At 62.7% G+C, this 87,795-nt stretch carries 65 protein-coding genes, 1 tRNA gene and 2 rRNA genes (2 of these 68 running past the window's edge); 32 read left to right on the top strand and 36 right to left on the bottom strand.

Features of this window, described 5'->3' with window-relative positions; translation table 11 throughout:
• Positions 1–1,696, top strand: a 23S ribosomal RNA gene (locus OPIT5_09505) (it extends 1,133 nt beyond the left edge of the window).
• Between the two features lie 112 nt (positions 1,697–1,808).
• Positions 1,809–1,924, top strand: a 5S ribosomal RNA gene (locus OPIT5_09500).
• A gap of 106 nt (positions 1,925–2,030) precedes the next feature.
• On the opposite strand, the gene OPIT5_09495 is transcribed toward OPIT5_09500, so the two are convergent.
• The gene (locus OPIT5_09495; protein AHF90398.1) at positions 2,031–3,230 is read right to left on the bottom strand and encodes a homoserine O-acetyltransferase; all 1,200 of its coding nucleotides are present in this window, start codon (positions 3,228–3,230) and stop codon (positions 2,031–2,033) included.
• Between the two features lie 194 nt (positions 3,231–3,424).
• On the opposite strand from OPIT5_09495, the gene OPIT5_09490 reads away from it, so the two are divergent.
• The 8 genes from OPIT5_09490 to OPIT5_09455 all read left to right on the top strand — a co-directional run bounded on the left by OPIT5_09490 (position 3,425) and on the right by OPIT5_09455 (position 20,282).
• Complete coding sequence (locus OPIT5_09490) at positions 3,425–4,186, top strand: transporter (protein AHF90397.1); 762 nt, start codon at positions 3,425–3,427, stop codon at positions 4,184–4,186.
• Between the two features lie 79 nt (positions 4,187–4,265).
• Positions 4,266–5,552, top strand: coding sequence for a membrane protein (locus OPIT5_09485; protein ID AHF90396.1), 1,287 nt, complete (start codon positions 4,266–4,268; stop codon positions 5,550–5,552).
• Positions 5,553–5,754: 202 nt separating this feature from the next.
• Positions 5,755–10,170, top strand: coding sequence for a propanediol utilization protein (locus tag OPIT5_09480; protein AHF90395.1), 4,416 nt, complete (start codon positions 5,755–5,757; stop codon positions 10,168–10,170).
• A 250-nt stretch (positions 10,171–10,420) separates the two neighbouring features.
• Complete coding sequence (locus OPIT5_09475; protein AHF90394.1) at positions 10,421–11,161, top strand: hypothetical protein; 741 nt, start codon at positions 10,421–10,423, stop codon at positions 11,159–11,161.
• The gene (locus OPIT5_09470; protein AHF90393.1) at positions 11,158–12,414 is read left to right on the top strand and encodes a hypothetical protein; all 1,257 of its coding nucleotides are present in this window, start codon (positions 11,158–11,160) and stop codon (positions 12,412–12,414) included. The genes OPIT5_09475 and OPIT5_09470 overlap by 4 nt, the downstream gene beginning before the upstream one ends.
• Positions 12,415–12,425: 11 nt before the next feature.
• Positions 12,426–13,226 (top strand): hypothetical protein, encoded by an 801-nt coding sequence (locus OPIT5_09465; GenBank protein ID AHF90392.1) that lies wholly within the window; start codon positions 12,426–12,428, stop codon positions 13,224–13,226.
• A 58-nt stretch (positions 13,227–13,284) separates the two neighbouring features.
• Positions 13,285–19,695 carry a type IV secretion protein Rhs gene (locus tag OPIT5_09460; protein AHF90391.1) on the top strand — a complete coding sequence of 2,137 codons (6,411 nt, stop codon included), beginning with the start codon at positions 13,285–13,287 and terminating at the stop codon, positions 19,693–19,695.
• Positions 19,696–19,847: 152 nt separating this feature from the next.
• Positions 19,848–20,282, top strand: coding sequence for a hypothetical protein (locus OPIT5_09455; protein ID AHF94257.1), 435 nt, complete (start codon positions 19,848–19,850; stop codon positions 20,280–20,282).
• A gap of 1,148 nt (positions 20,283–21,430) precedes the next feature.
• Here the strand turns inward: OPIT5_09455 and OPIT5_09450 are convergent.
• On the bottom strand, positions 21,431–21,820 hold the full coding sequence (locus tag OPIT5_09450) for a hypothetical protein (GenBank protein ID AHF94256.1): 390 nt from the start codon (positions 21,818–21,820) through the stop codon (positions 21,431–21,433).
• Positions 21,821–22,141: 321 nt separating this feature from the next.
• Between OPIT5_09450 and OPIT5_09445 the strand changes: the two genes are divergently transcribed.
• From OPIT5_09445 to OPIT5_09435, 3 genes are all read left to right on the top strand, one after another.
• Entirely contained in the window at positions 22,142–22,510 is a 369-nt protein-coding gene (locus OPIT5_09445) for a hypothetical protein (GenBank protein ID AHF90390.1), read from the top strand.
• A gap of 207 nt (positions 22,511–22,717) precedes the next feature.
• Entirely contained in the window at positions 22,718–22,813 is a 96-nt protein-coding gene (locus OPIT5_09440; GenBank protein AHF94255.1) for a hypothetical protein, read from the top strand.
• Positions 22,814–23,184: 371 nt separating this feature from the next.
• Positions 23,185–23,532, top strand: a complete 348-nt coding sequence (locus tag OPIT5_09435; GenBank protein AHF90389.1) for a hypothetical protein — start codon at positions 23,185–23,187, stop codon at positions 23,530–23,532.
• A gap of 203 nt (positions 23,533–23,735) precedes the next feature.
• Here OPIT5_09435 and OPIT5_09430 read toward each other — a convergent pair whose 3' ends face one another.
• From OPIT5_09430 to OPIT5_09420, 3 genes are all read right to left on the bottom strand, one after another.
• A complete protein-coding gene (locus tag OPIT5_09430; GenBank protein AHF94254.1) occupies positions 23,736–25,958 on the bottom strand; it encodes a hypothetical protein in 2,223 nt (740 codons plus the stop codon).
• Between the two features lie 262 nt (positions 25,959–26,220).
• On the bottom strand, positions 26,221–26,997 hold the full coding sequence (locus OPIT5_09425) for a UDP-N-acetylglucosamine acyltransferase (GenBank protein ID AHF90388.1): 777 nt from the start codon (positions 26,995–26,997) through the stop codon (positions 26,221–26,223).
• A 330-nt stretch (positions 26,998–27,327) separates the two neighbouring features.
• Positions 27,328–28,665, bottom strand: a complete 1,338-nt coding sequence (locus tag OPIT5_09420; GenBank protein ID AHF90387.1) for a beta-hydroxyacyl-ACP dehydratase — start codon at positions 28,663–28,665, stop codon at positions 27,328–27,330.
• A 173-nt stretch (positions 28,666–28,838) separates the two neighbouring features.
• On the opposite strand from OPIT5_09420, the gene OPIT5_09415 reads away from it, so the two are divergent.
• The 4 genes from OPIT5_09415 (at position 28,839) to OPIT5_09400 (ending at position 32,633) form a co-directional block, all read left to right on the top strand.
• Complete coding sequence (locus tag OPIT5_09415) at positions 28,839–29,408, top strand: uracil phosphoribosyltransferase (protein ID AHF90386.1); 570 nt, start codon at positions 28,839–28,841, stop codon at positions 29,406–29,408.
• 59 nt (positions 29,409–29,467) lie between these two features.
• Positions 29,468–30,412, top strand: a complete 945-nt coding sequence (gene pyrB / locus OPIT5_09410) for an aspartate carbamoyltransferase (protein AHF90385.1) — start codon at positions 29,468–29,470, stop codon at positions 30,410–30,412.
• A gap of 116 nt (positions 30,413–30,528) precedes the next feature.
• Positions 30,529–31,830 carry a dihydroorotase gene (locus tag OPIT5_09405; GenBank protein ID AHF90384.1) on the top strand — a complete coding sequence of 434 codons (1,302 nt, stop codon included), beginning with the start codon at positions 30,529–30,531 and terminating at the stop codon, positions 31,828–31,830.
• 230 nt (positions 31,831–32,060) lie between these two features.
• The gene (locus tag OPIT5_09400; GenBank protein ID AHF90383.1) at positions 32,061–32,633 is read left to right on the top strand and encodes a phosphoribosylglycinamide formyltransferase; all 573 of its coding nucleotides are present in this window, start codon (positions 32,061–32,063) and stop codon (positions 32,631–32,633) included.
• Positions 32,634–32,933: 300 nt separating this feature from the next.
• On the opposite strand, the gene OPIT5_09395 is transcribed toward OPIT5_09400, so the two are convergent.
• A complete protein-coding gene (locus OPIT5_09395; GenBank protein ID AHF90382.1) occupies positions 32,934–34,241 on the bottom strand; it encodes a GTP-binding protein HflX in 1,308 nt (435 codons plus the stop codon).
• Positions 34,242–34,253: 12 nt separating this feature from the next.
• Positions 34,254–34,343, bottom strand: a tRNA-Ser gene (locus OPIT5_09390).
• 144 nt (positions 34,344–34,487) lie between these two features.
• Here OPIT5_09390 and OPIT5_09385 point away from each other — a divergent pair.
• Positions 34,488–34,880, top strand: a complete 393-nt coding sequence (locus OPIT5_09385) for a glyoxalase (GenBank protein AHF90381.1) — start codon at positions 34,488–34,490, stop codon at positions 34,878–34,880.
• On the opposite strand, the gene OPIT5_09380 is transcribed toward OPIT5_09385, so the two are convergent.
• The 6 genes from OPIT5_09380 to OPIT5_09355 all read right to left on the bottom strand — a co-directional run bounded on the left by OPIT5_09380 (position 34,847) and on the right by OPIT5_09355 (position 42,028).
• Entirely contained in the window at positions 34,847–37,612 is a 2,766-nt protein-coding gene (locus OPIT5_09380) for a beta-glucosidase (protein ID AHF90380.1), read from the bottom strand. The two genes, OPIT5_09385 and OPIT5_09380, sit on opposite strands and share 34 nt — an antisense overlap.
• A gap of 21 nt (positions 37,613–37,633) precedes the next feature.
• The gene (locus tag OPIT5_09375; GenBank protein AHF90379.1) at positions 37,634–39,358 is read right to left on the bottom strand and encodes a hypothetical protein; all 1,725 of its coding nucleotides are present in this window, start codon (positions 39,356–39,358) and stop codon (positions 37,634–37,636) included.
• A 10-nt stretch (positions 39,359–39,368) separates the two neighbouring features.
• Positions 39,369–39,527 (bottom strand): hypothetical protein, encoded by a 159-nt coding sequence (locus OPIT5_09370; GenBank protein ID AHF94253.1) that lies wholly within the window; start codon positions 39,525–39,527, stop codon positions 39,369–39,371.
• Complete coding sequence (locus tag OPIT5_09365) at positions 39,524–40,135, bottom strand: hypothetical protein (protein ID AHF90378.1); 612 nt, start codon at positions 40,133–40,135, stop codon at positions 39,524–39,526. The genes OPIT5_09370 and OPIT5_09365 overlap by 4 nt, the downstream gene beginning before the upstream one ends.
• 122 nt (positions 40,136–40,257) lie before the next feature.
• Complete coding sequence (locus OPIT5_09360) at positions 40,258–41,196, bottom strand: anchor protein (protein AHF90377.1); 939 nt, start codon at positions 41,194–41,196, stop codon at positions 40,258–40,260.
• A gap of 76 nt (positions 41,197–41,272) precedes the next feature.
• Positions 41,273–42,028 carry an N-terminal cleavage protein gene (locus OPIT5_09355; protein AHF90376.1) on the bottom strand — a complete coding sequence of 252 codons (756 nt, stop codon included), beginning with the start codon at positions 42,026–42,028 and terminating at the stop codon, positions 41,273–41,275.
• A 331-nt stretch (positions 42,029–42,359) separates the two neighbouring features.
• Here OPIT5_09355 and OPIT5_09350 point away from each other — a divergent pair, with 331 nt between their 5' ends.
• A complete protein-coding gene (locus tag OPIT5_09350; protein ID AHF90375.1) occupies positions 42,360–43,256 on the top strand; it encodes an AraC family transcriptional regulator in 897 nt (298 codons plus the stop codon).
• A gap of 341 nt (positions 43,257–43,597) precedes the next feature.
• On the opposite strand, the gene OPIT5_09340 is transcribed toward OPIT5_09350, so the two are convergent.
• The 3 genes from OPIT5_09340 to OPIT5_09330 all read right to left on the bottom strand — a co-directional run bounded on the left by OPIT5_09340 (position 43,598) and on the right by OPIT5_09330 (position 47,670).
• Positions 43,598–44,392: a 2-dehydro-3-deoxyphosphooctonate aldolase gene (locus OPIT5_09340; protein ID AHF90374.1), complete on the bottom strand. Its 795-nt coding sequence runs from the start codon at positions 44,390–44,392 to the stop codon at positions 43,598–43,600.
• Between the two features lie 249 nt (positions 44,393–44,641).
• Positions 44,642–46,306: a CTP synthetase gene (gene pyrG, locus OPIT5_09335; protein ID AHF90373.1), complete on the bottom strand. Its 1,665-nt coding sequence runs from the start codon at positions 46,304–46,306 to the stop codon at positions 44,642–44,644.
• A 215-nt stretch (positions 46,307–46,521) separates the two neighbouring features.
• Entirely contained in the window at positions 46,522–47,670 is a 1,149-nt protein-coding gene (locus OPIT5_09330) for a LacI family transcriptional regulator (GenBank protein ID AHF90372.1), read from the bottom strand.
• Between the two features lie 116 nt (positions 47,671–47,786).
• Between OPIT5_09330 and OPIT5_09325 the strand changes: the two genes are divergently transcribed.
• From OPIT5_09325 to OPIT5_09290, 8 genes are all read left to right on the top strand, one after another.
• On the top strand, positions 47,787–50,180 hold the full coding sequence (locus OPIT5_09325) for a hypothetical protein (GenBank protein ID AHF90371.1): 2,394 nt from the start codon (positions 47,787–47,789) through the stop codon (positions 50,178–50,180).
• 56 nt (positions 50,181–50,236) lie between these two features.
• A complete protein-coding gene (locus OPIT5_09320; GenBank protein AHF90370.1) occupies positions 50,237–50,983 on the top strand; it encodes an anchor protein in 747 nt (248 codons plus the stop codon).
• A gap of 88 nt (positions 50,984–51,071) precedes the next feature.
• On the top strand, positions 51,072–51,710 hold the full coding sequence (locus OPIT5_09315; protein AHF90369.1) for a hypothetical protein: 639 nt from the start codon (positions 51,072–51,074) through the stop codon (positions 51,708–51,710).
• Positions 51,711–51,840: 130 nt separating this feature from the next.
• Positions 51,841–53,259: a sodium:melibiose symporter gene (locus OPIT5_09310; GenBank protein AHF90368.1), complete on the top strand. Its 1,419-nt coding sequence runs from the start codon at positions 51,841–51,843 to the stop codon at positions 53,257–53,259.
• A 132-nt stretch (positions 53,260–53,391) separates the two neighbouring features.
• Entirely contained in the window at positions 53,392–54,072 is a 681-nt protein-coding gene (locus tag OPIT5_09305; GenBank protein ID AHF90367.1) for a type II secretion protein, read from the top strand.
• Positions 54,073–54,086: 14 nt separating this feature from the next.
• Complete coding sequence (locus OPIT5_09300; protein ID AHF90366.1) at positions 54,087–54,926, top strand: hypothetical protein; 840 nt, start codon at positions 54,087–54,089, stop codon at positions 54,924–54,926.
• 12 nt (positions 54,927–54,938) lie between these two features.
• The gene (locus OPIT5_09295) at positions 54,939–56,744 is read left to right on the top strand and encodes a hypothetical protein (GenBank protein AHF90365.1); all 1,806 of its coding nucleotides are present in this window, start codon (positions 54,939–54,941) and stop codon (positions 56,742–56,744) included.
• Between the two features lie 249 nt (positions 56,745–56,993).
• Positions 56,994–57,380 (top strand): hypothetical protein, encoded by a 387-nt coding sequence (locus OPIT5_09290; GenBank protein ID AHF94252.1) that lies wholly within the window; start codon positions 56,994–56,996, stop codon positions 57,378–57,380.
• A 15-nt stretch (positions 57,381–57,395) separates the two neighbouring features.
• Here OPIT5_09290 and OPIT5_09285 read toward each other — a convergent pair whose 3' ends face one another.
• The 9 genes from OPIT5_09285 to OPIT5_09245 all read right to left on the bottom strand — a co-directional run bounded on the left by OPIT5_09285 (position 57,396) and on the right by OPIT5_09245 (position 67,511).
• Positions 57,396–59,309 carry a hypothetical protein gene (locus tag OPIT5_09285; GenBank protein AHF90364.1) on the bottom strand — a complete coding sequence of 638 codons (1,914 nt, stop codon included), beginning with the start codon at positions 59,307–59,309 and terminating at the stop codon, positions 57,396–57,398.
• Positions 59,310–59,357: 48 nt separating this feature from the next.
• A complete protein-coding gene (locus OPIT5_09280) occupies positions 59,358–60,746 on the bottom strand; it encodes a transporter (protein ID AHF90363.1) in 1,389 nt (462 codons plus the stop codon).
• A 39-nt stretch (positions 60,747–60,785) separates the two neighbouring features.
• The gene (locus OPIT5_09275; protein AHF90362.1) at positions 60,786–61,484 is read right to left on the bottom strand and encodes an N-terminal cleavage protein; all 699 of its coding nucleotides are present in this window, start codon (positions 61,482–61,484) and stop codon (positions 60,786–60,788) included.
• 238 nt (positions 61,485–61,722) lie between these two features.
• A complete protein-coding gene (locus OPIT5_09270) occupies positions 61,723–62,703 on the bottom strand; it encodes a transcriptional regulator (GenBank protein AHF90361.1) in 981 nt (326 codons plus the stop codon).
• A gap of 281 nt (positions 62,704–62,984) precedes the next feature.
• Complete coding sequence (locus OPIT5_09265) at positions 62,985–64,184, bottom strand: hypothetical protein (GenBank protein ID AHF90360.1); 1,200 nt, start codon at positions 64,182–64,184, stop codon at positions 62,985–62,987.
• Positions 64,185–64,404: 220 nt separating this feature from the next.
• A complete protein-coding gene (locus OPIT5_09260) occupies positions 64,405–66,024 on the bottom strand; it encodes an L-aspartate oxidase (protein AHF90359.1) in 1,620 nt (539 codons plus the stop codon).
• 96 nt (positions 66,025–66,120) lie between these two features.
• On the bottom strand, positions 66,121–66,246 hold the full coding sequence (locus tag OPIT5_09255; GenBank protein AHF94251.1) for a hypothetical protein: 126 nt from the start codon (positions 66,244–66,246) through the stop codon (positions 66,121–66,123).
• Entirely contained in the window at positions 66,243–67,085 is an 843-nt protein-coding gene (locus tag OPIT5_09250; protein ID AHF90358.1) for a pantoate--beta-alanine ligase, read from the bottom strand. Before OPIT5_09250 ends, OPIT5_09255 begins: the two co-directional genes overlap by 4 nt.
• 84 nt (positions 67,086–67,169) lie before the next feature.
• Positions 67,170–67,511, bottom strand: coding sequence for a hypothetical protein (locus tag OPIT5_09245; GenBank protein AHF90357.1), 342 nt, complete (start codon positions 67,509–67,511; stop codon positions 67,170–67,172).
• A gap of 379 nt (positions 67,512–67,890) precedes the next feature.
• On the opposite strand from OPIT5_09245, the gene OPIT5_09240 reads away from it, so the two are divergent.
• Complete coding sequence (locus tag OPIT5_09240) at positions 67,891–68,691, top strand: RNA methyltransferase (protein AHF90356.1); 801 nt, start codon at positions 67,891–67,893, stop codon at positions 68,689–68,691.
• A gap of 33 nt (positions 68,692–68,724) precedes the next feature.
• On the opposite strand, the gene OPIT5_09235 is transcribed toward OPIT5_09240, so the two are convergent.
• Entirely contained in the window at positions 68,725–69,621 is an 897-nt protein-coding gene (locus tag OPIT5_09235; protein ID AHF90355.1) for a LysR family transcriptional regulator, read from the bottom strand.
• A 70-nt stretch (positions 69,622–69,691) separates the two neighbouring features.
• Between OPIT5_09235 and OPIT5_09230 the strand changes: the two genes are divergently transcribed.
• Positions 69,692–71,401 carry a dihydroxy-acid dehydratase gene (locus OPIT5_09230; protein ID AHF90354.1) on the top strand — a complete coding sequence of 570 codons (1,710 nt, stop codon included), beginning with the start codon at positions 69,692–69,694 and terminating at the stop codon, positions 71,399–71,401.
• A 1-nt stretch (position 71,402) separates the two neighbouring features.
• Here OPIT5_09230 and OPIT5_09225 read toward each other — a convergent pair whose 3' ends face one another.
• The 8 genes from OPIT5_09225 to OPIT5_09190 all read right to left on the bottom strand — a co-directional run bounded on the left by OPIT5_09225 (position 71,403) and on the right by OPIT5_09190 (position 82,843).
• On the bottom strand, positions 71,403–72,068 hold the full coding sequence (locus OPIT5_09225; protein ID AHF90353.1) for an N-terminal cleavage protein: 666 nt from the start codon (positions 72,066–72,068) through the stop codon (positions 71,403–71,405).
• 28 nt (positions 72,069–72,096) lie between these two features.
• On the bottom strand, positions 72,097–73,227 hold the full coding sequence (locus tag OPIT5_09220; protein AHF90352.1) for a sugar ABC transporter ATP-binding protein: 1,131 nt from the start codon (positions 73,225–73,227) through the stop codon (positions 72,097–72,099).
• Between the two features lie 66 nt (positions 73,228–73,293).
• Positions 73,294–74,082 carry a hypothetical protein gene (locus OPIT5_09215; protein ID AHF94250.1) on the bottom strand — a complete coding sequence of 263 codons (789 nt, stop codon included), beginning with the start codon at positions 74,080–74,082 and terminating at the stop codon, positions 73,294–73,296.
• Positions 74,079–75,266, bottom strand: a complete 1,188-nt coding sequence (locus OPIT5_09210) for a hypothetical protein (protein ID AHF94249.1) — start codon at positions 75,264–75,266, stop codon at positions 74,079–74,081. The genes OPIT5_09215 and OPIT5_09210 overlap by 4 nt, the downstream gene beginning before the upstream one ends.
• Positions 75,263–77,461: a glycoside hydrolase gene (locus OPIT5_09205; protein ID AHF90351.1), complete on the bottom strand. Its 2,199-nt coding sequence runs from the start codon at positions 77,459–77,461 to the stop codon at positions 75,263–75,265. The genes OPIT5_09210 and OPIT5_09205 overlap by 4 nt, the downstream gene beginning before the upstream one ends.
• Positions 77,462–77,470: 9 nt before the next feature.
• Positions 77,471–78,874, bottom strand: a complete 1,404-nt coding sequence (locus OPIT5_09200) for a dehydrogenase (protein AHF90350.1) — start codon at positions 78,872–78,874, stop codon at positions 77,471–77,473.
• A 233-nt stretch (positions 78,875–79,107) separates the two neighbouring features.
• On the bottom strand, positions 79,108–81,111 hold the full coding sequence (locus OPIT5_09195) for a hypothetical protein (GenBank protein ID AHF94248.1): 2,004 nt from the start codon (positions 81,109–81,111) through the stop codon (positions 79,108–79,110).
• Between the two features lie 139 nt (positions 81,112–81,250).
• Positions 81,251–82,843, bottom strand: a complete 1,593-nt coding sequence (locus OPIT5_09190) for a hypothetical protein (protein AHF94247.1) — start codon at positions 82,841–82,843, stop codon at positions 81,251–81,253.
• 252 nt (positions 82,844–83,095) lie between these two features.
• Here OPIT5_09190 and OPIT5_09185 point away from each other — a divergent pair, with 252 nt between their 5' ends.
• On the top strand, positions 83,096–83,845 hold the full coding sequence (locus OPIT5_09185) for a hypothetical protein (protein AHF94246.1): 750 nt from the start codon (positions 83,096–83,098) through the stop codon (positions 83,843–83,845).
• Between the two features lie 48 nt (positions 83,846–83,893).
• Positions 83,894–85,189 (top strand): hypothetical protein, encoded by a 1,296-nt coding sequence (locus OPIT5_09180; GenBank protein ID AHF90349.1) that lies wholly within the window; start codon positions 83,894–83,896, stop codon positions 85,187–85,189.
• Positions 85,190–85,299: 110 nt separating this feature from the next.
• Here OPIT5_09180 and OPIT5_09175 read toward each other — a convergent pair whose 3' ends face one another.
• Both OPIT5_09175 and OPIT5_09170 read right to left on the bottom strand, forming a co-directional pair.
• Positions 85,300–86,451: a hypothetical protein gene (locus OPIT5_09175; protein ID AHF94245.1), complete on the bottom strand. Its 1,152-nt coding sequence runs from the start codon at positions 86,449–86,451 to the stop codon at positions 85,300–85,302.
• Between the two features lie 110 nt (positions 86,452–86,561).
• Positions 86,562–87,335, bottom strand: coding sequence for a hypothetical protein (locus OPIT5_09170; protein AHF94244.1), 774 nt, complete (start codon positions 87,333–87,335; stop codon positions 86,562–86,564).
• A 99-nt stretch (positions 87,336–87,434) separates the two neighbouring features.
• Between OPIT5_09170 and OPIT5_09165 the strand changes: the two genes are divergently transcribed.
• Positions 87,435–87,795, top strand: partial view of a hypothetical protein gene (locus OPIT5_09165; GenBank protein AHF94243.1) — the start only. The gene runs 749 nt beyond the window's last position; only the first 361 of its 1,110 coding nucleotides appear in the window; the start codon lies at positions 87,435–87,437; the stop codon falls past the right edge of the window.

Here is an 87,795-nt window from a genome sequence, read left to right as displayed (position 1 = left end):
TAACAGCTGACCCATCGAGCGAATTTGCGCCGAAAATGATCGGGACTCAAGCTATGTACCGAAGTTGTGGACTGTAGCAATACAGTAGTAGGAAAGCGTTCCAAGTGGCAGTGAAGCAGGAGGGGCAACCGACTGTGGAGCTCTTGGAAGTGAGAATGCAGACATAAGTAACGATAAAGGTGGTTGAATTCCACCTCGCCGTAAGGATAAGGTTTCCTGAGGAAGGTTCGTCCTCTCAGGGTTAGTCGGGAGCTAAGACGAGGCCGTAAGGAGTAGTCGATGCACAGCAGGTTAATATTCCTGCACCCGCCTGTAACTATCCAGTCGAAGACGGATTGACGGAACCAACGGACCCTTTTGACAGGGCACTGCAAAGCCACGGCTGAGCGGATGTTGGCGAAGGAGATTCCAAGAAAATTTGACTGGCCACTATGCAGGCCGCCCGTACCGCAAACCGACACAGGTATCCGGGATGAGTATTCCAAGGCGCGCGAGTTAAATCTCTCTAAGGAACTCGGCAAATTAACCCCGTATCTTCGGTATAAGGGGTGCCCCGCAAGGGGCCGCAGTAAATAGCAACAACCGACTGTTTAGCAAAAACACAGCTCTCTGCCAAGTCGCAAGACGATGTATAGGGAGTGACACGTGACCAATGCGAAAAGGTGAAAGCGTGAGGTGCAAGCTTCGCGTCTAAGCCCTCGTGAATGTCGGCCGTAACTATAACGGTCCTAAGGTAGCGAAATTCCTTGTCGGGTAAGTTCCGACCCGCACGAATCGTGTAACGAGTTGTTGACTGTCTCGGAGAGAGGCTCGGTGAAATTGTAGTGGCGGTGAAGATGCCGCCTACCCGCAGCAGGACGGAAAGACCCTATGCACCTTTACTGTAAGCTGTTATTGTCGCTTGATTTTCATTGCGTAGAATAGGTGGGAGACTTTGAGGACTGGCTCCAGGGCCAGTCGGAGTCACAATGTGAAATACCACTCTATGTTAATTAGGCGTCTAACCACACTACCATGATCTGGTTGTGGGACAGTGATAGCAGGTCAGTTTTTCTGGGGCGGAATCCTCCCAAAAAGTAACGGAGGATTACGAAGGTTCCCTCGGCCCGGTCGGTAATCGGGCTATAGAGCGCATGAGTATAAGGGAGCTTTACTGTGAGACCTACAAGTCGAGCAGTTGCGAAAGCAGGTTCAAGTGATCCGGTGGTTGAATATGGAATCGCCATCGCTCATAGGACAAAAGGTACGCTAGGGATAACAGGCTGATCGCGCCCAAGCGTTCACAGCGACGGCGCGGTTTGGCACCTCGATGTCGGCTCATCACATCCTGGGGCTGGAGAAGGTCCCAAGGGTTCGGCTGTTCGCCGATTAAAGTGGTACGCGAGCTGGGTTCAGAACGTCGTGAGACAGTTCGGTCCTCTATCCGCTGTGGGCGTTTGTGATTTGAGGGGTTCATTCTCTAGTACGAGAGGACCGAGAATGACGAACCTCTGGTGTTCCGGTTATCGCGTCAGCGGTAGCGCCGGGTAGCTATGTTCGGAAGGGATAAGCGCTGAAAGCATCTAAGCGCCAAGCCCATCCCAAGATAAGATCACAATCCAGTCTTCGGACTGGTGCAAGGTCCGGGTAGACCACCCGGTTGATAGGACAGAAATGTAAGCGTAGTAATACGTTGAGTTTACTGTTACTAATTGCCTTGCTTGTTTATGCAAACCTCTGGTGTTACCAGGCGTTTATTTAACCTCCTTACAGGTACATCCACAAAAAGAGCAGACTTTATCCATTTCTCCCTCACGGGAGATCGATTTCCTGGTAATTATATGCCGGGGGTTCCACCCGTTCCCATCCCGAACACGGCCGTTAAGCCCCGAGCAGCCAATGGTAGTGAGGCGTTAGGCCCTGCGAGAGTAGGTTGTTGCCAGGTTTATGACCCGGATGCTGAAAAACAGCATCCGGGTCTTTTTTTGCCCGGATTTTCCGGGCAGGCGGAGAAACAGGGAGCCGGAAGCAGGAGCCGGTTGGCTCCGTGTTCAGATATCCAGGAAGCCGCGCACGAGGTCGTAAAGCTGCGGCGATTCCAGCAGAAAGGAATCATGCCCGAGATCGGTGGTCAGTTCGGCGTAGCTGGCGCTGCCGCCGCTGCGAAGCATTGCCTCGGCAATCCGGCGATTCTGTTCCGGCGGGAACAGCCAGTCGCTCGTGAACCCGACAACCAGCATCCGCGCTTTCACTTTCCGGAAAGCGTCCTCGAGCGAACCGTACGCGGCCGCGAGGTCGAACTGGTCGATGGAACGCGTGATGTAGAGATACGAATTGGCGTCGAAGCGGTTGATGAACGTCTGTCCCTGGTAGCGCAGGTAGCTCTCGACCTCGAACTGGACATCGAAAGCGGTCGCGACGCCTGCCCGCACAGGCGCAGGCTGGATCACCCCGGCGCGTTCGTGCACCTGGCGGCGCCCGAATTTCCGGTCCATCGACGCATCGGAAAGGTAGGTGATGTGCGCCATCATGCGGGCGATCGCCAGCCCCACGCGCGGTCCGCCGCCGAGGCCGTAGTCGCCGTGATTCCAGTCCGGATCCTGCATGATCGCCTGCCGGCCGACTTCGTTGAAGGCGATGGCCTGGGCGCTTTCCCGGGCCGTGGTCGCCATCGCAACGATGCGCTTCACAAAATCCGGGTACTCGATGCCCCATTGAAGCCCCTGCATGCCGCCCATCGAGCCGCCGATCACCGCGTAGAGTTCGCGCACGCCGATGCCATCGAGCCAGATTTTTTGCGAACGCACCATGTCGCGGATCGTCACCACGGGAAACGAGATGCCGTAAGGCTGGCCGGTGCGCGGATTGATCGACGAGGGACCGCTCGATCCCTGACAACCGCCAAGCACGTTGCAGCAGAGCACAAAAAACCGGTTGGTATCCACGGCCTTGCCGGGGCCGATGAGATTGTTCCACCAGCCGGGCTTGCGGTCGGCGAGCGAATGGATGCCGGCGCAGTGGTGATCGCCGCTCAGGGCATGGCAGATGAGAACGGCATTGTCGCGCGCAGCATTGAGGCGGCCGTAGGTTTCGTAACGCAGCGTGAAGCCGGGCAACACCTGGCCATCGTCGAACGTAAACGGTTCCGTCGTGCTGAAATCGTGCGGTTCGATGAGCCCGACCTCACCGGGTTCGGCGCGATGGGAACCGGAAAACACATCGGGCTCATCGTAGTCGTCGGCGTCGTTCATGTGGTGGTGCGGATGTCGGCAAGGATGTTGGGGCAAGGCTCGCCGGCAAAAACATTCCCCGGGACGGGCAAAGGCAAGCACGCTGCTCGGGACGGGTTCCGGATTCCGGCCATCCGGAGAGGAGAGCCGGTGCGACAACAAAACCGTTGCGGCAGCCATTGGCCGCGCCATCAAGGGGCGCACGCTTACATCTCATGGAATGGTACTATGTTTTCAACGGCCAGCGCACCGGGCCCGTTTCCCAATCCGAATTCGACCGGCTGGTGCAGACGGGAGTGATCACGCCAGCCACACTGGTGTGGAGGCCGGGCATGGACAACTGGCAGCCGTGGTCCGAACTGGCGCCTCCCGGGCCTCCGGCATTGCCGCCGCTGCCGGACACCGATGCAGAAGCCGGAGAGTTCGCGGTTGAGGCGGGGGAGGCCCCGCTTTCGGCCGGAGCCGGGCACGCCGGCGGGCAGGCGGCTCCTTTCGGTGAACCGGTTTTTCCGGCCACCGGAACGCGGTTCGCCGGTTTCTGGATTCGCCTCGCCGCCAAGCTGATCGACGGCGTGTGCCTGTTCGCCCTGTGCGTTGTCCCGCAACTGGTCGTGATCTTTTCGGTCGCCGCGGCGCTGGGAGTGGATCTGTCGCAGCCGCCCTCCGACCTTTCCGAGCTTGGTCCGCGCCTTCTGGTGCAGATGGCCAGCCTTGTGGTCGGCACGATCATCGGGATCGGCTACTCGGTGTTTTTCATCCGTCGCTTCGACGCCACGCCCGGCAAGCTCGCGGTGGGCATCCGCCTCGTCCGCGCCGACGGGACAAAGCTTTCGGCCGGACGCATCATCGGCCGGTATTTTGCCGAGCAGCTCAGCATCATGACGTTCCTGGTCGGCTACATCATCGCCGGCTTTGACGGGGAAAAACGTTCGTTGCACGACTACATCTGCGACACGCGCGTGGTTTTCAAAAACTGACCGGCGCCCGGACGACGGCCGGCAGAACCCGCGCCATCCGGCTTGTCTCCACCGGTTTGCCAGTCATACCGGTGGGATCATGAACCCCCTCCTTGGTTCCCTCGTGGCAAGCGCCTGTCTGGGCGCGCAGATCGGGTTGATCCGGCAATGGAGCGACCAGCAGACCCTGGCGTCGCTTGCCAGCGGTGAAGGCGGCGGACGCCCGCCGATCGACTTTGGCGGGGTGCGCACGTTTTCGTTGTGGGGGCTGCTCGGCTGCATGGCTGCCTGGATTTCCGACCACCACATCAACGCCACCTTGCCCGTCGTCATGACCCTCGTGGGGCTGCACCTGCTCGTCGCCCATTTCAAGGACACGACCGGGCACTCGCCCGGCGGCACGTCGTTTGCCGCCTCGATGCTCACCTGCCTGATCGGCGCGCTCATCAACTGGGGTTACACGCAGGGTGCGATCCTCGCCACCGCGCTCACGATGGTGATGCTCGGCGTCAAGCAGCCGCTGCACCGGTGGACGAGCGCGTTCACCGCCGAGGACATGCGCGCCACGCTGCAGTTCGCGGCCATCACCGGCGTCATCCTGCCGCTGGTGCCGGATCGCGACATGGGGCCGTTCAACGCGATCAACCCCTACGCCACCTGGATGATGGTCGTGCTGATTTCCGGCGTCGGGTTTTTGGGCTACGTGCTGATGCGATTCCTCGGCGCCAACGCCGGCATCACCATCACCGGCCTGGTCGGCGGGCTGGCGTCGAGCACGGCGACGACGCTCACGTTTGCCAAACGCAGCAAGGACATGCCCGCGCTGGGGGCCGACTACTCGCTCGCGGTGATCCTTGCCTGCGTGACGATGTGTCCGCGGTTTCTCGTCATGGCCGGCCTGGTGGACATCGAGCTGGTGCGGCCGCTTCTCGTGCCGATGGCGCTGATGGCCTTGCCCGGTCTCGCGTACGCCGGCTGGATCTGGTGGGGCCGGCGGCACGCGCATGCCAGAACCGTCTCGACGCCGGCAATGAAAAATCCGCTCAACCTGAAGGCGGCTCTGCAATTCGCCGTCCTCTACGCGGTGGCGGCGTTTCTGGTCAAGGCGTGCACCGAGCTGCAATGGCAGGACGGCGTGCTGCCTCTGTCGTTTCTCTCCGGCCTGACAAGCCCCGACGCCATCGTGCTGCTGATGGCAAACAATCATCACGACGGCACCGCCACGCTGGCGCTGGCCGTGAAGGCGATCGTGCTCGCCTCGGTGGCGAACAACGTCGGCAAGGCCGGCATCGCCATCGCGTACGGCGCCGGCGGGCTCCCGAAACGCGTCACCTGGATCCTTGCCGCCATGAGCGCGACCGGACTGGCCGGACTGTTTTTCGTGTAACCGGCCTTGATCCGGCAATCTGAAATACCGACCCTCTCCTTCTCTCTCCGAAACCCGCTTCCTTGACTGTTCCCGTCCGACCCTGCTCCCGCCTGCCATGCGATTTTTTCAGGTGTTCACCTGACTATTCCCGACGGCAACGCTTCGCTACACTTCCCGGTTTCAAATTTTCCAGAAACATGCCTGCCGGAGACCCGATCTGATGAACCTTCGCCCGAATCCCTCCCGAAAAAAGCCCCGGAAACTGTATGCGGCTCTTCTGCTGTCGGGCGTGCTCGGTTGCCTCGTCTGGCAACTGTCCGGCCCCTCCGTCACGGACCCGCAGTTGCCGGCGGTCGCGCCGCAATCCTCCCCGGCGTTCGTTACCTCCGCTGCGGCGGCGGAGGATGCCGATGATGGCGCGGGCATCACCGGGCCGGTCAACTATGCACCGGTTGCCCCGCTCACCGATCCGTCCGCTCTTCGCCCCTCTCCCGTCAACCCCAATCCCGCCTGGGTCGGTCTGCCTCCCGGGGCCGTCTGGCGCATTCCGGCCAACACCGATGGCGCCGACTACATCGTTTCGTTTGACGAACTCTATCTGCCGACCCGCTCCGATCTTGCGGACAACGCCTTGCGCCTCGACGCCCCCGCCGCCGACCTTCCGGCGCTCCTCGAGGTGGCGGCGGACCACACTGCGCCGGCCACAGGTGGCGCCGGCGACCGTTCCTCCGGCGTCCAGCCCCATCTCGTCCTTTACCCGGCGGGTTCGGCGCGCAGTCCTGCATCGCGGCTCCTCGTGACGATGCAGGTATGGGTGGAGACCGATACGCCCGCCGCCGCCGCGGCCGTGGCTTCCCGCGCCGGCGAACTCGAGCTCGGCCTTGGCGAACTGCGTCCCGTCCCGTATTCCGAGGGCGCCTGGCTCGCCGATGTCACCGGCGACCCCGCCCAGCCCCTGCGCGCCGCCGCCGCCCTTTCCGGCATGGAAGGCGTGCGCCTGGCCATGCCCATGCTCGCTTCCCGGATGAGTCCTGCCGCCGATCCCGACGATCCGCTTTTCTCCCGCCAGTGGCATCTCTTCGACTACGGCCAGCAAGGCGGCAAGGGCGGCAACGATATCAATGTCCGGCCTGCCTGGAACCTCGGCTACACCGGAGCCGAGTCCGGGATCGCCGGCGTTCCCGTGCGCATCGGCATTGTGGACGACGGACTCCAGATGGCATTCAGGCCGTCGAGCGACATGGAAGCGGAGGACTGGCCATATCTGCCGGAAGTCGATCATCCCGATCTCATGGATAATCTCGGCGGCAAGCATCACGACTGGATCGCCCCGCTCGAAGCCGCCGCGCGCAAGGCCGATCCGCAATACCAGTTCGTGACGCCCGACGAACACGGCACCGCTGTCGCCGGTCTCGCCGCCGCTCGCGGCAACAACGGCAAGGGCGTGACCGGCGTGGCGCCCCGCGCCAGCCTTACCCGCCTTCGCATCCTCGGGCACGACAAGGTCACTCCCGCCATGGCTGCCGAGGCGCTCCTCTGGGACTGCCCGAAAGAAGATCTGCTCAAGGACGAAGACACCGGCATCGAATACCCTCCGCCCGAGGACGTCATTCACATCAAGAACAACAGTTGGAGTTACAAGGCCCCCACCTCCTCCGACTGGCTCGCGCAGACAACCTACAAGGCCATTCTCGACGCCCTGGCCACCGGCACTCGCAAAGGGCGTTTCGGGAGCGGCACCCTCTTCGTCTTTTCGTCGGGCAATCACCAGTCAGTCAACCCCGGTGTGAAAAATCCCATCGCGGCCGGCAGCATGTATGCATTCCCGGTCGGCGCGACCGACAACAAGGGCCGCGTCGCCGATTTCAGCCAGGGCGGGCCGCACCTGCTCGTCAGCGCCCCCGGCGACGCGCAAGTGGGCGTCGTCACGACCGATCGCACCGGCGCGCGCGGCTACCATACGCCCACCCACCCTACGCTGGGCCAGATGGCGGATCTCGACTATACTGCGGTCTTCAACGGCACCTCCAGCGCTGCACCGATCGTTTCGGGTGTCGTTGCCCTCATGCTCGAGGCCAACCCTTATCTCGGCTGGCGCGACGTGAAGGAAATCCTCCTGCGCACCTCCACCCGAATCAGCGCGTCGTCATGGGTCACGCGCGATGGCGGCCAGCCTGGCCTGCCGCCCATCAAGCACAGCGAGAGCGCCGGCGGCGGACTCGTCAACGCCGGTGAAGCCGTCAAGCTCGCCCGCGAGTGGATCAACCTCCCCGACAACTACGCCGACGACAACCCGGAGAACAACCCGTACGTCAGCGCAAGTTTCCTGACGACCGGCGCCGTCCCGATTCCCGACAAAGGCAGCGCCCGGGCGGTTTTCGATTTCACCTCGTTCGGCAACAACATCCGGGTCGAACACGTTGTCGTGGACCTCAAGATCGCGCATCCTTACCGCGGCAGCCTCACCATCACGCTGCGCTCCCCCTCCGGCGCTACCAGCACCCTGCTGCCGCGCTGGAAAAACGACAAGGGCTCCGGCGTCCAGACCACCCTCGTCAGCGTCCGCCACTGGGGGGAACTCTCCAAAGGCAAATGGACGCTCTCGGTCAACGACGGCACGGCAGATACCAGAACAGGCTCCCTCAACGCCAGCACCACGCTCACGCTTTACGGCACCCGTCTTGCCGCGCCGTTCATTACCGCCGCCAACCAGCCGGCCGCACTCACCATCGTTCCTGCCGGCGCCATCCCGCCGCCGGTTCTCTTCACCGGAGCGACCGGCAATGCGATCAACTACCAGTGGCGCCTCGACAACAAGGAGATCGCCGACGCCACCTCCCGAAGGCTCACGCTTTCCGGCATCACCGTCGCCCAGGGCGGAGCCTGGACCTGCCGCGTGTCCAATCTTCTCGGCGCCATCACTTCCGATGTCGCCGATGTCACCGTTTACGAACCGCGACAGCAGACCCTTACCGCCGTTGCCGGCGACACGTACCGGTTCCCCGCGCCCGTTGCCGGCGCAGGTCTGAAAAACCTCGCCTGGTTCCGCGACGGCAAGCCCGTTCTCAATGACAACCGTATTTCCGGAGCCAATACGACGCAGCTTGTCATCCGGAACATCGCCACCGCCGATTCCGGCACTTACACGCTCCGGGCCAACGCCGCCGACGGCACCTCGCTCAACGGCACCGCGCACAGCATCGGCGCCATGGTTCTCACCGTGCAGCCCCGACCGGGCGAGCAGCCCGTGCCCACGCTTTACGGCGAAGTCGGCCGCGGCATCGACTTCCCCGTCCCGCCCGGCGGCGTCTCCTATGCCTACAAGGGCCTTCCCAAGGGGCTGAAAGGCGACAAAAAAACCGGAGCCATCACGGGTAGCGCCACCACCGTCAGCAGCGCGACGGTGACGCTCACCGTCACCTTTGCCGACAAGAGCAAACAGACCGTCACCCGCTTCATCGAGATTGCTCCCTCGCCTGCCATCGGAACCTTCAGCGGTTACGTGGAACGCTCGGCCTCTCTCAACCAGAACCTCGGCGCGCTCCTGACGTTCACCTCCACGGCGAAGGGTGCCGTCTCCGGCAAGCTTCTCGTCGGCAAGACCAGCACCTCCTTCCGCAGCCAGCTTGCCTGGGCCGATGGCGCGACGACCTCGGCCACTCTCGACGCCGTGCTCACGCCGCGCGGGTTGCCGCCGCTCGCCTTGCATCTCGACATCCCGCAAGACGGTTCCGCGGTCACCGGTTTTGTCCGGCCCGCCGCCGGCGGCCTGCAGGCAACCGTCACCGCCTGGCGCAATCCGTGGGATAAAAAAATCCGGCCCGCCACCAGCCAGGCCGGCGCGTACACCCTCGTGATGGAAAACCCGGTCGAGAACACCCGCTATCCCGTCGGCTATACGACGGCTTCCGTCACCACGGCCCTCGACGGCAAGGTGAAGTGGGTGCTTTATCCCGCCGACGGTTCGCCCGCGCTCAAGGGCGCCACCGCGATTTCCGCCGACGGCACCCTCCCGCTCCATGCGGTCGAGGCCAGCCCGGCCGGTTCCATTGTCGGCTGGCTTCGTCTGCCTGACCGCTTTGCCGCCGATCCGGTCACGCCCGGCGAACTCACCTGGAGCCGGGCGCCCGTTGCCCCGGGAGGCAAGAAGGGCGTGCAGTCGTACCCCGAAGGGTTCGGTCCGCTTCCTCTGGCCATTGCAGGCGCGCCCTACCATCCGCCCGCCAAAGGCCAGCTCCTCTTCGGACTCGTTCCCGAAGACGGCAACACGCAACTCATACTTCATGAAAGCGAGTCGGTTGATTTCGGCGAACAGGCTTACCTGCTCGAAGGCGTCTATTTCGGCCTCTGGACCAACAACAAGGTGCGCGCGCCCAAAATACCGCTCCAGCCGAAACTCGCGCTCAAGCCCGCCACCGGCGAGTTCAGCGGCAGCCTCACGCTCGCGGACCCCGATCCGGCCAACCCGAAAAAGACCATCAAACGCACCGTCAAATACGCCGGGGTTGTCATGCAGAACTGGAGACGCGGCATCGGTTATTACCTGATCCCGGCGCTTCCCGGCGCGACGCCCTCCAGCCCGCTGTCGGGAGAAATATACTACGGTCCTCTGGAGTCGGACGACGACGGCGATTGATTCTCCGGGCTTGGTCAGAATATGCGCAAATTAGGCAAATTCACGCATAGTGAAACCGGTTGATTGCACGTGATCTCGGGAGTAACGGTTTTGCTCATATTCGTTCTTTGCCGATTTCCGGAGACGCCACCCTGCTTTCCTTTTCCCGACCCGATCTGGCCGATGGTTCATACCTCACGATCGATCCGGTGAGCGTGGAAAAGATCGATCCGGTTTCCTCGACTCTCTGCCAGCCCTCGAATCAGTATCCATGCGCATCCCTCCTGCTCTCGTCGCGCTGTTTGGCGCTCCTGTTCTGCTGTCGTTGTCCCTGTCGGCCCAGGTCACGGTCTTTCCTGATGCGGTCGGTATCAAGGTAAGTGCTCCGGCGTATCCGCTCGATGTAAACGGCCGCGTCAGCGTGGGCGGTCCCGATCTGATCCTGGGCAAACGTGACGGCCGCAACCAGGGCCAGAAGCTGGGGAATCGGGCGCTGGTGCATTGTGACCGAGGCAGTATCGCCACCGACTGTTTGTTTCTGAATTACGACGGCGATTTTGAAGGGGGAGTTGTGGTTGGCGGTCCGCAGATGATCGTGACGGGTAACGTAGGGATCGGTGTCCCGGGTGCCCCAACGCACAAACTCACCGTCAACGGCCCGATCCGCGCCAAGGAGATCATCGTCGATACCGGCTGGGCCGACTACGTGTTTGCCGACGGTTACCGGCTGACGCCGCTCTCCGAAGTCGAGGAGCACATCAAAAACCAACGGCATCTCCCGGGCGTGCCTGCCGCTTCCGCTGTCGCTGCCGAAGGTGTCAGCCTGGGCGAGATGCAAACCATCCTCCTCGCCAAAATCGAGGAACTCACCCTCCACCTCATCGAGCAGGACAAAAAACTCGCCGACCAGAACCGGATACTTTCTGGGCAGGCCCGGCAACTGGAAGCCTGGACCGCGCGGATTGCCCGGCTGGAAACCGAAAACGCCCTCCTGAAACAAACCTCAAAATGAGCCGGGTCCCTCTCTCTTTTCCGGTTGTGGCATGGCTGCGCATCGGCGCCGCTTTTCTGGCCGGTCTCTCCTTCGCTTTCCGGGCGTCTGCCGCCGCCGATGCCAACGTCGGCGCCAAGACCTATAACTCCGGCAGCAAGACCTTCGAGGCGACCCACAACCTCACGGTCACCGGCGCAGTCATCGTCAACAACACCGCCACACTCGTTCTGGACGCCGGCAACGCCATCGCGTTCGGCCCCTCCGGCAGCCTGACGGCCAACAGCGGGGCGACCGTCCTGTTTCAGGCCGACAACGCCATCACCACGTCCGAAAGACCGGTGGTGATCAACGGCGGCGCGACCGTTGCCTTCGAGTCCCTGGGCACGATCACTCTCGGGCCGGGATTCCACGCGACGGCGGCGTCCGGTTCCGGATTTCACGCGAGCATTCCCGTCAACAATGCCCGGTATGTCGGGCAGGAGGTGCCCGCTCTTCTCAACCCCGGAGAGAACCGGCAGGTCTCGCTTACCTTCATGAACAGCGGCGGCACCTGGTGGCGGACCGGGGACCAATACCGGTTGGGCAGCGTCGGCGACAACGCGGTCTGGGGCCTGACCCGGGTCGCCCTGAACGGCGACGTTTCCCCCGGCCAGACCAGGACATTCAGCTTCAACATCAAGGCTCCCGCCGCCTATGGCACCTACCGGTTCCAGTGGAAAATGGTGCAGGACGGCGTGCAATGGTTCGGCGGCGCCTCGCCCGAGGTGCTGGTCGAGGTCGCCCATTGGGGATTCGACGCCACCGCCTCCCACCTCCTGGAGCCCTCGCAAAGTCACCTTCAGGGCGAAGCCGGCGCCTTCAACAGCGAACCGTTTGTCATCACCATTCGCGATGCGGCGACCCATGCCCTCGTGCCGGGGGCCTCCGTTCTGGTCATGGTTGCTTCCGGTTCCGGCAAACTTGCCGCCGGCAATACGGCAGGCGCCACGCTTGCCGACAGCCTCACCTTGCAGGCGGGTGCGGAGGGTGTCGCCCGTTTTTACTACAAACACCCGGCGGGTGCGGCGGCCACCGCCGTGATCTACGTCATCACTTCGGGGGGCAGCGTCGTGGTCACCACCTCCTCCCGCAGCAGCACCGGAGCGGATGCCGATACCAACGGCAATGGCCTCTCCGATGCCATGGAAAACGCCCTCGGCATCGCGGCGGGCCGCCCGGTCCAGGTCGTGGGCCAGTCCGGCACCGTCAATCTCAGCATCTTCACCCCGTAATCCCGATCACCATGCGATCCGCCTGCCTCGCCATCGCCTTTCTCTCCGCCAGCCTGGCCTCCGGTGCCACCGCTGACGGACCACCTGCGCGGGACGACATCCCGCCGACAGAAGCGCCGGTCCCCCTCCGGTCCGAACCGGCGGTGGACAGCGCCACCCCCGTCGCGCCAGATGCGGACGCCACCTTGGCGGCGAAAAAGGCCCGTCTTGCCGGCACGCTGGCCGAAGGACGGCGTCTGATGCAGGCCGGGGACGAAGCCGCCGCCGAAAGCCGGTTGCAGGAGCTGAACGATTCGCCTCGCGGCACCTGGGACTGGCACATGGAAAGCGTGGCCAGTCTCCTTCGCGTGGCCCATGCTAGCCGGGATGCCGGCGACATGCCCGCCGCCCGGCGTGCCGCGCGGCGGCTGCTCGTCCACCTCTCCCGGGCGGAAGCGCTGTCGGAGGACGACCCCGAAAAACTCGCCAACATCGAGGAACTGCGCGGCCTTGTGCAGGAGCGGTTGGTCGGTACGACCGGCGAGGCGGCGGAGAGCTACCGGCGGGCCGTTCGCCAGGCCGACCGGGCCCGGGCCGCCCGGCGTGCGGCCTTGCCTGACAGCGACAGCCGGCGCGCCGAAGTTCGTAACGATTCAGCCGATACGGCATCCGGCGATGCCGTCGCGGAGGAGACGCTGGCCGATGACAGGGAAGCCGCGGATGCCATCGGGCAAACCGCCGCCCTGCGCCTTCACCTGATAGAAGGCGCCTCTTCCGAAAACACCTCCGACTCCGGGGCGATGGAGGATGCCGTCGCTGTCCCTGTTCCCTGATCCTCTCCGTGTCTTTCCTGCCCTCGTTTACCTTTTCCCTCAACGACCTGACATCGCGATGCGCTCGCTCTTCCGTCCCTTTATCCAGGATTTCCGGTACGCCTTTCGGCTCGTCGGCCGAAAGACAATGATTGCTGTGTTTGCCGCCATGGGGCTCGCTTGCGCCGTCGCATCCGGCGGCCGTGCGCAGGTCATTGATGAACCCGTTGCAGTCGCTGTGAAAGTCGTCATCTCCGCGACCACTACGGGGTATATTCCCCCTCGCACGAGCGCATACCTTTACAATCAGGGATCCATTGAAGCCACAATTGGTGATACCGCTCCTGTTACCGTCACGGGAAAGGGAAAGATAAAAACGCCAGTTGAAACCCGTTTTCTAGAACCGGGCCGTTATTATGATCTCGTGATCAATTCTGTGGAGACGGGAGACAAAACCGTCGTGCTTACCCCCGCCCCCGGCTACTCGGTTCATGTGGATGGCGAGACCAAGACCAAATTCAAGATGAGCGGCAAGGTCTCGACAAAATCCTTCCGCATCCTGCCGGCTGCGCCTGCGCAGCCCGCCCCGGCCGGTCAGGCCACGTCGCTGGCATCCGGGCGCATTCATTGGCAAGTTTCGCTCGGCTCCCTTCGCAATGGCGAATCTGCCGGCTCCCTGCTGCTTGTCGGCTCGGGCACCTCGCCTTGGGATCCTTACTGCCTGCCGGAGACGCTCGCCCTCCAGGAGGAATCGGAGGAGATAAAAGTCCATCGTAACAACAAAACAGACGATGCGAACCGGAGCGCTCGTCAGATCATGACGAACGAAGCATTTGTCGATATCGTCGCCGATTCCGCTACGTCGTATTCCATCAAATTCTACAACCCCCTCCAGGCGACCGGAAGCGGCTTCCCTTCAAAACCCATGACCGTCACCGGGGAGCCCTTCGTTTCCTACAAAGTCGAGAAAACCGGTGACTTCGCGCTGCGCATCACCCGCGAGATCCGCTCCCCGTCTTCTCCCGCCGACAACGCTCCCGTCCTGCGCACCGACATTACCACGCTGGAGCGGCAGGGCAGCGGTCTTGGCCTTACCTGGATCGCGACAGGCTGGACCCTGGCCGGCGCCGCACCCGTCTCTTGCGATATCCGTCGCTGGGCCTCCGTAAATCCGGCCGACCCCACCGCCGGCCATACCGAAATCGTCGAAATATCCGATTCGGCCACTCCCTCCGGTGTCGTTGCCACGCGGGCGGAACGCCTCCACACCGGCTACACGTGGGGCCACACTCCCACTCGCGAACAGCTTGGCGATGTCAATCCCGCCGTCTCCTTCACCGATTACCACAACAATGCCGGCGACCGCGGCAGTTACGGGTTCATCTCCGCCACGCGCGACAACGGCGGTTCCTGGCAGGCTTACGACTATTTCCCGGCCGATGAGGACGAAGACAAGAAACTCGGTGCCATCAGCCGCACTTACACGCCCTTCGTGAATGCCCCCGGATCGGTGACGCGCAACACCGGCCAGGTTACCACCTACGAGTATGCCGAAGACCTCTTTGGCATGCTGACCCGCCTGAAGAAGGCGGAGACCCGGATCAACGGAATCCTCGCCGGCACCACCAGCATCGCGTACAAACATACGGATAACACGGTGATCGCCACGCGGAGCGACATCGGGGGGGCCGACGGCGCGGTCACCACCACCGTCACCCGCTATTACAAGGAGAACCACTCCAATCCTCTCCTCCGCCGGCAGATGTATTCGCTCACGCAGCCGTCGGGAGCCAGGCAGAGTTACGTCTACCAGCGGGGGACATGGGATGCCTCGACCCTCGTCTTTACGAAAAAAGACAGCGGCGCCGCCTCGCGCATCGCCGTGATCGCGGGCGCCTCTGCCTCTGTCGCGGGAGCGAAAGCGGTGGAATCCTGGCAGGGGACCAGCATGGAAAAAGTCTGGCTGATCCCCTTCAAAAGTACGACTGAGACAACCATCCGCGACGAGTTCGCCCGCGTCGCCCGCACCGAGTCGCACGTCTGGGACGGCTCCGCCTGGCAGCTCACCGGCTGGACCCGTTACACCTACAACTACGTCCACCAGCTCACCCGCCGCGAATCCCACAACGGCGAGATTTACGAGGCCGGCTGGTCCGCCGGCCTGCTGGCCTGGGAGCGCGACGCCGCCGGCATCGAGACCCGCTACGATTACGATGCCGGCGCCCGCTGTATCCGGAAAACCACGCTCAATCCCGGCGGCCAGAATCTTGTGGCTACCTTCACGTACGACGCCGCCGGCAATGTGCTGCGCGAGGAGATATCCTCGCCCGGCACGACGGAAAAACTCGTTTCCACCTTCGTTTACGACAAGGCCGGCCGCCTCGTCAAAGACACCGCGCCGGGGCGCGGCGAGCGCACCTTCAGCTACAACCCCGCCGCCCGCGCCACCACCACGACCCACCCCGACGGCGGGCAGAAAACGGAAACCCTCTGCCTCGACGGCCGCCCCGCTTCCGTCACCGGCTCCGCCGTGATCCCCGAGTACCACGCGTACGCGGTCGAGGCGGATGGACGCATCCGCACCCAGGTCAACATGGCCACCGCCACCTCCCCTCGCTGGGCCCGCGCCTGGACCGACTGGCTCGGCCGTGCCGTCCGCGCCGAGCGCCCCGGCGCGCCCGGCCAGCCCTCCCTGATCGAGGAGCAGACTTACGACACCCGCGGCCTGCTTGTCCGGACCACCCGCACCGGCCTCGCTCCCACCCTTTACGAGTACGGCCCGACCGGAGAACCCCTCCGCAGCGGTCTCGACATCAACAACAACGGCGTGCTCGACCTTGCCGGCCCCGATCGTATCTCGGAGACGGATACATCCTTTGTCTCATCCTTCAGCAATACCTTTTGGGAAATAACAACGCGCGAATACGTTTATCCCCGCTCGGGAAGCGACGCCAGGGAACTCGCTCGCATATCCGGACGATATCTGTCGGGAGGCACATTTCTCTCCTCCACCACGGAATACCAGGCCCCCTATAATTTCTTTTACCAGACTGCCGTTCCTGATCGGGCCAACCGCAAAGTCATCATTACCCATAGCCAAACCGGCACCAGCGCCACACAGGTCGAGACCGTCACCGGCAACCAGGCCACGCTCAAGACTCTCGACGGACGCGAGTTGAAAACCGAGAGTGATGCCCTCCGGCGTCCCGTCCGCTCCACCGACCCGCGAACGGGCGTCACCACCACCACCTATATCGCCAACACCACGCTCGTCTCCACCATCAAGGATCCCTCCGGCAACGTCACCTCAATGGGTTATGACTCCATGGGCCGCAAGGCATGGCAGTGCGACGCCCTCGGCAAATACACCCGCTACGCCTGGAACCAGCGAGGTCAGCTGATCCGGCAATGGGGCGACGCCATCATGCCCGTGGAACTGGCCTACAACGCGTACGGCGAGCGCATCTCCCTGTCCACCTGGCGCAATGGCTCCAACTGGAGCTCCGCTACATGGAACGCCACCGGTGCCACCGCCGACCAGACCACGTGGACCTATGATCCCGCCACCGGCCTGCTCCTCAAAAAGACCGACGCCGCCAACCGCTCCGTCGAATACACCTACAACAATCGCGGCCAGATTCGCGAACGCCGCTGGGCGCGCACCCTCGCCAGCGGAGCCCGCCTTGCCACCACCTATGAGTACGACTCGCAGACCGGGGATCTCCTTGCCACCCGGTACAACGACGGCACCCCCGCCGTCACTCGCACGCTCAACCGCCTTGGCCTGCCCGACACGATTTCCGACATAACCGGCACCCGTACCTTTGGCTGGAGCACCGGCTGTCCCTGGCAACTCCACACCGAGACTCTGCCGGATTATTACCAGAACCGCGTTTTCACTCGCCGTTATGGCATCGGCATCGCCGCAGGCCTCCCCGCCGGCTTTCAACTGGGTACGATGCCCTATCGGGAGGAATTCCTCGCACAGTCCGTCAAATCCGATTCGGTCGGCCGCGTCACATCGATCGAGCATACCATTCGCGCCGCCCGCCAAACCTTCGCTTACACCTACCTCGCCAACTCGACGTTGGTCCAGAACATCGCAGCCACCGGCACCGGCTTTGCCCGGACGCACACCTGGGATGCGAAGCGCAACCTCCTCACCGGCGTGACCGGCAAGTGGAGCGCGGCCAACCGCAGTGCCTTTGCCTACGAACACGACGCCCTCGGCCGCCGCACGGCCGTCGTCCAGTCCGGCGACGCGTTTGCCGCCTACGGCAATTCCGTGCGCCAGCAGTTCGAGTACAGCGACCGCGGCGAACTGACTGCGGCGCACGGCTACCTCGGCGCCACCGCGACCCAGGCTGCCGCCTTGCCGGGGCGCGGTTTCCGCTACAGTTACGATGCCGCCGGCAACCGCCGCGCAGCCGGGCGCAACGGCAGCGCGGGCCTGATGGAGAATTTCACCGTGAACGCCCTCAACCAGATCACCGCCCGCGAAAACCACACCGTGTCGGTGAGCGGGACGGCGGATGCCGATGCCGTGGCGGTGGACGGCGAAACCGCCGACAGGGCGGGCCGGTACTGGCAGCAGGAAGTGCTGCTCGACAACGACGAGGCTCCGGCGGCCCGGCAGGTGACCGCCGCCGCCGTCCGGCGCGGGGCCGGGACGGGCGGGGCCGACCTTGTGCAGGTGGACCGCCGCTTCGCCTTCATCGGACCGGCGACGGAAACCCTGACCTACGATGCCGACGGCAACCTCACCGGCGACGGACGCTGGAATTATTATTGGGACGGCGAAAACCGACTCGTGGCGATGGAGACCAAACCGTGGGCGGTGGTCCCGGGGGGGCCGCCGGCGCAGCGGCTGGAATTCATGTACGACTACATGGGCCGCCGCGTGGGCAAGCGGGTGATCGAAAAGCCCGCCGACGGCAGGCCGTGGCTGCTGACGAGCGACCTGAAGTTTGTGTACGACGGCTGGAACCTCGTCGCGGAAACGAAGGCCGACGGCACCTTCGTGCGCAGCTACGCCTGGGGGCTGGACCTTGCCGGTTCGCTCACCGCGACCGGCGGGGTGGGGGCGCTCCTGCAGATGAGCGACCACACCTCCGGCATCGCCCAAAATTATTTTGCGACCTACGACGGCAACGGTAACATCGCCGCGCTGGTCCGGGCCTCGGACGGCTTCCTTGCCGGCGTGTACGAATACAGCCCCTTCGGCGAACTCCTGCGGATGCAGGGTGAGGCCGCCGGGCAAAACCCGTTCCGCTTCAGCACCAAATACACCGATGACGAGACCGGTTTGATCTATTACGGCCAGCGTTACTACGACCTGCACAACGGTCGGTTCATCAACCGCGACCCCATCGAGGAACGCGGCGGGTATAATTTGTACGGTTTCTGTGAAAACGATGCCGTGAATCAATGGGATATCCTCGGACATGGATTATGGGGGAAACTTAAGAAGCCCTTTAAGAAGGTATTCAAAGGTATGAAAAAGCTTGTTTCGGTTTTCATACCGGCTGCTCCCATGGTTTGGAAGATGGCACAACGCTATCCACAGGTGGCGACTGTTGTCGCAGGGATTGCAACGGCGTGGATAGGAGGATGGGGGGCTACACTTGCAGGTGCTGCTTATGGAACAACCGCAAATGCGGTTATAGCCGGCGCAGCCGGAGGGTTTGGAGGAGGCTTTGTTGGAACATACGCCAGCGGTGGCAGTTTTTCTCAAGCACTAAAAGCAGGTGGCATCGGCGCCGGTATGGGGGCAGCAACAGGGTATATCGGTGCACAAGTACAAAAAGGCATTAATGCTTGGAAAAATGCTGAGCATGAGTTTTACAGAATTGATGCTGATCCTAATAAACCAGGGTTGCATTTACCTGAAGTCAAAATTCCGCGTAGTGCCATCACAGGGGATGTGAAGATTTTTGAAAATGGTATACTGAATGATCTTAATGCGGCTATTAAAAACGGATGGGAGCATTACAATTATGATAGCTTCATATTGGCACATAATCCAACAGATGGCTTTATCGCTGATATTGTGGAAACTGCTCTAGGAAAACTGACAGGAACTTCCAGTCTCGGGCGTGATTTGGCAGGCGTCCTTGAGCAGATAAATCCAGCGGGATCTTCTCTTTACTTGCATAGTCAGGGTGCACAAATAGGTATGAACGCATTGAGTCATCTTGCATCCAAGGGAGTGTCTATGGCAGGACTAAATGTTTATGGATATGGTGGAGCCACCAATCTGCTAACCTCGCGGGCAATCGTTAAGTCTGTTGGTGCAAATTGGGCAGGATGGACGATCAATGCCTTCGATGCAGTACCCAATATTGTTGGATTGAATGCAGTTTTTGCACCTCACCGATTTATAACATCATTGGCTGCGGCTCCCTTCTTGTTCTCTCCAACAGGTCACGAAGTAATGAGTCCGCACACATGGAGTACTGGTATATGGGATCCATTTAACCATACTTATTGATGAAGATGAAAAAAATACTGAAAACAGTTATGTTAATGTTTATTGTTGCTTGTAGTATGGGTGCCAAGGATTATGTCTATACGATTGGAAATGCGACCGTGTCTTATGTTATTCCGTCTGAGCTTGATGCTGCATTGACGTATTCAAGAGGAATGTTTACGTCTTTTGATAAAAGAATAGTCTATAAAACGAGCTTTATGAAGCGTGGCTTTTTTACGGAAAAACCAATCGGTGGTTTTGCGATAGGCATATTGGCAATGCCGGATGAGTTGCGTAATAACCATTCCTTGGAGAGTCTGTTAAAATATTATGAGCCGCGAATAAGTAATGACTTGGAGGTGGCCCGGGGATCTGTGTACGCGACACAAAATGGTGAGTGGGTAAAGATGGAGGTATATTTGAAAGCAGATACTGCCAAAATTGTACAGCTATTGTTTTATCGGGTGATTGATGGTGATAGCGTACTTTCTCTTTCATTACATGTAAGCGGGAAAGGCGAACAGTGGCCGCCCAAGTTATTTAAAAAACTGGATGCGGCAGTACACAAGGTCGTAAACAGTATTAGTATCAAGCAGAGACAGGAATAAGTCGTAAGGACTTGCACCTTTATTTTAACATTTTTTGAAACCCGACGGTTGGGGAATCAACCGGCAAGGATGTGTAAGAAACAGACAACCAGAAAGCAGGTTACGTTGCCGAGCGGGGAGGAGATAAGCCGTAAGATAAGCCGTAAGGGGTCAAACCTTTACTTTTGACATTTTTTAACCCGGCGATTGGGGAAACAATCGCAACAGGATGAGCAGAATTCAGATAACGAGAAAGCAGGTTACGTCACCAGTCGGGGACGTGACGGGGCGAAGCTCGGTCAGATTCCATAAATCTGCCCTGCTTTCATCAATGTCCCCCCCCCACACACACAAGGAAGGGTGGAACCCGTTGCAATGAAAGAAAATGGATAAAAATATCAAAAATAAAGGTTTGACCCCTTCCGGTTTGACTGACCCCTTCCGGTTTGACGCGCATGGGGATCTTGGACCGGGGAATTCTCAACATCTGCTGTTAATTATGGCTGGAATTATTCAATTGGAGTTGGATCTTATGACCGCAGTATTCCCCGGTGGGGATTTTGGCGTGGGGGACGTTAAAATGAAAAAACAAACCTTGTTGATCACTTTACTGATTTTCTGTATTGCTACTTTGGCAGGTTGCCAAGGCACAATGACCAACTCCATAGAGCCGATCAGAGAAATGCGCTGGACTTATAGATTATCTGGTGAGCAGCAGCGTTTATTTTCAACTTTTGGTTTTTGGGTTCTGGATAAATCGCTTAGAGATAAGTTGCTTGCTGCATATAATTCTGACGGTATTTTAGATCGACCTAAACTTCGGGAAATTGCATCGGAATCTCAAATTTCGGAACAGACAGATTGCGTACGATTGGTTACAGCCAATGCCAGTTTTCCTGAAATATGGCTTGCTGATGGGTGGTTCATTGCATTGGAACCGAAGCTGGATCACGTTATAATTGAGATGTCTGAAATCCTTGCCCGCAGAGGAAGTTATCGACAATCGCACGATATACCCATTATCCCGCTAGGACTAAATAATCTATAGGGAGGTTCTGAAAATTAACCGCGAAAAGCAAGCCATAAGGGACAGGCCGTAAGGGGTCGGACAGGCCGTAAGGTGTCGCACCTTTATTTTTGACATTTTTTGAAACCCGACGGTTGGGGAATCAACCGGAAAGGATGAGAAGGAAACAGACAACCAGAACGCAGATTACGTTGCCGAGCGGGGACATGACAGGGCGAAGCTCACTCGACATTTCAGGACCAATTCCCTCTCCGAAAATCAACAAACAACGACCCGGCTCCCGATCGCTTTTTTCAGATAAATTTACGCTATGAAACCATCCCGAATTCTGCTGATTCCGATATTGTGCCTCTCGGTCGTTGTGGCTGACGCAACTATTATTAACAAGGTCATCATTGGTCAGGATGATCCATCCATCAATTTCCCTTACGAATATGAAACGGTAGGCGTCTTGCCCGGTGCCAATCTCCGGCTTCAGTCCCCGAACGGAATCTTGATTCATAGCGGTCCGGATCTTCTTCCTGTCGTACATATCCGGGGAAACGGCTTTGTCGGGATTGGCGGGCAATCTCCCACAACGCCTTTTGATGTCGTTACCAATCCTGACAGTCGGATACAGTTTTCGGCAACGAAAGGAACATTGGTTGCCGGTAATAACAATGGTGGCTCAATCTATTTCGGTGCGGATGTGACCACAGGCAACAATATGCCGACTGCTGCAATTGAATCATCTTGGGGCGGCGCTCATACGCCACAAATAGCTATGGGGGTTATTCGTGAACAAAATCGACGATCCGCTGTGCTCTTCGATTTCTCCGGAAATTCTATTTTCTATTCATATAACACCGAGCGTATGCGCCTGAATCGCGATGGTAAATTGGGTATCGGAACCACGTCTCCTACACATGCGCTTACCGTCAACGGCCCGATCCGGGCCAAGGAAGTGATCGTCGATACCGGCTGGGCGGACGATGTGTTTGCATCGGATTATCGCTTGGCCTCGTTGAAGGAAGTCGAGGCGCATATCGAGCAGGAAGGGCGTTTGCCGGGAATGCCTTCGGCCAAGGAGGTAGCCGAAAACGGCCTCTCTGTCGGCGAGGCCCAGTCGCTGCTACTCCGCAAGATCGAGGAACTGACACTGCATGTCATCCGGCTCGAAAAGAAAAACGAACAACTCGAACAGCGTCTGGCTGAAATCACAGAACCCAAACAACTCAAATGAACAAAGCATCTTCCCTCATCACAGTATCATGTGCGCTGGCGATTGTCGTGCACGCGCAAACAAACACCTTTCCCGACATAGGGAGTGTCGGCATCGGCACGACAACCCCGACGACATCGCTGGATGTGAATGGTAGTACAACTCTTCGTGGAAGCATTTACACGGGAGGTAATATTGAGCTGAATTCGTTTGGAGCCGGAAATCGTTATGCATATATTGATTTTCACGGAGATGATACCTATTCGGATTATGGACTGCGGATTATTCGAGACAATACCGGCTCTAATGCTGCATCCGAAATGACCCACAGAGGTGCTGGTGTTCTCAGATTCCGGACGGAAGATAGCGCAGACATCAGATTCTCTCTGTCAGGCACGGATCGTGTTTCCATTAGAAATAATGGGAATGTAGGAATTGGCACAACGACTCCCGCCGCAATGCTGCACATCTATAATAGCTTGGGTGTTCCGGGGGCTAGTCAGACCAATTTGCTCAAGCTTGGAGTGTCTACAGCCAATCAGGACGGGGTAGACGTCTTTGCTCGTCGCTTGGCGACCGGGGGCGATTGGCATACCGCCGCGATGTTTATTCAGCGGAAGGTGGATTCCAGCTCAATGGGATTTCTGAAATTTGGAGAATGGAATGTCGCTCTGGGTGTAGGAATTGGTGAACATCTGCTCGTTAACAATAATGGGAATATCAGCATCGGTACCACTGTCGCCACCCACAAACTCACGGTCAATGGTCCGATCCGGGCCAAGGAGGTCATCGTCGATACCGGTTGGGCGGATGACGTGTTTGCGGAGGACTATGCGCTAATGCCGCTGACTGAGGTGAAACACCATATCGAAGCCAACAAGCGGCTGCCGGGCGTGCCATCGGCCGGGCAGGTAGCCAGCGAGGGCGTCAGCGTCGGAGAAATGCAGTCGCTGCTGCTCCGCAAGGTCGAGGAACTGACGCTGCACGTCATCCGCCAGCAGGAGGAAATCGACGGGCTGCGCCGCAAGCTGGAAACACGATAGGGAGGATCTGAAAATTCATTTTTAACCACTAATGGTCACTAGTCCGCCCCCGTTTTGTTAGTGGCCGGAACAGGAGGGGAAGCGCTAAAGGACGCTAACGGGCGCTGAAATCAAACAATCGGAAGAGTCTGGTTTAGCGTCCGTTAGCGTCCTTTAGCGGTTTATTCATGGTTTGGGATTAGCACTGGCCCGGTTGGCAGAAGTCAACGGCGGCGGAGCAGGGCAGTGCCGAGGAGCACGAAGCTGGCGGCGATCAGTGCGCAGGTGGCGGGTTCCGGCACGGGCGTCGCACTCAGGATGATGTCGTTGCCGACATGGTGGATGTAGAAATCGAACCCGTTGAGTTCGTACAGCGTGCCGGCGGCGAAGGACCCGCCCGCCACGGTCAGCGCATCCGCTCCGGTGATGATGTCGAAGGTTTCGGTGCCCAGCACCGTGTAGCCATCGAGCGTGATTTCCAGCAGGGCTCCGGAACCGATATCGAGAAGCCCGCCGGCCATCGTCAGCGATCCGGTGCCCTCCGCGTTGAACACGAGTTCGAAAACGGCGCCGTCGTTGATCGTCAGTCCGCCCGAGCCGATGCCCTGCGCGCCTGTGACCGTGAAGCGGTTGCCGTTATCGAGGAGCAGGCCGGAGGCGCCGTTGGAAAGCGCCAGCGCGTTCCAGTGGCCCTGGCTGCCGGCGGCGCCGCCCATCGCAAACGTGCCGGAGCCCAGCTCGAAGATGCCGGTGAAGGCCGAACCGGTGTTTTCGGAGAAGGCAATGCGGCCGGTGGTATCGGCGAGTTCGATACGCAGGGTGCCGTTGCCGGAGAGCGCATGGTCAAACGTGTAGTCGCCGGCCTCGCCGGGGCGGATGGTCAGTTTGCCCGTCGAGGGCGCGCGCACGGGGCCGGTGGCGTTGTTGATGGCCACCGCGCCGACTCCGGCGAGTTGCGAGAGGTTGCCGTTGAGGGTCCAGTGGGCATTCGCACCCTCGCGGCCCTGCACCGTGAGGGAAAAACGGTTTTCCGCCGACGAACTGCTGAAGGCGGCGGTTTCGGTCGCCGTGCCCTGAAGCGTCAGCGTGTTTCCGGTGCCGGTGCTGTGGATCCTTCCGGTGATGTCACTCCCGGTGTCGAGCGTGATGGCGATGTTTTTTCCGGATACGCCGATCGCGATGCCGTCGTCGCCGCCGGTCGAGAGGATCGTGCCGCTATTGTACAGGGTGCCGCCGTCCATGGTGTTGCCGTCGGCTCCTCCCAGCCAGACTCCGTAAGCGCCTTCGATGTGGCCGGTGTTGGTCAGGGTGACCGTGCCATTCCCGCGGTAGGCGTAGACGGCGACGGCGGCGTGATTGGCGCCGCTGGCGACGATGCGGCCGTCGTTCTCAAATGTGTTGTCAACGCCCTGGATCTGAATGCCTGTCTCGCCAAGAACCCCGGCATTGCGGCCGATCCTGACGCTGTTTTTCCAGGAGGAGGCAAGCACGCCGAAGCTGCCGCTGCCATAGGCGTTCACCGTCGTGGCTGAGCCATCCAGCCCGACGTTGACGGAGGCCTCGGTGCCCGCGCTCTTGTTGGAACTCCAGGCGACCAGTCCGCGAGTGCCGGTGGTGCCGGCGGCAGTCAGGGTGCCGTTGGTGTAGTTGATGCTGGCCGTGCCGTATTCGGCGCGGTTTTCGATGCCCGTCTGGTAGGGAGACGTCGGGGCGGTGACAGGATCGTTGCCGGTCACCGTGATGTCACCGGAAGCGGTGATGGTGGACACGGCGGTGCCGCGGGTGTGGGTGAAAATGCCGAAGGCGCCCATGGGGCCACCTCCACCGACGCCTTTTCCGGTGACGAGGATGTCGCCATTGTGGATGACGTCGACGGCACCGGAGGAGTAGGACGAGACGGAGATGCCGGCCATCACGTCGAACCAGCCGCCGGCGTTTCCGTCGACCTGCAGATTGCCGGTATTGCGGATGACGGTATCGGCACTGCCGCCCTGGCTGGCGCGGATGCCGTGGGCCATGGTGCCGCTCGTGTGGATATCGGCACGGTTGTCGATTTCGATCTCGCCCGAGCCGGAGGCGAGAATGCCATCCGCCCTCCATCCGGTGGTGCGAAGGTCTCCGGTATTAAGAATGTCGATGCGGCCGGAACCGGAGGTGGCGGCACGGATGCCGGTGGCTTCACTGCCGGTCGTCGAGACCGTCGACGCGCTCGTGATCCCGACATCACCGCCGTCGGTGGATTCGCCGAGGATGCCGTAGTCCTTGTCTTCGGTCGTCGGGATGAGAGCGGGCAAATCCTGCGTATCGATGACGATATGACCGACGCCGGATTCGTGGAAGCCTGCCGCTGCGACGGAGTCGGGAAGAGGCAGGGCGAGCGCGAGTGCAAGTGTGCAAGGGAGGGCGAGATTTTTCCGGTCGGGTTGTAGTGTGCAGGATAGCCTCATGATGGTCGGTGGTCGGTTGCCAGCCATCATACCGGAGTCGGGAGGAACACGGATAGTCAGGGGAAACCCTGATTCTTCAGGGCACCGCGGTCCGGCGCGCGCCGGAAGGGGTTCTTCATGGCATGTCAGGCTCTTGCCTGCACGGGCGGCCGCCCGCCATGATTTCGATGCCGACCTTGCCGCGACGACGCGGAGCCGCGGATCCGGGATTCGCTCCGTTTCCTCGCCGCTTTCGTGAGCCGGTCGCGGAGCCTGGCGCCGGTCAGGAACCGGGGACGAGGCCGCGTTCGCTTTTGGCGGCGAAGGCGAGGATCGTCCGGATTTCCGGGCTGTCCGCTTCGGGATGGGCGCGGAGTTTCTCGAAGGCCTGCGAGCGGTTGAGGCCGTCGCGGAAGAGGATGCGGTAGATCTGCTTGATCCGGTCGAGCTGTTCCGGCGTGAAGCCGCGGCGTTCGAGGCCCACCTTGTTGATCGAACGGATGGCGGCCGGGATGCCGTCGGCGATGCACCAGGGCGTGATGTCCTGCACGATCTTGGTAAAGGCGCTGATCATGGAGTGCTCGCCGATGCGGCAAAACTGGTGCACGCCGCAATGGGCGCCGCACACCACGTAGTCTTCCACGATGACGTGGCCGGCGAGGCCGGTGCCGTTGCTGGCGATGACGTGGTTGCCGACGATGCAGTCGTGCGCGACATGGCAGTAGGCGAGGAAGAGGTTGTCATCGCCCATGACCGTCATGTCGCCGTCGGCGGTGGCGGCGTGGACGGTGACGTATTCGCGAAACACATTGCGCGCGCCGATGCGCACGCCGGGGTTGCCGCCCTTGTATTTGAGGTCCTGCGTCTTCGCGCCGAGGTTGGCGTAGGGGAAGACGTCACAGCGCTCGCCGAGCCACGTGTTGCCCTCGACCGAGGCGTGGTGGTGGAGCCGGCAGCCGTCGCCCAGGCGCACGCCGGCGCCGACATAGGCAAAGGGCCCGATCTCGACACCGGCGCCGAGTTCGGCGGCCGGATCAACGTAGGCGGATGGATGAATCATTGGTTTGGAATTCAAAGTTTGGAGTTCAGGGTTCAGAGTTTATGGGGACTTCTAAAAATTGAACAGAAGGCAACGAAGAGAACGAAGAATAACCAAGGATGCTTACTGTTCATTCCTGTTTAACTTTCTTGAAATAAATAACTTCCTGTTCAGGGTCTTCTTTGTTTTTACCTTCGTTACCTTTGTTTCCTTCTGTTCAAAAATGAATTTTCAGAACTTCCCTTATGGTTCAGGCGGAGGGAGAGGGAGGACGTTCGATGCGAAAACTCCAAACCCTGAACTCCAAACTCCAAACTCTGAACGTTGAACCGGCAAGCGCGCCCTGCGCGCTTACCCGACATCCCCCTCGTCCACGAGGGCGAACATGAGTTCGGCGGAGGACACCACCTGGCCGTCGACGGTGCAGGTGCAGTCGGCGGCGGCGAGTTTGTTGTTACGGAACTTGGTGAGTTTGGCGTTGATGATGAGCTGGTCGCCGGGGCGCACGGGGCGGCGGAATTTCACCTTGTCGGCGCTCATGAAGAGCGTGGCCTTGCCCTCGGCGCTGCCGGTACGGCGGAGCATGAGGATGCCGGAGGCCTGCGCCATGGCTTCGAGTTGCAGCACGCCGGGCATGACGGGGTTGCCGGGGAAGTGGCCCTGGAAATAGGGTTCGTTGATCGTCACGTTCTTGATGGCCACGAGTTCCTCCTCGCCGACGAATTCGGCGACGCGGTCGACCATCACGAACGGGTAGCGGTGCGGCAGCATGTCGAGGATGCGCCGGATATCGAGGGAGACTTCGGTAGGGAGCGGGGAGCCGACGACGACGCGCGGTTTCTTTTTCGGGCCTTTTTTCTTTTCCTCGAGCCTGGCGAAGAGGGCCTTGGTGAGCTCGGCGTTGATGGCGTGGCCGGGGCGGGTGGCGATGATGTGCGCCTTGATGGGCGAGCCGAGGAGGGTGATGTCGCCGATGATGTCGAGGATCTTGTGGCGGACGAACTCGTCCTTGAAGCGGAGGCCTTCCTTGGAGAGGATCTTGTCGCCCTTGATGACGACGGCGCAGTCGAGCGAGCCGCCCTTGATCTTGCCCATCTTGAGGAGGGGCTCGATGTCCTCGTAAACGGTAAAAGTGCGGGCGGCGGCGATCTGGGTGGCGTAGGTGTCGGGGGTGATGTCGAGCGAGAGGTGCTGGGCGTGGATGCCGCGGTCGTCGGCCGAGGTGCAGGAAATCTTGAAGTGATCGCAGGGCAGGGCGATGATGGAGCTGCTGTCGCGCTGCACGGAGACGGGTTCGTCGAGGATGAAGCATTCGCGTTCGGCATCCTGTTCGACGGGATCGCCTTCCATGATGGCGTTGACGAAGGGTTTGGCCGAGCCGTCGAGGATGGGCGGCTCGGAGGCGTTCATTTCGATGAGGCAGTTGTCGATGCCGCAGCCGTGGAGGGCGCTGAGAACGTGTTCGATGGTGTGAAGGCTGGCGTGGCCCTGCACGATGGTCGTCTGGCGGACGAGGTCGCCGGTGAGGCTGGCCAGGGGCTTGATTTCGGGGTGCCCGTTCAGGTCAATCCGCCTGAAAACGTACCCGTGGTTAACGGGGGCAGGCTTGAGGGTGAGGGTGACGGTTTCGCCGGTGTGAAGGGCTTTTCCGTCGATGGTGACGGCGCGCGCAAGGGTGCGTTGTTTCATGGAAGGTCGAGGTCTGGAAAGTCAGGAAAAGTCGCGAAAAAGGAAGTACTCTGCAAAAACCGGACGGATGAGCGCAAGATTGTTGTCCGGCAGGCCGGGGGGGGCGGGGGAGGAGGACTTCGTCCTGTTTTCCCGCTTTACCCGACAGCCCGGCAGGGGCAAAACCGCACCTCGTGCCTGCATCAAAACCGAGCAATCCGGGCAAACCGGACAGCAAGACCCTCTCCGCGGACGACATCCACCAAGCCATCGAACGGCTCGCCGCCGATATCCGCGCCCGGCGTCGTTCCGGAAGCCGGAAACTCGTCCTCCTCGGCATCGCCAACGGCGGCATCGAACTCGCCCGCCGCCTCGGCTCCCGCATCAGGTCCGCCAAAGTCGGCACCATCGACATCTCCTTCCACCGCGACGACATCGGCCGCCACCCCATCCCCAAGGAGTACACCCCGACCCTCATCCCGATCGATATCGACGACGCCAATGTCGTCCTCGTTGACGACGTCCTTTTCTCCGGCCGCACCATCAACGCCGCGCTCAACGAGCTTTTCGACCACGGCCGCCCCGCCCGCGTCGAACTCGCCATCCTCGTCGACCGCGGCGGCCGCCGCCTCCCCATCGCCGCCGACTTCACCGGCATCACCCTCGACGTGGAAGACAGCGACAAGATCGTCGTCAAACTCGGCGCGGACGACGATACCGCCACCGATTCCATCACGATCAGGCACGCGACGCCCAAGGCCTGACGGCTCTCCCGTCGCCTCTTTCATTCCTCACTCCGCACTCCGAATCCCGCCTTTTCTCCATGTCCTGGAATCGCCGCCACCTGCTCACGATCGAGGAACTCTCCCTCGATGAAATCAACCAGATCCACGCCACCGCCGCCGCCTTCAAAAAAATCCTCGGCCGCAGCGTGAAAAAAGTCCCCGCCCTGCGCGGCAAGACGATCGTCAACCTCTTCTTCGAGCCCAGCACGCGCACCCGCATCTCCTTCGAAATGGCGGCCAAGCGCCTCTCGGCCGACGTCGTCGCGTTCGACTCCTCGACTTCCTCGACGACGAAGGGTGAATCCCTGCGCGACACCGCCGAAAACATCCGCGCCCTCGGCGCCGACATGATCGTGATCCGCCACTCCGCCTCCGGCTCCCCGCTCTACCTCTCGCGTATCCTCGACATCCCTGTCATCAACGCCGGCGACGGCGCGCACTCCCATCCCACGCAAGGGCTGCTCGATACCTTCACCATGCGCGAGCGCCTCGGGCAGGACCTGCGCGGCCGCAAGATCGTCATCCTCGGCGACATCCTCTTCAGCCGCGTGGCCCGCTCCAATATTCACGCCCTGTCCAAAATGGGAGCCAATGTCACCATCGTCGGCCCCTCCACGCTCGTCCCGCGCTGGTTCGAGGCCATCGGCGGAGTCACCGTCTCGCACGACCTGCGCAGCGCGCTCGCCGGCGCCGAGGTTGTCATGTTATTGCGGATACAACACGAACGCCAGACCGCCGCCATGTTCCCCTCGCTCGGCGAATACACGAGCATGTTCGGCCTCAACAAGACGCGCGCCTCCTGGCTCGACCCCAAGGCCATCATCATGCACCCCGGCCCGATCAACCGCGGCGTCGAGATCGACAGCGAACTCGCCGACGGCAGCCGCAGCGTGATCCTCGAACAGGTCACCAACGGCATCGCCGTCCGCATGGCCGTCCTCTACCTCTGCGCCGGCGGCCAGCCCGAAAACGTGCTCCATTGAGGAAATCAAGAATTAAGAATTAAAAAATTTCTGAAAATCTCCCGCACCAACCTCATGTCCCTCCCCATTCACTTCACGCCTGGCCAGCAATCTCCAATTATTAATTCTTAATTAAAATTCCCATGCTCTGGATACAAAACGCCCGCGTCATCGATCCCGCCAGCAAGCGCGACGCCGTCGGCGATCTTTACATCGTCAATGGCAAGTTCGCGACTTCGCTTTCCGCTGCGGAGAAGAAGAAAGCCAAAAAGATCGACGCCTCCGGCCTCGTTGCCGCTCCCGGCCTCGTGGACGTCCACGTCCACTTCCGCGAGCCCGGCCAGACGCACAAGGAGACCATCGAGACCGGCTCCCGCGCGGCCGCCGCCGGCGGCTTTACCACCGTCGTGTGCATGCCCAACACCTCGCCCGTGGCCGACACGGCCGGCACCATCCAGCTCATCAACGACTCCATCCGCCGCACCGCCTGCGTGAAGGTTTACCCCACCGGCTGCATCACCGTGGGCATGAAGGGCCAGGCCCTCGCGCCCATCGGTTCGCTCAAGCGCGCCGGTGTCGTCGCGATCACCGACGACGGCGATTGCGTGCAGTCCAACGAACTCATGCGCCGCGCCTGCGAATACGCCCGCATGTTCGACCTCCCGCTCATGGATCACTGCCAGGACCACTCCATGACCGCCGGCGCCGTCATGAACGAAGGCGTCATGTCCACGCGCCTCGGCCTGCGCGGCTGGCCCAACGCCGCCGAGGACATCATCGTGTCGCGCAACGTCATCCTCGCAACTTACACCGGCGCGCGCATCCACATGCAGCACATCTCCTCGCACAACGCCGTGGAGATCATCCGCCGCGCCAAGTCGCGGGGCGTGCCCGTCACTGCCGAGGCCACGCCGCACCACTTCGCCCTCACCGACAGCGCCCTCGAGACCTACGACACGCGTTTCAAGATGAACCCGCCGCTGCGCACCGAAGACGACCGCCTCGCGGTCATCGAGGGCCTGCGTGACGGCACGCTCGACATCATCGCCACCGACCACGCTCCGCACACCGATGACGAGAAAGACAAGGAATTCGACTACGCGCCCAACGGCATTCTCGGCCTCGAGACCGCGCTCGCCATCTCGCTCGAAATCCTCGTCCGGCAAAACCGGTTCAAGCTTGCCACCGTGGTGGATCTGATGACCCGCAAACCCGCCGGCATCGTCAACTTTCCCGCCGGCACGGGCACCTTGGCCGAAGGCGCCGCCGCCGACCTTTGCCTCTTCGATCCCGACGAGGAATGGCTCTACGACAGCAACAAGGGTTTCAGCAAATCCGGCAACAGCCCCTGGCATGGCCAGAAACTCCGCGGCCGCGTCAAGGCCACGTATGTGGATGGCAAACCCGTTTACGACGGCAAAAAAATCCTCCACCAGTAAAATGAAGGAAGGACCTGATACCATTTCCCGATCAAGAGCATCCCCGCGTGAGCTTCCTGATCCTGTTATTACGGGAGCTTTTAAAAATTGAACAGAAGGCAAAAAACAAATTTTCAGATCCCCTCTCAAGGGGGCTGATTTTTGCGTCTTTTGTGCCTTTTTGTGGCAATCACATCCGGCGGCAGCCTTCTTTGGAAGGCTCCGGTAGTTGATCCGGTTTCTTTTTCCATATGCGAATCGTCATTCTCGGCTCCGGTCGCGGCTCCAATGCCGAGGCAATCCTCACCGCGCAACGCGCCGGCAAGCTCGGCCGCGCCGAAGTCGTGCATCTGTTTTCCGACAAACCCGACGCCGGCATCCTCGGGCTCGGGCCGCGCTTTGGCGTGCCCGCGGCGTTTCTCGATCCTGCGCCCTTCAGGACCAAGCTCGATGGCGAAGGCGAGGCCCGCTACATCGCCGCCATCCGCGAGCAGCGTGCGGACCTCGTCGTGCTGGCCGGTTTCATGCGCGTGATCAAGCCGGGCTTCCTCGACGCGTTTGCGGGCAAAATCATCAACCTGCACCCGAGCCTCCTGCCGGCCTTTGCCGGGCTCGACGCCATCGGCCAGGCCTTCCGGCGCGGCGTGAAAATCACCGGCTGCACCGTCCATTACGTGACCGCCGAAGTCGATGGCGGCCCGATCATCGACCAGGCCGCCGTGCGTATCGGGAGCGACGATACACCGGAAACCCTGGCGGCGAAAATCCACGCCGCCGAGCACGCGCTGCTGCCGGCGGTGATCGCCCGGCTTTCGGAGCGCTGAAATCGTAGCCACAGGCTTTTTCTGCCGATCCGCCTGTGGTGACGGCGCTTCGCGCCGGTAACTGTTTAGCGGTTACGGCGTTTGACGGAGCGGCGGCATTCTTGCCGCTGCGACGAGGCGCGTCCGTGCCTCGCCCTGTGCCTCGCCGTCTGAACCGGCGACGCGTTGCGTCGTCTGCAGCGGCAAGAATGCCGCCGCTCCGTCGCCAAACGGATACTCGCGCCGCCTGCCCGGAAAATGGTTTGGGCGCCCCGTGCGCAAACCGGCATGCACGGAGGCATGCCGCTACGGACATGCTTTTCAGCGGTTCTGCCGCTTTGCTCCGCTCACCTCGAACTCCGCAAAAAGCCCCTTCTGCGCCGGCGGGAAACGCCCCTCGATGTACACACCGTCGTCGCGCTGTTCCTCGACCTGGACGTGCCCGATGGCATGGAGCCGCGAGATCACATCGTGGCGGCTGTGCGGAATAAAAAGTTTCGAGCTGCCGAACGCCCCGGCGATGAGATCGAGGCAGTGGTCGACCAGCGCCGGGACGCCGTCTCCGGTCCGCGCGCTGAGAAAGATGCCGTCCCGGTCGAGCTGGCGGGCCCGCGCCAGGTGCGGTTCGTCGGCGGCATCCACCTTGTTGAACACCGTCAGGATGCGCTTCTCGTCCGCGCCCAGCTCCCCGAGCACGGCGAGCGTGGTGGCGTGGTGGGCGGCGACGTTGGGCGCGGTCACGTCGAGAACGTGGATCAGGAAGTCGGCGACAAGGGCTTCCTCCAGCGTGGCCTTGAAGGCCTCGACGAGCCCGTGCGGCAGGCGGCGAATGAAGCCGACCGTGTCGGTGACGAGCAGCTTCTGGTTGCCGCGCAGCACGAGCTGGCGCGTGGTCGGGTCGAGCGTGGCGAAGAGCTTGTCCTCGGCGAGAACGCTGGAGCCGGTGAGCGTGTTGATCAGGGAGGATTTGCCGGCGTTGGTGTAGCCGACGATGGCGGCGGTGGGCACGGGCACGCGCTGGCGCTTGTGACGTTGCACGCCGCGCTGCTTGCGGACTTCGCCGAGCTCCTTTTTCAGCCGCGTGATGCGGTCGCGCACGAGGCGGCGGTCCTGTTCGAGCTGGGTTTCGCCTTCGCCGCCCATCTTGCCCTTGCCGCGCTGGCGCGAGAGATGCGTCCACGCGCGCGTCAGCCGCGGCAGCGAATACTCCATGCGGGCGAGGGCCACCTGGAGGACGGCCTCGCGGGTCTGCGCGCGGTCGGCGAAAATATCCAGAATGACTTCCTCGCGGTCGATGACGGCGATTTCGGAGAGTTTTTCCCAGTTGCGCTGTTGCGCGGGCGAGAGGTGGTCGTCGATCACGATGAGATCGCAGTCGAGCTCCTTGGCCCGGGCGATGAGCTCCTCGGTCTTTCCGCTGCCAAGAAGCGTGCCCGGGTTGGGGGCGCGCAGGTTGACGAGCGCGCGTTCGACGACGCCGATATGGAGATTTTCCACGAGTTCGTGCAGCTCGTTGAGCAGTTCATCACCTTCGCCTGGCTGCATTTGCGGGGTTTGCACGCCCACGAGAAAGGCGCGTTCGCAACGCTGGTTCCTGGATGCAGGTGTTTCTTCGAGAAAATCGGCCATACGGAAAATGAATGGCGGAGAGGGAGGGATTCGAACCCCCGGCTGGCTTTCACCAGCACCTGATTTCGAGTCAGGCGCGATCGACCACTCTGCCACCTCTCCGGAAAGCAAGGGCGCGAACGTAGCCGCCCGGTCCCAAAACAAAAGCAGAAAGTTTCAGGAGGTGCTTTTTGCCAGGGAGGCGGAAGGTTGGCCGGAATTTTGAGGTTTTCAGATTTCCGGAGCCGTTGTTGGCTCGGGCGCATCATGGCAACCGTGACCCGACTCCTTCACACCCGCATGCGGGTAAACGATATCGAACGCACCGTGAAATTTTACGAAGATACGCTCGGGCTGAAGGTGGCCCGCCGCTCGCAGTCCCCGCGCGGGGCGCAACTGGTGTTTCTGGCCACTCCGGGCAGCGAGGAGGAAATCGAGCTTTGCCAGATGCCCGCCAGCGCCGGCGCGCCACCCGTGCAGGTGCAGCCCGATCTCATGCACCTCGCGTTCGAGGTCGAAAACCTGGAGGCTTTTGCCGCAGAATTGAAGGCAAAGGGCTATGAACTCAGCGACGGTCCCACGCGCTCGGGCAGCGGCATGATCGCTTTCATCGACGCGCCCGAGGGCTACGAGGTGGAGCTGATCGAGCGGCGGAAATAAGGTGGCGCGGGCTCTTTCTGCCAAACGCCCGCTTCGGGCCCGATTGCAGGCACCTCGCCGGCGCCATCCTGCCAGCTTGCCGGAAAGGTGGCCGTGAGGCCTTCGGCGCTGTTCGGGCCGACTTGCACCCGATAGTCACCGGGCTCGACGAGCCAGCGGCGGAGGCCGGGATCGTAGCGGGCGAGGTCGTCGGACGTGAGCATGAACGAAACGCGGCGGGACTCACCGGAGGCGAGCCGGATTTTTCTGAACGCGCGGAGTTCGAGCGCCGGACGCGGCACGTCCGGATCGGGAGCCGCCGGGCCGACGTAAAGTTGCACGACTTCGGCGGCGGCGCGCGGACCGGTGTTGGTGAGGGTGAGGGCAACCGTTGTTTCGCCGTCAGCAGCCTGAAGGGAAAGGCCGGAGTAGTCAAAAGTGGAATACGTGAGGCCGTGACCGAACGGAAACAGGGGCGCGGCCAGCCCGGGATGAGACACATCATGGCGGTAGCCGACAAAAAGGCCTTCGCCGAAAAAGGCCCGTTCGGGCGTGCCGGGGTAAAACGCCATCCCGGGCACGTCTTCGAGCCGGCGGGGAAGCGTGACGGGGAGGCGGCCCGAAGGCGATACGTCTCCGCAAAGGATGCGGGCGAGGGCGGCGCCGCCTTCCTCGCCGGGGTAAAAGGCGTGCAGCACCGCCGGCACCCGGTCGAGCCAGGGCATGGCCATGGCGGTCGCGCCGTTGAGGACCACGACGGTGCGCGGGTTGACGGCGGCGATGGCGGCGATGAGCGCGTCCTGCCCCTCGGGCAGGGCGAGCGAGGGGCGGTCGGAGCCGCCGCCTTCGAAACGGTTGCAGAGGCCGGCGCAGAGAATGACGGCATCGGCATCGCGGGCGAGCGCCACGGCTTCGTCGCGCAGGGCGGTGTCGTTGTCGGGCGGCCATTCGAGGCGGAGGGCGGAGCCGGAGGCGAGTTGGCGGAAGTCGAGGCGCAGCCGCGTTCGGCGCGGCTGCGCCTCGACTTCCGCCGCCGGTTTAGCGTTCAGGGTTTCCCGTTCGGGGTTATTGGCGGGTGTGGCGGACGAGGTGAGCGTGGCATTGCCAGAACTGTGAACTCCAGACCCTGAACTCCAAACTCTCAGCGAAGCGGAGTGCGCGCCGTAGCGGTCCTCGAAGGTGCCGCAGGCATCGGGGGTCCAGTGGTCGTGGACGAGCCGGTCGTCGATCCAGACGCGGGCGCCGCCGGCTTCGTAATGGAGAATCAATGACGATGGCGGCGGCGGTGTGCCGCCGGATACCGGATAATCGAGGACGCCTTCGATGCGAACGCCGAACTCGCCGCGGCGCACGCCGGGCGCGGGCGCGGCCCAGCCCCAGGAGCAGGCGATGGTGTCGGCCGTGGTGCGGTGCGCGGGCGGACCTTCGAGATCGATGTTGTTGAAAAAGGAAACGGCGAACCGGCCGGCGACGGGCTTGCCGGAGCCGTGGGCGGGGCAGCCTTCGGCGTAGCCGATTTCGATGCCGGTGCCGGCCAGCCGGGCACGCAGGCCTTCGAGCGGGGAAACGGCATGCGAGGGGGTGACGGAGGCGCTGCCGCTGCCGCCGAGCCGGGCGGTGGCAGCATTGGGACCGATGACGGCGAGGCGGCGGAGGGGAACCTCGAGCGGGAGCGCGGCGTTTTCGTTTTTGAGCAGGACGATGCTGCTTTCGGCGATCTCGCGGGCGAGGGCGCGATGGGCGGGGGTGTCGAGTTCGCCGGGCTGGCCGGGACGGACCGCGTGGCGCAGGCTGGCGGCGAGGATACGGGTGGCGCGGGCATCGAGCTCCTCGTGCGTGAGGTCGCCGCAGGCGATGGCGGCAGCGAGGGTGGCGGAGGTGACGTGGCGCGGCGGACCGGGCATTTCGAGATCGAGGCCGGCGGCGATGACGGCGGTGTCGTGAACGCCTCCCCAGTCGGAGAGCGTGACACCCTCGTAATGGAGTTCGTGGCGGAGAAAATCCTGCAACAGGCCGCGATGGGCGGCGGTGTCGTGGCCGTTGACCTTGTTGTAGGCGGTCATGACCAGCGCCGGGCGCGCCTCGCGGATGACGGCGGCGAAGTGGCGCAGGTAGAGTTCGCGGAGAGTGCGCGGGTCGATTTCGGCGCTGTGGGTGCGGGAGTGCCGGGTCTGGGCGTAGCCGGCGAGGTGCTTGGCGCAGGCGCCTGTACCCGTGCTCTGGATACCGTGGATGAAGGCGGTGGCGAGGCGGGCGGTATGGTGCGGGTCTTCGGACCAGGCTTCGAAATTGCGTCCGCCGACAGGAAGGCGGATGAGGTTGATCATCGGGCCGAGGAGGATGCCGACGCCGAGAGCGCGACATTCGCGCCCGAGGAGCGCGCCGGCCCGTTCGACGAGTCCGGGGTCCCAGGTCGCACCCATGCCGATGGCGGTGGGGAGACAGGTCGTCCCGGCGAGGCCTTCTTCGACGAAGGTGACGCCGTGTCCGCAATCGGCCACGCGGAGCGGCGGAATGCCGAGACGGGGAACGCCGCCGAAGTGCCAGGTGTCGTGGCCGGAGAGGAGCGCGGCTTTTTCGGCGAAGGTGAGCCGGGCGACGATGCGGGCGGCTTCACCGTCACACGGGCTGGAGTCCCCTGCCACTCCGGAATCGCGGTCAGGATGCTCATGCCGTGTTGCCGGCGGGACGGTCGCGTCACGGGAGGAGGAAGGCGCGGCGGGTTCGGGGAATGAAGTCGGAGAGGGAGGCATGAAGAGGCGCGGCCGCTTTTGCTATTTCAGGAAGGCCTCGAGGCGTGCCGGGTCGATTTCGAGGGCGACGGCGCGGAGGAGGCTGCTGTCGTTGAGAATGACCCATTTGCCATCGGGGCTGATGTGCGGATGCGCGTGCCAGGGATGTTTTGTCGCGCGACCGGCATAGAGGATTTCTTTTTTACCGGTTTTGAAGTTGATGAGCACGGTTTCCATGGTGACGCGGTCGTCCTGGTTCACGACATCGGCCACGGCCCAGCGTCCGTCGCGGCTGATATTGCAGTGCTGGTACCCCTTGCCTTCGGCGATGACGCGGCGGGTGCCGTCGTAGCCGACTTCATAGAGGCCGCGCGGCTCGCCGGGGCTGGGAGAAATCACATCGGCGATGACGCCGAGTTTGTGATACATGGCGCGTTCGTGGGTGATGTAGATGGGCCGGCCTTGCGCATCGACGGGATCGAACACGCGTTTCCCTTGCGGAGCGAGCGTGGCATGCCAGGCCCAGATGCGGTCCATGGGACGGATCGGATCGTTGCCGACCTCGTTGCAGAGGGAAATCCAGCCGGGATCGAAGGGGTGATAGTGGGCATGGTTGATGGTCCAGCTGGCGGTCATGCAGGTGGTCACCGAGCCGGTGGCCACGTCGATCTCCTGGAGCTTGAATTCCTTCGCCCCCCAGTTCCAGAGAGCGAAGACGGCCTTGCTGCCGTCTTCGAGAATGTCGGCCCCGTGCGAGATTTGCGTGCCGGCGGGAGCGGTCATGAGGACGCGGTCGGGCTGACGGCCGGTGAGGTCGAGGAGGACGAGGGAGTTGTTGCCGCGTTTGGTGGAAGCGAGGGCGCGGCCGTCACGCGTGATGCTGTAGAACATGTTGGTGTTTTCCGACGCGCCGACGGCGCGGTGATTGCCGGTGGCCGGGTCGAACTCGACCAGCGAGAGGACGTTTGAACCTTCGGATTCGCGGCCGACGACGATGGTGTTGGCATCCCACGCAGGATCGGAGCGCCAGAAGCCGTTGGAATGCGGGTAGGTGAAATATGTGCCGGCGGGCGTGTTGGTGGCGCGTCTGACGAAGGGGCTGCGAATGCGCGTGCCGTTGGCGACGGGCGGGGCGCCGCCACCGAGGGGCTCGAGAGTGACGGTGGCATAGCGGAGCGCACCGGCGGGCGTGCCGCCTCCCGGCTGGCGGTGGCTGGCCAGGTTCAGCGTGAAGTGCGTGGCCGTGGACGGGATGGCGGAGGCGGGGATATCGAGAAAAAACTCGCGCCAGATGCCGCGTTCGCCGGCAGGCGTGACCGGGGGAGTGATCGTTGCGAAAGCGGTCCGGTCGAGGTAAGCGGAGCTCCGGCTCCAGGCGACGAAGGCCCACGGGTAGTTGCCCGCGTAGTCGGCGGTGGCGCTGATGGCGACGGAGACGCGAAAGCCTTTCCGGAGCACGGCGTCAAGGGTGACGCGCGGGGAGACCCATCCCCAGGCCGCAGTGTCGGCGGCGGGAACCTGGATGAAGGCGAGGCCGTTTTCGACGGAGCGGGTGAAGGCGCTGCGCTGCGCGTCGTCCACGGGAGGAAGCTGGCGATCCCATGCTTGCGGGTGCCAGGCATCGGGACCGGTGGCGTCGGCGGAAACGGGCCGGACGAATTCGCCGTCGGGGATTTGCGGCGTGGTCGTGAGGCGCGACTGGGCGGAGAGCTGTCCGGCCAGGGAGAGGAGCGCGGCGGCGAGGAGAAGAAGGATCTTTTTTGTCATGGGATACCGGTTACGTGGCGGCTCGGTTGGAGAGGGCGCGCAGCCAGGCGTCCTGGCGGGAGCAGGCGGCGCAGGCGCGGGCGAGGAAGGTTTCGTTGCGGGTCAGTTTGGCGGTTTCGAGCGCGGGTGCGGGAGGAGGCGCGGAGGTGACTGGTCCTGACGTGATCATTTTGCTCCGCCGAGGGGCTCGATGCGGATATCCGTGTAGCCGATCCAGCCGGCGGGAGCGGCTGCGGAGTCGCCGGCCGGGGAGGCGGCCTTTGTCGCGAGGTTGATCGAGAGGCGGGTGGCGTTGCCGGGGATCGTATCGGGCTTGATGTCGCGGGAGAGGGTTTGCCATTCGTCGGGACGGGTGGCGCGCGGAGAGATATCGATGCGCCGGATGGCGGTCTTGTCGGTGCTGTCGGCGCCGGAGCAGAAGAGGAAAACCCAGGGGGTGTTGTCGGCATAATCGGCAGAGGCGCGGAGCTTGAAGGTGAGGCGGAAGCCATCGCGGAGAGCGTCGGCGGGGATGCGCGGGGACACCCAGCCGGCGGCGCCTTTTTCTACCGCGGCGATTTTGGCGAACGTGAGGCCGTCGGCTTTTTGCGGGGCGAGATTTTCTTCGGGTTTGGGCGCGCCCCAGCCGCCGGGCGACCACCAGGCGATGTGGCCGTTGCCTTTTTGCACGCTGGCAAAGCTGGCGTTGGGCACGGCAGGCAGGTCTTGCGCGGCGAGCGGAGCAGCCGTGGCAAGCGTGGCGGCGGCGAGAGCGGGGAGGATGGAAAGGCAGCGCATGCGAGGGGAAAGAGTTGAAGATTGAAGAACCGGAGGTGAATGGCGAACGGGAGGGCGAAAAACGCGGCCACGTCTGCAAGGACGTGGCCGCAGGCAGGCGGAATGCGAGAGGGGAAGCCGGTTTACATGCGGATCGAACGGCGACGCCGGACGACGAGGACGGCGCCGAGGATCGATGCTCCGGCAATGAGGGCGACGGTCGAAGGTTCGGGGATGGCTCCGGCGCGGAGGGACTCGAGTTGTGCCGGAGTCAGGACGCCGGAGGTGGCGCCGTCGTTGCCGTAAAGGCGGATGTCATCGATGAGGCCATCGAAGGAACGGGAGTTGGAGTTGAGTGAATTGCCGAGCGCGATTTCGGCGGAAGAGAGCGTTACCGAGCCTTTGGCAAGACTCATGGTGCCGCCGACCTGGCTGACGGCGTCGTTTTCGCTGCCGACGTAGAATTTCACGTTATCGGTGGTGAGCGAGCCGTCGTAGGTGATGGCGAAAAAGACCCAGGAGGCGGCGGCTCCGTATTCAGTGGAACCGGTTGTGCCGCTCCGGACAAAATCGGAAGACGCGCTGCCATTCACATAGAGATTAAGGCGTCCATCAACAGAGGCACTGACAGTGATGCCGCTGCCGGTTGTTTCGAAAATTTTGGCGCCGTCTCCGATGGAAGCGGAACCGTCTGTTTTGAACCAGCCCGCGATGGTGAAGGACTGGAGTGTCGCACTGACGCCGGTGGCCTGGGCGCGGTTGCCGGTGTTGGTGTTGCCGCCGCTGCCCATGCCGGTGGAAGCGGTGTTGTCGAAGGCGCGACCTGCATTGCGAAGGCCGGCATTGGCAGCGGAGTAGAGGTCGGCGGCCGTGCCGACACGGGAACCGCTGGTGATGCCGACGGCGTCATACAGGGTGAGGTCGGCGGCGCTGCCGAGGCTGCCGGTATTTTTCGCCGTGGTGGAGCCGGCAGTGTAGTCGTCGAACGAGTACTCGAGGAGGAGCGTCTGTGCAGACGCGGCTGTTTGCAGGGCCGCCGCGCAGAGCGACAGGCAAAGCAGGTGCTTGATGCTATTTTTCATAGGATCCGGAGTTGCGGGTTATGGTGTGGTTTTCGGGAGAGTCCGAAACAGGTCTGGAAAAAAGGAAGGGGCCGGGTCAGGAGGAGGAGTTGTCGAAGGGCATCTCGGCGATCCGGGCTTTCAGTTCATCCCGGGTTTTCATGGTCACATGACCATCGGCCCAGAGAACGTTGCCTTTGCCAGAGTGCGGTTCGCCGATGCGTTTCTGGTTGGAGTGATTGGCGGAGGCTCCTTCCCAGCCGGGCCCGTCCCACGCGACGCTGCCAAAATTGGAGTCGGTAATCATGGGCACATGGCTCGCATTCTGGAGCTGGACGACACGCACAAATTTCCCGTCGTTGGAGCGGGTATTGTCGATGAGAACGGCATAGTTGATGGTGTAGGGATAGCCGTTGGGATTCTTGATGCTCTTGCCATCAACATTTGCAGCGGCGAGTGGCGTCGCGTTCTCGGGACATACGGCCATTCGCGAGAGCGTTTCGCCTCCGCCGATATAGGACGCCAACGGAGATTCGCCGGTCGTGATCTGGCCGTCCCACAGTTTCTGATACCAGATTGCATTGGGCCGGCTGCCTGGCGGGTATTTGGCGCTGCCGCCAACACCGGCGATCAGGTAGTCCCGGTTGTCCGTTGCGTGCAGCATGATGGCCGCGTGAATCTGGCGGAGGTTGGACGTGCAGGTGGCCTTGCGGGCGGTTTTGCGGACTTTGCTGACGGTAGGGATGATGATCGCCGCGAGAATGCCGATGATGGCGATGACCGTGAGCAATTCGATCAGGGTGAAGCCGCGAGCGAGACGGCAGGGACGGCGGGTGCGGATGTGGGTGTGCATGGGGGACAGAGTGGATGGATTCGGGGGGGGCGGGGAAACGGGAGAAACCGGAAGCGGGAGCAGGTCGTTCCTGCTGGCAGCATGATGCAGAATGTCGTTTTCAGGAAGGATTCAGGATGGAAGATATGTCTGTTTGATAGTGGATTTGTGTCGGGTCAGGGTTTGACGGAAAAAGGAGCATCGGGAGTGACTCGCCTTGTGGTAAATCTGTAATTGAAAGAATGGCCCGATATGGGCTTGATGGAAGAGTGAAGGCTAGCATGTATGGACTAAACATAGTCTATTTGTGACAAAACTGATCTCCCATTTGCAACGGACCTGGGGGCCGGAAATGCTCACGACTCATCCGCGTCGCGGGGCGGGGGTGATGTCGTCGGGACTGGAAACGGTGCGGCCGGGGCGGCGGTACTATTTTGACGGGATGCGACCGCTGGCGCTGACACGGCCGCCGATCGGGGTGTTTCTGTATTCGCTGAAAGGATGGGGCGTGCTGGAGACGCCGGTCGCAGGAGGAAGCGGAAGGGGCGGAGGCGTGGCGGAAAAGGTGCCGGAGGAGCATGCGTTGCTCGTCCGGGTGCCGTCGGAACATTGTTACCAGAGCGCGCCGGAATGCGCGGAATGGACGTTTGTGTGGTTTGTGTTCGATCACGCGTATCTGATCGAGCGGTTGTTTTCGCGGGGGGCGGAGGATTTTCTGAATCGCGTGTTTGCGCTGCCCGAGGAGTCGGCGCCGGTGAAGGCGGCGCTGGCGCTGGTGGAGCATATCTGGCGCGGCGGGGGCGATGACACGTTCACGGTCGAAGAGGGACTTTTCCGGTGGATGCTGGAAATGGAGAGGTGGGTGTTTCTGCAAAAACATCCGCTGGAGCCGCGACAGAAACTGCTGGAGCAGGTGAGGGCGTTCGCGTTGCGGCATCTCGCGGAGTCGCTGCCGGTGGAGCGGCTGGCCGCGGAGTTTTCAATGAGCCGCACGCACTTCACGCACTGGTTTTCCCGGGTGACGGGACAGATGCCGGCGGCGTTTGTGCGCGAGGTGCGGCTGGGCGAAGCGGCGGTGCTGCTGCGCGATGCCAATCTCTCGGTGAAGGAGATCGCGGCGCGCACGGGGTTCGCCGACGCCAACCATCTGTGCAAGTGCTTCCGGGCGCGGTTTCACTTTTCGCCGGGAGCGTATCGGAATCTGCGTGACGCGGCGGCGGGCGGGACGGAGGTGGCGGGGAAGGCGTAAAACGGGAAGGCCGGACGGAGCCGGGTCGGGCGAGGGAGAGGCGGGCGGGACGCCCGCTTCCGTTGCCTTTCCGCTCCGTGGCACGGGCATCCTGCCCGTGAGCGTTGCCTCTCCGCAGCCTCTGATACCAAAGCCCCAAAGCCTTCGGATTTTTACACCAAGGCCGCAAAGAGCGCAAAAGATTGCCAGTTACCTTCTTCGCGTCCTTTGCGGCCTTTGTGTAAAATCAAAAACATTCGGGACGCTGGTATGAAAACACACCGGCGGCGCTCCGCGCCGTCCACGGCCAGGATGGCCGTGCCACGCCGGAGGCGGGCGGGACGCCCGCGCCACTTGGTCGCTCAGCCGCGCACGCAGCGCCAGAGGGCGTGGCACTTCGTGAGCAGGGCCTGGAGTTCGTCGAGCGGCACCATGTTGGGGCCGTCGGAAAGGGCGTTGGCCGGGTCGGGATGCGTTTCGAGAAACAGGCCGTCGGCTCCGGCGGCGATGGCGGCAAAGGAAAGCGTGGGGACGAACTCGCGCTGACCGGAACTCTTGCCGCCGCCGGCTCCCGGGAGTTGCACGCTGTGGGTGGCGTCGAGAATGGTCGGGTAGCCGTTGCGTGCCATGATCGGGAAACCGCGCATGTCCACGACGAGGTTCTGGTAGCCGAAAGTGGTGCCGCGTTCGGTCTGCCAGATTTCGGTGGCGCGGCCTTCCTTCAGTTTTCCGGTGACGTGGACCATGTCCTGCGGGGCGAGGAACTGGCCTTTTTTCACGTTGACCGTGCGGCCGGTGGCGGCGGCGGCGAGGAGGATATCGGTCTGGCGGCAGAGGAAGGCGGGGATCTGTAATACGTCGCAGACTTCGGCGACGGGGGCGCACTGGCCGGCGTCATGGATGTCGGTGAGGACGGGGAAACCGTAGTCGCGTTTGACCATCGCGAGGAGTTTCAGTCCTTCGGCCATGCCGGTGCCGCGCGGGCCGGCGATGGAGGTGCGGTTGGCCTTGTCGAAGGAGCCCTTGAAGACGATCCGCAGTTCGGGGAGTTGTTGCGCGATTGCGGTGAGCTTTTCCGCGACGGTGCGGCAGATGGTCTCGTTTTCGAGCGAGCAGGGGCCGGCGATGATGAGAAGTTTTTGCGGGTCGTGGAGCATGGCGTGAAGGCGTGGGAAGGCGTGGGTTACACGGAGCGGCAGAGCGGCAACCGAAGAGAGGGAGACCGCTAAAGGTCGCTAACGGCCGCTAAAAACCGGACAATCGGAAAAAATCCGGTTTGGCGTCCGTTAGCGTCCTTTAGCGGTTTATTCAAAATGATCCTGTTCCATCGGGACATCATACGCTTTGGCGCACGACTGTTTTTCGTGTCCTTTCGTGTGTTTCGCGGGCTCCCTTCCGGCCGGAGGTCATTTTTTCCTGGCGGTTCTGGCGGGCGCTTTGGCTTTCGCCGGTTTCGCAGTTTTCGCGGTCTTGCCGGCGGCGCGCTTGACCTTGAGGGCCGCGGTGATGAAGGCGGCGAAGAGAGGGTGCGGCTTGTTGGGCTTGGACTGAAACTCGGGATGAAACTGCACGGCGACGAACCACGGATGATTCCTGATTTCGACGATCTCGACGAGGTTGCGGCGGGGATTGATGCCGCTGACCACGAGGCCGCCGCGCTGGAGCTGGCCGACGTAGGCGTTGTTGACCTCGAAGCGGTGGCGGTGGCGTTCGCGCACGCTGGTCGCCTTGTAGGCGCGGGCCGCATGCGTGCCGGGCGTGAGCGAGCATTCGTAGCTGCCGAGCCGCATGGTGGCGCCCTTGTCGATGATCTTTTTCTGCTCCTCCATCATGTTGATGACGGGATGCTCGGCGGCGGGGTCGAACTCGGCGGAATTGGCGCCCTTCAGCTTGAGGACGTTGCGGGCGTATTCGATGACCGCGATCTGGAGGCCGAGGCAGAGGCCGTAGTAGGGAATGCCGTTTTCGCGGGCGTAGCGGGCGGCGGCGATCTTGCCCTCGGTGCCGCGGTCGCCGAAACCGCCGGGGACGAGAATGCCGTCGAGATCCTTGAGGAGGGCGAGGCCGTTCTTCTTTTCCAGGTCCTCGGCGTCGATGCGGCGGATGTTGACCTTGCAGTTGTTGGCGATGCCGCCGTGCGTGACCGATTCGTAAACGGATTTGTAGGCGTCCTGCAGCTCGATGTATTTGCCGACAACGCCGATGGTGACTTCGTGCGCGGGGCTTTTCACGCGGCGGACGATTTCCTCCCAGATGTTTTTCGGCGGGAGCGGATTTTTGAGGCCGAAGAGGTCGATCACGAGCTGGTCCAGGCCTTCCTTCTGGAGGGCGAGGGGAAGTTCGTAGATGGAGCCGACGTCGCGGCATTCGATGACGGCCTTGACGGGGACGTTGCAGAAAAGGGAAATCTTGTCGCGCAGGCCGTGGTCGAGTTCATGTTCGCAACGGCAGACGAGGATGTCGGGCTGGATGCCGATCTCGCGGAGCTTGGCGACGGATTGCTGGGTGGGCTTGGTCTTGAGCTCCCCGGCGGCCTGGAGGAAGGGGACGAGGGTGACGTGGATAAAGATGCAGTCGGTGGGGCCGGTCTCGAGGGCGAACTGGCGCATGGCTTCGAGGAAGGGCAGGCCCTCGATGTCGCCGGTGGTGCCGCCGATTTCGGTGATGAGCACATCGACGTCCTTGGCGCCCTGGTAGATGCGCTCCTTGATTTCGTTGGTGACGTGAGGGATCACCTGCACGGTCTTGCCGAGATAGACGCCGCGGCGCTCTTTCTGGATGACGCTTTCGTAGATCTGGCCGGAGCTGAGGCTGTTGACGCGGGAGAGCTTGCCGCTGGTGAAGCGTTCGTAGTGGCCCAGGTCGAGGTCGGTCTCGGCGCCGTCCTCGAGGACGTAGACCTCGCCGTGCTGGAAGGGGCTCATCGTGCCCGGATCGACGTTGAGGTAGGGGTCGAACTTCTGGATGCGGACGGTGAGGCCCCGCATTTCGAGAAGCGCGCCGAGGGCCGCTGCTGTGAGGCCCTTTCCCAACGATGAAACCACGCCGCCGGTCACGAAAATGTATTTCATCGGAAAGGGATATGCGGCGGGCGAAAACGGTGACAAGAAAACTCTCGGGAAACGGGCTCCGGAGGGCGCGATTCAGAGCGGGCCGCCTGGCGGAAAAAGGAGAATGAGGCAGTCATGAGGGGCACCGATACCTCCCCCCCCCGGCGCACGGTGGGGCGCGGCGCGGCAGCGCAGGTCCATCCCGGCGCGGCCTCCTCTCCGGCATCGGCGCGCTGTCACGCCGACGCGCGCACCAGCAGCTTGACCGGCAGCGTGTTAATGCGCGGAGGGGTCTCCCCCCGCATCAACGCCGCCAGCGTGTCCACCGCGAGGCTGGCGATTTTTGTCAACGGTTCCTCGATGGTCGTCATCGGCGGAGGCAGGAATTCGGATACGCCATGAATCTCGCCGCCGATCAGCGCCACGTCCTGCGGCACCCGCAGACCCATCACGTTGATGATCACATTCAATCCTTCGAGCGCCTCGTAGTTGGAACCCGGGATCAGAATCGCATCCGCACCGAGCCGGATCACGCGGCTTACCGCGCTGTAAAACGTGATCTCCTGACTGCGCATCAGGAACAACTCCTCGCGGCATTCCGCTCCCGCCGCCACGATGGCCTTGCGGTAGCCCTCCAGCCGCACCTGCTCCTGTGAGCCCGGCGAGCCGACAAACGCCAGCCGACGCCGGCCATTTTTTAAAAAGTGCTCCGCCGCCAGCCGTCCGGTCGCCTCGCAATCACTGCGCACCGACCACCGGTCCTGCCGCCCCGAGAAATCGTCGGTAAAGACAACCGGCGTGTGCTCGCCCAAACGCGCGGCCATCGACTCGAACGCCGGATATTCACCCACCACAATGACTCCGTCCAGATACCGCCGCTGCAAATGTTCCACCGGGTTTTCCGGAACCACCATCGCCATGTCGTGCCTGCAAAGGGCAAGCGCGATGTGCGACCACAACGACTGATAATAACTGCCATCGTGCAGGGAGTGCCAGATGCTGTCCGCCACCACGCCCACCTGCCGGGTGCGCACCTGCACCTGCGGACGGAACCCCAGCGAACGCGCCACCTCCAGCACGCGCACGCGCGTCTCCTCGCCCACACGCCCCCGGTTGTTGAGCACGCAACTGACCGTCCCGGGCGACACGCCGGCCAGCTCGGCGACCTGGTAAACATTGGCCCGCCCCGCTTTCTCGCTCCGTCCGCCGGTTTTGTTGCTCCGGCGAGGCGCGGGCGTCCCGCCCGCTTTCGACGTGGCACGGGCATCCTTGCCCGTGAGCGTTGCCCCTCCGTTCCGGCGAGGTGCGGCATTCTTCCCCGGTACCGAAGAAAAAGAGGCGTTGGATGTGGCAGCATCAGGCATGGCAAGAGAAACAGACATCATATGAAGGCAGATAAAGGTGTTTCCGGACAGCGTTTAAAAAGCGTCCAGGTGACAAACAGATATGAAATTTGAAATAAAATCTTGTATTTTGCCAAACTCTTTTTCAAATCCACCCCATGTTTTTGCCCCGTTTGCTTCTGCCCACTGTCACGATCCTCATGAGTGCCTTTTCGGTCTCCGGGGTTATTTCCGCTCCTTCTCTTGATGGCAGTGTTCGTGTGCCGGGGGAAAAATCCCAGGGGCAGCTCTTCGACTGGGCGCCTGTCGGGCCCGGTGGCGGAGGCCGGTTCCGGGGGCCGGTCTTCTCGCCGCACAATCCCGACCTCATCCTTCTCTCCGGGGACATGGGCGGTGCCTACCGCACCACCAATAGCGGGGTGACCTGGGAGATGATTCCCTACGATCAACTGCGGAGGCTGACTCAAAGCAACGTGCGGGAAAGCGCCCAACAGCGTATCTGGGGTTTTGCTACCGATCCCGATCCGGCCAAGGCACGTGTCGTCTTCACCGGTTGCACGCTCGGTTTCATGCGCAGCGACGACGCGGGGGCGACCTGGCGCGCGATTCCCGGTCCCTGGGAGGCGCACGACACCCGTGAGGGGCATCGGGAGTCCCCCCGCCTCGTTGTTTTTTCCCATGCCCGACCGAAGATCGGCTTCGCGGGTTTTAATCCGGGAACCTCCGCGGCAGCGGTTAAAAAACAGGGAGCCCGTCTCTACCGGACGACGGACGGCGGCGACACCTGGGAGCGATTCTCCGATCTGCCCCCCGGCAGCGGGCACCTCATCGCCATTCATTTCGTCAACACTTCGCCCCGTCGGGTCCTTGTCGCCGCGGCCAACGGCATTTACCTGAGCGACGACGACGGGCGCGCCTGGCGGCCCGTCACCGCCGGGCTGCCGCGATCAGCCGCATCCTCCTCCGCCGAAAGCCGTATCCATCCGGTGGATATGGCTGGCAGCGAGGAGAAAGGCGTTTTTTATGCGACCTTTCCCACGCACTTCGACGAGGCCGGAAAATTCTCCGGCGGCATTTACCGGTCGGATGACGGCGGGGCCACCTGGCGGCCCGGAGGCCGCGACGGACTTTTTGTTGACGCCTCCAAACCCACCGAGTTCCTGCAAGTCGCCACGAGCGAGAGCGACCCGCGATGCGTCTATCTCGTCATGCGCGGACCGCTTCCCTCAAGCACGCATGACACCGGCATTTCCATGCTCTACCGCAGCGACGATGGCGGCGACACATGGAGCCCCACCCTTGTCCAGCACCCGGATCAACCGGGCTACAACATCGAAAACACCTCCTGGAACACCCGGCAATGGGGCTGGCAGCGCCATGTTTCCGGGCTCGCCGTGTATCCGCAGAATCCTGACATCGTCCTCGCCTCCACCTACGCCTGTTTCTACATCAGCAAAAACCGGGGCCGCACCTGGCGCCAGATCCACGCTCCCGACGGCCTGATCACCGGCCAGCCTGGCGGCGGACTCCAGATCATGAGCGTGTGGCACTACTACTTCGATCCGCACGACTACGACCACCGTTACATCGCCTCCACCGATTTCTCCGGCTGGTCCGCCACCCGCGACGGCACCCTCTGGCAACAACACACAGCCGGAAATCCCTGGAACCAGAACAGCTACGCCCTCGCCATCGACCCCGACGTAAAAAACAAGCTCTGGGCCGCCGCCTCCACCACGCACGACATCCCCACCTGGAAATACCAGCGCGACCTGGGTAATTACCGCGGAGGCGTGGTGCTTTCCACCGATGGAGGCCGAACCTGGCAATCCAAAGAGGTCAACAACGGTCTCCCCGGACGCTCCGTCACCGACATCTGGCTCGACCCGCGCTCCGCCGCCGGTGCCCGCCATCTCTGGGTCGCCGTCCCGGGTCACGGCGCGTATTTTTCCGACAACGACGGACGTACCTGGCAACAACGCAACAACGGCATCCTCCCGGAAAACCTCAACGTCCTGCGTATCACCGGCACGCCCGCCGGCGACCGTTTGTATGCGTTGACGACCATTCGCCATTCGCCCAAAGGCATCCTGCCGGGGGCCCTCTACACGAGCGCCGACAACGGACTCACCTGGCAGCAACTCTGGCGTCGTCCCGGTGTCGTGTTTCCCAACACCCTTACCCTCGATCCGCACGATCCTCGCACCTTATACCTCAGCGCCTTGGCCAGGACATCCGATCCCGATGCGACGGACGGTGGCGTCTGGCGCAGCACCGACGGCGGGCAAAGCTGGGAATCGATTTTCCCGAATCCCACCTACGCGGTGTCCATCGATCCTCGCCACCCCGGCCACCTCTACGCCGCATCGTGGGCGCGTTCGGGCGACGGCCTGCACTTCAGCGACGACAACGGCAAGAGCTGGCGACGCCTTGCCGGGTATCCCTTCTGGCGTCCCATGAACGTCGCCTTCGACCCGCGCCGCGCCGACCGCATCTACGTGACCAATTTCGGCGCCGGCATAATCAGCGGCGTCCTCAAGCCAGCTCCCTGACCCTCCCCCCTTCTCCTCCTGTTCCTGTTAACCACCACCATCAACCTCGCATCACCATGAAGCACAACTACACCATCCTGCCTGCCCGAGCTCTCGGCCTTCTGCCTGCGCTCGTTATTGCCGGTTCGCTCCACGCTGCCGCTCCCGTCACCGTCGTCACCGATCCGGTGGAAAACACCACGGATTGGACCCGCGTGGTTACCAATACGTCTGTGAACAACAATGTTTACACGGACAGAGGCGGTCTTGCGCCGACGGCAGGCGAAAACTACTGGATAGGTGGTAACATGACGGGGTCGGGAACTCCCAACCGTGGCATCTACCAATATTTCTCCGGCAAGACACTGGAAGTCGGCACCTACACAGCGACTTTCGACATCGGGCGTCTCGACACGGAATACATCCCCAACTTTGTCAGCAGTCTCGAAATCAACCTGCTCGCCGACACTCAAGGGGCTGCCGGTTCCTATGCTTACAACGAACGACTGGAGGCGAGTGCCGTTACCATCACCTCCGCTTCCACACCGGCGGCCATGACATGGGAGACCTGGACCTATACCTTCACCATCACCGAGGATACTAAAAATCGGGCTGGTGATTCGGTCGTCGGCTCCACCCTCGGGTTCCTGATCATATCGGCGGTCCCCAACGATTCCGGCTACGCCTTCGACAATCTCACCATCACCTACACAGCGCCCGTCCCCGAGCCCGGCATGGTCGCAGCCTTGGCCGGACTCGCTGCCCTTGGCGCAGCCGTCTGCATTCGCCGCCGCCGCGGGGTCCGATCGTGCCCGGACGCGTGAAAAAAGAAAAGAAGGGGGGAGGGGGGGGACTGGTTAACGCCTCCCTCTCCCCCCGCCCCGATACCATCCTGACAAACCCGATACCTTGATGAACTCATTGCCAACCATCCGCTCCCTGCTCCTTTTCGCCACTGCCCTGCTCCCCGGCCTGCTTTGCGGAGCAGCCGATAGCCCGCCGCTCATCCAGGATTCGGTTGATGCTCTGGGGAGCGGGTCCTGGCAACGCGTGGCCGGCAAGTGGTCCGCGATCGGCAATCGCTTCATCGAAACCCAGGGGGAACTTCGCGCCACCGCCGGCGGCAATTTCTGGTCGGGCGCCAACACCGGCGATGCTCCCGCCGCTCGCGGCATCGCCCGGTATTTCCCCGGCAAGGTCATTGCTCCCGGCACCTGGACCGTGAGCTTCGACGTCGGCTGTTTCGACGACCTCACGTTTCCGGAGAACCGGTTCGTGATCTCCCTGCTGTCCGATACCAACAAGGACGCGACTTACGACTGGAGCGAGCGTCTCCCGCCGTCCGAAATCAACATCGTCGCCGATCCCGCTCCCCCTCCCGGCCAGTGGAAACGGTGGACCTGCACCTTTTACATCACCGAAAACACAAAAACCGCCAAAGGTGAATCCGTGATCGGGACACCGCTTGGTTTCATGATTCTCGCCACGGTGCGCGGCGGCAGTGGCTACGCTTTTGATAATCTGACCATCACGCACACCGCTCCGAAATAAACAAGACTTCGGGCGTCTCTGTGTGCTCTCTGTGGTTTTTCAAACTGCCCCCGGATGACAAACAACGCCTCCTCTCCTCCGCAGACCTTCAGTCTTCAGCCTTCAGCTTTTCCCTCCCGCTCCGCCCTCCGTGTCCACCAAACTCTTCCACAAGGTCCGGCCCACTGCTACCGAGGACAAGGTGCCTCCTTCCCGGCGCCTCGCCTACGGCATGGGCAACTTTTCCGACCACATCGGCACGGACACACTGATGTCCAATGCCAACCCGATCTTCAACATCGCGCTCCACATGGACCCGCGCCTGCTCGGCGTGGCCATCGGCATCATGCGGTTCTGGGATGCGATCACCGACCCCGTCGTCGGCGCCCTCTCCGACAACGCCCGCACCCGCTGGGGCCGCCGTCGCCCCTTCATGCTCTTCGGCGCGCTCGGCGCCGGCATCACCTTTCCCCTGCTCTGGCTCGTGCCTGGCGGCCTCTCTTCCACCGGCGTCTTCATCTGGTTCACGGCCTTCTCCATCCTCTTTTTCACGTTCCAGACCTTTTTCACGATTCCCTGGACCGCTCTCGGCTACGAACTCACGCCCGACTACAACGAGCGCACCCGCGTCATGGAAATCCGGGCCTACATGGGCACCGCCGTCGGCCTCGTCGTCCCCTGGACCTACGCCTTTACCCAGTTCCCGGTCTGGGGAGGCAGCACTCTCACCGGCGCCCGCTGGATGGGCGTCTGTGTCGGCATCCTCGTCATCCTCTCCGGCCTCATCCCGGTGATCTTTCTGCGCGAACGGTTTTTCAGGAAAGCCCAAAACCAGGACAAGATCCCCATCCTGAAATCGGTCGGGATGACACTGAAAAACAAGCCTTTCATCATGATGGTGCTCATCACCTTTTTCACCGTGGTGGGAGGGCGCACCGTCAACCATCTCGGCTTCTACATCGGGCTCTATTATCTCTTCAACGGCGACACCGTCAAACAAGGTGTCCTCGCCGGCGTCGGCGGCAATGTCGCCCTCGTCATCGGCCTGGCCTCCGTCTTCCTCCTCAACCGCCTCTCCCAACGTATCGGGAAACGCAAGACGCTCGCCCTTTGCCTGATCCTGCTGGTCATCAGCGGATTTGCCAAGTGGCTCTTCTACACTCCGGAAAATCCCTGGCTCAGTCTGGTCGTGCTGGCCTTTACCATGCCCTCCGGTTCCGGTTTCTGGTTGCTCATCTCCTCCATCAAGGCCGACATCTGTGACGACGACGAACTCAACACCGGCTTCCGCCGCGAAGGCGCCATCGGGGCCGTTTCCGCATGGATCTCCAAGCTCTCCATCTCGGCGACCGCCGTTCTCGCGGGTTTTGTCCTGGCCGTCACCGGCTACCACGCCGCCTCCGGCTCCGCCCAGGCCGCCGGTGTCGTCGATGCGATGCGCTGGTGGTTCTACATCATCCCTTCCGCCTCCGCCATCATCGCCCTCTTTCTCCTCTGGTGGTTCCCCATCACCGAAGAACGCGCCCGCGAAATCCGCGCCCAACTTGAAGCGCGAAGGGGAAAACTTTGAGAATGACAGAACTGCCCACCCAAAGATTTTTTCCAGACAGAATCCCATCCATCCCCCCCCAGGAGGCACAATGACATGATAGCCCGAAAGACAAATCACACCCCGAATTCCACCCATGCCGGGAAGTCCGGCATGAATGGCACCCTGAGTGCCTTTACCCTGGTCGAACTCCTTACGGTCATCGCGATCATCGGCATCCTCGCCGGCATCATGATCCCGGTCGTCGGAAAAGTCCGTGAAAGCGCCCGCAAAACCACCTGCCTGAGCAACGTTCGCTCAATCGGGCAGGCCCTTGTCATGTATGGCAATGACAACAAGGATTGGGGACCATCGACCGGTAACGGGCAGAAGGGCATGGGACACCTGTGGATCAATAGCGGCAGTGGCTATTACAATTTCGGACTGTTGTTGCCCTACCTGAACTTGCGCAGGCCGACGTCTTCCGCGACCAGACCGGAGTTGCCGACGATTTTCCAATGCCCCGCAGACCGCAGCCGCAAACAATACAACCTCGACAATACAACACGGGTGGAGACTTCCTACTGGCTGTCCCTGCAGGCGACAAGCGGCCCTTTCACGGCCAACAGTGACGAGGAGAAACCCACCCAGCTCTCTCAACTGCCGCCGCGCCGCGTGGTGATAGTCGATTTTTGCAAATGGTGGGATCCGGTCCTGGATGGCGCCTCTGCCAACAATCATGAGGGCAAGGGCTTTCATGCTTTTCGGATGAGTGGCAGCGTAACCTGGATACCGACAAGCAAAACATCCGGATCGGACTTTTCATGGAAATGGTCCAAGCTCGATGAGATCTGATTCTGTTTCCGGATATGATTCCTCGCCGATCATGCGGTGCCGCTCATCTTGCCAAATGCCGGGATCTGGCCTGGCTGCTTTTCATCAGCCTTGCCATTGCTCCCTTGCTGTTGACTGCCAGCGCCAATGTGGCTGACCCATCGCCCCGTTTGCCGGTTCCACTCATCACCGGATCGCTCGATCCGGAAGAGTGGAGTCAGGCGGCTCGCCTCGGTCTTCGTGATTTCTGGTCGCAGAAAACGCCCCCGCTCGAACCCACCGAAGTTCTCCTCCTCAATACCGGCGCCTCGCTCCGCATAAAATTTCTCTGCGAAGACCGGGACATTCGCTCCGCCACCGACCGCCAGCACGACGGAGAAACCTTTCGCGACGATTGCGTGGAGATATTTTTCGCCCGACCCGAACCCCGCGTCGCTGAAGGTCGCGGCCTCGAAATCAACGCCGCCGGCTCCATCGCGGACCTCCGCGCATGGACGCCACAAAAACTCGATTTTTCCTGGAACTCCGGAGCCACCCTTGTCGAAAGCCTTGCGATGGATTCCGCAGTGGAAAGCATCCGCTTCACGCTCCGGCGCGTTCCCGGTTTGCTCGCCCACGGAGGTCGCCAGGCTGCCGGTCCGGGCTGGATACTCGAAATCGATTTCCCCTGGATCTGGCTCCGCCGCGAACTTGGCCTGTCTGAAACCGCCCTGCCATACCCTCCGGAAATCCGCGCCAACTTCGCCCGCTGGAATCACGGCGCCGACGGCAAAATCTTCACTATCTGGTCCGATCCCGGTCTCAGCGTCCCCAAGCCCCATGCGCCTTCCCGTTACGGCTGGCTTGTCCTTGAGCACCGTTCACCGGAAAACTGATCTCGTATCCAAATGACAAACACAACATCCCCGGCTTCGCTCGACCGCCTCCGGTCTGTCTTCGCCCCGCAGATCGTCGGCATCCCTCCGACCAACGCCATTCGCGAGCTCATGCTCCTGCCCGATGGCGAAATCCGGCACTACGGCTTCCGTGGCAGCTTTGCCCGCGGCACCGTCCGCAATATCTACCTCTCCAGCCCCGACCACGGCTTTTCCTGGGTCGAGAACGATTCTCCGTCCCTTTCTCCAGGAGCCACTGTCCGCAGCCCCTGGTCAGGAGACTGGCTGACCCTCTTTTGCCACGAAGGCGGTCCCGTCACCCTTGAGGAGTTCCACAGCATCCGTGCCAACTGTCCGGCACCCGGCCTCTACCTCCACCGCTCCGCACAAGGCCCCGACGGCCCTTTCGCCACCACGCGCGTGGGCGACCTCCTCCCCCGAATGCTTACCCCGCGCCAGCCGCTTCCGCTTCGCTCCCGCAAACGCTGGCTCTTCCCCGTGCATGCGGCCACTGCTGCCGGCGGTAACGGCCGTCAACACGCCATCGTTTACCTCTCCGATGACGATGGAGCCACCTGGCGTTACGTCTGCCTCCCGGTGATTTCCGGCCCCGGTCTGGTCTGGCCTCACGAAGGGCTTCGCTGGGAAAACTGCGGAGCCGAACCCACCATCGCCGAACTTTCGGACGGACGTCTTCACATGCTCATCCGCACCGCGCACGACCGCTATTGGGAATCCTTTTCCGATGATGCGGGCGACACCTGGACGCCTCCCGCGCCCTCCCGCTTTTATGGCACGATCACGACCCCTCTTCTGTTCCGCCTCTCGAACGGGCGCCTCCTCTGTTTCTTCAACAACACCACTCCGCTTCCCGAGCCGGACCACGCACTCCAGCCCGGCCTCGGTCAGGATGTGATCGACGGCATCTGGGAGGATGTATTCACCAACCGTGACGCCATCCATGCGGCCCTCTCCGACGACGACGGAAAGACCTGGCGCGGATTTCGCGAACTCCATCTCAACGACCGCCGCAACGACATCGATTTTCGCAGTCGTGGCGGCAATGACGGCTCCCGGGACAAGAGCGTCCACCAGTCCCAGGCCGTCGAGCTGCCCTGTGGCAAGGTGCTTCTGGCGTTCGGACAGCATCCCGAATCCGCCCGCCTCCTTCTCTTCGATCCCGACTGGCTTCTGGAAACCGATCGCCGCGACGATTTCACCCTCGGTCTGGTTGACTGGAGCATTCACAGCTATCTCAAGAGTCGCGCCGGCAGCGTGCATGGCTACGCCGGCCACTGTTCCGCCAACCGCCGACCCGGCCCCGCGCTCATCCCGCATCCGGACGGCGAACCCAGCGAAGTCCTGCAGATTGCCCGTCATCCCGACCCCCGCCTGATTGAGGAAAAACAGGGCGCGGTCTGGAATTTCCCGGCCGCTCACGCCGGCCGTCTTGTGATTCACCTGCGCCAGCCTCCCGGCAGTGCCGGCACGCAAATCGCGCTCGTCGACCGATGGTTCAATCCCACCGATCCCGTCGTCGCCCGCTTTTCACAATTCGTCCTCAACCTCGATTCCGCCGGACGCATCAACAAATGCCCGTCGCTCACTTCCGGCCGTTGGCACCGCCTCACCATCGAATGGAATTTCCGCCAGACGCCTCCCGCTGTCTTCCGGATCGATGACGGCGAAAAGCACCCCCTTTCCCAAATCGCTCCCACGCTCGACGGCATCAGTTACCTGCACCTCCAGAGTGCAGCCTCCACTACCGACCCTCACGGAATCCTCATCCGGTCCGTCGAAAAAACAGCCCTTCGCTAGCCTGCATCTTTCCCGTTTTTCCGGTGCAAGGCCTTCAGATGGCAAAAGCAAGGAAAGGTTTATCGCGGCAACACGGTGATCAGGCGTGGCGGGTGTTCATTTTCCTGTATCCACACAGACGTGATACAGGGATTTCGTCCGTCCGGGGAATCAAGATGGCAACGTACCTCGTATTTCTTTCCATATGCCGAGATTTTTTCGACGACGACAGACCGGGTGCGTCCGTGCTTTTTCAGGGAATCACCTGAAGTGCTTCGGGGTGGGGTAGCCTGGACGGAGGTCTCATGCGGCTGCCACCGGTTCGATCTGCCGCGCATCGATAGTGCTGATGACGGAGCGCGCATCTTGCGTGATGAACTCCACTTCATACGCCTCATGTCCGGCATATATATGGACAACAGTGCCGATCTCCCCGGCACGCAAGTTTTCAGCGGGCAGTGGAGCGAGCAGCCTGACACGACTGTGCTCGGCGATAAGGCGGGGGCTGGAGTGGGCAGAGGCATCTCGTTCCCATTGGTGAACAAAATCGAGCACTGTGGCCTGTTCGGAGGCCGGAAGAGCCTTGATTTGTTCTATGACTTCGAGTGCACGCATGAGTTTCCAAGGTATACATCCGGCATTGAAAAACAAGGCTGAAGCCCTTCAAAAATATCACCTTCGGGCTGAGTCCTTCGCGGGACGATCCGCAGCGGCTTCGGCGTCGGGCCACGTGCCGGCGGGCGGGCTTTCGTTTTCGATGGAAGTGCGGGGGCGCGGGATTTGCGGGAGAGCCTGGCCATAGGCGAGCGCGCCGGCATCAGGCGCGGGACCGGTGAAGTAGCCCGGTTCGCAGCCGGGCAGGGGTTTTGAGAAGAGGGCGGAGAGATCGGCGCCGCGGGCGCGGGCGGGGCTGTCGGCGCGGAGCGAGACGTTGCCGGCGGCGATGTCGGCAAAACCGGGATCGCCGGTAGTGAAAATCCCGTGACGATCGATGCCGAGCGCGTGCGCCTGGCTCTCGCCGCCGGCCCAGGCGGGATTGTCGCCGCGGCGGGTGTAGACATTGTGGTCGCCTTTCCAGTTGGGCGGGATCGAGGGGTTGGCCCTCGGCACGCCGCGCCACCAGACTTCGCACCAGAAGAGGTTGTTGAAATAATGGTAGTCGGGGACGCCGATGCCGTAAACGGCGTTGGAGACGACGGCCGCGGGAGAGGTGCCGGTGTTGTGGTAGATATAGGCCACGGCGGGCAGGATCTCCGGCGAACCCTTGCCGGTGACGGTGGTTTTCCATTCGCCGGTCCTGGGGTCGCGGCGGTGGACGTTGTCCTTGCGGCCGAAGTTGCGGAGGTCCTCCTTGTTGTTCAGGAGGATGTTCCGGTAGACGTAAAAGGGTCCGTAGTCCGGCGCCTTCAGGCGGATGGCGCAGAGGGCGCCGTCGATGAGGTTGTCGTTCCAGTGGCAGTCTTCCTGCGCGCCGTTGGTTTCGAAACCGTCGTCGACGAGCGTGAAAAGGCGGTTGTGGTGGACGCGCAGGCCGCCGTCGGTGCCGCGGTCGCCCGGGGAAACGCTGATGCCGTCCCAGTGATGGTGGATGAAGTTGTCGTGGATGCGGTGGCCTCCGAGGGAACCGTTGATCTTGATGCCGTGCTTGTCGCTCCAGCCGCCGCGTTTGTTGGCGGTCCAGAGATCCCATGACGCGTGGGCCTTGGGACGGTTTTCACCCCAGGGGTTCCAGAAGATTTCGTTGAAACGGAGGGTGGCGCGGTCGGCGCGCGCGCCGAGGATGATGCCTTCCTCGGCCGGGCCGATCACGCAATCCTCGACAACGGAACCGAGGGAGTTGCGGATGAGGACGCCGGTGGCGGCGTTGCGCAAGGTGAGGCCGCGCACGACGCAGCGGTCGGTGCCGTCGATCAGGACGACCGGCCGGTCGGGCGGCGGGCCGACGGTGACGGCAAGCTCGCGTGGATCGGGATCGAGGGCGACGGAGGTGTCTTCGCCGGAAAGCGGCGCGTCGGGTGAAACGGCGCGCGAATGGAGGCGGAGGAGGAGTTGTTTTTCCCTGAACTGATAAAGGGAGAGCGCGCGGATGCCGGACCAGCCGGAGCCGGCGATGCCGTCGCGAAAGAGCGTCGGGTATTCCCAGTCGGCGCCGTGGCGGGCGCGGCCGGGCTGGACCCAGTCGTCGCGCAGCATGGTGATGGAGCGGCCCTCGACCGTGACGAGCCGCACCGGTTCGGCGACGGTGGCGCGATAAACACCGGGAGCGATGTCGGGGGCGGGTTCCCAGTCGATCCGGACGGGGTAACTGCCGTCGAGGATGGCGCCGGGTTCGCCTTCGAGGGTGACGGGGGCATTGTGCCGTCCGCCGGTTTTGAAGGCGACGCGTTCGCGGTAAACGCCGGCGCGGAGACGGACGGTGTCGCCGGCACCCGCGCGGTCGAGCGCGGCCTGTACGCTGGCGAGGGGAGCGTCGGCGGTGCCGGCCGCGTCGGGCCGGCCGAGCGGCGGCGGGGCGACGTGGATCGTGGCGGCGCGGACAGTGGTGAGGAGAAGTGCAAATGCGAGCAATCGGGCGGCGTAGTGCATGGTCAATTACGGACAGGATGTGCGGGAGGTTCCCGTGCCGTCGGCTCGTTATCCCGCATGGTGGCGGCGGGCGAGGGAGGCAAGGACGAGGATGGCGAGGCTGCCGAAAAGGGCTGCGGTTGCAGGTTCGGGAATGTTTCCGGACGAAAGGGTGAAGCCGTGGGCGAGTTCGGCAAAGGTGAGCGTGCCGGCGAGGTTTCCGGCGCCGAAATTGATGTAGGAGAGCGTGGCGTCGGCAAAGTCGTTGGTGGTGCCCGCGACAGAAAGGAGGCCGCCGTAGGTATGGTCGAGGATGCCGGTGCCGCGGAAATCGATGACAAAGGTGGCGGCGCCGCCGGCGGAACCGGTGAGGTCGTGGAGGAGGTTGCCGGTGAGGTTGAGGCGGGCGTCGGCAGAGGTGAGGTCAAAACCGAGGATCGCGCCGGTGGCGAGGGTGGCGCCGTGGAGAGTGAGAGCGGCATCGGTGGCGGTGACGAAGGTGGCATCCGTGGCAACGGCAAGCTCGCCGGTGGCGGCGAGCGTACCCGCGCCGCGGATGACGAGCGCGCCTTCTTCGACGAAGGTGCCGCCGGTCCAGGTGCTCTGGCCGGTGAGAATCTGGGTGCCGGCGCCGGTCTTGCGGACCGCGAGCGTGCCGCCGGTGCCGTCGACGAGCGCGGTGGCGGCGGTGAATGTGTCGGTGGTATCTGAAGTGTGAATACGAAGCGTGGCGCTGTTGCTGCTCGCGGAGGCGTTGCGCGAACCGTAGATCGTGGCGTTGTTGCTGGCGTCGGTGATGCCTGCGACCGTGGCGGTGCGGGCATAGCCGGATGCGGTAGCGGAATTGGTGATCAGGTAAACGGACTTCTCGTTGTTGCCGGTGTTGAAGGTCAGTTTGCCCAGCGAGTAGTCGTTGGAGACATTCAGGTAAATCTGGATGCTGTTGCTGCCGCCGCCCCCGCCGAGGACGGTTTCACCGATGGAGAGGTTGTTGAGCCGGCGGCCGCCGTCCATGCGGCCAAACTCCACATAGCCTCCGTTGGCGGCGAGATCGAGTTTCCCGATGCTGACATCGAGTCGCTGGTTGGTTCCCGAGTTGTTCTGGAAGGCGATCCGGGTGGTGTTGCTCGACTTGCCCACCGTCCCGGCGATGGTCAGCGAGTGAGTGGCATCGGTTTGGGGAGCGGCGAACGTGAGGGTCATGCCTCCGCTGGCGGCCGATACGTTGAGATTGTTGACCGTGTAGTTGCCGTCCACATGGACGGACGACGAGGAGGTCATCGTGAAGTGGGCGTTGTCGGCGGCACCGGGCAGGGCGTCGGGAACAGTGGATGTCCACAGGCTCGTGTCGCTCCACAACGAGGTGCCGCCGGCGGCAGAACGGGCGAAGTCGGCGGCGGGGAGCGTGGCGACGAGGAAGAGGATGGTCGCGAAGGCGAGGATGGCGTGTGTTTTCATGGTGAGGGTGGCGGTGAGGTTGAAACGGGGGAAGGGGTATCAGAGTTTCGATGCGGCGACATGGCCGTCGAAGTAGACACCGTTGCGGAGGTTGCCGTGGACGGGTTCGGGCGGGCAGTTCCAGGAGGCATCGGTGGTTTTTTTCTTGTCGCTGTCGCGCAGCATCAGGGTGCGCGAGCGGTCGGGGATCTGCTCGATGCGGAGCGCGGCGGTTCTGTTGTTCGAATTGCCGAACGGGCGGGAGTCGGAGTTACCCTCGATGAGACTGGACGTGTTGACGGCGTAAACGACCGCGTTGGTTTGAGCGGCGAGGTCGGAATATTTGCTGACAAACGAGGGGCAGACAAAAGCGGGCATGAGCACGGGAGACGCGTCTTCGGGGAGCCGGGTGCCGAGATAGTCGGCAATGTGTGCGCCGAGCATGTTCCAGTTGTTGCGATTGACCCAGGCGGTCTGGCCGCCGGCGAGGCCGAGATGGTTGTCTTTGTCCTTGATACCGCCGGGGAGGATGCCGCGGTGGTCGTCGGCAAAGAGCAGGACGGCGTTGGCGATCTGGCGGAGATTGGAGACGCACTGGGCCCGGCGGGCGCTTTCGCGGACTTTGCCGACGACGGGAATGATGATGGCGGCGAGGATGCCGATGATAGCGATGACGGTGAGAAGCTCGATCAGGGTGAACGCGGCGGCGGGCCGGAGCGGGCGCGAGGCTGCGCGGAGACGGCGGGAGGATGTGTTCATGGCGATGCGGGGAAGGGGAAAACAGCGAGTTGGTGGCGGTGACAGAACGGGGGGAGATTTTTGTAACGGTATGTAGCGTTACTCACGTTACATTGCCTGTCAAACAAAATATCACCGGCGTTTCATCTGTCGGGAGGGGGAGTCTGTGGCGCGAGGGCTGCGCAGGATGTCGGCGCTGCCGGCCTCCGCTTTCCGGTTTCGGCTTCCGGTCTGCCCGGAGCAAGCCGCGGTCTCCGGCCTATCGCGCCTTTACGGAAGAACTGCGGGCGACGAACTCGCCGGGCACGATGACGTGCAGGGCCTTGCCATGGATGTCGTGCGGGCGGAAGAGCAGCAGGTCGGCGGCGACCTTGCCCATCATGGCCCAGTCGGGGGAGTAGCTGCTGAGGCCGAGTTCACGGCCTTCGGTCGTGCCGTCGAAACCGACGAGGCTGCAATCGCCGGGAAGGTCGAGTCCGCGTTCGAGAAGCTGGCGGCGCACGGCGACGGCCACGCCGTCGGTCGCGCAGGCGATGGCGGTGAATTTTTTCACGTCGCCGAGGTGGGCGGAGAAATCGTAGCCGGGGTTGAAACGCAGGACGGGCTTCAGGCCGTGCGCCTGCATGGCGAGGATGTAGCCGTCTGCGCGCTCGCGGTAAAGTTCCGTGAGGTCGCCCTCGTCGAGGCCGAGATAGAGAATGCGGCGGTGGCCGAGGGAAATGAGATGGCGGGTGGCCTCGCGCATGCCGCGGAGGTTTTGCGCGACGATGCGGGGAAGGGGATTGTCGCGGATGTAGCTGCTGACGGCGAGGGTGGGCACGTCCCGGAAGCGGGCGGCGGTGTCGGGCGTGTAGCGGCCGAAGAGGAAGATGCCGCTGACGTTTTTCTTGCGGAGCAGCATCGGCGTCTCGTCGAGCTGGGGGAGGAATTCGACGAGGGTTTCGGCGCCGTTGTGCTGGCATTCCTGCTGGATGGCGAGGTAGATGCGGCGGGGGGTTTCGGATTCGAAGAGGGGCGACATGTCGGGACCGTAGGCGACGAGCCCCATGCGGCGGGCGCGCGGCGGCACCTCGGCGGCTGCGCGAGCCGGAGCGATCTCCCGGGAATAACCGAGCTTCGTTGCCTCGTCGATGATGCGCTCGCGCGTGGCTTCCGAGAGGTCGGGGTGGCCGCGCAGGGCGCGGGAGACGGTCATGACGGAGAGGCCGAGGCGGCGGGCGATTTCTCGTTGGCTGATCATGGAGGCGGAAAAGGCGGAGATGCGGGAGGCAGGGAGGGCGCGGGCGGGATGGAATGCTTGTAACGTTACAGGAGCACCGTTAACGGGAGGCTGTCGAGCGGGAAATGCGCCGGATGCATTGTCACATTGTCACGCGCCGCCTCCGCCATCCTCGCATAGGGCGTGGTGACGATTTGCGGCGGCAAGAGATCATCCGCTCGCATATGCGTCCCTGTCGCGCCACCGGACGCAGTCGCGCGGAGGGCGGGCAGCCTGAAATCAGGTCAGAAACCGACCGGCGCCTATTTGGCCGCCCCTGCCGCTTTTGCAGCGGCGTTCGGAGGGAGGATACGATTCCGTTCGCGCCAGACTGCGGGCAGGGACAGAAACGCTATCGAGACGAGAGCGATCAGCGTCTTCGTGAACTGGGAGAAGACCGGAGTGCGTCCGTCCACGTAGTAGACGGCATAGACGATCACGACATGCCACACATAGACATACAGCGAGTGCCGGCCGAGAAACCGCAGAAACCGGAGCGAGAACACCCACGCGACGGCGGCGGCGATCCTTTGCACGGCCACGCTGTGATGGCGCGGCCCGGCGATGAGAAGCCAGGCCAGCCCGACGGCAACCGCGGCGAAATTCACCAGATAGACCGGCCCGAAATCGGCGCGGATCTCCATGGTCGAGAATTTTTCGAGCATGAATTTCGGCATCAGCCCATACGCCGTCAGGATGCGCAGCGGCGCGAAGAAAAGGCAGATGGCGAGCGCCGCCTTGGGGAGGAAGGTTTTTTCGGGCGAGAAAATCCGCTGCCAGTCGATCTTGCGATCCGCCGTGAGCGTGCCGAGCACGAGGCCGGAGATGAACACGATCTGCCAGCCGAGAAGGTTGAAGCTCGCTCGCACTCCCTGCCCGTCGGCCCCCTTGGCCAGCGTGTCGAGTGGTCCGGTGAGGACACGGTGAAGGCCGAGCTGGCCGGCCATCCAGACTATCACCGATCCGAGCACCACATATCTCCATTTCCCCTGGAGGCACAGCCAGATCAGCATCGGGGAAAAAATCATGTAGATGATGTACTGGGGCAGGATGTCCATGATGGTCGGCTGGAACACGAACGTCATGATCGCCAGAAGACGCGAGGGATCGGCGAAGGATGTATCGCCGAGCCAGTTCCACCAGATCTCGTAGCCGCGGGGCAGCACGATCCTGGCCGCGAGGATCACGACAATGATGCCCATCGCGTAGCAGTAGAGCTCGAAAACCCGGTGCCACAGCTTCTGTTGTCCGGCGCGGTATCCGCCCTGCAGCATCTTGCGCGCGTAAACCATGCCCGCGAGCAGCCCCGAAAGGAACACGAATCCCTGCGCATCCTCCACAAAGGCCAGCTGCCGGTGGTTGATCTCGACGAGCCAGTAACCCCCGACAAACACGAGATGATTGATAAGCATGAATACGAGAAAATAGCCCCGCATTCCGTCGATGATTTCAAAACGTTTCATTATCCTGAGTCGTGGTCGGCGCGCCCGTCATGCCCGCCATGGATGGTAGTGATGAGAGAAAGTGAGATTCCTTTGCACCAGAAGCAGGCAGGACGGCTTGTCAAACCTCCGGCCGGCATATCTCCGGACGTCCCGATCCTGCTCCGGGTTTCGCGGAGGCAGACTGACGGGGTCAGGCCGTTGTTTGCTGAAATCCCCATTCCGGAACGGAGCGCCGGCCCTACAGCCGCACGCTGCTGTTGCGGGCGGCGCGCTGTTTTTTCGGGTAGTCGGCGATGGCGTGCAGGCCGCGGCTTTCGTGGCGTTGCAGGGCGCAGCGCACGATCAGGTCGGCGACCTGGATCATGTTGCGCAGCTCCAGCAGCGGTGAATCGACCGAGAAATTCCAGTAGTAATCGTGGACCTCGCGGGCGAGGTTGGCGATGCGTGTGCGGGCGCGTTCGAGGCGGCGGGTCGTGCGCATGATGCTCACAAAATCCCACATCGCGCGGCGGAGCTCGTCGCGGTTGTGCGTGATGACCACGCGCTCGTCCACGTCGCCCCCGCCAAGATCCTGCCAGTCGGGGATCGCGGGGAGGGCGGCGCGTTTCGCGGTGCGCAGGTAACGGTCGACGGAGGCCGCGCCGCGGTGCGCCATGACCACGGCTTCGAGCAGGGAATTGCTGGCGAGGCGGTTGGCGCCGTGCAGGCCGGTGCAGGCGACCTCGCCGCAGGCGTAGAGACCGGCGAGCGCGGTCTCGGCGGCGACGGTCGTGGCGACGCCGCCGCAGGTGTAGTGCGCGGCGGGGACGACGGGGATCATGTCGCGCCCCATGTCGATGCCGAGCTCTTCGCAGGCAGCGTGGATTTGCGGGAAGCGGGACCGGAGCCAGCCGGATTTCTTGTGCGTGATGTCGAGCCAGACGTGGGGCGCGCCGCTCTTTTTCATCTCGGTGTCGATGGCGCGGGCCACGATGTCGCGCGGGGCGAGATCGGCGAGTTTGTGGTAGCGGGCCATGAAGGCCTCGCCGGCGGCGTTGCGCAGGATGGCGCCTTCGCCGCGGACGGCTTCGCTGACGAGGAAGCGTTTGCCGGTGTGCGAGTAGAGGGCGGTGGGGTGAAACTGGATGAACTCCATGTTGCGCACCTCGACGCCGGCGCGCGCGGCCATGGCGATGCCGTCGCCGGTGGCGATGTCGGGGTTGGTGGTGTAGAGGTAAACCTGGCCGGCGCCGCCGGTGCTGAGGACGACGGCGGGAGCACGGAAGGTGACGACGCGCTGGTCGTGCACGTCGAGCGCGTACACGCCGAGCACCTGGTCGGGCGTGCGGGCGCGGGCGCGGGGCGGGGTGAGCTTGTGGCGCGTGATGACGTCGATGGCGAAAAAGTGTTCGAAGAGCGCGATGCGCGGTTCGCCGACGATGGCGCCGAGCAGGGCTTCCTCGATGGCCTTGCCGGTCATGTCCTTGACATGGAGGATGCGGCGTTCGCTGTGGCCGCCTTCGCGGCCGAGATCATAGGGGCCGGGGGTGCCGCGACGGGGGCTGCGTTCGCGGGAGAATTCGAGGCCGAGGTCGACGAGTTCCTGGATGCGGGCGGGGGCGTCGCTCACGATCTGGCGGACGACGCGGCGGTCGCACAGGCCGTCGCCGGCGGCGAGCGTGTCGGCGACGTGTTTGTTGAAGTCGTCGGTCTGCGAGGTGACGGCGGCGATGCCTCCCTGGGCGTGGTTGGTGTTGGAGTCGGCCTTGTCCTTCTTGGTGAGGATGGCGACGGAATGGCCGGCGCGGGCGCACTTGAGCGCGAAGCTGAGGCCGGCGATGCCGCTGCCGATCACGAGGACGTCGAAATCACGTTGCATGGGAAAGAGAGAGGAGGGGGCGGGGGGAGCCACAGGAGCCCGGGCTGGCGCAGCGCCGGAAACGGACGCATACCTGACCACGGATCACACGGATTTTCACGGATAAAAAGAGGCGGCGCACATGGGTTTGCATCCGTGGGAATCCGTGAAATCCGTGGTCTGGAAAAACGAAAGGAACTCCGTGTTATCGGGGGAAAATTGTGTGACGCGATCCGTGCTCACAGCACGGTGTTGTCGATCAGCCGCACTTCATCCACCCAGGCGGCGATGGCGAGGAGGGCCTTGCCGGGGATGACCTCGCGCACGGGTTCCATCGTGCAGCGGTCCACGAGCGAGGCGTAGATGATGCGCACGCGGCGGTGCTGGCTGAGCAGGTGCGTGACTTCGGCGACGAGGCGGTCGGTGCGGCGTTCGCCGGCCGCCACCATGTCGCGCGCCTTCGTGAGGGCGCGGTTGATGGCGAGCGCTTCCTCGCGCTGGCCGGCGGTGAGGTAACGGTTGCGCGAACTCATGGCGAGGCCGTCGGGCTCGCGCACGGTGGGCGCGGTGACGACGTCCACGGTGAAGTTGAGGTCGTTGACCATCTTCTTGATGACGGCCACCTGCTGCGCGTCTTTCTGGCCGAACACGGCGATGTCGGGCCGGCAGATGTTGAAAAGTTTGGCGACGATGGTGGTGACGCCGCGGAAATGCGTGGGGCGCGACACGCCTTCGAGCGGGCGGGCGATGAACTCCTCGGTGATCCAGGTGGAGTAGCCCTTGGGGTAAATCTCGGCGGCCGCGGGTGCGAAAATGATATCGGCGCCGGCGGCGCCGGCCTTGGCGATGTCGGCCTCGAATTCGCGCGGATATTTGCTGAAATCCTCGCTCGGGGCGAACTGGGCGGGGTTGATGAAGAGGGACACGATGACGGTGTCGGCTCTCTCGGCAGCCAGGCGGACGAGGCTGAGATGCCCTTCGTGGAGGGCGCCCATGGTAGGGACGAGGCCGATGATCTGCCCCTTGGAGCGGAGATCCTCGGCGAGAGTCTGCATTTCGAATACCGATGTGATGGTCTGCATGGGCCGGGTCGTTGGCGCGGAAAACGCCGGACGCCCACTAAAGAGACCTGCGCTTGCGGTTCAAGTTTTCCCATCGGGTTTTGCTCAACGGGCGGCGAGGCAGATGTAAACGCCGTGCACCGCGAACGTGGCGAATGGCCAGAGCAGCCAGCGGAAGGGAAGCTCCAGCCGCACGAAACAGGCGAGACAGAGAATGTTGGAAAGGAAGAGGGGGATGCACCACAGGCTGCCGAGGCTGAGCGGCACGTAGTCGGAAAACATCTCGCCGACGCTGGCAGGCCCGTTGCCGTCGGGCGCCTGGATCAGGAGGAAAATGACGGTGGCGAGCGCGGTCGCGCTCATCCACGTCAAAAAATAACACATCGCCCGGCCGAGCGACGAGGTGACGGCATCATGAACGGTGAAAAGGTGATGGAGTCTGTTCATGCCGTGGAGAGGAGGCGATTGAGGGGAAGTTCTGTTGCAGGCTGGTGGCGAGCGGAATGTGGAAGCAGGAACGTGGCAGGAAAAATGAAAACAGCGCGGGAGGCAGAAAAATTCCGGAGCGCGGTTCAGCCGTTGGCACGAGGCCTGCTTGGTAAGGAGATGTTCTTTCCCTGTGAAAGCAGGGATTTAAGGGGTAACATGGACGTCCGGTCCGCAGGGGCCGGACGAGAAAACAAAAGGGCCCGCCGTTAGGGGTAATCGGCGGGCCCTGATTTTTTGCGTGTGTTTTGCTTCCGGCGGTACGCCCGTCCGCCCGCGGGGCAACCGGCCCGCCACTGCGGGCTTGCCAGCGCGGGACAAACCGGGCGCGGTTGCCCGCATGGCCAGTGCCGAACTCAAACTTTGCGGACTCCCCGCGGTCAAGGCGCGCTTCCAGCGCGATGCGGCTTCGTTTCGCCGCCTTTATTTCGACTACGCGACCGGGCGCAAACTCGGCCTCATCTGCAAGGCGCTCTCTGCGGCGAAAAAGGTTTACCGCTGTGTGGAGCCGGCCGAACTGGCGAAGATCGCCGGCAGCATCCATCACGGCGGCGTCGTGGCCGTGGTCGCGGAGACGCCGCTCCGCGCGCCGCTCCCGCGCGATGTGCAGGCGTGGACGAAGGCGCGCGCGCCGCTGCTGCTGCTCGACCGGATCGGCAACGCGCACAACGTCGGCGCGATCGCGCGCAGCGCGGCGTTTTTCGGCGTGGAGCATCTCGTGATCCCGTCGCGGGCCCAGGCGGCCTTGCCGGGTGAGGCTGCGCACCGCGTGGCCGAAGGCGGGCTGGAACACGTCACGATCTGGCGCGTGCCGGATCTGGCGCGGCTGTGCGGCGAGCTGCGCGAGGCCGGTTACGAGGTGATCGGCGCCGCCGCACACGGCGGGGCGTTGCGGCCGGGCGAGGCAAAATCTGCCCGAGGCGCGGCTCGCGGGTCCGGCTCACGCATGCCTGACGCGGGGCCGGGACCGCGTGGCGGTCGTCCGCTGCGCGCGCTGGTGCTCGGCAACGAGGAACACGGTCTGGCGCCGGAAGTCGCCGCGGCCTGCACGCGCCTGGTGACCATCCCCGGCAGCGGTCGCGTGGAGTCGCTCAACGTCTCCGCCGCCGCCGCCGTGCTGATGTTTGCGCTGTTGGGGTGAAGCGAAGCCATTCTTCGCGACCCGGCCCGTCCGTCACCCCGGCCGGTGTCTTGTCGTGAGGAGTTTGACAAACCGGTCCATGGCGGTGGAGGAGGAGCCGTCGGCCTTGGCAAAAACATGCGTGACCGGGGGCGACGGGCGGAGCGGGATGACGGCCGCGGCCTCGCCTACCACGCGCGCCAGCGAGGCGGGAAGGAGCGCGATGCCGGCGCCCGCCGCGACCATGACGGCGACCGCCTGGGCGCGCGGCGATTCCAGCACGATGCGCGGCCGGAATCCGGCCTCGCGGCAGAGCATGTGCACATGCGAGGAAAACGCGGGGGCGGCTTCGCCCGCCACGCCCACCAGCGCCTCGCCGGCCAGCTCGCGCAACGCGATCGTCTGCCGCGTGGCCAGCGGGTGCCCGAACGGCACGAAAGCCGCCAGCGGCTCCTTGCGCCACGCGACGAACCGGATGCCGGGTGTGTTTTCCCGCGGACGAATCCCGACAAAACCGCCGTCCAGCGTTCCCCGCCCGAGGGCCGCCAGTTGTTCGGCCGGCGCGCAATCCTGCATCATGAGCTGGACGGACGGATAACGCTCCCGGAACAGGCGCAGCACCCCGACCAGCTCCGGGCCGAGCACGGCGCTGACGAAACCGAGACGCAGCCGGGCGCTTTCTCCGGAGGCAAACCGCCGCGTCGCCTCCCCGGCGCGGGCGAGGCGGGGCAGGAGCGCGCGCGTCTCCTCGTGAAAAAGCGCGCCCGCCGGCGTGAGAGCGACCTTGCGGCCGGAGCGCTCGAAGAGCGTGGCGCCGATTTTTTCCTCGAGCGAACGGATGTGTCGGGACAGCGGTGGCTGGGCCAGGTGCAATTTTTGGGCCGCCCGCGTAAACGACAACTCCTCGGCCGCGGCGGTGAAGCATTCCAGTTCGCGTAAAGAATAATCCATACCGGAACGGTATCATAAACGGACCAAAAGGGTAGTTCAGTCATGGAATCCGTTGCGCTATAATCGCGCGATGACCACGACCCTCAGCGACACGATCAAACGCGGCAGCCTGCGCGCGCCGCACCGCAGCCTGCTGCGCGCCACCGGCGCCATCCAGTCCGAGAGCGACTGGGACAAGCCCTTCATCGCCGTGGCGAATTCGTTTGTGCAGATCATTCCGGGGCACGCCCATCTCGACGTGGTGGGACGAAAGGTTCGCGCCGCCATCCGGGCGGCCGGCGGCGTGCCATTCGAATTCAACACGATCGGGGTGGACGACGGCATTGCGATGGGGCACGACGGCATGAAATATTCGCTCGCCTCGCGCGAGATCATTGCGGACTCGATCGAGACGATGCTGCGCGCCCACTGTTTCGACGGCGTCGTCTGTATCCCCAACTGCGACAAGATCGTCCCCGGCATGATGATGGCGGTGGCGCGCGTGAACATCCCCGCCGTGTTTGTATCCGGAGGTCCGATGCAGGCGGGGCGCGATCCGGCGACGGGCCGGCCGCTGAACCTGGCGTCCGTGTTCGAAGCCGTCGGGCAACTGTCGATGCAGACGATCACCGAAGGCGACCTCGACCGGATCGAGCGCAGCGCGTGCCCCACCTGCGGCTCGTGCTCGGGGATGTTTACCGCCAATTCCATGAATTGCCTGTGCGAGGCCCTGGGGCTCGCCCTGCCGGGCAACGGCTCGATCCTCGCCACCGACGCGCGGCGCGATGCGCTTTTCGAAGAAGCCGGCCGGGTGATCGTGGAGCTGGTGCGCCGCAACCTCCGCCCCTCGGATATCCTGACGCGCGCGGCCTTTGAAAACGCCTTCGCGCTCGACATGGCGATGGGCGGTTCGTCCAACACCATCCTGCATACGCTGGCAGTGGCCCGCGAGGCGGGCGTGCCTCTGCATCTCGACCAGATCAACGCCATCTCCGACCGCGTGCCGCATATCTGCAAGGTTGCCCCTTCCGGCGTGCATCACATGGAGGACATCGACCGGGCCGGCGGCATTTCGGCCATTCTCAGGACGCTCGCCGGCCGACCGCATATTCTGAATATGGATACACTGACGGTCACCGGAAAAACCCTGGGTGAAACGATCGCCGGCGCGCAGGTGCGCGATCCCGACGTGATCCGTCCTCTCGAAAACGCGTATTCGCCGCGCGGCGGGCTGGCGATCCTGTTCGGCAACCTCGCCCCGCGCGGCGCGGTGGTGAAGGCGGCCGGCGTCGCGCCGTCGATGATGCGGTTTTGCGGCCCGGCGGTGATCTTCGAGTCGGAGGAGGAGGCGCGCACGGGAATTCTGGTGGGCAAGGTGAAGGCGGGTGACGTAGTGGTCATCCGTTACGAGGGCCCGCGAGGCGGACCCGGCATGCAGGAAATGCTGGCGCCCACGGCGGCCCTGGCCGGGCGCGGTCTGGCGGAATCGGTGGCGTTGATCACGGACGGGCGTTTTTCGGGCGCGACGCGCGGCGGCGCCATCGGCCATGTATCGCCGGAGGCGGCGGCGGGAGGACCGATTGCGCTGATCGAGGCGGGCGACCTGATCGAAATCGATATCCCGGAGCGCCGCCTGACCTTGCAGGTGGACGAGGCCGTGCTGGCGCGCCGCCGGGCCGCGTGGAAACCTCGCCCGCGCAAGGCGGAGGCGGAGCGCGGTTACCTGGCCCGTTACGCAAGCATGGTCACCAGCGCGGATCAGGGCGCCGTGCTCGTTGCGAGAGGTGATGGCATGGGATGAGTCACCAGTCGCTCAACGAATCATAGCGGAAAGTCATTTTTCCTTCCTCGTATTTGTCGAAAGTCGCGACATGGCCGTCGACAAAAAGAAGGGCCTGTTTGCCGTATGGCATGAGGTTTTCGTCACCGACGTATTTTTTGCCATAGTCGTCCTTGTCGAAGTCGGGTTCGTTGAGAGGAAGGTTGGTTTCGCCGACGAGGACGTGTTGCGCCGGGAACTCGACACGACTTCGCCATGTGGCGCTCAGTTTGTTGGTTCCGGTGGCCTGCGCGGCGGCGCGCACGCTCATGAAATAACCACAGGTGCCTTCTTTTTCGAACGTGGGCGTCGTGAAAACGTCCTTGCTTTGCGTGTAGGGAAACAACTGCTGCGTCCAGGCGAGCGTTTCGGTGTCGGACGGGTTTTCCTTCCACGGAACCGTGCCGGCCGGCATCGGGTATTGCTCGCGGTGGTCATCGGCAAACAGGGTGAACGCGAGATGAATCTGGCGAAGGTTGGATATGCTCGCCGCCGCCCGGGCTTTTTTCCGGACAAGCGCCACCGTGGGAATGAGGATGGCTGCCAGCACACCGATGATGGCAACGACCGTCAGCAACTCGATGAGCGTGAAGCCGGTCTTTTGCCGGAGCGGCGGGATCGCAAGGGAGGGGGCGCGTGTGCTTTTCATGTCCCTGGATGCAGGCGAGCGCATTTCGTCAGCGGATGACCTGTTCGGTGGCGGCGTCGAAGAGGTGAGCCTCTTCCATCCTGAAGGTGACCTTCACATCCTGGCCGGTCTCGTACTGGTCGGTCGGGTGGATGCGGGCGACGAAGTTGGTGCCGCCGGTGTCGAGATAGAGGTAGGTTTCCGAACCCATCGGTTCGGAGACGTCGAGGTGGGCCTCCACGGTGCGTTTCGGGTCGGCATTCGGCACGACGGCGGTGTCCTCGACGTGCTCGGGGCGGACGCCCAGGACCACGTCCTTGCCGGTATGGCCGGCGGCCTTCGAGGCGAGCGGCTCGGGGATTGTCAGTGTGACGGGCGGCTTCTTGTCGTTTTTCTCGACGAACTCGAGCGCGTTGCCGGCCTTGCGGAGCGTGCCCTTGAAGAAGTTCATCTGCGGGCTGCCGATGAAGCCGGCGACGAAGAGGTTGTCGGGGCGGTTGTAGAGGGCGAGCGGCTCGGCGACCTGCATGATGTAGCCGTCTTTCATGACGCAGATGCGGTCGCCCATGGTCATGGCCTCGACCTGGTCGTGGGTCACGTAGATCATGGTGGCGCCGAGGCGGGCGTGGAGCTTGGAGATCTCGGTGCGGGTGGAGACGCGCATCTTGGCGTCGAGATTGGAGAGGGGTTCGTCGAAGAGAAACACCTTGGGTTTGCGGACGATGGCGCGGCCGACGGCGACGCGCTGGCGCTGGCCGCCGGAGAGGGCCTTGGGCTTGCGGTTGAGGTACGGGTCCAGCCCGAGCATGGCGGAGGCCTCGCGGACGCGCACGTCGATGTCGGCCTTGGGCATCTTGCGCAGTTTCAGGCCGAAGGCCATGTTGTCGTACACGGTCATGTGGGGGTAGAGCGCGTAGTTCTGGAAGACCATGGCGATGTCGCGGTCCTTGGGCAGGACGTTGTTCACGACGCGGCCGTCGATGGAGATGGTGCCGCCGGAGATTTCTTCGAGACCGGCGATCATGCGCAGGGTCGTGGACTTGCCGCAGCCGGAGGGGCCGACCAGGACCATGAATTCACGGTCGCGGATTTCCAGATTGATTCCGTGGACGACCTTCACATCGGGTCCGCCGCTTCCGGGATAGATTTTGACAAGGTCCTTGATGACTACGTTGGCCATGGGGAGTGCATTCGAGGGAAGGAGAGATCGGGGAAATCCGCGATGCGGGTGCGCGTGTGCCGCGCATCAGGGTGTCGCGGCTATCTTTGGCTTGAGTGCGGCGTCGGCGAAGCGGTTGCCCAGCTCGATGATGCCCCGGGTATTGTAATGGAGGTTGTCGCCAACCTTTTCCAGATCGTCGCAATCGATGAGGCGATAGTGGGCATAGGTGCATTCCTCCTGGGCCTTGCGGACAATCGCGGCTGTCGGGTAACGGTCCTCGGGCGGGTTTACCCGCGCACAGAGAAACAGGAGAGCGGGATTATTGAATTCGCTGCGGAAACGCTCGATGAGGAGATCCAGATTGTTTGCGTAGAGAGCGGCGCGCTTTTCGTTCACGGCGTCGGATTCTCCCTGCATCCAGAGTACGCCGACGATTTCGATTTCGCGCGCGGCCTGCGCGGCTTTCACCCTGGCCAGCAATTCGGCGAGAAGGTTTTCCTTTGTCGAGCGGGGCGACCAGTTGGAGGCGAGCATGGAGCCGCCCTTGCTGTGCTTGATGATGCCGACGGGTTCTTTCCATGCGTCGTGGATTTTGCGGGCGAAGGAGATTTCCGGCCCGAAGCCTTTGGCTTCCGTGTTGCCGGGCTTCATGGGAGCCCAGGTCTGGCCATCGAAGAAGAGGATGTCCGGGTTTTCCGTTTTCAGGTTTTCGGGCAGCGCCGTGATTTCGGAACGAACTCCGACCATGTTGCTTTGGCCGGCAAGGACGAAGACTTTGAGCGGTTGCGCGCCGGTTGCCGCGGCGAAGCTGGCAAAGGAAATGCCGATGAGGGCTGTGAAGATGTTATTTACGGAAAGCAGGTTCGTTTTCATGCATTCGGTAATGTTCGGGAAAGCACGCGCAGGGGGATGATCGACAGGGCGCAGTCTTCCTTGCCCTGCGTATAGCTGATGCAGAGGTTGCCGTTGTGCTCGACAGCGGAGGGATACGACCACTCGGTGGGTTTACCGAGGGCATTGAAGTGTTGCACTCCTTCGAACTCCGCGCCGGGGAACAACCGGCGGCGCGGGAATTTTTGATGGCGAATTTTCCAGATGCGGTTGAAGAGGCGTTCATCCGGACCGGTGAGGGCAATGGAGAGCAGGGTCCGCCCGGATTCGAGGTTGTTGGTGATAAGGTAATGACGTCCGTCGGAGAGTCGGCCGGCGCAGGGTTGCGAGCCGGCGAGCGGAAGGTTGGAGGGTTGCAGTGGCGTCCAGGTGAGGCCGCAGTCGCGGCTTTCGGAAACGGGAGCGGATCGCATGCCCCGGGGGCGGCAGATTGCGAGCAGGCGGTCGCCGTGATCGATGAGCGCGGTTTCGGGAAAACGCAGCTCCATATCGTCGGGTTTGGGGATTTTCACGACGGTCCAGCGCGTGAGGTCGTCGCCTTTGCTGATGGCGACGGCGGCGTCATACCAGTGGACTTCGCCTGCCATGATCCAGTTGCCATCACGCATTTTCAGGGGCGCCTGGAAGGGGAGAAAACCGGGAATGTACCAGCACTCCGGTTGCCATGCGCCGGTGTGGTCGTCGAAACGGAAAAGTTCCGAGCGAGAGCGGGAGGTGCGCCAGTCGGGGCCGCCGACCCAGTTTGTGAAAAATCCCCGCAGCGTGTCGTCATGGGTGAACAGAACCGGGTGGTTGAAGCTCTCGCTTTTGAGCAGGGGCGGCGCGGCGATGATGGAGGGGGGTTGCCAGGTGAGTCCGCCGTCGGCGCTGGTGGTGCCGCGGATCAGCTCGTCGGCGATATTGGTTTCGTGGGTGGGATGATTGGCCCAGCAGAGGTGAAGTTTTCCGCGGTGCGAGGCCAGGCTTGTTTCGTGCAGATAGTGATAGCCGCCGGGTTGTGCGCGTTCGACGGTGACGTGCGTGATGACGGCGGGGTCAAGCATGTCTTCCGGCGCGGGGAATATGGCGGCACGGTCCCAGACGGGAAAAAGCGCCGGATCGGCGGCGATAGTGGTGGAGTCGGGCGCGAGTGTGAGCGCAGGTGTGGGTGTGGCGGGTGATGTCATGGGCAAAGGGAAAGGGCGGGGCCGGAAAAACTGTGTCGTCCACCGGGCAGACGGGAATACACGGGGATATCATCCGTGGCGGGCGTCGATGCGAGGACATGGCGGAAATCGCATTCGACCCAGGTGTCGGCCGGGATTTCGAGGTCGATGCTGAAGCGTCCGTTTCCGGTCCGGTAACTTGCCTGCACAGGACCGGCGGGAGTTTCGAATGCGACATCGAAGCGGGCGAGTCCTCCGGGTTGCGGGCAAAAGCGGATTTCGCGCCATGCATCGCAGAGCGGTTCGAGCCCGGCGACGTAACGCGAGAGGACGAGCAGTGGCGCGCCGCTCCAGGAGTGATTGTACGTGCTGTTGGGCTGGCCGGATTCCGGGAAAAGCTCGGGCAGGGTGGTGACGGGCATGGCCAGCATGCCACGATAGCGCTCACGCATCCGGCGGAGAGCGAGGTCGGCGCGGCCGAGCGCGAAGAGGGATTCCAGCACATATTTTTCCATGTAGGGGCTGGCGTGGCGCTCGCGGAAGAGCAGGTCGGCCAGCGCGGGCGCATCCTGTGGGTCGTGGAATCCGCAAAGCACGGCAAGGGCATTGGCGCGGTCGTCGGGCGGGCCGTCGTGCGACGGACTGCGAAAACTGCCTTCCGCCGTGCGGCAGTACCGACGGACGGCCTCGGCGAGGCGGCGGGCGCGGTACGAGAGCGCCCCGGCGCAGGCGGTTTCGCCAAGGCGGGAGGCGAGGGCGGCCACGCCATCGAGCGCCAGCCGGAACCAGCAGGCGGTGAGGGTTTCGTAATCGCAGTTTTGGCCCCAGTCGCCCCAGCGCCAGTCGCCGTCGCGGGCAACGGGCAGGCCGGTGGCGGCGTCCGTCGCCCAGAGCGCGAGGTAGCGTTGCAGCGCGGGGAAGACGGCGCGCGCGGTTTCCTTATCGCCGGTGTGAAGAACGTATTCAAAAATACCGTACCGGCCGATGGAGGCGAGCGATTGCAGGGGGAGTTCACGAAAACAGTTTCCCGAGGGGATCGGCGAATAGAGAACGCCGTCGGCGCGTTGCCAGGCGGCGAGTTCGAGGATGCCTTTGCGGACGAGGGCATGCGCGGACGGGCCCAGCGAATAAAAAACCTGTCCTAGCTGGATCACCTCGTCGCCCCACCACTGGGCGCGCTCCCGGTCGGGGCAATCCATGAAGGTGTCGCGCATCGTGAGGTGGAGCGTGCGCAGGGAGCGGCGCCAGAGTTCGTCGAGGCCGGCATCGCCGCAGGAGAATTTTCCGGACAGGGCACAGTCGTATCCGGTTTCACGGTACCCGAGGAGCTGGACTTTTATCGAGTCGGGCATGTGAAAGATGATTTCGTGGCCGTTGAGCCAGCCGGGGCTTTCCCATTCCTGATCGCCGTCGCGGGTGATGTATTCAGCGGTGAGGCAATGTTCGGGCGAATCGCTCAGGATCCGGATTTTCAGACCGGCGCGGGCCTTTATTTTGAAGTACGGAGTGAACTGGAGGTTACAGGGAAGGGCGACGCGATAGAGTGTGCAACCGAGGCCGTCGCGCACGCCAGGCGGGACGGGGGCGGTTGTGCGCTCTCTCCAGAAAAACTGAGGGATGGGGCGAGGGAGCACGCTGCTCCGGACGTTTGCGGGAGCGTCCGCCGGTTCAGGCCAGGCGGTGTCGTCGAAGGTGGCGGATGTCCAGTCGCCAAGGGCATGGCGGGCGTCATGGCCGATGCTGTTTTCCGGCAGGCGATAACCGAGGACGGAACCGGGACGGACAGTGCCAGCATCAAAGAACGCGGGGTCGCGGATGACCTTCCAGGAGCGGGAAACGCAGGCGTTGCCCGAGAGCAGCCGAAAGTGGAGGACGGCATCGCCGCTGTCGGCATGAGAGAAACCATGTCGTCCGAAATACCAGTGGTGAATGGCGAGCAGGTTGTCGCCGGGCCGGAGCCAGGGGGTGAGATCAAGGTCGTCGCCCCAGGTTTTTCCCGGAGCGGGCCCGCGCTTGAGCGATCCCTCGCGAATGACAGGGACTCCGTTGACGTGGAGCCAGTATTTGGAATCGACAGCCAGGCGGACCAGGACGGGCTCGCCGAGGTTGTCGACACGGATGCGCACGCGCCATGCAAACCACGAGGAAGGGGATGCCGGGGTCGTGGCAGGGACGAACCATGTTTCTCCGGCGACGGGCAATGTGGCTGAACTCATCGGAACATTCTACGCGAGGGTAGCGGGGGCGGTAAAGGAATCCGCCTGGGTAAGGCGGGCCTTGCGACGGCGTTCATCGGCCTCGTGGCGGCGGCGGGCAATCCAGGCGCTGACGGGAGCGATCTCGATATCGTCGGTGATGCGTGGCATGACGGTGTGGTCAGGGGTATCCAGGCCGGGCACGAGGTCATCGATGAGCATCTGCCGGCCGGTTGCGATGGAGTGGTTGGCTGCGATGCCGATGAGGATGGACATGGCGCCGGCGCGCTCATCTGCCGCGCGGCGGCAGGGATCGAAGGGCGGGGCGGCGCCGAAAAGGTCCTCCAGGAGAACCGGGTCGGCGCCGCCATGGCCGCCGACGGCATTCGCCACAGGCACTTCATACATGGGGCCGTTGTGCGGATAAATGCGGAAGGGGGTTTCACCCCTGGCTTCCAGACGTCCGAGCGTGCCGTGGAAGGTGATGTTCATGTACTCCTTGTCGCCGAAAGTGACGAGGTTGTAGTTGACCATGGCCCCGGATTCGTAGCCCACCAGGGCATGCATGGTGTCGGGGATATTCACTGCCTCGCGAAACACGCAGAGGTCGTTATAGTAGTGCGGATCGAAATCGCCCGCAAGGCGCTGACCGGGAGGCGCGGGGTTTTTTGCGCGGATGTTGCTGTAGAACGGGCAGAGCGTTGCTTCGAGGCAGCCGGAGCAGCGCGGACCGCAGTTGCGGAGACCCATCCGGGCGGCCATTGCGGGCGTGAAATAGTTGCGTTTCCCGCACGCAAAAACGGAGCGCGGGTTTTCGCCGATCCAGAAGTTGACGAGATCGAAGTGGTGCGTGGCCTTGTGCACGAGCAGGCCCCCGGACTGTTCCATTTCGGCGTGCCAGCGGTTGAAGTAGGAGGGGCCGTGAATGAGGCCGAGATTGTAGGTGAACACGACCGAGGTAATGGCGCCGATGGCTCCCTCCATCAGCAACTCCTTGATGCGCGTGCTGCGCGGCATGTAGCGGTAGTTGAACGCGACCCGGCAGCGGCGTCCTGTGCGGCGGCGTGTATCAATAATCCGGCGACATCTGGCCGCGTCGATGGTCATGGGCTTCTCGGTGATCACGTCGCAACCGAGCTCCATGGCCCGGCAGATGTAGTGGTCATGGGTGCAGTCCTTGCTTGTCACGAGAACGACGTCGGGGCGGTGGGTGGCGATCATCGTGTCGAACTCATCCGCGTGCCACGCGGTGATGTTCGCGCCGAGGTTCCCGAGATCCTCCATGGCGAGTTCGAGGGCGATCGGGTTGATGTCGCAGATGGCCACGAGGCGGGTGGTGGCCGCATGCTCCTTCAGGATGGCGTGGGTGTAGAATTTCGACCTGCCGCCCACACCGACAACGGCATAGGTCTTTGCACGAGAATTGGTTTGCATGAGAGTTGATGAAGTTGTGCGAAAACCGGATACGGGTTCTCCCCCTGTTTTGCGGGGGAGCTGCATGCTCTTCCCGGCACGGCTGTGATACAATGAGAGGGAGCCGTTAATGTAACATCGATGCGCGGCGTCCCCCCTCCCCCCGGAGCCTGCGAACTTACGTTCGCAGCTACAGGGCGCGGGCTGTCTGAACAGGTACGACGCTCCGCACTACAAAACCCCTGAGGGAGACGTCATTTTTTGACTGGTCGGGTGACGACGGGTTTGAGGGGAGGGTTGTCGTCGCGCCGGATTTTTACGGCCCGGCCAATATCAAGTATGGTATTCTTTATGTCGATACGCGACGAGGCGGAGTCGATGGAAATGGCGGCGGCGAGGTCGAGGCGCGGTTCGCGGACAACAAGGCCGTCAACCACAACATTTTCGCAGTTGTGAATGCGCAGGGCGCGCCGTTGCGGCTGCTCCGGACCGGAGAAGCGTTCGCTGTCGGGGTATGCGACGATTTCGTTGTTTCTCACGATCGCTCCGGTGACGTTGCTCAGCCAGATGCCGGTGACGCCGGGTTCGAAAATGCGGTTGCCCTCGATGAGCACGTTGTCGATCTGGCGGGAGGTGGAATCGGGGAAAAGCATCACGCCGATGGCGGCATCGGGATGATTTATGTGTTCGGTGACGCCGCGCATATGGCATCCGCGAAAGACGTTGTTGCGGATGGTGATGTTGCGCACCATGCCGCCTTGGCCGTTGTAGGTGGATCCGATGGACTGGCGAAGGGCGATGGCATTGTGCATGTTTTCGAAGGTGTTGCCTTCGATGAGGGTGCCGTCGCCGGCCATATGCATGATCGCGGAGCGGAGCCCCCCACGGAAGGTGCTGTTGCGGATGACGGCACCCGGGTTGCCCGCTTCACGGCTGTAGAGCAGATCGTCCGGTTGCAGTCCGGGAATGGGGCGATCGAGAAGGATGCGCTTGGGGGCTTTGCTGCCACCGGGCTGGTCGAGTCGCAAAACACGGGCTTCGCCCTTGATCCGGGCTTCGGGCACGGCGTAGGCGTAAACGGTGTCGCCTTCCGCCACGCGGCCGCGGTTGATTGCGGAGTTCACGCTGCGGTCCACGAGAATTTCCGTGGCGGAGGTGATTTTGTTGATGGGGAGCGGGTTGCCGGAGATGTTGAACATGTCGTCCTGGATGCCTTCAAAAAACGAATCCTCGACCCGCGGACCTCCGCGTGTGGCACGGACATGGATACAGTCGGATGTGCCGACGACAAGCCGGCCGGGTTTGAGCCGGGCGGCGAAGCGTTTGAGTTGCAGGTTGTCGGCGGAGGAGGCCGAGACGACAAATCCGGGCGAGGCGTGGACGGTGACATCTTCCAGCCGCACGTTCTGCCCGCCGGCTTCGATCAGCGGGCCGCCGCCGACTTTGGAGGAATAAACCAGGGTGCGCCCGGCTGTCACGGCTTCGTCAAGAGGCGCCCTGGAGGTGATGCGAAAGGTGCGCGCTCCGGTTTTTTCAAAGGAGAGGATATCCCGCACCGAGTTGAGGCGGGGACGAAATTCGTACTGGAGGAGAGGCACGCCGCGACGCGCACGGTCGCAGTTTTCCCGGGATGATTCGCCGAAGATGATGAGCCGGTTTTGCCAGTCCGACTGCGGGCCGAAGGTCAGCCACGGATACGTGCCGAGGAGCGGAAAGCCGTCGGGAATTTCGATGTCGAAGGTGCGTGCGTTCCGGTTGACCGCCAGGATTTTTCCTTGGGTGAAGGGCAGCGGATCGAGATCGATGGTGACGCCGCTGAGCGTGCAGTCGAGGGAGCCCTGGAAATCGAAAAGCACCGCGCGCGGATCGGTGACGAGGAGTTGCGTGCCATCGCCTTTGAGGTGGATGCCTTTCGCGCGTCCCAGATCGAAATAGGTGAAATGGCGCTTGTTGAAAGCCTTGGTGGTCTGGACCGGTTTTTCGGCGAGTTCTTTTTCCGAAAGCCCCACCCGGTAGGTGCCGGGAGAGAAAACGACCTGTGCACCGGGCCCGGCCTCGATGGCGGCTTTGAGGGCGGACCGGATCGCCTCGCAGTCATTGATCGCATCATCCGGCTTCGCGCCGAAATCATCCACATGGAAGACCGTTTTGCCGTCGTTGGTGGCGGGTGTGGCCGCAGGGGAGGCGGGAAGAGCAGCGGTTGCGAATGTCCAGGCGATGCTTGAAAGAAGGGTGATAAGCAGGATTTTTTTTGGCATGTTGTCACAGAGGTGTTGTGGCTGCCCCCCCCCGCCGGGAGAGGGGAGGGGAGACGGCAGACGGCAGGAAAAATGAAAATATGCCGCGGCAGGAATCGCCGCGGCAGAATTTGAGAGAGTAATGTTTTTTGTGAATCGTTTACATCCGGAACCGGCGAATGCAGAGGACAAGTGCGGCAATGCCTCCGAGTGCAAACGCGCAGGTTGACGGCTCGGGGATGGCGACGGCCACCAGTTGCACGCTGTCACCGGTAATGCGGACCTTCCAGTTGCCTTGCCACGCGGCGAGATCGTCCTGCACGACAAAGTTGCTCGCAACGATGCCGGAAACATCGCCCTGGAAGATGGTGAAGGTGTCGTTCTCGTTTACGGTGCTGCCGGCGAGGGCGTTGATCGAAATCTGGACGGGATCGCCGCCGGAGAAATCAATGCCGCCGGTGATGGTGTACAGATCGGCATTGGCTGTATCCACAAAATCCCACTGGATCGTTGCATCCCCGAGGGTCAGGAGTTGGTCAAACGTGAGCGTACCGACTGAACCGACGCCGCCTGCGGCGAGCTTGCCATTCGCGGTGACGAGGCCGGTAAAGCTGCCGTTACCGCCCAGCGTGGCAACGCTGCCCACGAGGACGTTGGCGCTTTTTACGGAGGTCGGGCTGCTGGCGTTGAGCAGCAGGGTGCCGCTTTCGACGGTGGTGTCGCCTGTATACGTTACGACGGAGTTTGCGAATTCGACGGTGCCTATACCACGGATGGTCAGATTGCCGTCCCCGGTGATCGAGCTCTGAACAAGGATCCTGGCGGCGGCGGCGTTGGTATTGGTCGTGTCAAACACGGCGTCGCTGCCTCCGCTCAGCAGATTCAGGCTACCGAGGGAATTGGCGACCGTGAGCAGGGAAGAGTCGCCAACACCGATCGTGCCTCCACTCCAGTTGAACGCTCTCGTGCCGGCACCGCCACCGCGCAACTGGCCGTTGTTCCCCCCCGTGCCAATCCGGAGTTCCCCGCCGGAGAGGTTGTAGGTGCCGCTGCCACCGTTGGCGGACTGCACCTCGACTCCGCTTGCGCTGATCAAACCGGCGGTGTGGTTCACCACGCCTGTGGAGTTCCCCGTGCTGTTACCGTGAGCGATCCGGAAAATATCGTTCAGCAGGATTGATCCGCCGGAGACATTCAGTTCTGCGTTCGTGGTCGCGGATGAGCTGCCATTGGTGCCGCCGACGTAGAGGGATGTCCCGTTGATCGTACCTCCGGAGACATTCATCGCTCCTTTGGAACCACCGCCGCGATTGAGAAAAATGGTGTTGCCCATACTTACGGTGCCGCCCGAGAGGGTGAACGTTCCCGAGGTGTTTGCTGTTTCCGCGAGCAGCAGATATCCACTGATGCCCAGGGTTCCGCCGGTCATGGTGACGGTGCCCTCTGCGGACGTTCCATTGGCACCGACATTGCCGATAGTCAGCCGGGTTATGCTGATATTGTCACCGGCGTTTATCCGGGCATGGGCAATGCTTGCCCGTGTGCTGTTGGCATCACTTTGCCCGACAGTGGCGGTGTCAGCGCTTCCGGGAAGATTCGAAGATTCCCAGTTGCCTGACGCGCTCCAGTCGCCATCCGTGACACTGAAATAGCGATTGGCTGCCTGGGCGGATGAAAAGATGACAACTGCCGCAGTCACGACCAACGAGGTTTTGATTCGGACGGGCAAGCAGGAGGGTTTCTGTGCTTTCATGATGATAGGTTGGTCTGATGGTTAGTCTTTGTGTTCAGGGTTCGATGCGGAGACGCCACACGCACGGTGTTGGCAGGCGAATCCATGTTCCAGCCAATGCCTCCTCTCGCCGGGTTCAATGAAACCGGCCTGTTAATGTAACAAAGGGAAACCCTCTCCTCGCTCCCCTGCACACTGCTGTCTGCCCGGAACGGTTATCGACTGTCGTTGGGCGGGATCAGCTTGTTACATTAACAATCCAGAGAAATTGGCATGGCCATCCGGAGTGTCGATTATCCTGATTACATTGTTCGCCGCCAAAACCGGACACATCCCGACATGAACTTTCTTCCCCGAATTCACCCTGCCCGCAAGTGCGGTTTCACCCTTGTCGAATTGCTCACGGTGATTGCCATCATCGGCATCCTTGCGGCGCTGAGCCTGGCTGCAATCGGACGCACCCGCGAACTGGCGGACAAAGCCAGGTGCATCGCCAACCTTCGTCAACTCCATCCGGCCATCCTCCTGTTCGCCGCCGATCACAAGGATCACCTGCCGGGCCCGAACAAAGGCACCGATTCCGAAAACCCCAACATCATCTGGAGAGGCAGCGAAGGACTGCCGGCGTATGTATTCGGGCTGAACAACAAGACCAGCAACAAAGGCGTGTTCAGCTGCCCCTCCGCCCGCAAAAAACGCGGCGTCTCGGGAGCGCAACCCTTCACGTATGGATGGAACGACTACAACCGGAGCGAAAGCGACAAACCCATCCGCCTGAGCGAAGTCACGACGCCATCGCGCACGACGTCCCTCATGGATGGCGTCTGGTCATCGGAGAGCAGTTGGTACTTCGAGGTGAACATGACCGAGGGCTCCTCAAAACAACTTGTCAAAGAAGACGACTATGTCCACCGGGGCAGTGTGAACGCCTTGTTTCTCGACGGCCACGTCGAGACACGAAAACGCGAACAGGTGCCTGTCGATCCACAGAACCTTTTCTGGAAATATAACGGAAATCCCTGACGCCACCGCTGCTGTTGCCGTCGCCCTCATGTCCTCACCACTCTCATCATGTCCGCATCCACCGAATCCTCCCCCCCTGCCATCATCCACGACGCCACGACACCGTCCGCTTTGCTTGAGCTTGCCGCGCCCGCTCTTGTCCCGCCCGTCCTCCAGGGCTCCGGAACATCCGTGCCGCCCATCACGTATCCGGAACTTGACTATGGGATGACTATCGGCACCGAACGCACCCGCGGAGGCCGCCTCTGGGTGTGCTGGGTAGGCGGTGGAGATAGCGAAAAGGCATTCTTCGTCCTCGCCACCAGCGATGACCGCGGCGCCACCTGGTCTTCCCCCCGCCTTCTGATCAACCCGCACGACGAAGTCCGCCTCGGCATGGCGCGCCGCGTCATCGTCGGCAACCTCTGGCTCGACCCGCTCGACCGCCTCTGGCTTTTCTTCGACCAGTCAATGACCTACTACGACGGCCGCGCCGGCATCTGGTTCACCCGGTGCGACGCCCCCGACGCCGCCATCCCTGAATGGACGCCGCCCGTGCGCATCGGGCACGGCTGCTCGCTCAACAAACCCATCGTTCTCTCCTCCGGCGACTGGCTTTTGCCCGCCTCGCTCTGGGATCGCAACAAACTTCGCCACCCCACATCCGCTCCCTTCATCGAGGCATTTCACGAACTCGACAACGAGCGTGGCGCGGGTGTCCTCGCCTCCACTGACCAAGGCAAAACCTGGGCGCGGCGTGGCGGGGTGCGCATCCCCAGGCCGAACTTCGACGAAGTGAATCTCGTCGAACGCCGCGATGGCAGCGTCTGGCTCACGGCCCGCTCCGCCTCGGGCGACATCTGGCAAAGCACCTCGAGCGATCGCGGGGCGACATGGGTGCCGCCTTCGGAGACGGGCATCCTCAACGTCAGCGCGCGCCACTTTGTGCGCCGCCTGCGTTCCGGCCGCCTTCTGCTCGTCCGGCACGGCGAACAGATCGGCGTGCGCACGGAAAAACGTTCCCACCTCGCCGCGTTTCTTTCCGACGACGACGGCCTTACTTGGCGTGGCGGCCTCCTGCTTGACGAACGCGAGGGCGTCTCCTATCCCGATGGCGGCCAGTTCGACGACGGCGTGATTTTCATCTCCTACGACCGCAACCGTGACACGGACGGCGAAGTCCTGCTCGCCCTCTTCACCGAGGATGATGTGATCGCCCGGACCTGTGTATCTGGAAACTCGATACTCGGGCGGATCATTACCCGTCCCGATCCCGCCGCGGTCGCCGCCCGCCATGCCCGCGAAGCGTGCGGACCAGGCGCGGCAGACATGAGTCTGCCCATGAGCGCGGCTGTCTGTCACTGAAAACACAACCGCCCCACCATCCCTTCCGGCGGGGCTTTTTTGCCTGGACGGAGCGAGGCCTCTCCAGAGCCCGCTCCGGCCCCCCCCCGGCCTGCATGACACCAGATACGTTACTTCGTTTCGATGTCGGGGCCGCCGCCCATCGCGCGGACCTCCTCGACGGTGGCGAGAAGGCGCTTCATTTGCGGATGACCGGGCTTCCAGGCGCGGATCTTTTCCAGCACGCCGTTACCTTTCGGCAGTTTCACAAGATTGGTGACGGTTGTTGTCTCCAGCGGAAGTTCGGACTGCGCCTCGGCGCGGCGGTTGGCGGCGGAGAGCGAATCCGTGATCGTGTATTTCCCGTTCTTGCCCGTCATGCAGAAACCGGGTTCGCCGTTGAACGCCGATATGCAGTTTGTATAGGAGGTGAGGCTCTTGTTGATATCCACCACCGATGATGCATTGAACACGAACAGGCAGTCGTGGAATTCGGCCTGCATCGCATCGTGCGAACTCGCTCCCTCGTCGCCGCAAAACATGGCAGAGCTGTTTCTGATAACAATGCCTTCGCCGCGCCCATGGAGGTTGAAGCCGTCGTTGCCGGCTCCACGGACGTTGAGGTTGTTGATGTGCCACCAGAAAGAAGAGACAAAAGCGACTCCGCAGATGGTCGGATGCTGCGGCAGGCGCAGATCCGTGAAGGGAGGGCTGGCCGCGGTGTCTGCAAACCGGAAACGGAAGCGTTTTCCCGCATCGACGGTTACGGTGGCGATGCGGTAGCCGGCCACTTTTTTATCCGCCACGTGAACGGGGCGCCCTTTATAGAAGGCGATGGCGCGCTGGCGAAACACCTTTTCCGGAGGAGCGTTTTCAGCCAGCCGGGGCGATTCGAGAATCCAGTCGTCGCCTTCCCGCGTCCAGGGGCCGGCGGATATGTCGGTGGAGACGTCGATCAGGCAGTCGTTGCCCTCGAGCGTCACCGGGGCTTCCTTCGTGCCGCTGTGTTCGCGCTTGATCACCACTTCTTCCCGGTAAGGGCCGCTGCCCGGATTCAGGAAAATGACATCTCCGGGACGGACCTGGTTCACGGCCGCCTGGATGGTTTTCACCGGCCCGTCCCCGGCCTCCGGTTTCGGTTGCGCGCCGGTCCAGACATCGGAGCCGGTGGTGTCGTCGACATAAATCGTGCGCGCCGGCAGCGCTGCCACGCTGACCAGCATGGCCGCCGTAGCGAGAAAACGGTTACAGGAAAAAATGAGGCGAGGCGGAGAGGTGTTCATGGCGTGATATCGGGACGTGGCAAGGGCCGGAGGCCGGTTTGTCGCCCCACCTTGGGGCGGGAAGAGGCGGAGGGAAATTCCGGCGTTCTGTTAATGTATCAAACTTCGCCCTAGCTTCGCCATTTTTCGGGGCTGCATCCGAATTTCGTCTTGAATGCTCGCGAAAACGAGCTCGCGCTGCCAAAACCGCAGGCTTCGCCCACCGTGGAGAGCTTCACCATCGGATCTCCCATCAGCTGGATGGCGCACTGGAAACGCATCTGGTCAAAGGTCTGTTTGGGCGAGGAACGCAGGATTTCGTGGAAAAGCCGGCGCAGATGCGCAGGCGATACTCCCACGGATTGCGCGGTGCGCTCCAGGGACGGATTCTCTGCCATGTGGCTGGCAAACCATTTCATCGCATCGCTGACTTTTTTCCGGGCGGAGTGCGCGGGTATCCCGTAACGGGAATCCGGATGCGCCTCCCATACCAGCATGCCCAGCTCCGAAAGCACATGCTCGTAGCACATCACCATGCCGGGAGCAAAATGCCGCCAGTAAGGCTCGGCCTCCTCGGCAAGCTTCACCAGCCGGCGGGCCTGCCGCGGCGTGAGAGGGATCTCCAGGTGTCCGCCGGGTTTTACGAGGCCTTCCAGGAGCTGCGGCACATACTGGAAGTGGAAAACGAGTACCGTGGCCGACTCGTGGCCCTTGCCTGTCCAGCCATGCAGGTGCTCGGGAGGAAACAGCCACAGGGTATTCTTTTTCAGCGGCGCCGGCCCCTCCGGGAGCACAAGGCCGATGGAGCCGCGCACCACCACCTGGAATTCCCAGAAGTGTTTCCGGTGGGGCGCCACGGGCTCTTTCCCGTAAAATCGCTTTCCGTGCACGAGGTAGATCAGCATGGTTTTGAGCGAACAGGGTCTCCCGGACTGAGCGAAAATGTCAACAGGATGAGCGCGAGGGCTATCGCAAAAAAAGCGCCGATCGGGTTTACTCTGCGCATGACCCCGACCGACCTTCTGCCCTGTTTCCCTTCCACCACGTCATCACGGGGCACCGCGACGGTTTTTGCCCAAAGCAGCCGGGCCTCCATGCGTGCGGTAGCCGATCGGGCGGGCGTCTCCGTGATGACGGTTTCCCGCGCGCTGCGAAACGATCCCTGCGTCCGCAAGGAGCAGCGCGAGAAGATCGAGCGCATCGCCAACGATCTCGGATACCGGCCCAATGCTTTCCTCGGCCGCTATCTCTCGATCACCAAACAGACCCGGGCGGAGACCTCGGGCAATGTCGTCGCCCTGCTCCATTGCCGCGACAGGACGCGGGATGAAACCGGCGACGGCCTGCACGGGGAGGAAGCGCTGG

This window comes from Opitutaceae bacterium TAV5, assembly GCA_000242935.3.
Taxonomy (GTDB): domain Bacteria; phylum Verrucomicrobiota; class Verrucomicrobiia; order Opitutales; family Opitutaceae; genus Geminisphaera.
Note: the sequence above shows the minus strand (reverse complement) of the source record. Positions and strands in the feature narration are given on the sequence as shown.

Bases quoted from the DNA above. Each gene is read 5' to 3' on its own strand.
- OPIT5_09495 (AHF90398.1), bottom strand. From the start codon at position 3,230: ATGAACGACGCCGACGACTACGATGAGCCCGATGTGTTTTCCGGTTCC.
- OPIT5_09490 (AHF90397.1), top strand. From the start codon at position 3,425: ATGGAATGGTACTATGTTTTCAACGGCCAGCGCACCGGGCCCGTTTCC.
- OPIT5_09485 (AHF90396.1), top strand. From the start codon at position 4,266: ATGAACCCCCTCCTTGGTTCCCTCGTGGCAAGCGCCTGTCTGGGCGCG.
- OPIT5_09480 (AHF90395.1), top strand. From the start codon at position 5,755: ATGAACCTTCGCCCGAATCCCTCCCGAAAAAAGCCCCGGAAACTGTAT.
- OPIT5_09475 (AHF90394.1), top strand. From the start codon at position 10,421: ATGCGCATCCCTCCTGCTCTCGTCGCGCTGTTTGGCGCTCCTGTTCTG.
- OPIT5_09470 (AHF90393.1), top strand. From the start codon at position 11,158: ATGAGCCGGGTCCCTCTCTCTTTTCCGGTTGTGGCATGGCTGCGCATC.
- OPIT5_09465 (AHF90392.1), top strand. From the start codon at position 12,426: ATGCGATCCGCCTGCCTCGCCATCGCCTTTCTCTCCGCCAGCCTGGCC.
- OPIT5_09460 (AHF90391.1), top strand. From the start codon at position 13,285: ATGCGCTCGCTCTTCCGTCCCTTTATCCAGGATTTCCGGTACGCCTTT.
- OPIT5_09455 (AHF94257.1), top strand. From the start codon at position 19,848: ATGTTTACGTCTTTTGATAAAAGAATAGTCTATAAAACGAGCTTTATG.
- OPIT5_09450 (AHF94256.1), bottom strand. From the start codon at position 21,820: ATGTACGACAGGAAGAAGATCCGGACCGCTATGAATCAAGATTCCGTT.
- OPIT5_09445 (AHF90390.1), top strand. From the start codon at position 22,142: ATGCGCCTGAATCGCGATGGTAAATTGGGTATCGGAACCACGTCTCCT.
- OPIT5_09440 (AHF94255.1), top strand. From the start codon at position 22,718: ATGCATATATTGATTTTCACGGAGATGATACCTATTCGGATTATGGAC.
- OPIT5_09430 (AHF94254.1), bottom strand. From the start codon at position 25,958: ATGAGGCTATCCTGCACACTACAACCCGACCGGAAAAATCTCGCCCTC.
- OPIT5_09425 (AHF90388.1), bottom strand. From the start codon at position 26,997: ATGATTCATCCATCCGCCTACGTTGATCCGGCCGCCGAACTCGGCGCC.
- OPIT5_09420 (AHF90387.1), bottom strand. From the start codon at position 28,665: ATGAAACAACGCACCCTTGCGCGCGCCGTCACCATCGACGGAAAAGCC.
- pyrB (AHF90385.1), top strand. From the start codon at position 29,468: ATGTCCTGGAATCGCCGCCACCTGCTCACGATCGAGGAACTCTCCCTC.
- OPIT5_09400 (AHF90383.1), top strand. From the start codon at position 32,061: ATGCGAATCGTCATTCTCGGCTCCGGTCGCGGCTCCAATGCCGAGGCA.
- OPIT5_09395 (AHF90382.1), bottom strand. From the start codon at position 34,241: ATGGCCGATTTTCTCGAAGAAACACCTGCATCCAGGAACCAGCGTTGC.
- OPIT5_09385 (AHF90381.1), top strand. From the start codon at position 34,488: ATGGCAACCGTGACCCGACTCCTTCACACCCGCATGCGGGTAAACGAT.
- OPIT5_09380 (AHF90380.1), bottom strand. From the start codon at position 37,612: ATGCCTCCCTCTCCGACTTCATTCCCCGAACCCGCCGCGCCTTCCTCC.
- OPIT5_09375 (AHF90379.1), bottom strand. From the start codon at position 39,358: ATGACAAAAAAGATCCTTCTTCTCCTCGCCGCCGCGCTCCTCTCCCTG.
- OPIT5_09370 (AHF94253.1), bottom strand. From the start codon at position 39,527: ATGATCACGTCAGGACCAGTCACCTCCGCGCCTCCTCCCGCACCCGCG.
- OPIT5_09365 (AHF90378.1), bottom strand. From the start codon at position 40,135: ATGCGCTGCCTTTCCATCCTCCCCGCTCTCGCCGCCGCCACGCTTGCC.
- OPIT5_09360 (AHF90377.1), bottom strand. From the start codon at position 41,196: ATGAAAAATAGCATCAAGCACCTGCTTTGCCTGTCGCTCTGCGCGGCG.
- OPIT5_09355 (AHF90376.1), bottom strand. From the start codon at position 42,028: ATGCACACCCACATCCGCACCCGCCGTCCCTGCCGTCTCGCTCGCGGC.
- OPIT5_09350 (AHF90375.1), top strand. From the start codon at position 42,360: ATGCTCACGACTCATCCGCGTCGCGGGGCGGGGGTGATGTCGTCGGGA.
- OPIT5_09340 (AHF90374.1), bottom strand. From the start codon at position 44,392: ATGCTCCACGACCCGCAAAAACTTCTCATCATCGCCGGCCCCTGCTCG.
- pyrG (AHF90373.1), bottom strand. From the start codon at position 46,306: ATGAAATACATTTTCGTGACCGGCGGCGTGGTTTCATCGTTGGGAAAG.
- OPIT5_09330 (AHF90372.1), bottom strand. From the start codon at position 47,670: ATGATGTCTGTTTCTCTTGCCATGCCTGATGCTGCCACATCCAACGCC.
- OPIT5_09325 (AHF90371.1), top strand. From the start codon at position 47,787: ATGTTTTTGCCCCGTTTGCTTCTGCCCACTGTCACGATCCTCATGAGT.
- OPIT5_09320 (AHF90370.1), top strand. From the start codon at position 50,237: ATGAAGCACAACTACACCATCCTGCCTGCCCGAGCTCTCGGCCTTCTG.
- OPIT5_09315 (AHF90369.1), top strand. From the start codon at position 51,072: ATGAACTCATTGCCAACCATCCGCTCCCTGCTCCTTTTCGCCACTGCC.
- OPIT5_09305 (AHF90367.1), top strand. From the start codon at position 53,392: ATGAATGGCACCCTGAGTGCCTTTACCCTGGTCGAACTCCTTACGGTC.
- OPIT5_09300 (AHF90366.1), top strand. From the start codon at position 54,087: ATGATTCCTCGCCGATCATGCGGTGCCGCTCATCTTGCCAAATGCCGG.
- OPIT5_09295 (AHF90365.1), top strand. From the start codon at position 54,939: ATGACAAACACAACATCCCCGGCTTCGCTCGACCGCCTCCGGTCTGTC.
- OPIT5_09285 (AHF90364.1), bottom strand. From the start codon at position 59,309: ATGCACTACGCCGCCCGATTGCTCGCATTTGCACTTCTCCTCACCACT.
- OPIT5_09280 (AHF90363.1), bottom strand. From the start codon at position 60,746: ATGAAAACACACGCCATCCTCGCCTTCGCGACCATCCTCTTCCTCGTC.
- OPIT5_09275 (AHF90362.1), bottom strand. From the start codon at position 61,484: ATGAACACATCCTCCCGCCGTCTCCGCGCAGCCTCGCGCCCGCTCCGG.
- OPIT5_09270 (AHF90361.1), bottom strand. From the start codon at position 62,703: ATGATCAGCCAACGAGAAATCGCCCGCCGCCTCGGCCTCTCCGTCATG.
- OPIT5_09265 (AHF90360.1), bottom strand. From the start codon at position 64,184: ATGAAACGTTTTGAAATCATCGACGGAATGCGGGGCTATTTTCTCGTA.
- OPIT5_09260 (AHF90359.1), bottom strand. From the start codon at position 66,024: ATGCAACGTGATTTCGACGTCCTCGTGATCGGCAGCGGCATCGCCGGC.
- OPIT5_09250 (AHF90358.1), bottom strand. From the start codon at position 67,085: ATGCAGACCATCACATCGGTATTCGAAATGCAGACTCTCGCCGAGGAT.
- OPIT5_09245 (AHF90357.1), bottom strand. From the start codon at position 67,511: ATGAACAGACTCCATCACCTTTTCACCGTTCATGATGCCGTCACCTCG.
- OPIT5_09240 (AHF90356.1), top strand. From the start codon at position 67,891: ATGGCCAGTGCCGAACTCAAACTTTGCGGACTCCCCGCGGTCAAGGCG.
- OPIT5_09235 (AHF90355.1), bottom strand. From the start codon at position 69,621: ATGGATTATTCTTTACGCGAACTGGAATGCTTCACCGCCGCGGCCGAG.
- OPIT5_09230 (AHF90354.1), top strand. From the start codon at position 69,692: ATGACCACGACCCTCAGCGACACGATCAAACGCGGCAGCCTGCGCGCG.
- OPIT5_09225 (AHF90353.1), bottom strand. From the start codon at position 72,068: ATGAAAAGCACACGCGCCCCCTCCCTTGCGATCCCGCCGCTCCGGCAA.
- OPIT5_09220 (AHF90352.1), bottom strand. From the start codon at position 73,227: ATGGCCAACGTAGTCATCAAGGACCTTGTCAAAATCTATCCCGGAAGC.
- OPIT5_09215 (AHF94250.1), bottom strand. From the start codon at position 74,082: ATGAAAACGAACCTGCTTTCCGTAAATAACATCTTCACAGCCCTCATC.
- OPIT5_09210 (AHF94249.1), bottom strand. From the start codon at position 75,266: ATGACATCACCCGCCACACCCACACCTGCGCTCACACTCGCGCCCGAC.
- OPIT5_09205 (AHF90351.1), bottom strand. From the start codon at position 77,461: ATGAGTTCAGCCACATTGCCCGTCGCCGGAGAAACATGGTTCGTCCCT.
- OPIT5_09200 (AHF90350.1), bottom strand. From the start codon at position 78,874: ATGCAAACCAATTCTCGTGCAAAGACCTATGCCGTTGTCGGTGTGGGC.
- OPIT5_09195 (AHF94248.1), bottom strand. From the start codon at position 81,111: ATGCCAAAAAAAATCCTGCTTATCACCCTTCTTTCAAGCATCGCCTGG.
- OPIT5_09190 (AHF94247.1), bottom strand. From the start codon at position 82,843: ATGAAAGCACAGAAACCCTCCTGCTTGCCCGTCCGAATCAAAACCTCG.
- OPIT5_09185 (AHF94246.1), top strand. From the start codon at position 83,096: ATGGCCATCCGGAGTGTCGATTATCCTGATTACATTGTTCGCCGCCAA.
- OPIT5_09180 (AHF90349.1), top strand. From the start codon at position 83,894: ATGTCCGCATCCACCGAATCCTCCCCCCCTGCCATCATCCACGACGCC.
- OPIT5_09175 (AHF94245.1), bottom strand. From the start codon at position 86,451: ATGAACACCTCTCCGCCTCGCCTCATTTTTTCCTGTAACCGTTTTCTC.
- OPIT5_09170 (AHF94244.1), bottom strand. From the start codon at position 87,335: ATGCTGATCTACCTCGTGCACGGAAAGCGATTTTACGGGAAAGAGCCC.